We start from the raw sequence: 112286 nt of genomic DNA, 5'->3' as shown, positions 1-112286 counted from the left end.
ATGGTATCGATAAAAAGACCGTCACCGCCTTCACGCTCGCTTTCCTCGTCTACAACCTGAAGCCGCTGTGGTCGTGGGTCGTCGATGGCGTCCGCCTGCCGGGGATCGGCCGCATGGGGCAGCGCGTGTCATGGATGATAGTCGCAGCGGTGCTCGTCATGGCGGCGGTCGGCAACCTCGCGCTGCAGGACCCGAAGGCCGACATTTTCCAGACCGCGCTCGCTGCAATCCTTGTCGGCTTCGCCGGCGCGACCTTCGACATCGTGATCGATGCTTACCGCATCGAAATATTGAAGCCCGAACAGCTCGGTATCGGGTCGGGGATGAGCCAGTACGGCTGGCGCATCGGTTCGGCGGGCGCCGGGGCGCTCGCGCTCTATCTGGCGGCACGATATGGTTGGCAGGCCGCCTATCTGGCGTGCGCGCTCTTCGCCTTGCCCGCGGTGATCGCCGCGCTCTGGCTGGGCGAGCCAGATCGCCACCGGGATCCCACTGAACGCAAGGGTGGCAGCGCGATCTTCCAGTCGATTGTCGGGCCCTTCACCGAATTTTTCCGGCGACAGGGCGCGTGGCTCGTCCTGCTCTTCATCCTCGTCCACAAGATCGGCGATACGCTCGCCAACCTGACCTTTCGCCTGCTGTTCGACGACCTCGGCTATACCAATGACGAGATCGCCATCTACGACGTCGGTATCGGTTTCTGGGCTTATTTGATCGGCATTTTCGTCGGCGGGATCATGTACGCGCGTATGGGCATGAAACGTTCTGTGCTCGTCAGCCTGATCCTGATGGCGGTTTCGAACTTCAGCTTCGCGCTGCTCGCCGCGACCGGCAAGAGCAATATCGGCATGGCGGGCGCGATCGGGTTCGAGAATTTCGCCAGCGGCATCGGCGGCGTCGTCGTCGTCGCCTATTTCTCGGCGCTCTGCGACCTGCGCTTCACCGCGGCCCATTATGCGCTGATTTCTTCCGCTGCGAGCATCGTCGGCCGTTTCGTAACCGGTACGACCGCGGGCGCGCTGATCGAGCAGCTTGGCTATGTCAATTTCTATCTGATGACGACCGTAGCGGCCGTGCCGGGCGTCCTGCTGTTCTGGTGGATGATGCGTACCGGGCTGGTCGACTTGTCGGTCGGAACGGCGGGCACCGAACGCGCGGAAGAACCGGCGGGTTAGTCGGGCAACTCGCCGTTGGCGTCGAGCACGACACCGGCGAGATAAAGCGAGCCGCAAACCAGCACGTCACCGGGCGGTCGATGCGCCGCGATATGCCGAAGCGCCTCCGCGACGTCGTTACAGGGCTGGGCGTGGGCGATGCCCAGCTTCTCCTCGACCGCACGGCACAGGTCTTTCGGACCATAATGTTCGTGCCCCGGAATCGGCACCGCCTGAAACGATGCGATCCGGTCGGAAAACGGGCGCAGGAACCCCATGGCGTCCTTGTTCGCGAGTAGGCCGCAGACGATGTGCAGCGGCGGCGCGTCTGATAGTGCCTGTGCCAGCGCTGCGCCGGCATCGGGGTTATGCCCGCCGTCGAGCCATAGCGCCGCGCCTTCTGGCAGCAGGGCCGTCAACGGCCCGTCGCCCAGCCGCTGCATCCGTGCAGGCCAGAAAGCGTCGGCAACGCCCTGCCCGATCACCGCATCGTCGGGGCGCTTGTCCGGCGCGCTGCGCAACATCGCGATCGCGAGCCCCGCGTTGCGCATCTGGTGTACCCCGGCCATCCGGGTGAGGAGCAGCTCTTCGACGTTCCCGGCATTCGACAGCCAGCGAAAGCCGCCCTTCGCCGTCTCGATCCGCCAGCCGTCGCCTTCCGAAAATAGCGCGCCGCCGACCGCCGATGCGCGTTTCCCGACGAGGTCCATCACCGCATCGGGGTAGGCAAGAGTGGCGAGCGCGGCGCCGGGTTTGAAAATCCCGCTTTTCTCCCAAGCGATCCGCTCGATCGCGACGGATGGCGTGCCGTCTTCGTGCGCCAGCAGAAACGCCTCGTGATCGATACCGAGCGAGGCGATCCCGCAGACGGCGGGCGCCGGGATGACGTTCGTCGCGTCGAGCCGGCCGCCGAGCCCGACCTCGATGATGCAATCGTCGGCGGGGATGCGGGCGAAGGCGAGGAAAGCGGCCGCGGTTGTGATTTCGAAGAAACTCGCTTGCAGGTCGGCCGCCTCGTCCAGCACCTCTTCGAGGAGAGCGGCTAGCAGGGTGTCGTCGATCAGCTTGCCCGAAAGGCGGATGCGTTCGTTAAAGCGGACGAGATGCGGGCTGGTGTAGGCGTGGACGCGCCGGCCCTGCGCCTCTAGGATCGCGCGGAGATAGGCGCAGGTCGATCCCTTGCCGTTGGTGCCCGCGACATGGAAGGTGCGCGGAAGCTGAAGCTGCGGATTGCCGAGGCGCGCGCAGAGCTCGGCGATACGTTCGAGCCCGAGAATGTCGCGCCCCGGCGACAGCGCGGCGAGCCGATCGAGCTGGGTCTGGACGGCGGGGTCGGAGCTGTGGGCGTGGTCGGGCATCTTTAAGCCTTGATATGCCTGTCTCGTCTTCGTCATGCCGGACTTGATCCGGCATCCATTTCCGCGCCGCCGAATGGATCCCGGATCAAGTCCGGGGTGACGAAAGAGGTTCGACTGGCGTGCCTTAAGCCGCCTTCTCGGGCGCCAGATAGCCGATCAGGCGGCCCAATGTCTCAGGCAGATCCTTGCGGTGCACGACCATGTCGATCATCCCGTGATCGAGCAGATATTCGGCACGCTGGAAACCTTCGGGCAGCTTTTCGCGGATCGTGTTCTCTATCACGCGCTGGCCAGCGAAGCCGATCAGGGCCTTGGGCTCGCTGATCTGGATATCGCCGAGCATCGCATAGCTCGCGGTGACGCCGCCGGTAGTGGGATCGGTAAGCAGCACGATATAAGGCAGGCCGGCGCGACGCAGACGCGCCAGGGCAACCGTCGCGCGCGGCATCTGCATCAGCGACAGCGTGCCTTCCTGCATCCGCGCGCCGCCCGCGGCTGTGATCGCGATATAGGGGACGCCGCGGCGGATCGCATCCTCGACCCCCGCGACGAACGCCTCGCCGACGGCAACGCCCATCGAACCGCCCATGAAGGCGAAATCCTGCACGCCGATCACCGCGCCCTGGCCCGAGATGCGGCCGAAGGCGTTCTGATAGGCATCACGGTCGCCGGTCTGCGCGCGCGCGGCCTTGATCCGGTCGACATATTTTTTGGTATCGCGAAATTTCAGCGGATCTTCGGGCGCTGCTGGGGCGGCGATCAGCTCGTGGAGCCCGCCGTCGAACAGCTGGGCAAATCGTTCCTTTGCGCCAATCCGGTCATGATGGTCGCAGCGCGGGCAGACGTTGAGATTATCTTCCCATTCCTTGACGAAGACCATTTGCTGGCACTGGCGGCATTTATGCCAGAGATTGTCGGCGGTGTCGCGCTTGGCCCCGAAGGGCAGCGCGTTGCGGACGCGGTCGAGCCAGCTCATGCGGCGATCTCCTTTGCACCGTGGATAGCATCGGCGAGGGTGCGGGTGAAAGCCTCGACATGCGGCGGCGCGGCGTCGCCATGCTCGGCAATGATATCGATAAAGGCCGATCCGACGACGACGCCGTCGGCGACGCGCGCGATTTGCGCGGCCTGTTCAGGGGTGCGGACGCCGAAGCCGACCGCAACGGGCAGGTCGGTCGCAGCCTTGAGGCGCGCGACGGCTTCGTCGATGCTTGCCTGCGCAGCCTGTTGCTGGCCGGTGATCCCGGCCACCGAGACATAATAGAGAAAACCGCCCGCGCCGTGCAGCACGTCGGGCAGACGCGCGGCATCGGTCGTGGGCGTCGCGAGACGAATGAGATCAACGCCTGCAGCGCGGAGTGCGGGGCCGAGTTCGGCGTCTTCCTCGGAGGGGATATCGACGCAGATCACGCCGTCGACCCCGGCCTTCGCGCATTCGGCGGCAAACCAGTCGGGACCGCGGATCGTCATCGGATTGGCGTAGCCCATCAGGACGAGCGGCGTTTCGGGGTGACGTTGGCGGAAGGCGGCGGCGATCGCGAACACGTCGGCGGTCGTCGTGCCCTTGGCGAGGCTGCGCAGGTTCGCGGCCTGGATCGCCGGGCCGTCGGCCATCGGATCGGTAAAGGGCATGCCGAGTTCGATGACATCGGCCCCCCCCGCGACGAGCGCGTCGAGGTTCGCGGCGGTATCGCCGTCGCCGCCGGTGATGAAGGCGACGAGCGCGGGGCGCGGCTTGGCGAAGGCGGTTGCGAAGCGGGTCACAGCCTCACCCCCAGCGCATCGGCGACGGTGAAGATGTCCTTGTCTCCCCGGCCCGAGCAATTGACGATGATGATCTTGTCCTTGTCCAGCGTCGGCGCGATGCGTTCGGCGGCGGCGATCGCGTGGGCGCTTTCGAGCGCGGGGATGATTCCCTCGAGCTTGGTAAGCTTCTGGAAACTCGCCAGCGCCTCGGCGTCGGTAACGGGTTCGTAGCGGACGCGGCCGATGTCATTGAGCCAGCTATGTTCCGGCCCGATACCCGGATAGTCGAGGCCCGCCGAGATGCTGTGCGCCTCGATGATCTGTCCGTCCTCGTCCTGCAGCAGATAGGTCTTGTTGCCGTGGAGGATGCCAGGGCGCCCGCCCGCGAGGCTGGCGGCGTGCTTGCCGTCGAGACCCTCGCCCGCGGCTTCGACGCCGACAATCTCGACGCCCGCGTCGTCGAGGAAGGGATGGAACAGCCCGATCGCATTCGATCCGCCGCCGACGGGGGCGATCAGCATGTCGGGCAGGCGGCCTTCGACTTCGAGGATCTGCGCGCGTGCCTCGTCGCCGATCACCGACTGGAAATCGCGGACAAGCTCGGGATAGGGGTGCGGACCCGCGACGGTGCCGATGATGTAGAAAGTGTCGTGGACGTTCGCGACCCAGTGGCGCAGCGCCTCGTTCATCGCATCCTTCAGCGTCTTGGCGCCGCTTTCGACCGCGACGACTTCGGCGCCGAGCAGCTTCATGCGGAATACATTGGGCTGTTGTCGCGCGACATCGACCGCGCCCATGAAGATGGTGCAGGGCAGGCCAAAAAGCGCCGCGACGGTCGCGGTCGCGACGCCGTGCTGGCCCGCGCCCGTTTCGGCGATAATCTTCGTCTTGCCCATGCGTTTGGCGAGCAGGATCTGGCCAATGCAGTTGTTGATCTTGTGCGCGCCGGTGTGGTTGAGATCCTCGCGCTTGAGGTAAATCTTCGCCCCGCCGAGGTGCTCGGTCAGCCGCTCGGCGAACCACAGCGGGCTCGGGCGGCCGACATAGTTTTTGAGCAGGTCGTCGAATTCGGCCTTGAACGCGTTGTCCTGCTGCGCCGTGCGATAATGGCGTTCGAGGTCGAGGATCAGCGGCATCAGCGTTTCGGCGACATAGCGGCCGCCGAACTGGCCGAAATGGCCGCGCTCGTCGGGCTGGGTACGGAGGCTGTTGGGTAAGTCGGTCATCGTCCGGCGGCTTTAAGGAAAGCGGCGATCTTGTCCACATCCTTGACGCCCGGCGCGCTTTCGACGCCCGACGAGACATCGACGAGCGGCGCGCCGGTTTCGGCGATCGCCTGAGCGACATTGCGCGGCGTCAGTCCGCCCGCGATGCCCCAGTCCATCATGTGGCGATGGTTCTTGAGCAGCGACCAGTCGAACCGCGTTCCCGTCCCGCCGGGCAGGGCGGCCGCAGGGGCGTCGAAGAGGATGCGATCGGCGATCCCGTGATATTTCTGCATCCGCACCAGCGTTTCGGCGTCTTTCAGCCCGACCGCCTTCCAGATTTCCGCCGGTGCGAGCCTCTTCACGACGGCAAGCCATTCGGGCGTCTCGCTGCCGTGGAACTGGATGATATCGGGCCGCACCATGCCGAGAGCATCGCCGGTCAACTGCTGCGAGGCGTTGACGAGCAGCAGCGCGACCTTGACGTGCCGCCCCGCGCGCTTGCGCAGCTCGGCCGCGGTCTTGAGGTCGACGTGACGCGGGCTCGGTTCATAATGGACGAGGCCGATATGCGTCGCGCCGCCGTGAATGGCGGCATCGACCGTTTCGGGCGTCGACAGCCCGCAAATTTTCACCAAAGGGGGCATGAAAACCTCTTAAAGCGTCGCTTCGATCTCGCGCGCGGCGAGGTCGGGGTCCGCAGACTGGCTGATCGGGCGGCCGACGACGAGGATCGAGGCGCCGTCCGACATCGCCTGCGCCGGCGTCACGATGCGTTTCTGGTCACTGGCCTTGCCGTTTGCAGGGCGGACGCCGGGGACGACGAAATAGCCGCCAGGCCATGCCTTGCGCGCAGCTTTCACCTCCTGCCCCGAGCAGACGATGCCGTCGAGCCCGGCTTCGCGCGCGAGCGCGGCGAGGCGGACGACCTGGTCGTGCGGGGTGCCGCCGACACCGATATCGTCGAGATCGGGCGCGTCTAGGCTGGTCAGCACGGTGACGGCGACCACCTTCGTATTGGCGCCGGCCACCGCCTTGGCCTCTTCGAGCATCGCGCGCCCGCCCGCGGCGTGCACGGTCAGCACCGCGGGCTCGAGCGGACGTAGCGCCTGGATCGCCTTTGCCACCGTATTAGGAATATCGTGAAGCTTGAGGTCGAGAAAGATCGGCAGTCCGAGCTTCGCCATCTCGTGCACGCCGTGATGGCCGTTGGCGCAGAAAAATTCGAGGCCCAGCTTCAACCCTCCGACATGGCGCCGCACCTTCTGCGCGAGTGTGAGCGCGGCATCGAGGTGCGTGGTATCGATGGCAAGGTAAAGCGGGGAGGTCATGGCTTGTCCGTCGAGAAAAGATCGGTGGGGGCAGGCGGAATATCGTTCACCGGCTCGGTCGCGGGGGCAGGGGCGACCGGACGGTTGGCGAGCGCGCGCAGATCTGCGGCCTGTCGCTCGCTGGCGTCGAGGCGGCGCTTCAGCGACCAGCGTGTCGTGCGCAACGCGATCCACATCGGCACGCTGCCGATCAGAAACGAAGCAAAGATGACGACGGGCAATTTGGTCTCCGCTTCCCAGCCCGGCCAGATCGTGACGGTGACGACTTGCCAGTTCGCCATCGCGAATATGACGAGCACGGCGGTTAGCAAGACCCAGATGATCGTACGCAGGATTCCCACTTCGTCTTGCTCCTCTGTCGATCCGGCGACGACACTATGACAGAATGCCGCGCGTTTCCAGTCCGCGGCTAGGCCGCTTTGAACACCCTGTCGAAGATCGTGTCGACATGCTTCATATGATAGCCGAGGTCGAAAAGTTCCGTGAGCCGATCCGCTGACAGCCGCGCGGTCACATCGGCGTCGGCCTTCAGCAGTTCAAGCAATGAAAGCTGGCCATCCGATTCCCACACCTTCATCGCGTTGCGCTGGACCAGCGCATAGCTGTCCTCGCGGCTTGCGCCCGCTTGCGTCAGCGCGAGCAGCACGCGCTGCGAGTGGACGAGGCCGCCCATGCGGTCGAGATTCTTTTGCATCCGCTCGGGGTAGACGAGCAGCTTGTCGACGACGCCGGTCAGGCGCGCGAGCGCGAAGTCGAGCGTGATCGTCGCGTCGGGGCCGATGAAGCGTTCGACCGACGAATGGCTGATGTCGCGCTCGTGCCAGAGCGCGACATTCTCCATCGCGGGGATGGTGGCGCTCCGCACCATGCGCGCAAGGCCGGTCAGGTTTTCGGTGAGCACAGGATTGCGCTTGTGCGGCATCGCCGACGAGCCCTTTTGTCCCGGCGAGAAATATTCCTCCGCCTCGAGCACTTCGGTGCGCTGAAGGTGGCGAACCTCGACCGCAAGGCGCTCGATCGACGAGGCGATGACGCCGAGCACCGCGAAGAACATCGCATGGCGATCGCGCGGGATGACCTGCGTCGAAACGGGCTCGATCGAAAGCCCGAGCTTGGCGGCAACATGCGCTTCGACACGCGGGTCGATATTCGCGAATGTGCCGACTGCTCCCGAGATGGCGCAGGTCGCGATTTCGGCGCGGGCAGCTTGCAGGCGAAGCTTGCAGCGTGAAAACTCGGCATAGGCCTCGGCGAGCTTGAGGCCGAAGGTCACCGGTTCGGCGTGGATGCCGTGGCTGCGGCCGATCGTCGGGGTCAGCTTGTGCTCATAGGCGCGGCGCTTGATTGCTTCCAAAAGCGTGTCGAGGTCGGCGAGCAATATGTCAGCCGCTTGGGCAAGCTGGACCGCGAGGCAGGTGTCGAGCACATCGGAGCTCGTCATGCCCTGGTGCATGAAACGGGCTTCGTCGCCGACATTTTCGGCAACCCAGGTCAGGAAGGCGATGACATCATGCTTGGTCACCGCTTCGATCGCATCGATCGCGGCCACGTCGATTGCCGGGTTCGTCGCCCACCAGTCCCATAGCGCCTTGGCGGCGGATTTGGGGACGGTGCCGAGTTCGGCGAGGGCGTCGGTCGCGTGCGCTTCAATCTCAAACCAGATGCGAAAGCGATTCTCGGCCGACCAGATCGCGGTCATTTCCGGCCGTGCGTAACGCGGAACCATTGAATTTCCTTCCTTTTCGGGCGGCTTGTCGCGGAATCCCCGCGCAACCGGGACGGGGCGCCCCGTAGCAGGGACGGGGCGTTTCGCCAAATCTCCCGCGCCCGCAACTTTGGCGAAATCCGGCGGGTTGATCTTTCGCCCCATCAGAAAGGCGACCGATCAATCGAGGTCGCCAATACAGGAGAATGAATGTGTTGAAAAAAGTGCTTTTGATCGGCGCAGCCGCCATCAGCTTCCCCGCCCTGGCCCAGACGACTCCCCCGGCAAGCGAAGATCAGGCTCCAACGGCCCAGACGCCGCCGGCTCCCACCGATAGCACCGCGCCCGCGCCGGACAGCACCCCCATGGACGAAACCAAGCCCGCTGACGAGGCGCCGACCGAGGACGCGGTCCCCAGCGACACGCCCCCTGCGGCTGAGCCGACCCCCCCGGCCGATCAGCCCGCTCCGGACGATGAGGAAAAGCCCGAATCGGAACCGGAATAACCCGCTACACTGGAGATAGATGATGTTGAAACAGATGCTTTTGATCGGTGCCGCCGCCGTGAGTTTTCCTGCGCTGGCCCAGACGACCCCGCCGGCTTCGGATCCGATGAATCCACCGACGACCGAACCGGCCGCTCCGGCTGAACCCGCCCCTATGCCGGACACGACGAGCCCGGCCCCGGCGCCCGATTCTTCGACGCCGCCGGCTGCGGCCGAGTCCGCACCATCGGGCGCGGCGGCAACGCCGACGCAGATCGCGCAGATCGTCGATCAGGAATTCCCGACTTATGACGGGGACAAGAACGGCGATCTCAACGAGACCGAATTCGGCGCGTGGATGAAGAAACTGCGTGCCGCGACCGACCCCGCCGCCGATGTCGAATCGGCCGAGGTGACAAGCTGGATCGGTCAGGCGTTCGCATCGGCCGACAGCGACAAGTCGGGCGGCGTGAACAAGACCGAACTCACGGGTTTCCTGTCGCGCGGCGCCTAAGCGCGCCTCGCGGGGTGGTGCGGCCGTCGGAGCGATCCGGCGGCCGCATCGCCGTTCATGCAGCGGGCATCGGTTGCTCGACCGCGACGATCGTCAACCGGTGCTCGATGCCGCCGCGGTCGGGCCAGTTGATCGACTGGCCGACGCTGAGTCCGATCAATCCGGCGCCGACCGGCGTCAGAATCGACATTCGCCCCGCGGCGATGTCGGCGTCGGCGGGATAGACGAGGCGCACCGTCCGCTCGGCACCGCTCTTTTCGTCGAGGAAGGTAACATTTGAACCCATCGTGACGACGTCGGGCGGTATATCGGTACGGTCGCAGATCGTGGCGCGATCGATCTCGTCGAGCAGCAGTTCATGGAAGGAGATCGAATCGCGCTGATTTTGCAGTGTAAGTTCGGTCAGTGCGTCGGCTTCGCTGTCGATCATGCGGATTTGGGGCATCGAGGCCCCGCTTTTCTTTTTGGTCATGGCGCGGACTTTCCGGCTGGCGCGCGGCAGTTCGCCACGCGCGGCGATGTTGGACGGAAGGGTGCCCCGGGCTCGGGGCGGTCGCGCCGGAACCCGGGGCTAAATGCCCGCGAGAAGCTGTCCTCCGTGGAAACGGAAGCGGAGAAGGCCGCGTCGAATCTGCATCACGCGATGATGTCGCCGGGGGCGGGATAAGTCAAATGGGCTAGAGAAGTCCCATCGCACGAAAGCTGCGATACTCCGAACCGCCGATGACGATGTGATCGTGCAGCGCGATCCCCAGCTTTGCGGCCGCTCCGGCGATCTCGCGGGTTATGGCGATGTCCTGCCGGCTCGGTTCGGGGCTGCCGCTCGGATGATTGTGGACGAGGATGATCGCCGAGGCGCCGAGCTCCAGCGCGCGCTTGATCACCTCGCGGACATAGATGGCCGACTGGTCTATCGATCCCTCGCTCGCAAGCTCGTCGCGGATCAGCATGTTACGCGAATTGAGGTAAAGCACGCGGACGCGCTCGACGTCGATCGGTCCCATGTCGGCGCGCAACCAGTCGAGCAGCGCGTCCCAGCTGGAGAGCAGGGGTTTGTCGCGAAATTCGCCTTTCAAAAGACGCAGAGCGGCGGCCTGAACGATCTTGAGTGCCGCGATCCCGGTGTCGCCGAGCCCATCCACGCGGCGCAGCGATTCGGGATCGGCGCTCACAAGCTGCGCCAGCGACCCGAATTCGCGGAGCAGCGCCTTGGCGAGCGGCTTGGTGTCGCGGCGCGGGATCGCGAGGGCGAGCAGATATTCCACCAGTTCATAATCCGCGAGTCCCTCGGAATCGTCGAGCAAACGCGATCGCAGCCGCGCGCGGTGCCCGAGATGATCCGGTGTTTCCCTGTCCCCCATGGTGCGGGAATAACCGCCTTGTGGGGCGCACTCAACGGTCATAGGAAAAGGAAGATGGCGAACCGGATCAGTTTCTTGCAGCGAAATATGATGTCCGGCGTTTCTCCCCTGAACAGGATTTGGGGTGAGGGACGAGATTTTGCCGCCATGACGTCATCGGCCAGCCTAGCATGACGGACGCGACGGACGGAGCGGCGCCAAGGTTCAAATACCGCAAGCTGCTGTTCAAGAAGCGATGGCTGACCGCTGGCGCGGTGATCGTCCTCGTTGCGGGGGCTTGGATCGCGCGCGAACCGATCGCCGACGAGTTTATCCGGGGGCAACTCGATGGCCGCGACGTTCCCGCGCGTTACACGATCGAGCGGATCGGTTTTCGCAGCGAGATATTGTCCGACATCGTCATCGGCGACCCGAAGCGGCCCGACCTGACGGCGCGGCGCGTCGAAGTCCTGCTCGGCTATGGCTGGTCGGGGCCCTATGTGTCGGGAATCAACGCCGAGGGCGTCCGACTTTATGGCCGCTTCGTCGATGGCCGCCTTTCGTTCGGTTCGCTCGACAAGTTTCGCGATCCCGAAAGCAAGGATCCCTTCGCCTTGCCCGATCTGTCGGTGGCCCTCCGCGATGCGCGGGCACGGGTCGAAACGCCGTGGGGCGACGTCGGCGCGTCGCTCAATGGCGGCGGCAATCTGCGCCGCGATTTTACCGGCAAGCTCGCGCTGGTCGCGCCGCGCGTCGGGGCGGCGGGGTGCAACGGCGAGAATGTCAGCTTCTATGGAACAATCCTCGTCCGCGATGTCCGGCCGCAGTTGGTGGGGCCGCTACGCGGCGGCTCGCTCCGCTGCGCCGACGGCAGCGTAAGTGCGGCGTCGCCGCAAATCGCGCTCGACCTGTCGCTGTCGGAGGATCTGCAGAGCTGGAAAGGGAAGGCCGACGCCAGCATCGTAGAGCTGATCGCCGGACCGCTCGCCGCCGACAGGATGGGGCTGCTCGCAAGCTTCGACGGGACCGCGGTGTTGACCAAACTCGCCATCGAGGCTGACATGGCCCGCCTGCGCGGGCCCGATTTCGCAGCCGAGACAGTGGATCTCGAGGCCGAAGGCAGCGTCGGCAGCGCGGCGCCCAAGTTCGACGGCCGCATCGGTTTCGCGCGCGCGAGCGGCAGTGCGGATTTGCGCCGCTCGCTCGCCGAAAGCGCGCGCGGGCTGGCGGGGACGCCGGTCGGGCCGCTGGCAGCGAAGGCGATGGCCGCGCTCGGCCGCGTGCTGGCCAGCGCCAGCGGCAGCGCGGGGTTCGCGCTGGCGGGCGAGGGGCCGACCGCGCGGGTCGACCTGATCGCGCCAGAGCTGACGAGCGCGAGCGGCGCGCGCTTCACCGGCAGCGCCGACAGCCGCATCGGCTATCTCTATGGCGCGGACGAGCCCGCGGTGATTGCGACGGGCCGCTGGAGCATCGATGGCGGCGACCTGCCGTCGGGGACGCTCAGCATCGATCGCGACGAGGACGGCCGGGTCACGGGCCTTGCCAGCTTCGAGCCCTATAACGCCGATGGGGCGCGGCTTGCGCTGACGCCGGTACGCTTTTCGGGCGGCGCCGGCGGCCTGCTCCGCTTCGCGACGACGGCCGCCCTGTCGGGCCCGCTCGCGGGCGGGCGCGTCCAGCGGCTGACGGTGCCGCTGAACGGTTTTCTCGCTCCGACCGGAGCCCTCGCGCTTGACGGCGGGTGTAGCCGCGTCGCCGCCGACCGGATCGAGGTCAGCGGATTCCGGCTGGACCGCAGCGCGATCGATCTGTGCAGCCGTCCGGGCGCGCCGCTGCTCAGCGCTGGGCCCGATGGGCTGCGCGGCGACATTCGCATTCCGCGCATCGCCTTGCGCGGAACAAGCGGCAGTTCGCTGCTCAGCCTGACGAGCGGGCCCGCGAATATTGACCTCGCGGCGATGCGCTGGTCGCTCGCGCGCGCCGATGTGAGGCTGGGTGAGGGGGAGAGCGCGACGCGCTTCGCCGCCGACAGCCTGAACGGGCGCGCGACACCGCAGGGCATGGCGGGCGAGCTTCGCGGCGCCAGCGGCAAGATCGGTGCAGTGCCGCTCGATATGAGCGAGATCGCGGGGCAATGGCGCTTTGCGAACGGCGCGCTGACGCTCGACGGCGGCCTTTTGCTCACCGACGCGGCGCCCGACGCACGCTTCTCCCCACTCGTCAGCGATGATGCGAACCTGCGTTTCGCCGATGGAATCATCGAAGCGAAGGCCGGCTTCAACGAACGGAAGACCGGAACGAAGATTCTCGATACGCTGATCCGCCACCGTTTCGCCGACGGCAGCGGCTGGGCGGACCTCGCCGTCAAGGAACTGCGGTTCAACGAGGCGTTTCAGCCAGACCAACTCACCAGTCTTGCGCTCGGCGTCGTCGCCAACGTGCAGGGCTCGGTGGTCGGCGACGGACGGATCGAATGGACCGCCGACGGCGTCACCAGCCGAGGCACCTTCGCGACCGCCGACGCGAGCCTCGCCGCGGCGTTCGGTCCGGTGACGGGGCTGACGACGACGCTCAGCTTCGACGATCTGATCGGGCTCAAGTCGGCGCCGGGGCAGATCGCGAAGATCAAGGAGATCAATCCCGGCATTCCCGTGATCGACGGCGAGATCGAATATCGGCTGCTCGGCGACAACCGCGTCCGCATCGAGGGCGGGAGCTGGCCCTTTGGTGGCGGCCAATTGCTGCTTCACCCGACGACGCTTGATTTCAACGCCGATAAGGCGCGGCGGCTCTCGTTCGACATCGTCGGGGTCGACGCCGCGGTATTCCTTCAGAATTTCGGTTTTGACAATATCAACGCTACCGGCGTGTTCGATGGGACGCTGCCGGTCGAATTCGACGGGCTCGGCGGGCGCATCGTCGGCGGACGCATCGATTCGCGTGCCGGCGGCGGCACGCTCGCCTATGTCGGCGAATTGTCGAACCGCAATCTCGGCGCGATCGCCAATTTTGCCTTTGGCGCGCTGCGCAGCCTCAAATATGACGATCTGACGATCATCCTGAACGGGGACCTCGACGGCGAAATGGTGACCGACATCCGCTTTGGCGGCGTGGGGCAGGGCGAAGGCGCGACGCGCAATTTCCTGACCAATCAGGTCGCGAAACTGCCGTTGGTCTTCAATGTGAAGATCAAGGCACCGTTCCGCCAGCTCCTGACGTCGGCGAAGGGTTTTTACGACCCGTCGCTGCTGATCGAACAGAATTTGCCGGCCCTGATGCGGGCCCAGGAAGAAGCCGAAGCCGCCGCGAGGGGCGAAACCGCCCCCGTTCAGCCACCAGAAAGCGAGCCTGTGCGATGAAGAGAACCAAGATAGGAGCAAGGAGGCTGACCATTGACGTCAGGCATGTTGCGGTGATGATAGGTGCGCCAACCCTGATAGGGGCCCTTGCGGGCTGCGTGCAGATCGAAACGCCCGACAAGCCGATCGAGATCAACCTGAACATCAACATCCGGCAGGAAGTGGTGTACAGGCTTGATGGCGATGCCAAAAAGCTCATCGAGCAGAATAGCGAGATATTCTGATGGGGAAGAATGTGATGCGTATGACGAAGTGGAAACCGACCGGATTGGCCCTTGCCGCGATCGCGACGACCGCGGCCGTGGCGCTTGCCGTGCCGTCGGCGATGGCGCAGCGCGACCCGGCCTATGCCGCCGCGCGCGCCGCGGGACAGATCGGCGAGCAGCCAGATGGCTATCTGGGCTTTGCGACGCCGCCGACTCCGGCGATCCGCGCGCTGGTGCAGGACCTCAACATCAAGCGCAAGGCAGCTTATACCGCGAGCGCGCAGTCGACCGGCAGCACGGTCGAGCAATTCGCCTTTACCAGCGGCTGCAACCTGATCGCGAAGACCAAGCCGGGCGAAAAATATCAAACCCCCGGCGGCGTATGGAAAACGCGCGACGCGAGCCCGCCCGAACGCGACGCGCGCTGCCCGTAAGATCCGAAACCGAATAACGGAGCCCGAGGGCTCTCAGATGCCGCCGCGCCCCTAAACGCGGCGGCATTTTTGTGCGCACAAGCAGAAGCATTGACTTAATGGGGCCGCGTTCCTAAACGGACCGCGCCTTAGGGGTCCCCCGAATTTTCGGGCCTTTTTTTGCAGGCGGAATCGGGAGTTTCCGGTTCCGTTTCAGGAGGATGGCGCAAATGACGGGGAATGGCAGCGATCCGGAACTTGACTCTGAGGATTCGCGCCTGGTCTCGCTCGAAGAGCGATTGGACCGGGCCGAAGCCGCAGAAGCAAGAAGGACCGCAGCGACCGCCGGACCGGAGACCGATGCGAATTACAAGCTCGGTAATCGCGTTCTGGCCGAGCTGCTGGGCGGGATCGGTGGCGGCGCGCTGGTTGGTTGGACGATCGACCATTTTGCCGGCACGTCGCCCTGGGGCCTGTTGGCGGTGCTGTTCCTCGGAATAGTCGTTGCCTTCAGGAACATATTTCGGATTGCGAACGTCCGGCCCAAGAAGCCGGATTGATTGAATTTTAGGCGAGGTATCGCGTGGCGGATCAAGGCAAAGTGGACCCGATGCACCAGTTCGAGGTGCAGAAGATGTTCGACATGTTCCATGTCGGCAATCATCAGGTTGCCTTTACCACCAGCGCGCTGTGGATGGTGATCGCCGGCCTCTTGCTGTGGGTCTTCATGATCGGCGGGATGAAGCGTCAGCTCGTTCCCGGCCGCTGGCAGGTCGCCGTCGAGGGCTTCACCGGCTTCATCTCCAGCATGATGAACGCGAATATCGGCCCCGAAGGCCGCAAATATACGCCCTATGTCTTCTCGCTCTTCATGTTCATCCTGATGCTGAACGTGCTGGGTCTGATGCCCTTCGGCCTGTTTGGCCTGCACCCCTTTACCGTGACCAGCCATTTTGCGATCACCGGCGTGCTCGCGATCCTCAGCTTCGCGATCGTGCTGATCGTCGGTTTCTGGCGCCACGGCTTCCATTTCTTCTCGCTTTTCGTGCCGCACGGCACCCCGATCTGGCTGATGTGGCTGATCCCCGTTATCGAACTGGTGTCGTTCCTCGTTCGTCCGTTCAGCCTTGCGCTGCGACTTTTCGTCGCGATGACCGCGGGTCACGTGCTGATGAAGGTGTTCGCGTCGTTCATCATCGACGGAATCGCAGCCGGCCCCGCGATCGGGCTCGGCGTCGGCCTCCCCAGCATGGCGTTGATGATCGGGATCAGTGGTCTCGAACTGCTGGTGGCGGGCATCCAGGCTTATGTTTTCGCGCTGCTCACGTCGCTCTATCTGAACGACGCGATCAATCTGCACTGATTTTTCAACTGCATAATTATCGTTTTTCCCAAGGAGTATAAAATGGACGTTCAAGCTGCTTCGCTCATCGGCGCCGGTCTGGCCGCTATCGGTGCCGGTATGGCCGCCATCGGTGTGGGCAACGTGTTCGGTAGCTTCCTCGAAAGCGCGCTGCGCAACCCCGCAGCGGCCGACGGCCAGCAGGGCCGCCTGTTCATCGGCTTCGCGGCCGCCGAACTTCTCGGCCTGCTGTCGTTCCTGATCGCGATCCTGCTGTACCTCAAGGCAGCCTGATTTCGTCTGCGGGGTCTGCTCGCTAAAGTAGGCCCCGCGACTGCTTTTCTTTTGTCGGTCGAGTATATCCATGCCTCAAATCAGCCAATTCGCTGAAAGCTGGTACGCCGCATCGCAGATTTTCTGGGTGCTGCTGACCTTTGGCTTCGTCTTTTTCGTCATCGGCCGCGGCATGCTGCCGAAGATCGAGGCGACGGTGGACGCCCGCGACCGCAAGGTGGCCGACGATCTGGCGGCGGCGAAAGCCGCGCACGCCGCGGCCGACAGCCTGGAAGAAAGCTACCGCCAGCAGAGCGACGCGAGCCGCGCCGCCGCGCAAAAGGCGGTAACCGACGCTAAGGACAAGGCCGCAAAGGACGCCGAAAAGCGTCTGGCCAAGGTCGACGCCGAACTCGCCGGCAAGCTGGCGGCGGCGGAATCCGAAATCGGTGCGGCGCGCACGTCGGCGATGGCGGAGATCGAGGCGGTCGCGGCCGAAGCGGCGGGTGACCTCGTCGCCAAGCTGTCGGGTGTGAAGGTCGCAGCGGCGGATGCCAAGGCGGCGGTGAAGGCGGTGCTCCATGGCTGATTTCCTCATGATTATGGCGGAAGGGGCGGCTGAACCCGCGTCCTTCGGTATCCTTACGGCGACCACATGGGTGTCGATCGCGATGGCGATCTTCATCGCGATCCTGCTGTGGAAGAAAGTGCCGACGATGGTCGCGGGCATGCTCGACAACAAGATTGCCGAGATTTCGAAGCAGCTCAAGGAAGCCGAGCAGTTGCGTCTCGACGCCGAATCGCTGAAGGCCGAATATGAGGCGAAGCTGGCCGACGCCGCCAAGGAAGCCGACGAAATGCGCGTCCGCGCCGATGCCGAGGCCGAGGCGCTCGTGACCAAGGCGAAGGCCGATGCGACCGCGCTGATCGCGCGCCGCAAGCAGATGGCTGAAGACCGCATCGCCGCGGCTGAAGCCGGCGCGCTCGCCGAAGTTCGCGCCGCTGCCGCGAAGGCGGCGACCGAAGCGGCGGCGAAGCTGATTGCCGACAAGCATGACGCCGCAGCCGACAAGGCGCTGGTCGATCAGGCCATCGCGGGCGTCAAGGGCTGAGCCCTTCGACATCGCCGGAGAATGAAGCGCCCGCGGTTTTCGCGGGCGTTTTGCTTTGGGTGATGTGGCAGGTTTTAGCCGAATGGCCGATCGCGGCCGGAACTAGCCGTCGCCCCCGCGAAGGCGGGGGCCGCCAGCGGGCTTACTCTGAGGCGCTGCGTAAACCGACAGCGGCCCCCGCCTTCGCGGGGGCGACGGCTAAAGGAACGTCCCCTCCCCACCTCTAATCGGAAGCCAGTTCTCCGCCCCATATTTCGCTGGCGCCCGTCCACGAAACCCGGCAGCGTGGGCGCCATGTCGCAACGTCCCGTCCTCGGCATCATCGCCTGCAACCGCACCGTCGGGACCGAGGTCGCGCAGACGGTGATCAACCGCTACGCGACCGCAGCGATGCGCCATGCCGATTGTGCGGCGCTGATCATTCCGTCGCTTCCAGACTATATGCGCGCCACCGAGATCGTCGGGCGGCTAGACGGGGTGTTGCTCACGGGCACGCCGTCGAACGTCGAACCCGCGCGCTACGGCGATCCGTCCGAAGGCGAGGGGCCCTTCGATCCCGATCGTGATCGCATGATGACCGAACTGGTCGAGGCAGTCATCGCGGCGCAGCGCCCGCTGTTCGGCATTTGTCGAGGCTTTCAGGAGATTAATGTCGCGCTCGGCGGCACATTGCGCCGCGACACGTCGGCGAGCGACGAACTGCTCCACCATCATGCGCCCGATGGCGTCGGCTTCGACGGCATGTTCGACCATCATCATCAGGTCGATCTGGTCGAAGGCGGCTTGCTCGCCTCCGCCTATGGCGCGCCGTCGCTCGACGTGAATTCGGTTCATTATCAGGGTATCGGCGCCCTCGCTGACGGGCTGGCGGTCGAGGCGCGCGCGCCCGACGGACTGGTCGAGGCCTATAGCGCGCGGCCGAACGGCGCGCCGCTGCTCGCGGTGCAATGGCATCCCGAATGGCAGGCCGACGCAAACGACCAGAGCCAGACCTATTTCCACCTCCTCGGCCGCGCGTTAAGAGGCGAGCTATGAACCGCCGCGTCACCCGCTACGACCGCTATCTCGCGCGGATCAGTTTCTCGCCCTGATTTTCGGACCCGGTTCTTTCGGTTTCCAGACAATCAGGAGTTTTGACATGCCCCGCAATCACGACATCGCCGAACTGCGCCGCCTCGACGTCGCGCATCATCTTCCCGCACAGGCTGACTGGGCCGAAATCGAAGCTTTGGGCGGCAGCCGCATCATCACCCATGCCGAGGGCTGCTACATCACCGACGGCGACGGCCACCGCATCCTCGACGGCATGGCGGGCCTCTGGTGCGTCAATGTCGGCTACGGCCGCGAAGAACTGGTCGAGGCGGCGGCGGCGCAGATGCGCGAGCTGCCCTTCTACAACACCTTCTTCAAGACCGCGACGCCGCCCACGGTGACACTCGCGGCAAAGATCGCGAGCCTGACCGGAAACCGCCTGCCGCACATCTTCTTCAACGCCTCGGGCAGCGAAGCGAACGATACGGTGTTCCGCATGGTGCGCCATTATTGGAAGCTGAAGGGCGAACCCAAGCGCACGATCTTCATCAGCCGCTGGAACGCCTATCACGGATCGACCGTCGCGGGCGTTTCGCTTGGGGGTATGAAGGCGATGCACGCGCAGGGCGACCTGCCGATCCCCGGCGTCGAACATGTACGCCAGCCCTATGCCTATGGCGAAGGGCAGGGGATGACCGAGGAGGAATTCTGCGACGCCTGTGTGCAGGCGATCGAGGACAAGATTCTCGAGGTCGGCCCCGAAAATTGCGCCGCCTTCATCGGCGAGCCGGTGCAGGGCGCGGGCGGCGTCATCATCCCGCCCAAGGGCTATTGGCCCAAGGTCGAGGCGGTCGCGCGCAAATATGGCCTGCTCGTCGTCGCCGACGAGGTGATCTGCGGGTTCGGGCGCACGGGCAAGATGTGGGGCCACGAAACGATGGGCTTTACGCCAGACCTGATGCCGATGGCGAAGGGGCTGTCGTCGGGATATCTGCCGATCTCGGCGACCGCGGTGGCGAGCCATGTCGTCGACGCGCTCAAGACCGGCGGCGATTTCGTGCATGGCTTCACCTATTCGGGGCACCCGGTTGCCGCGGCGGTCGCGCTCAAGAATATCGAGATTATCGAGCGCGAAGGTCTCGTCGAGCGCACGGGCAGCGTCACCGGCCCGCATTTGGCGAAGGCGTTGGCGACGCTGAACGATCACCCGCTCGTCGGCGAGACGCGCTCGGTGGGGCTGCTCGGCGCGGTCGAGATTGTTGCCGACAAGGAAACGCGTGCACGTTTCGGCGGCGCCGAGGGTACGGCGGGGCCGATGGCGCGCGACGCGTGTATCGCGAACGGCCTGATGGTGCGCGGCATCCGCGACAGCCTCGTCATGTGCCCGCCGCTCATCATCACCACACAGCAGATCGACGAGATGGTTGCTATCATCCGCAAATCCTTGGATGAGGTGATGCCGAAACTGCGCGCGCTTTAACACAGAAAGACCAAACCCTTATGCCTTCCGGCCTTTTCGCCCTGCTCGACGACATCGCGACGATCGCGAAGGTCGCCGCCGCGAGCATCGACGATATCGGCGCCGCGGCGTCGAAGGCCGGGGTCAAGGCGGCGGGGGTGGTCGTCGACGATACCGCGGTGACGCCGCGTTACGTCACCGGCTTTACTCCCGACCGCGAACTGCCGATCATCTGGCGGATCACCAAGGGGTCCATCTTCAACAAGCTGGTGCTGATCCTGCCCGCGCTGCTACTGCTGTCGGCGATCGCGCAATGGGCGATCACGCCGCTCTTGATGATCGGCGGCGCCTATCTCTGCTTCGAAGGCGCCGAAAAGGTGCTGCACTCGCTACAGAAGGACAAGACGAGCCTTGCCGAAGATGCCGCGATCGTCGCCGATCAGGATCATGAAGAGGTGATGGTGAAGGGCGCGGTGCGGACCGATTTCATCCTGTCCGCCGAGATCATGGTGATCGCATTGAACGAAGTGCTCGACGAGCATTTCGCGATGCGCGCCGCGACGCTCGCGGTGGTCGCGGTCGCGATCACCATAGCGGTTTACGGCGTCGTCGGCCTGATCGTGAAGATGGACGACATCGGCCTGCACATGGCGAAGGAAGGGAACAGCGCGCGCCGCGCGATCGGGCGGGGGCTCGTGACCTTCATGCCCAAGCTGCTCGCGGCGCTCGCGCTGATCGGCACCGCGGCGATGCTGTGGGTCGGCGGCCAGATTTTCCTCCACGGGCTCGACGAATATCATATCGGCAATATCGGCCACGGGCTGCACGATTTCGCGCATTCGGTCGCGGGGGGCCTGCCCGGCGCGGGCGTGTGGGAATGGCTGATCAACGCGGGCGGTGCGGGCGTGTTCGGGCTGCTGCTCGGCGGCGTGATCGTCGGTGTGCTGCATATGCTGCCGGGGAAGAAGGCGGCGCACTAATCTCGTCATCCCGGACTTGATCCGGGATCCATTGCGGCGGCGAAGTCATGGCCCCCGGATCAAATCGAACGAGCCACGTGCCTCGTTCGAGGGGGGCGAAGGAAATATCGTGCCGGCTTGCCTTAAAGCCACAAAAGACCCGCATGTACGCATCGAAACTGTGTCCTTTGTGGCCTTAAGGAGACAAAGGATACGGACGCGCGCGTCGATAATGTCTCTTTTGTCGCTTTAAGCCCGATGGGCGACGCGTACCAAATAGACGGGGAGAAAGAGCCAAGACGGAGGCTCTCACACCGAAATAATGTAGGAAAGCGTTTATTGCGGCGTGGCGGTCAGCCCAGCAGGACGACCGGGCTGTCGGCGCGCCAGTGCATGCTGACCTTGTCGTCCCAGGTGAAGTCTTCCTGATCGTGGCGCGAGAGGTTGGGGCGTGAGACGCGGATGCGCGCGCCGGTTTCCAGCTCGATCTCGAACAGCGTGATGTCACCGAGATAGGACATGCCCTTGATCTTGCCGCGCGCGAAATTGTGACCGTCGGGCGCGTCCTGCGCCGCCGCCGTGACCGCCTTCCCGGCGCCGGGAACATGGAGATAGATTTTTTCGGGCCGCAGCGCGACCCAGACCTCGGCGCCGTGCGGACCGGTAACGCCGTGGTTGAGATAAACCTTGCCGAGCCCGGGGCACTCGACCGCCGCCTTGTCGGGTTCGTCGAGCGTCAGCTTGCCCTCGAAGATGTTCACCGAGCCCACGAAATCGGCGACGAAGCGGTTGGCAGGATATTCGTAGAGGTCCGACGGCGCCGCGAGCTGCGATACATCGCCCTTGTTGATCACCGCGATGCGGCACGCCATCGACAGCGCTTCGTCCTGGTCGTGGGTGACGGTGACGAAGGTGATGCCGACCTTTTCCTGCAATTCCGACAGCTCGAACTGCATCTGCGCGCGGAGTTTGGCGTCGAGCGCCGACAGCGGTTCGTCGAGCAGTAGCACCTTGGGCCGCATGACGAGGCTGCGCGCTAGCGCGACACGCTGGCGCTGCCCGCCCGACATCTGGTCGGGCATGCGGCTTTCGAACCCGCCAAGCTTGACCAGATCGAGCGCTTCGGCGACGCGATCCTTGACCTCGCCGCCTTTGACGCCCGCAATCTTGAGACCATAGGCGACATTGTCGGCGACGCTCATGTGCGGGAATACGGCATAGCTCTGGAACACCATGTTCACCGGCCGCCTGTTCGGCGGGATGCCCGCCATATCCTGTCCATCGATCAGGATGCGCCCTTCGGTCGGCAGTTCGAACCCGGCGATCATGCGCAGCAGCGTCGTCTTGCCGCAGCCCGACGGGCCGAGGAGGACGAAGAATTCGCCCGCGTTGATGTCGAGGCTGACATTGTCGACCGCGGTGACCTTGCCAAAGCGTTTCGAGACATTCTGGATCTGGATGATCGGGCGGGCGGGGTCGGTCATGACGATATCCTGATTCCGTTCGTGTCGAGCGAAGTCGAGACACCGTGAGGGCGTGCATCACCGATGGGCATCTCGACTTCGCTCGATGCGAACGGGGAAGGGGAGTGAACGGAAAAGGGGGTGGCCATCAATGCGTCTCCGCAATGGCTTTCACGCCCTGCGCCTTGAGGGCGACAAAGGTGAGGGCGACGGTCAGGATGATGAGCAAAGTCGAGGCGGCGTTGACCTCGGGCGTCACCGAGAAGCGGACCATCGAATAGACCTTTACCGGGAATGTGATCGTGTCGGGGCCGCTGGTGAAATAGGTGATGACGAAATCATCGAGGCTCAATGTGAAGGACAGCAGCGCGCCCGCGATGAGCGCGGGCTTGATGTGCGGGATCAGCACGTCGCGGAAAACCTGCCATTCGCTCGCGCCGAGATCCTTCGCGGCTTCTTCCTGCTCGCGGTTGAAGGTCGCGAGGCGCGAGCGCACGACCATCGTCACGAAGGGGAAGCAGAAGGTGATGTGCGCGATGGTGATCGCGCCGAGGTTGAACGGCCAAACGAGGTCGGTCGGCCAGCCGGCCGCGGCGAAGAACATCAGGAAGGCGACGCCGAGGCATATTTCGGGGACGATGATCGGCAGCGAGATGGTGCCGTCGACCGCGCCCTTCAGCGGAAAGCGGAAGCGCCATAGCATCATTGCCGCGACGGCGCCCAGCGCGAGGCTGGCGATCGTCGCGAGCGCCGCGATGGTCAGCGAATTGAGCAGCGCCTCGACCAGCTGGTCGTTGCCCAGCGCCTTCTCGTAATATTTGGTCGTGAAGCCGCGCCACACGACGTTGCGCTTGCTGTCGTTGAAGCTGAAGATCACGAGCACGATCAGCGGTGCGTAGAGGAACAGCATCACCGCGCTGACCCAGAGGCGCATCCACAGCGTGCGGCTATATTCGAGCGGTGCGATCGGCGTGCGAGCGAAGGGAGCCATCAGTGGGCGTCCGGCACTTTTTTGCGCATCGACTGGATCGCGATCAGCGCGAACATCGCATATATGAGCAGGAAGGAGAGCGCGGCGCCGAAGGGCCAGTCATTCGCTTTCTTGAACTGGCGCTCGATGACATTGGCGATCATCTGGCTGTCGGTTCCGCCCATCAGGTCGGGGGTGAGATAGGCGCCGAGCGCGGGGATCAGGGTGATCATCACGCCCGCGATGATGCCCGGCGCGGCGAGCGGGACGACGATGCGCATGATCGTGCGGAAATGGCCCGCTCCGAGGTCGAGGCTCGCCTCGATCAGGCTGCGGTCGAGCCGGTCGAGCGCCGCATAGAGCGGCAGCACCATGAAGGGCAGGTGGACATAGACGAGACCAAAGACGACCGCGAAATTGTTGAAGAGAAGCGGCACGGGCTCCCACGTCGGCAGCGGTTGCAGCCCGACGAGCGTCTTGAGCCAACTCGTCCCCTCCCACAGCGCGCCGAGCCCCTTGTTCGCGAAGCCCTGTGTTCCGAGGAGCATCATCAGCGCATAGGTGCGGATGAGCAAATTGGTCCAGAAGGGGAGCATGATGCCGAGCAGCAGCCACGGCCGCCATTTCTCGCTGGCAAAGGTGATCGCCATCGCGACGGGAAAACCGACGATCAGGCATATGAGGGTGACGAGCGCCGCGACCGCGAAGCTTTTGCCGAAAATGGTGAGATAGAGCCACTCGGTCGCGCGTTTGTAATTTTCGAGCGTGCCCGAAATCTCGATCTCGGTGAGGCCCTTGTTCTCGCCGAAGCTGTACAGCCAGACGATCGCCATTGGGACGAGGAAGAAGAGCAGGACCCAGACGAGCGTAGGCAACGATACCGCCGCGAAGACCCCTTTGTTCGTTTTCCAGTCCTGTTCGGCCACCCCCCGATGCCCCCTTCAGACCGTCAGGCCGCCCGGACCCGCGTGAAGGCTTCCTCGTAGAGCGGCTGCAATTCGGCATTGAAGCGCGCATATTCGCATTTAGCCAGCGCTTCGGCGGGCGGGAAGATGACGGGGTTGTTCTTGTAGCTGTCGGGCATCAACGCCTTCGCCGCAGCATTCGGCGTCGGGTAGAGGATCGTCTCGGTGATTTCCTTGTCGACCTGGGCGTCGAGGATATAGTTGATGAAGGCGTGAGCATTTTTCGGGTGCGGCGCGCCTTTCGGAATGCAGAGATTGTCCGAATTGAGCTGGCTCCCCTCCTTGGGAATGACGAAATCGATATCCTTGTCCTCGACCATCGCCTGCGCGATATCGCCATTATATTCGAGCACGACGTCGCAATCGCCCTTGAGCAGCAGGTCCTGCCCGTCGTCCTCGTGGAATTTCTTCACATTCGGCTTTTGCTTGATCATCATCTTTTCGATCGTCGCTATGTCCGCCGGGGTCAGCGCATTGACCGATTTTCCGAGATATTTGCCGTAAAGTCGGAACATGTCGCCGGCCTCCGACAGCCAGGCGATGCGGCCCGCATATTCGGGGCTGTCGAACAGGACCTTCCAGCTGTCGGGCTTTGCCGACACTTTCGACTTGCGATAGCCGATCCCGAGCGCGAGCCAGGTGTAAGGCATCGAAAATTTGCGCTGCAGATCATATTCGACGTTGATGTACGCCGGGTCGATATTCCGCTTGTTCGGAATCAGGCTATGGTCGAGTGGCAACAACATGCCGGCCTTCGACATCCGCTCGACGAAATCGTTCGACGGCACGATCACGTCGTAACCGGGATTGCCCGCCTTGAATTTGGCGAACAGCACGTCGTTGCTGTCGAACAGGTCCATCGTGACGTCGACGCCGGTCGCTTCCTTGAAATTGTCGAGCGTATTCTCGCCGATATAGGTGTCCCAATTATAAAAGTTGAGCTTGGCTTCCTCCCCGTTCGCGAGGGTTTTTCCGCCCTGCTTGCTGCACGCCGCGAGCCCGCCGAAACTGATCCCGACCGCCGCAACGCCGAGCGCCTGGAGCAGCGAGCGGCGCCCGCGGGTTTGCTTGATCAGTTCGTTGAAATCCATGGCCAGCCTCCCTGTATGGGACTCAAGCTGACTCAATAGCGGCGGCTTGGAAAGAGGATTTTTGCGCTGGGTTCCGAATTTTTGAAACTTTCATGCGTTGCGAAGATACCAGTCGTAATCGAGCGTCGGTACCACGCTGAAATAATTGTCTTGTTCGACGCGCTTCACGGTGCTGAACATATCGACGAACCGGGTGCCGAGATAATCGCGCATCAGCTTCGATGCATGAAAGCGATCGACGGCGGCAAACCAGTTGGAGGGCGGCTTGTCGCCGCCGCTATTGTCGCGGTCGTAACCGTTGCCGACCACCGCGGGGCCGGGGTTGCTCTGGTTCACCATGCCGTGGTGCATGCCGGAAAGGACGGCCGCAACGGCGAGATAGGGGTTGGCGTCGGCGCCGCACGCGCGATGTTCGACGTGGCGGCTCGGCGCCGGACCGGCGGGGATGCGGAATGACACAGTGCGGTTGTTGACGCCCCATGTCGGCGCGACCGGCGCGTAGCTGTTTGCCTTGAAACGGCGATAGCTGTTCGCGTGCGGCGCGAAGAGCGCGAAACCGTCGCCGACGCTGCCGATCATGCCGCCGATCGCGTGGCGCAGCGCGGGTGTGCCTTCGGGATCGTCGCTCGCGAAGATATTGTTGCCCGCCGCGTTGTCGACCGACACATGGATGTGCATGCCGCTGCCCGCCTGATCGGCGAAGGGCTTCGCCATGAAGGTGGCCTCGATCCCCTGTTGCTGCGCGATCGCCTTGACGAGCCGCTTGTACATGATCGCGTCGTCGCACGCGTGCAATGCGTCGGGTTTATGGCGCAAGGTGAGTTCGAACTGGCCCGGCGCGAATTCGGAGATCGCGCTTTCGAGCGGCAGACCCTGCACGTCGGTCGCGGCGTAAAGTGCGTCGAAGAAGGAGCGGAAATCGTCGAGTTCGCGAAGGCCATAAACCTCGACGTTGCGCGGGGTGTCGCGGCTGTAGCCGGGACGCGCGGGGCGGACGCGCCCATCGCGCGCGCGGCGCGGGTCGACGAGGTAGAATTCGAGTTCGACCGCGAGCACCGGCGTCAGGCCATCGGCGGTATAGCGGTCGACGACGCGGCCGAGGACATGGCGCGGATCGAGGTCGTGCGGCGTGCCGTCGAGCTCGTAGAAACCGACGAGGAATTGCGCAGCATTCTCTCCGCCCCAAGGGGTGCGGACGAGCGTGCCGGGGATCGGCTTCATCGAACGGTCGGCGTCGCCATCCTCCCATACGAGGCCGGTTTCGACCGTGTCTTGTCCGGTGATGTCGACGACGGTAATCGATCCCGGCATCATGCGGCCGCTGTCGTACACCGCGAGCACCTCGTGCTGGCGCAGCCGCTTGCCGCGCGGCACGCCGCCCATGTCGGTGTAGATCATCTCGATCGAATCGACGTCGGGGTTCGCCTTGAAGAAGGCTTCGGCTTCCGACCGGTCGGCGATCACGCCCGACGACTTCGACATATATGCTCCTTCACCCCAACCGGTCGCGCAGCGCATACCAGAGCAGCCCGAGCGTGGCGAGCGGGCGGCGCAGCCATTTTCCGCCGGGGAAGGGCTTTGACGGCAAGTTCGCCAGAATATCGAAGCGTTCAGCGGTTTCCGCCATCGCCTCGGCGATCAGTTCGCCGGCGAGCGTCGTCACCAGCGCGCCGTGCCCCGAAAAACCGTGGGCGAAAAAGATGTTTCCGCGACGCCCGATATGCGGCAGCCGGTTCATCGTCACCGCCACCGCGCCGCCCCAGCCATAATCGATCTTCGCATCGGCGATCTGCGGGAAGACTTCGGCCATGAAGGGCCGCACAAATGCCGCGATATCGCGCGGCGGGGTCTGTGAGTAGCGCTCGCCGCCGCCGAAGATCAGCCGCTTGTCGGCCGAAAGGCGGAAATAGTTGAGCACGAAGCGGCTGTCGGCGACCGCCGCGTCGGTGGGGAGAAGTTCGTCGGCATTCGCGAGCGGTGCAGTCGCGATATTATAGTTCATGATCGGCACGGTGTAGCGGCCGAGATCGGATTCGATGTCGCCGATCCAGCTGTCGGTGGCATTGATGATGTAGCGAGCCTTGGTGGTGTCGAGCGATGCGCGGCACCCCTCGACGATCCGCACTCCCGCCGCCTCGGCTGCTTGAGCGAGCCCGATCGCGTAATTCAGCGGATGGAAATGGCCGCCCCGCGGATCATGGATGCCACCATGGTAGAGCGGGCTGGCGATATGCGTGGCCATCTCGCTTTCTTCGACAATATCGGTGCGATAGTCGAAGCGGTTCGCAAGATAATCGGCCTCGCGCCGCATGGCGTCGAAGTCTTTCGGCGTCCACGCCGCCTCCAGATGTCCGGTCTTGAGGTCGCAGTCGATGCCATGCTGTGCGATCCGGGCTTTCACCCGATTGTCGCGCCAGCAGAGATCGAACAGCGCATCGGCGCGCTCGCGGCCGAATTCCTCTTCGAGTTCGGACGCCGTCCAGCGAAGGCCCGGAATAAGCTGCCCGCCGTTGCGCCCGGACGCGCCGAAACCGACATGCTCGGCCTCGATCAAAATGACCGAAAAGCCGCGCTCGGCGCAAGCGAGCGCGGCGCCAAGTCCGGTGAAGCCGCCGCCGATGACCGCGACATCGCATTCAAGGTCGCCTTCGATGTCAAACTGCGGTCGCCGCTCGTGCGCGGTCGCGGCATAATAGCTATGGCTCAGCGGATCGGTCATTGGTGAGCCGACCTTCTAATTCCGTTCGCGTCGAGCGAAGTCGAGACGCCTCTCTGTCCTGCACGACGTCTCGACTTCGCTCGACGCGAACGGGGAAGGGGCGGTTTTGGCAAGCTGCTAAACCCGCATCAACAGATGTTCGCGTTCCCAGCTCGAAACCACCGACTGATAGTTGAACAGCTCATAATCCTTCACCGCGAAAAAGATTTCAAAGAAATCGTCGCCGAGCAGGTTGCGGACCTTCTTGCACGAGGCGAAGCGGTCGAGCGCTGCCTCGAGCGTGCGCGGCAGCGTGCGCGCGCGGTTGTACGCGCTTCCGCTGATCGGCTTGGGTGGGACCATGCGGTCGACCATGCCGATATAGCCGCACACGAGCGACGCCGCGATTGCCAGATAAGGATTGCTGTCGGCGCCGGGCAGGCGGTTTTCGACGCGGCGGTTGTGCTTGTCGGCGATGGGCACGCGGAAGCCGCAGCTCCGGTTATCTTCGCCCCACTGGACGTTGATCGGGGCGGCGCTGTCGGGACGCATGCGGCGGAAACTGTTCACATTGGGCGCCCACATCGGCGAGATTTGCGGCATGAAGCGGATGAGGCCGGCGATATAGCTGCGGAACGCCGCGCTGTCGCGACCGTTGGCGGTGGCGAACAGGTTGCGCCCGGTCTCGGCATCGACAATCGACTGGTGGACGTGCATCGCGCTTCCCGGCTGGCCCGCCATCGGGTTCGCCATGAAGGTCGCATAGACATTATGCTGCTTCGCGACGTTGCGCACGACCCGCTTGAACAGGAACACCTCGTCGGCAAGGCGCAGCGGATCGCCGTGGATGAAATTCACCTCGAGCTGCGCGGCACCCATTTCGTGGATCATCGTGTCGATATCGAGCCCCATCAGCTCGCAATCGTCATAGATATGATCGATGATATCTTCATATTCGTTCATCGCCTCGAGCCCGTAGGGCTGGCTGGCGTTCTCGCTGCGACCCGACTGGCCCGTCGGCGGGGTCAGCGGAAAATCGGGGTCGGTGTTCTGCGAGACGAGGTAAAATTCGACTTCGGGCGCGATGATCGGTTTCCAGCCCTTTTCTTCGTAGAGGCCGAGCACTTTCTTGAGGATCGTGCGCGGCGCGATGTCGACTTCGGTGCCGTCACGGTTGAACGCGTCGGCGATCACGAAGGCGGTCGGCGAGGTGAAACCGGGCGCGACGCAGATCGTGTCGGGGTCGGCGATCAGGACCTTGTCGGGATCCTTGTCCCAGATGTCGTCGATGTCTTCGGGATAATGGCCGTCGATCGTGCAGATGAAGACGCTGCCCGGGATGCGCAGCGACTTGTCCTTGACTGACGAGAGGAACTTCTTGGCCGGCAACACCTTGCCGCGCTGAACCCCGTTGATATCGGGGACGATACATTCGACTTCGTCGATATTATGGTCGCTGATCCATTGTTCCAGATTGACTGACATGCGCCCCCGATTGGGCCGAGGAGCCGGCCCGCTTGTGGAAGACAAGCCTATCCTGAAGTTGGCTCAAGCGCCAGAGGGGCCGGTTTTGACGTTGCCAGCCGTGCGCGCGCCCGCCAGATTGGGCATGACAAGATCAGGAGATGTTCGCGATGCGAGGTGACAACGACCAGCTGGCCGCCTTCTGGATGCCCTTTACCGCGAACCGGGCCTTCAAGCGCCAGCCGCGCCAGCTCGTTTCGGCGAGCGGCATGTTCTATCGGTCGAGCGACGGGCACGAAATCCTCGACGGGACGTCGGGTCTGTGGTGTAGCAACGCTGGCCATTGTCGCCCCGAGATCAGCGAGGCGATCGCCAAGGCGGCCGCGACGCTCGATTTCGCACCGACGTTTCAGCTCGGCCATCCGCTGCCGTTCGAACTGGCGCAGCGGCTTGCCGAGCTGATGCCCGGGGGGCTGGATCGGATATTCTTTACGAATAGCGGCTCCGAGTCGGTCGATACCGCGCTCAAGATCGCGCTCAATATCCAGCGTGCGAAGGGCGAGGGGACGCGGACGCGGCTGATCGGGCGCGAGCGCGGCTATCACGGCACCGGTTTTGGCGGGATCAGCGTCGGCGGACTAGTCAACAACCGCCGCGCGTTCGGCTGCGGGTTGCCCGGGGTCGACCATCTGCGGCATACGCACGATATAGAACGCAACGCCTTTTCCCGGGGATTCCCGCAGCATGGCGCCGAACTCGCCGATGATCTCCAGCGGCTCGTCGACCTGCATGGCGCCGAAACGATCGCGGCGGTGATCGTCGAACCGATGGCGGGATCGACCGGCGTGCTTGTGCCACCCGTCGGCTATCTCCAGCGCCTGCGCGAGATTTGCGACCGGCACGGCATCATCCTGATCTTCGACGAGGTGATCACCGCCTTCGGGCGCGTCGGCAGCGCGACGGCGTCCGGAAGCTGGGGCGTGACCCCCGATATCATCACCATGGCAAAGGGTCTCACCAACGCGGCGGTGCCGATGGGGGCAGTCGCCGTGAAGCGCGAATTGCACGATGCGGTGATCGACAGCGTGCCGGGCGGGATCGAGCTGTTTCATGGATATACCTATTCGGGGCATCCGCTGGCGAGCGCGGCGGGGCTGGCGACGCTCGACCTTTATGCGCGCGATGGCCTGTTCGACCGGGCGGGCCAGCTCGCCGCCTATTGGGAGGATGCGGCGCATAGCCTGAAAGGGCGGCGTCATGTCGTCGACATCCGCACGATCGGGCTCGTCGCGGGGATTGAACTCGAACCGCGCCCGGGGGCGCCGACCGCGCGAGCGATGGAACTGTTCCACGCCTGCTTCGACAATGGGCTGCTCGTCCGCGCGACAGGCGACATCATCGCGCTGTCGCCGCCGCTGATCGTCGAAAAGTCGCAGATCGACGAGATGTTCGGACGGATCGCCGATCTGCTGGGTGCGATCGACTAGGCGGCGAGCGGGAAGGTCACCGACACCGTCGTTCCCTTGCCAAGCTCGCTCTCTATGTCGAGCTGGCCCTGGTGGCGCTCGCTGATATGCTTGACGATCGCGAGGCCGAGGCCGGTACCGCCGACCGAGCGGCTGCGCGCCTCGTCGACGCGATAGAAACGTTCGGTCAGGCGCGGCAGATGATCGGGCGCGATGCCGTCGCCTTCGTCGCTGACCGACAGCCGCACGCGGCTTCCTTCGCGCGCCAGCTCCACAGTGACCGGGGTTCCCGGATGGCCATATTTCATCGCGTTCGAGATGATATTGTGTGCGAGCTGCCCCAGTTGCGCGCCGTCGCCGAGCATCGGCTGTGGCGCCTCGCCAAGCATCACAACGATGTCCTTCGCGCGCGGTTGTTCGCTATCGCGAAGCTGCGCGACCGACGTCTGGACGATCGCCGCGAGGTCGATCGGCGTCGTCGGGCGGCGAAAGCGGTCGGCCTCGACGCGCGAGATCGAAAGCAGGTCGATGACGAGCTGTTGCATCCGCCCTGCCTCGCGGTGGATAATCGACAGGAAGCGGCTGCGCGTCGGTGCGTCGGCCTCGCCGTTCATGTCCTGCAGCGTCTCGACATAGCCGAGGATCGCGGCGAGGGGCGTGCGCAGTTCGTGGCTCGCATTGGCGACGAAATCGGATCGCATGCGGTCGGCGGCGTCGATCGCCGAATGATCCGACAGCATGACGATGCGCTGTCCGCCCGATAGCGCGGCGACGCGCATCGTCCAGCGCTGGCCGGGGCGAGGGAAATCGACAAGATTGACCGTTTCGAGCGGGCCGTCGCTATTGATGCGCGACAACCACTCGGTGGCCGCCGGATGGCGGATCGCGGTGCGTATGTCGGCGCCGACGATATGGCGCCCGAGCAGGCGGATCGCCGCGTCGTTGGCGATCGCGACGATGTTGTCGGAAACGCCCAGAAGCGGGTCCTTTTCCTGGTCGACCCAGCGTGCGAAATCGGGATGGCGAAGAAGCGAGACCGGCGTCGCTTCGGGCGCCGGCGTCGCACCCGGCACTTCGGAAAGCGAAGCGGGGAGGGCGCTGTAGACGATGCCTGCGGCCGCGAAGCCCGCGATCGCCATCATCGCAATCGACAGCGGGTCGCCCCCCGTCAGCGCGGCAAAGATCGCCGCGATGACGACCAGCGTCAGGGCAATGACGAGGCTGGACAGACGATCGAACATGCGCCGCCCGCGTCGCACGAAGCAGGGGATCAGCGCAAGCGGCTTTGGGCTGTTAACGCTTTTTGACAGCATGTGCCAAAGCGGGAAGCCAGAAGGCTGCGGCGGGCTTTTGCTTTTCCTAGGCGCCTCATTGCGTTATGCGCCGACCATGGAAAACAGCGACATCCCCGCCGGTCTGCCCGAAATGGATGGCGAAGCCGTCCCATCGCGCCGCAAGATGCTGGCGCTTGGCGCCGCCGGCGTGTCGGCTGCGCTGACGATCCGGCCCGCCTTTGCGCAGACCGCCGTATCGGTGATGAACTGCGAGATTCCGGTGCCCGGAACGACGGGGGCGGGCCAATATATCGATCGCGCGGGAAAGCTGGTGCCTCCGGGGACGAAAGGTGCGTTTCCGGGAGCACCGAGGCCGTTTACGGGCGAGGAAGTGAAACGCGCCTTCCGCGGCCAGACGCTGCCCGGAACGACCTACAATCAGTCGCAGGCCTATCTGCAATATATCCGGCGCTTGCAGGCGGGGCAGAGCGGCTTTACCTGTTTCGCATCGATCACGACGTCGCGCTGATTATCGCTTCCCGACAGGCGATGACGGTTTCAGCCGTATCGTCAGACAAGGGAGTTTTCGTGAAACTAGCATCGCTCAAAAAGGGTCGCGACGGCCGCCTGGTCGTCGTTTCGGACGATCTCGCCTGGTATGCCGACGCCGGCCAGATCGCCGGGACAATGCAGGCCGCACTCGACAATTGGGCCTATGCTGCGCCGCGCCTCGCCGCGCTCGCCGAAGACCTGAACCACGATGCGATACCGAAGGAGCGGTTTCACGAACGCGATGCGGCGTCGCCGCTGCCGCGTGCGTACCAATGGGCCGACGGCAGTGCCTATGTGAACCATGTCGCGCTCGTCCGACAGGCGCGCGGTGCCGAAATGCCTGACAGCTTCTGGCACGACCCGCTGATGTATCAGGGCGGCAGTGACGCCTTTCTGGCCCCTCGCGATCCGATTCCGCTCGGCGATCCTGCATGGGGCTGCGACATGGAGGCCGAGGTCGTCGTGGTGACGGGCGACGTTCCCGCCGGCATCGATGCCGCCGCGGCGCGCGAGAAAATCCTTCTCGTCGGCCTGACAAACGACGTGTCGCTCCGTGGGCTTATCCCCGCCGAACTCGCCAAGGGTTTCGGCTTTTTTCAGTCGAAACCGTCGAGCGCAATGTCGCCGGTGTTCGTGACGCCCGAGGCGCTTGGCGATCGCTGGCAGAACGGCAAGCTGCACGGGACGCTGTCGGTCGACCTCAACGGCGAGCCGCTGGGCCGCGCCGATGCCGGGGTCGATATGACCTTCGATTTCGGCGCACTGATCGCGCACGCCGCGAAGACGCGCGATTTGGGCGCGGGCACGATAATCGGGTCGGGCACGGTGTCGAACCGCGATGCCGACGGCGGCCCGGGCAAGCCGATCAGCGAAGGCGGGCAGGGTTATAGCTGCCTTGCCGAAGTGCGGACGGTCGAAACGATCCGGCTGGGCGAGCCCAAGACCTCGTTCATGAAAAAGGGCGATACGGTTCGCATCTGGATGGACGATGACCGTCATCACAGCATTTTCGGCGCGATCGAACAAAGCGTGGCCTGATGGAAAAGAGGGCGGAAGTCGCCTCCGCCCTCCTTTCTTTAACCGGCGCTGGAGCTGTGGTCAGCCCTTGCCGCCGAAGCTGCCGCCCGACATCGCGTCGCTCAGCGAACAGGCCGCCGGGCCCAAAATGACGATGAACAGCACCGGCAGGATGAACAGGATCAGCGGCACCGTCATGATCGCGGGCAGGCGTGCAGCCTTTTCCTCGGCGCGCATCATGCGCTCGTTGCGGAATTCGGCCGACAGGACGCGAAGTGCAGACGCTAGCGGCGTGCCGTATTTTTCGGTCTGGATCATCGTCGTGACCACGCCCTTCACCGATTCCAGATTCACACGATAGGCGAAATTCTCGAACGCCTGCCGGCGCTCGGTCAGAAAGCCGAGCTCGATCGACGTCAGGGCGAATTCTTCGCCCAGTTCGGGATAGGCGCGGCCCAGTTCCTTCGACACACGAGCGAAGGCGGAGTCGACCGTAAGGCCCGCTTCGGCGCAGATGACGAGAAGATCGAGCGCGTCGGGGAGGCCCTTGCGGATCGCGTCGGTACGCTTTTGGCGCATATTGTCGACGAAGAGGTCCGGTGCCTTGTAGCCGAGGATCAACGCACCCATCGTATAGGCCGAGCGTTTGAACGAAGTCAGGTCGGGCCACATATCGACCCCATAGATCAGAAAAAGCGCAAGGCCCCCAAACAGGATCGGCAACACCATGCGGCCGAAGATCACCGCGACGGCGAGATCCTTTGACCGGATACCGGCCTGCGCGAGCTTCTGCTGGACTTCCTTGATCTGGCCATCCTGCAGGACCTGGAGTTTGCCAAGAAAAGTGCGCATCTTGTCGGCGGTCTGGTTCTTGCGGACCAGCCGGGCGCGGCGCTTCGCCGTCGAGGCCGTGATGCCGGCCTTCAGTTGTTCGCGGCGATCGTTGAGCGCCTTGACGCGTTTCGTCATCGGGTTGCGCACGGTCAGCGCGTTGTAGATCGCAAACAACACGGCGAAGACGCCGACCGCCGCCAACATGGTGCCGGCCCATACGACGTCGATGCCGAGCAGGGTCGGACCGCTTTGCGCGCCTGTGAATGCGGACGAGAGAAGGAGGCTGCTGTTCACTGTTTCTGCCTCCTTTAGATTTCGAAATTGACCATCTTGGCCATGATGCCGGCACCGATGCTCATCCAGATCAGGCCGCCGATGCCAGCAATGATAAGGCGTTCCTCGACGAAAAAGCCTTCAAGGTAGCCAGGGTTTACTGTCCAGACGACGCCGAACACGAAGAAGGGCAGCGCGCCGACGATGTAAGCGGACGCCTTGGCTTCGGACGACATTGCGCGGATCTTGAGCTTCATCTGGGCGCGCTTGCGGAGGACGTCGGACAGGTTGGCCAGCGTTTCGGCCAGATTGCCGCCGGTTTCGCGTTGAATCTGGATCGTGATACAGAAGAATTGAAACTCGGGAGTGCCGAGCATCTCTGCCGATTCCTGTAGCGCAGCTTCCATCGTATTGCCGATGCGGATGCGCTCGACAACGCCCTTGAACTCTTCGCCGACGGGCCCGGGAAGCTCCTGGCTCACCACCTGAAAGGTCTCGGTGACCGGCAAGCCCGACTTGAGACCGCGGACAAGCAGGTCGATCGCGTCGGGAAAGCGGCTGTTGAAGGCGGCCACGCGCCTTTTGATCGTCATACCGACGACGAGATAGGGCAGTCCAAGGCTGAGCAGCAACCCGACCAGGCCGGCCATCAGGATGGGCGCGCGCACGATAAGCATCGCGCCGGTCGCGACGACGAATATTATCATCGACGCGAACATATATTGCGTCAGCGTCCAGTTCTTGCCGGTTCGGCGAATCCGCTTCTCAAGCTCTTCGCGGCGCGGCAACAGGTTGGTCAGCGATGAATCGCCATTGCGGCCCGACTGGATCGTCTTCCGCATCTGCGCCGCGACCACCGCTTCGGTCGAAGCGGCATGGCGATCCTTGACCATCGCCAGTCGCCGCGTCTTCGCCTTACCCTCTGAAGGCCCGCCGAGCAGGATCGCGAGGAGGGCGAAAGCCAGGAGGGCCCCGGCGATGATAAGGATGACTGGCAGGTTCATGGTCAGCTGGTGTCCGCTTCTATGACAGAGGATCGCGACGGCGTGCCGATGGCGTCCTCACGCCGCCTGCTTCGCGCCCTTTTTGGTCAAGCCGAGCTTGCCGAGCAGCGAACCGCCGGATTTGCTTTTCGCGGCCGAGACCGGTGCATCCTCGGCATCGACATCGGCGCCATCGAGGATGAGACGCATCAGATTGTTCCAAACTTGAGCCGATTTTGTGCCCTTGCAGGTTTCGGCATAGGATTTTCCGAGCTTCGCCGACTGGGCGACGAGCTTGGGGTCGAACGGGATGACGATGTCGATCGGCCGTTCGATCGAGGATTCAAACTCCTTGCGCGACAGTTCGCCGATTGCATTCTGGAACTTGTTGGCGACGAGCACGACGCGCGCGCCGGGAACGTTCTGCTTGAACCACGACAGAAGCCGGATCGTGTCCCGCGCCGCTGCGAGCGTCACGTCGCTGACGAGCAGGATGGTCCCCATTTCCGACACGAGGTGCGGGAAGGGGATTACCACCTGACGCGGGATGTCGACGATCGTCATCTCGAACGCGTTGCGCAACTCTTCCTCGAGCTGAAAAAAGGCTGAGCCGTCGGTCATCACCGGCTGATGGATCGGCGCTTCGGCCGAAAGCAGGCTGAGCTTGTCCGACGCGCGCACCATCGCGCGCTCGATGAACAGGCCGTCGATGCGGCTCGGATTGTCGATCGCATCGATCAGGCCGCGCCCGGGTTCGAGATCGAGCGTGAGGGCGCCCGTTCCGAAATGAACGTCGAGATCAAGCAGAGCGGTCTGGCGGTCCGCCTGTTCGCTGATCGCCCAGGCGAGCGACGTCGCGACAAGCGATGCGCCGACGCCGCCCCGGACACCCACGATACCCATCATGTGATGCGGCTTGTCGTCGTGCATATCGGCGTGTTTGGGGGCCGAAAGCATGGCTTGTGCCATGGTCAGCGATTCGCGGACCTGTTCGAGCGACAGCGGCTTCAGCAGATAGTCCTGAATGCCGCTGGACAGAAGGTCGCGATACAGGCGCACGTCGTTGACCTGACCGGCGGCGATAACGACCGTCCCGGGCTCGCAGACTTCAGCCAGCGCATTGATATCGTTGATCGGGTCGCCTGATTCGGACATATCGACGAACAGGATATTCGGGCTCGCCGACACCGACAGCGACTGCACCGCGTTGCGCAGGCCGCCCTTGTTGCACTTTTCGATCGGCCAGCCCATGTCGCCCGCCGCCGCGCGGATCAACTCCAGCGTATCGTCGTCGCAAACGAAGGCGTTGAAGGGATCACGTAGCCCTGCTGATTTGAAAGGAGCGTTCACTGGCTGCCTCCGCTGGTGGATGGTTTGGCCAATTCGCCGGCACCCGTCTGGGGTTTCGTGCGATAGGTCTGGATCGCGCGCGTCGCTGCGAGCGGATCATGTCCCGTGTCGCGCGTGCCTTTGATAAGGTCGTTGGGGTCAGCGACCATCGTGGCGAGGTTGCTGTTGATTGCGCAGCCATAATTGGACGAGGTCGCATTGGCCGGGTTCAAGGAGGACTTGCTTTCCCAGTTGGGGCATCCCGGAACCGAAGCCGACGCGCGCGTCACGACGACGCGCAGATATCCTTCCGGAACTGCGCCCGTCGTCACCGGCACGTCCCGGCTCAGCAACAGTCCGCGACGTTCGACCATCGCACGGACGGTCGCCTGTGCCGACGTTGCTCCATATGTCGTGGGGTCTTCGACCGCGATACGGTCGCCGTAGCGAACGCCCATCGCGTCGAGCCAGCCTTGCAGTCGACCCTGCTCGCTGGGCGGCAGTTCGCCATTCGCGGTTGCAACGTCGAATTGATAAAGATTGTTGCGCACCACCGGCTGATGCACCGATTCCAGGCTGCGATTGCTATATGCTGCGCCGGTGCATCCGGCGAGCGAGGTCGCGCATGCCAGGACCGTCCAAGTTGCGATTTTCTTCATCACTTTGCTCCTGAAATCCAGCGCGTCACTTGATGTTGAAACCGGGCGCAGCGTTGCCGCCGCCGGTCCGCGGACGGTCGGCGTCGCCAACATTGGTATCGAGCCGCGGTTTGGGGCGGTCGCCGCCGGTTACGCCGTCGCTCGTCTGGTTGAGCAGCAACCGTTGCAGGTCGTGCGTATCCTGAAAGGCGTCGGTCGGCAGTTTGATGTCGTTCGCCGACACGGGCTGGACCAGATAGGGCGTCACGACAATGACGAGTTCGGTTTCGCCGCGGCGGAAACTGTCCGATTTGAACAACATACCGAGCAGCGGGACGTCTCCGAGCCCGGGCATCTTATCGATGGCCCCGATCGAGCGGTTGTTGAGCAGCCCCGCGATCATGAAGCTTTCGCCCGATCCGAGTTCGACCGTCGTTTCGGCACGGCGGATCGTCAGCGCAGGAACCTGAAAGCCCTGCATCTCGATTGCGCCTTCGGTCGACAGTTCGGACACCTCGGGGCGGACGCGCAGGCTGATCCGGCCGTTCGACAGCACCGTCGGCGTGTAGGCCAGGCTGACGCCATATTTGCGATATTCGATCGTCGTTCCCGCGAAATTGCCCGGGATCGGCACCGGAAATTCGCCGCCCGCCAGGAAGTCGGCGGTTTCGCCCGAAATCGCGGTCAGGTTGGGCTGCGCCAGCGTTGCGACCAGACCCGACCGCTCGCCGATATCGAGTGAGGCAATCAGGTCAAGCCCGAACAGGCGGCCGGCACCGGCGAGGCTGCGTGTCCCCGCTGGCGTGTTGATCGTATAGGTGGTGTTGCCATTGGCATCGGTCGTGATCGTCCCCGCTTGACGCCCACCGAAAACCCCACCCAGAAAGCCGTTGCCAAGCGGTCCGTCGGTGTCACGGGTCAGGAGGTTGCCGCTGATCTCCTTGACCAGAGACCGGTTCACTTCGGCGATGCGGACCTGCAGATTGACCTGCAGGGGCGTCGCAGTACGCAGGCGCGAGAGCACCTTGGTTTCCTCGCCGACAAAGGCCTGAACCAGCCGTTCGGCTTCGGCGGCGTCGTCTGGCGACTGAACCGTTCCGGTAAGCAGGACAAAGCCATTCATCGGGTTAGCCGCAATGCTGGCTTCCGGCATCGCGAGCGACAGCATCTGGTCGATGGTTTCGATATTGTTGCCGACGCGGGCGACGGTCGAAAAGACGACCCGACCGCTGGCATCGGTAGCATAGATGCTGGTTTCGCCCGGCTTTTTACCAAAGACATAGAGCTGGCGGCCCGAGCGAACCTGAACGTCGGCGACTTCGTCATTGGCGACAAAGACGTCGGACATCGTCGCGGGAAGGCTGACCAGGCGGCCGCGCCCCACCGAGAGTTCGAGGCTGCCGCTTGCATTCTGGACGGCTTGGGCGATAGCGGTTTGCGAAGGCGCTGCGACGAGCGTCGCTGCCACCAGGCCGATGGCCAGGGTGCGCGCCAGGGCGGCCACCTTGAAATTGGCGTTGCTGTTCATCTTACTTACCCCCCACGGGAACTTCGGTCATCTTGTCGCCGCGGGTGACACGCACGACCGGGCCGGTCGGCACCGCAGCCTGTCGTCCTGCATTGGACGGTGCATAACTGCTGCTGTTATCGGCCTGTTGCGGGCGCGGCGAGGTGACGCGGCCGCGCACCGGGATCCAGAAACGCGACACGTCGCCACCGGTCGTCGCCGACGAGCGGCTGGCGGTCGGACGCGCGGCGGCCTGGGCCAGCATCTTCTTTTCGGCGGTGGTATCGGCCCCGGCGGGGACGTCAATCTCGCCCGAGGCGATCGCGGCTTCGAGTTCGCCGGCGCTTTCGGCGAGCGGCCGCAGCGCGAGCGACAGTTTGCCCATATCCTGGGCGACGGCGATCTTCTCGGCGATCTCCGGCGTTGCTTCGAGCGTCACCGAGCTGAAGGTGCGCACCGGCGTCTTGCCTGTCTCGTCCTCGGCATTGTACCGCTGGTCGGTCGCGAGGACACGAACGTTGCGAATGATCGTCTCGGCGGTGAACAATTCCTTGTCCGGATAGGACGACGTTTCGGAATCGACCGAGATCTGCTGCGCGAGCACGACGTCGACACGGTCGCCCGGAAACACGAAGCCACCGACGCCTTCTTCGCGCGAAACCTTGACGGTGACCGCCCGCATGCCCGGACCAAGCGCCGCAGCGAGGAAGCCGCGGTCGTCGGGATGAACGAGGGCGCCCTGCGTGAGCGGCTGCCCGGCGGTGATCGCATGGCGCACGACGGTGCCGACCAGCGTATTCACGTCGGTCTTGTCCTTCATGAAATAGGCCTGTTCGACCAATTCCTTCGGCCATGGCTGGAACCGGAAACTGTCGGGACCGATGATCGTGCCGACCGGCAGCTGCCGCGTCGCGACAAGGATCATCGGACCGGTAATTTCCGGCGCAGCGGCCGCGCGCGCCGACGGAGCAGCGGCGCCGCGCATCATCTTGTTGACCCCGAACGCCGCGCCGATGGCAATCACCAGCGCGCCGACGATCAGCATAATCTTTCGCGTATCCATGACGAGTTTTCGCCCTCCTGCACCCACCAGAGACGGTCGTGCTTTTCCCTCAGGTCATCCGATAACCTGAAACTGGTTAAGATAGTGTTGGTGAAGCGCCCACAGGCCCGCAGCGGCGATAGCGACCCCGTAGGGCACCTCGACCGGCTTGTCCGAAGGTCGCAATTTCATATGGATAAGCATCAGGGCGGACAGGATGCCGCCGCCGATGGCCATGATCGTCAGCATCGGCAGGAATAGCGGAAGCGGGATCCAAAGCATCACCGCACCGATCATTTTCACGTCGCCGCCGCCCATCGCGCCGATCGCGAACAATCCGGCGAACAGAAGGAAAACCAGAAAGGCCGCGCCGAACTGGATCGGAACCTCGGGCCACAGCGCGAGGCCGGAGGCGATCCAGAATGGGATCGCGAGCAGCGCTATCGCGGCGTTGAGCTGGTTGGAAATCGTCCGCGACCGGACGTCGCTGATCGCCGCGGCAATCATCATGAGGCCGAGAAGGACCATTAGTCCGAGCGAGATCGCGCCGCTATCCATCGCCCCCCTCCTACGCAACATGGCTTACCAAAGAGTAACCATGTTGCTGGCGACGCGGCTTGCATTCCGCGGTCCAGCCGATATGCGGCGGGCCATGACCGACCGGCCGCCCTCCGCCACCGATGTGCTGATCGTCGGCGCCGGTATCGCCGGCGCGAGCCTGGCCGCCGTGCTCGCGCCCTGGCGCCGCGTCGTGCTGGCCGAGGCCGAGGACGTGCCTGGCTATCACGCAACGGGCAGGTCCGCGGCGTTCTGGCACGAGACCTATGGCGGGCCCTATGTTCAGCCCTTGACGCTAGCCTCGCTGGAGACGTTGCTGAATCCCGACCCGGCGTTTTCGGACCATCCTTTCCTGTCACCGCGCTCGGCGCTGACGATCGGGCGGACATCCGAAGCGGCTGCGGTCGACGCATTCGTCGCCGAGTTCCAGGCAAAGGGCGTCGATGTCGAGCGCATGTCGGGTGCCGCCGTTGCCACGAAAATTCCGCGCCTGCGTCCCGAATGGAGCGAAGCCGCCTATGAGGATGCGTGCCGGGATATCGACGTCGGCGGCCTCCACGCCGCCTATCTTCGCGCGGCGAAGCGCGCGGGCGCCTTGCTCGCCACCCGCGCGCCGCTGCGCAAGGCTCGCCGCGTCGGCGACGGATGGAGGGTAGAACTGGGCGAGGAGGAGATCGGCGCGGCGGTGATCGTCAATGCCGCGGGCGCTTGGGCGGACGAGGTCGCGGCGGCTTGCGGTATCGCGCCGCGCGGAATCCAGCCGTATCGACGGACGGTCTTGCAGGTTCGTCTCGACGTCGCGGTTCCGGCCGAACTGCCGCTGGTGATCCATGTCGGCGGCCAATTCTATTTCAAGGGCGAAAGTTCCGGGCGTGTATGGCTGAGCCCTCATGACGAGACTCCAAGCATCGCGCATGACGTGGCGCCCGAGGATTGGGACGTCGCCACCGCCATCGAGCGGATGCAATCGGTCGTTGACTGGCCGGTCGCCGCCGTCGAGCGCAAATGGGCGGGGCTGCGTAGCTTCGCGCCCGACCGAATCCCCGTCTTCGGTCCGGATCCCCATGAAGACCGCTTCATCTGGTGCGCGGGGCAGGGCGGGTTCGGCATTCAGACCGCGCCGGCGATCGCCGGGTTGCTCGCGGCGCAACTGGGAGCGCCGCCGCCGTCCGGCGCGATCGGACGGGTCGACCCATTGCCCTTCGCTCCCGCACGCTTCACATGAGCCGATCTTGTCTTGCAAGGCGAAACGAGCGAATTAACATATGTTTAGCCCGCCACCCCCGGCGCGGCGCGACATGTGGAGGATGGCATGGCCCATTATTTCGAGATCAAGAAGAACAAGGCCGGCGAATTTGTCGCCTATTTCAAATATAATAGCGAGCCGATCTTCTGGACCGAAGGCTATAGCAGCAAGGCTTCAGCGAAGAACGCCATCGACTCGATCCTGAAGAACGGCCCCGGCGCCGAAGTTCGCGAGGCCGAGTAATCCTCAGCGCGCGGGCGCCCTGCGCGCCCGCGCGACTTCGAGCGCCGCATCACTGGCGAGTTGGTCGGCGAGCTCGTTGTCGCCGTGGCCTGCATGACCCTTGACCCAGATCCATTCGACCTTGTGCCGCGCATTTTCCTTGACCAGTCGTTGCCAAAGATCGGCATTGGCGACAGGCTTTTTGGCTGCCGTTTTCCAGCCGTTCTTCTGCCAGCCGAATATCCATTTGGTGATGCCGTCGCGGACGTAGACGCTGTCGGTCGACAATTCGACGTTGCAACTGCGTTTGAGGGCGGCGAGCGCCTCGATCGCGGCCATCAATTCCATACGATTGTTCGTCGTGTCGGGCTCGCCCCCCGACAAGGTCTTCACGACGTCGCCCCAGCGCAACACGGCTCCCCAGCCGCCGGGCCCGGGATTGCCCTTGCACGCGCCATCGGTGGCGACGATCACGGTCTTGCCGGCGCCGGTCATCATGCGAGCGCGAACAGCTCGGCGGCGTCGGCGTCGCGATATCGTTGCAGGCGGGCGAGAAAGGGCGAGGGGTCCTTGCGTGTAACGAGCGCGTCGGCGGGGGTATGCACCCAGTCATGCGCGCGCGTCAGCAGAAAGCGAAGCGACGCGCCGCGTGCGAGCAGGGGCAGGGCGGCAATCTCTGCATCCGTCAGCGCGATTTCGCGCGCATAGCCCGCCATCAGTGCGCGCGCACGCGCCGGATCGCACGCTTCGCCATCGGCCGAAAAGGCCCAGGATGCGTGGGTGATGGCAAGATCATAGGCGCGAAAATCGCTCGCTGCGAAATAGAAGTCGATCAGCCCGGTTACGCGGTCGCCGAGCATCAGCACATTGTCGGGGAACAGGTCGGCATGGATTACATGCGCGGGCAAACCGGTCGGCCAATGCCTGTCGAGATGTTCCAACTCGTCGTCGACAATCGCCTGCAGCCCCGGGAGAACAGCATCGAGATCGCCCGCCCCCTCGGCCACGGCGCGCCAATGACGATGGCCCATGCTGTTCTCGCGCGCGCCCGAATAGGTTTCGAGCGCACGGTGCATTGCGCCGAGCGCCGCGCCGGCGGCTTCGCACTGGCCGGGCGTCGGTTGAGTCAGCGAAATGCCCTGAAGAAACTGGATGACGCAGGCGGCCCGTCCCGAAACCTGCTGGATCGCCGCGCCCTCGCTGTCGCGGATCATCGCCGGCACTGGACAGCTCCGGTGGGCGAGATGGTCGAGAAGGTCGACGAAAAACGGCAGGTCGCCTTCGCTGACGCGCTTTTCGTAGAGCGTCAGAATGAAGCGCCCCCCGGTGGTTTCGAGAAGGAAATTGCTGTTCTCGACCCCCTCGGCGATGCCCTTGCACGAGACGACGGTACCGATATCGTAACGCGCCACCAGCGCCGCAAGGTCGTCGGGCTCGACGTGGGTATAGACGGCCATCAGGCGGCTTCGAGCCCGCGCGGCAGCTTGAAGACCATATTCTCTTCGGCAGTGACGACGACATCTTCGACAACCGGACGAACGGCCGCAACGGCGTCGATCACTTCGCGAACCAGCGTTTCCGGCGCGCTCGCGCCGGCCGTGATACCGAGCGTTGCAATATCTTCCAGCCATGCCGGATTGATGTCGTTTCCGCGCTGAACGAGATGCGCCGGAATGCCAAGCCGCTCGGCGACCTCGACAAGGCGCAGGCTGTTCGAGCTGTTGGGAGCGCCGATCACGATCATGCGGTCGCACTGGCCGGCAATCGCCTTCACAGCCTCCTGACGGTTCGAGGTGGCATAGCAGATATCCTCGCCGCGCGGCCCGCTGATCGCGGGAAATTTGTGTTGAAGCGCCGCTATAATGTCGCGCGTATCATCGACCGACAGCGTCGTCTGCGTCAGAAAGGACAGCATTGCAGGGTCGGCGGGCGCGAGCGCGGCGACATCGTCGACCGATTCCACCAGCGTCATCGCGCCTTCGGGAAGCTGGCCCAGCGTGCCGACTACCTCGGGATGGCCCGAATGTCCGACAAAGACGATATGCCGCCCCGCCTCATGCGCGCGTTCGGCCTGGCGATGCACCTTTGAGACCAGCGGACAGGTCGCATCGATATAGTCGAGCCCGCGCAATTCGGCCTTTGCCGGAACGGCTTTGGGCACGCCATGCGCGCTGAACACGACCGGAACGCCATCGGGGACCTGGTCGAGCGATTCGACGAAGATTGCTCCCTGAGCCTTCAGCGAGTCAACGACATAGCGATTGTGGACGATCTCGTGCCGGACATAGACGGGCGCGCCATATTTCAGCAGCGCGAGTTCGACGATGCGGATCGCCCGATCGACGCCGGCGCAAAAACCGCGCGGCGCGGCGATCAAAACCTTGAGTTCCGCTGCTTCATGGCCGGGTGCGGGCGTCGTCGGGTGGAGTGCGTTCATGATGCGCGCGCTCTAGCGCAGCAAGTCCCATGGGGTAAAGCCGCTTCGTCCCGTCGATTGGTCGTTCTCTTTGTTGCGCCGCGTTCATCGCACCGATAAGAAGCGGCGCGCATGAAGCGGGATCAATCGTCCCGACGCCTGTCAACGCGCCTGTTTGGAAAGCCCGATTATCATGATGTCCATTTCGTTCCCGTCGCGTAAGTTTCTGACCGTGCTGTGCGGCACGGCAGCCATGACGACGGCGGCGGGCTGTGCGAAGGACAATGAAATCGAGCTTTCGGGAGGCGTCGGCATCACCGCGACACGTAGTGCATGTCCGGCGGTCGCCGTGCCGCTGCACACGGGCGATATCACGCTGTTCAATCCCGCGACCAGCCGCGATGCGCGCGCGATCGACGTCGTCGCGGCGATCACCAATGTGACGCCGCAGTGCAACGAAACGGGAGAGAAAGTCTATCAGCTCGCAAGCTTCGATGTCGTCGCGACGCGGCGCGAGGCCGGACCGGCGCGCACAGTGACGCTGCCCTATTATGCCACGGTGCTGCAGGGCGGCACCGCGGTGGTTGCGAAGCGGCTCGGCAATGTCGCGGTAACCTTCGAGGAGGGACAGGTGCGCGGCACGGGGCGCGGACAGGCTTCGGCCTATGTCGACCGCGCCGCAGCCACGCTTCCCGCCGATATTCAGGAACGCATCACCCGCAAGCGCAAGCCTGGGGATCAGGACGCGGCGATCGACCCGCTGAGCCTTCCCGAAGTGCGTGCGGCGGTGCAGCGCGCCAGTTTCGAGCTGCTCGTCGGCTTCCAGCTGACGCAGGACCAGCTCGAATATAACGTCCGAAGATAACCGCGCGGCGGCGCCGTGGCGCCGTTCGCTTCTGCACGCCCTGCGCGCCATCCGGTGACGCAGGGCTTTTCGCGTGCCCCAAGCTGGGTTAGGGCGCGCGCAACAGCTTTTCCGATCCAAGATAGGTTTGCTCCGTGACCCTCTTTAGCCGTTTTTCCGATCATATCGGCGCCGCGCTCGACGCGCTTGCTGCCCGCGAGGCCTTGCCGAAAGGCCTCGATCGCGGCATGATCAGCGTCGAACCGCCGCGAGATCCCGCGCACGGGGACGTCGCCACCAATGCTGCGATGGTGCTCGCGAAGCCCGCGGGAATGAACCCGCGCGCGCTCGCCGATCTGCTGGTTGCCGAACTCGGCAAGCTTGAAGAGGTAACCGAGGCGAGCGTCGCCGGCCCTGGCTTTATTAACCTGCGCCTCGCCGACGACAGCTGGCGCGACGAGCTCGCGCTGATCTTCAGTGAAGGCGGCGACTACGGGCGGTCGGCGATGGGACAAGGGCGGCGCGTCAACGTCGAATATGTTTCGGCCAATCCCACGGGTCCGATGCACGTCGGCCATTGCCGCGGTGCGGTGGTCGGCGACGCGCTTGCGGCGCTGCTCGAATATGCGGGGCACGAGGTGATCCGCGAATATTATGTCAACGACGCCGGCGCGCAGGTCGACGTGCTCGCGCGCTCGGTTCACATGCGGTATCGTGAGGCGCTCGGCGAGGACATCGGTGCGATCCCCGAGGGGCTTTATCCCGGCGACTATCTGAAGCCGGTCGGGGAGAAGCTGGCGGCCGAATATGGCGACCGCTTCGTCGATGCGCCCGAAAGCGCGTGGCTCGGCCTGTTCCGCGCCGAGGCTGTCAGCGCGATGATGGACATGATCCGCGCCGATCTCGCCAAGCTCGGCATCCATCACGACCTCTTCTCCTCGGAAGCCGAACTGCAGGCCGAGGGCAAACCTGCCGCCGCCGAAAAATGGCTGCGCGATCATGATCTCGTCTATGACGGCCAGCTCGAGGCGCCGAAGGGCGAAACGCCCGAGGATTGGGAGCCGGTCGAACTGCCGCTGTTCCGCTCGACGCAGTTCGGCGACGATCAGGATCGTCCGATCAAGAAGTCGGATGGCAGCTGGACCTATTTCGGCGCCGATCTCGCCTATCATTACCAAAAGAGCCAGGATGCCGACGAGCTGATCGACATCTGGGGCGCCGACCATGCCGGCACCGTCAAGCGGATCAAGGCCGCGGTGGCGGCGCTGACCGGGGGCAAGACGCGTTTCGACGTCAAACTGGTGCAAATGGTCCGCCTGCTCAAAAATGGCGAGCCGTTCAAGATGTCGAAACGCGCGGGCAATTTCGTGACGCTCGCCGATGTCGTCGACGAAGTCGGCAAGGATGCGGTGCGTTTCACCATGCTGACGCGCAAGGCGGACGCGCAGATGGACTTCGACTTTGCCAAGGTGGTGGAGGCATCGCGCGACAATCCGGTCTGGTATCTGCAATATGCAAACGCCCGGATTTCGCGGCTGCGCAAGAAGGCGACCGATGCGGGGATCGACCTGCCAGCGCCGGCTCCGGCACGGCTTGGCGCGCACGAATTGGGGCTGATCAAGCTTCTCGCCCAATTCCCGCGCACTGTCGAGGCGGCCGCGTCGGCGCGTGAGCCGCACCGGATCGCTTTCTATCTGGCCGACGTCGCCGCGGCGTTCCACGCTTGGTATAATCTGGGCAATGACGACCCGTCGGCACGCATCGTGATCGACAATGACCCCGAACTGACCGCGACGCGCCTTTATTTGGCCGACGGAATCGGGCAGGTTATCCGCAACGGGCTCTTCCTGATGGGGGTCGAGGCGCTCGAGGAGATGAATTGATGGTCGAGGGCAAGGATGCGGGGCAGGGCGACACGGGGCTGGGTCTCGACGATGAAGGCCGGCTCCCCTGGCTTGAAGCGGCCGACGGGTTCGAAGAAGATGGCGAGGTTTCGCCAGTGCGTCTGCTCGTCATGGTGCTCGGCGGGCTGTTGTTGATCGGTGCGGTGCTCGGTGGCCTGTGGTGGATCCAGAATGGCGGCGCGCGCGGCAAAGGCGAACTGATCGCGGCGCAGCAGGGCGATTACAAAGTCGCGCCAGAGACTGATGGCGCAAAGACCTTCGAGGGCGAAGGCGACGCAGCTTTTTCCGCCAGCGAAGGGGCGGAACCCGCGGGCAAGGTCGATCCGGCGCGCATGCCCGAAGAGCCTGCCGTGACGCTGGCAGAACGCGAGGCCGCGGCGAAGAAGGCGGTCGACCAAAGATCTGCCCCATCCAAGTCTCCCCCCCCGAACAAATCGAAGCCGACCGCGCCGGCCACTGCTGCCGAGACCAGGACGGCGGTGCCGGTATCGGGGGAGGCGATGATTCAGCTCGGGGCTTTCAGCAGCGAGGGCGCCGCCGCCAAGGCATGGAGCAACTTGTCGAAACGTTTCGCCTATTTGGCTGAACTCAGCAAATCGATTTCGCCCGCCAAGGTAGGCGACGGCACCGTCTATCGCTTGCGCGTGTCTGCAGGAACGGCCGCCAATGCGACGAATTTATGTGGAAAATTGCGCGTCGCTGGTGAAAATTGCGTCGTCGTCCGCTGATTCGGCCCGCTTGGCCGCAGACTCCGTTGGTGCGCCCCGGTCCTTATGGCATATTCTTGCCTTGGCTGCTGCCTGAGGGGACGGCCGCCGATGGAGTTTGATGGACGATGATACCGGCTATTTTCGGCCTGTCGGGCCTGACCCTCGCCGACGATGAGCGCGCCTTTTTCCGCGACAGCGAGCCGGCAGGCTATATATTGTTCGGGCGCAACATCGAAAATCGCGACCAGTTGCGGCGTCTGACCGACGAGCTTCGTAGTCTCGACGGCCGCGCCAACCTGCCCATCCTGATCGATCAGGAAGGTGGGCGCGTGGCGCGGATGAAGTCGCCCGAATGGCCACCTTTCCCGAGCGGCGCGGCGTTCGACGCCTTGTATGACCGCGCCCCCGCCAGCGCGATAGAAGCGGCGCGGCTCAACGCGATGGCGCTCGCTGTCATGCTTTCCGAGGTAGGCATTACCGTCGACTGCCTGCCGCTGCTCGACGTCCGCCAGCCGGGCGCCAGCGATGTCATCGGCGATCGAGCGCTCGGCAGCGAACCGATGCGCGTCGCCGCGCTCGGCCGCGCGATTCTCGGCGGATTGCAGGCAGGCGGCGTCGTCGGCATCGTCAAGCATATCCCCGGCCACGGCCGCGCCCTGCTCGACACCCATGAGGCGCTCCCGACGGTAACCGCGTCGGATCGCGACCTGCAGACCGATCTCGCGCCGTTCGCGGCGCTCCGCGACGCCGCGATGGCGATGACCTGCCACGTCATTTTCGAAGCCTGGGACCCCGAGCGGCCCGCGACGCTGTCACCTGTCGTTATCGACAATGTCATTCGTCAGCGCATCGGTTTCCACGGCCTGCTGATGACCGACGATCTCGACATGAAGGCACTGTCGGGCGACGTGCCGTCGCGCGCCGCCGATGCGATCGCCGCAGGCTGCGACATCGCGCTCAATTGCTGGGCGAGAATGGACGACATGATCGGCATAGCGAATGCGCTCGACCCGATCAGCACGGTATCGCTCGCGCGGCTAGAAGGCGCGATGGACCGGATTTCGGGCGACAGCGACGGCCGCGAATTCGCGACGCTGCTCGATCAGCGCGACGCGCTGCTGGCGACGGCCTGATCGCCGATGGAGGCGTTGCCGCTCGATTTCGAGATCGTGCCGGCGGCGCCCGAGCGGGACGATGCGTTGCAGCTTTCGCTGGAAAGCTGGGAGGGGCCGCTCGATCTGCTGCTGGCGCTTGCACGGAGCCAGAAGGTCGACCTCAAGCAGATTTCGATCCTTGCACTGGTCGAGCAATATCTGACATTCATCGCCGAGGCGCGCGAACTCAAGCTGGAGGTCGCGGCCGATTATCTGGTGATGGCGGCGTGGCTCGCCTACCTCAAATCGGCGCTGCTGCTACCCAAAGATCCACTCGAGGATCCGTCGCCCGACGAACTGGCGCTGCGCCTGCAACTGCGCTTGCAGCGGCTCGCAGCAATGCGCGATGCGGCGGCACGTCTGCTCGCGCGAGACCGGATCGGCCGCGACGTCTTTCTGCGCGAAAAGCCGGAGGGGCTTCGCGATATCAAGGTACGGCGCTGGGACGCGAGCCTTTACGACCTTCTCGCCGCTTACGGCCAGGTCAAGCTACGCGCCGAACCCGTCGTGCATATGGTGTCGCGTCGCCCGGTGATCACACTCGACGCTGCGCTGCACCATCTGCAGCGGATGCTGGGAGTAAGGCTCGACTGGGCCGAACTCGCCGATTTCCTGCCGTCTGACTATGACGGTCCGCTGCGCCGGTCGGCGATCGCGTCGAGCTTCGTCGCCGCGCTCGAACTGGCGCGGCAGGGGCGGGTCGAACTGAAACAGGAAGGCGCCTTCGAACCACTTTATCTGAAAGCCGCAGGGGCATGATCGACGATCTTGAACGCGCTATAGAGGCGATGCTTTTCGCCAGCGACGAACCGCTCGATGCGCGGCAGGTCGCCGGGCGGCTTGGCGACGAAATGACGCCCGGACAGACGAAGGCGATCATCGAAGCCATTGCGCAGCGCCACGCGGGCAGCGGGATCGAACTTGTCGAGCGCGGTGGACATTGGCATTTTCAGACGCCCGCCGATCTCGCGCATCTTTTGCGCCGCGAACGGGACGATCCGCGAAAATTGTCGCGTGCCGCCGCCGAGGTGCTGGCGATCATCGCCTATCACGAGCCCGTCAGCCGCGCCGAAATCGAAGCGATCCGGGGCGTTCAGACTTCAAAGGGCACGCTCGACGTGCTGATGGAAGCGGAATGGATCATGCCCGCTGGCCGCCGCGAAGTTCCGGGGCGGCCGCTGATCTACAAGACGACCGACGCGTTTCTGCAACATTTCGGCCTCACCAGCCGCAAGGACCTGCCGGGAATCGAAGATTTGCGCGCGGCGGGTCTTCTCGACCCGGTCGATCTCGCTTTCGAGGAGGCGATGGGCGAACTGGACCTAGTAAAAGACGGCGAAGAGGCTTAGATGGGCCCTTCAAGGAGAATTTGAGATGGGTAGCTTCAGCATCTGGCACTGGCTCGTGGTCGGGATCCTCGTCCTGCTGCTGTTCGGCAAGGGCCGCTTTTCCGACATGATGGGCGATGTCGCCAAGGGCATCAAAAGCTTCAAGAAAGGCATGGCCGAAGACGATGCGCCGACCCCCGCACCGAAGCAGATCGAAGGCCAGCGCGCGCCCGATCTGACCGCGACACCGACCCCGACCGCGGAAACCGAAAACCGCTGATTTTCAGCCGCCTGCGGGGATTGGGCTATTAGATGTTCGATGTTGCGCCCACCGAGTTGCTGCTCGTCGTGGTGGTGGCCTTGGTCGTTATCGGCCCCAAGGACCTCCCCAAGGCGATGCGATTTGTCGGCAAATGGATGGGCAAGGCTCGCGGAATGGCACGCCATTTCCGCGCCGGGCTCGACACGATGATGCGCGAGGCCGAGCTCGAGGAACTCGAGAAGCAGTGGCGCGAGCAGAATGACGCGATCATGCGCGAATTCCCGCGCATCGACGATGCCAGCCCATCGCGGCCCGCTGCACCGGAAACAGCGACGAAGGCCGAAGATGCATCTTCGGCAACAGACGCCGAAGTCGACGAGGCTGCGGCCGCCAATCCGCCCGAAACTCATGCCGTGCCGCCAAAGGACGGCCCGCTGCCATGAGTGCCGATGCGCCCGTGACAGCCGAAGACGAGGATGGCAGCGGCGGCAAGATGCCGTTGCTCGATCATCTCATCGAACTACGCTCACGCCTTTTGAAGTCGCTGCTTGCGGTCGGCGTCGCTTTCGGGGTTTGTCTCTATTATGCGAAGCCGATTTTCGGGATCCTAGTCCAGCCGCTCGTCCGCGCCGGACAAGGGAAGCTGATCTATACGCAGCTGTTCGAGGCCTTTTTCGTCGAGATCAAGGTCGCGCTGTTTGCGGCGATGATGATCGCCTTTCCGGTCATCGCCAACCAGCTGTGGAAATTCGTCGCGCCGGGCCTTTTTAAGCAGGAAAAGCGTGCGCTGCTGCCTTTCCTGCTCGCGACGCCGGTGCTGTTCGCGATCGGCGCCAGCTTCGCCTATTTCATCACCATCCCGATCGCGCTTAAATTCCTGCTCGGCTACCAGGGTGATATCGGCGGGATCACGCAGGAAGCGCTGCCTTCGGTCGGCAATTATCTGAGCTTCACGATGCAGTTCATCATGGCGTTCGGCATCGCCTTCCTGCTGCCGATCCTCCTGATGCTGATCGAGCGGTCGGGGCTGGTTACGCGCGAGCAGCTGGTGTCGGCCCGGCGCTATATGATCGTCGCGGCCTTTGCGATCGCGGCGGTTTTCACACCACCCGACATCCTCAGCCAGTTGCTGCTCGCGGTGCCGCTGGTATTTCTGTATGAAATGTCGCTCTTCGCGATCTGGTTTACCCAGCGCCGACGCAAAACAGGCGCCGAAGCGGCGCCTGTCGAGCCTCTCGAAGAGGCTTAGGGTAAGTCGTCAAAATCAGTTGATAGCGTCGCTGCCGGCCTGTCCGACGGATTCGATATCGCGACCAGCGCCCTTCACCGTGTTGCAGCCCGTAACCAGAACGCTGGCGAGAAGGGCGAGAAGAATTGCACGGAAACTCGTCATGTTTCTAACCTCTCCAAGATGAGCGCAAAATGGCCCGGCACGCTTCGAGGGGGGGGAGGGAATGCGGGCCGGGCCAATGTTGCTGAGCAGCGCTGCGGGGGGGGCGATGACCGCTGCTCGAATGGGAAACGACCGATGCGGCCGATAAGTTCCCGAAAATAATCGCAGGCGTGAAATTTTTTTCGCCGCTTTTGAATCGCTTGTATTTCAGCGGCTTAGCTTCAAAGGATGGTGAGCCCGCTGAGCACGGCGAGGCCGAGAAAGGCCAGGAAACCCATGGAATCGGTGGTCATCGTTACGAATATCGAACTGGCTACCGCGGGATCCTGATCGAGCCGGTCGAGCAGCAAGGGGATCGCAACCCCCGCGACCCCAGCCACGAAGATGTTCACGATCATCGCCGCGGCGATCACGCCGCCGAGCATCGGGTTGCCGAACCAGAGCGCCGTCGCGGTGCCGGCGATGAACGCAATCGTGCCGCCGTTGAGCAGCGCGATCTTCATTTCGCGCCAGATCGCGCGCCAGCTGTTCGAATCGGTGAGCTGGTTCATCGCGAGCGCGCGCACCGTTACCGCCAGCGTTTGCGTCCCCGCGTTGCCGCCGACCCCCGCGACGATCGGCATCAGCGCGGCGAGCGCAACCATATGTTCGATCGCGCCGCCGAATATTCCGACGATCGTCGAGGCGACGAGTGCGGTGCCGAGGTTGGCGACGAGCCAGCGCACGCGTGCGCTGTACGTCTCGCGGATCGGTTCGTTGATGTCGCCGTCGCCCGCACCCGACAGGCGCAAAATATCCTCGCCCGCCTCTTCCTGGATGATGTGGACGATATCGTCGACCGTGATCATGCCGACGAGGCGCCCCGCTTTGTCGACGACCGCGGCCGAGATCAGCGCATATTTCTGAAAGCGCAGCGCGACCTCTTCCTGATCCATATCGACCGGGATCAGCGTCTGTTCGCGCTTCATCACATCGCCGATCGCGATGTCGCGCGGGGTGCGCAATATCCAGCTCAGCTGGCAGGTTCCAACCGGGCGGTGCATCGGATCGACGACGAAGATTTCCCAGAAGTCGCTGGCAAGCTCGGTATCTTCGCGAAGGCGGTCAATGACGTCGCCGACGGTGACATGCTCGGGCACCGCGACCAGGTCGCGCTGCATCAGGCGCCCGGCGGATTCTTCGGGGAAGGACAGGGCGTCCTCGATCGCGGCGCGATCCTCGGGCTCCATCGCCTGAAGAACGGCCTGCTGCTCGTCCGCCTCCATATCCTCGATGATCGCGACGGCGTCGTCGGTATCGAGTTCGGAGGCGAGCTCGGCGACCTGTTCGGGCGCGAGCAGGTCGATCAGCTCTTCGCGAACATAATCGTTCATTTCCGCGAGCACGTCGGCGGAAAGCATGTCGCCCAGCACCGCGGCGAGCATCGGACGCTCGTCGGTGCGCGCGAGTTCGAACAGGTCGGCGATGTCGGCGGGATGGAGGCGGCCGACGCGTTCCCGCGCGGCCTCTCCCTCACCGGCTTCGGCAAGTTCGATCACGTCGCGGACGAATTCGGGTTTCAGCCGATCATCCTCGTCGAGTTCGGTTTCGGGTTCGCGGCTGACGGCATCGTCGACGATCGCCATATCATCAGGCGGCAGGGAATCTTCGCGTTTGTCCATCGCGCGGTCCTCCCTGGTCTCTTGCGGCGTCCGATTTTCCCCTAGTGCGGCCGTTCGCCGATGGCAACGTCGTCAACGGCTTTTCATCAATTAGTGCGTGGCCTTGGGCGCCGCGTCCGGCTATGGCACCGCCAAACCCGACCATAGGAGTTCCAATATGTCCGAAACCCTCACGCTTTCGCTGTCGACCGGCGACGTCGTCATCCGCCTGCGTCCCGATCTCGCCCCGCAGCATGTCGAGCGTATCTCGACTCTCGCGAAGGAAGGTTTTTACGACGGCGTCGTGTTCCACCGCGTGATCCCCGGCTTCATGGCCCAGGGCGGCGACCCGACCGGAACCGGCATGGGCGGCAGCAAGCTGCCCGACCTGCCGCAGGAATTTAGCAGCGAGCCGCATGTCCGTGGTGTTTGCTCGATGGCGCGCGCGCAGAACCCGAACAGCGCGAACAGCCAGTTCTTCATCTGCTTCGACGATGCGCGCTTCCTCGACAACCAATACACCGTCTGGGGCGAAGTCACAGAAGGCATGGAAAATGTCGACGCGCTGCCCAAGGGCGAGCCTCCGCGCGAGCCCGGCAAGATCGTCAAGGCGACCATCAGCTGATTTCAGAAATCCCCGCTTCGGCGGGGATTTTTTACTCGCCGATAAACCCGTTGAGTCGCTCGCAGGCCGCGACCCAGTCTTCCTTGAACGCCTGCACGACCTGTCCGGCACCCATCGCCTCGTTCATCAGGCCGACGCCTTGACCGACCCAATAGGTCGCGAGCGCCTTCGCCCCCTCGTGGCCGCCTTCGGACAATTTATCGACCTTGCGGAGCGCGGGTTCGCTGACCAGCGACTGGAGCGGCATCGGCAAGGGTTTGGGCGCACCCTCGGCCTCCCATGCGTCGGTCCACGGCGAGCGGAGCTGGCGCGACGGTTTGCCGGTGCGGCTTTTCGAGCGCACGGTATCGCGGGCGGAAGCGGCAAGCATCTTTTCTTTTACGACCGGGTTGGTTTCGGCCTCGGCGGTCGTCAGCCACACCGATCCGCACCAGGCGCCATGCGCGCCCATTGCCATCGCCGCTGCCATCTGCCGCCCGGTGACGATACCGCCCGCCGCGAGGATCGGCGTAGTCGCGCCGATCGCCTCGACCGCGGCGGCGACCTCGGGCACGAGCACCATCGTCGCGACCTCGCCGCAATGGCCGCCCGCTTCGCCGCCCGCAACGACGAGGATGTCGACGCCCGCGCGGACCTGCGCCAGCGCATGATCGCGCGTGCCGACGAGCGCGGCGACGGGGACATTGTGGCGCTTGCCGAGTTCGAGCATCAGCGGCGGCGGAACGCCGAGCGCGTTGGCGATCAGCTTGATCGGATGGCGGAAGGCGACTTCGAGCAGCTTCGCCGCGCCGTCCTCGTGCATATTGTCGCCGAAGCTTTGGCGCATTTCCATCGCGGCTTCGAGACCCGCGGCATCGACGTCGAATTTACCGAGCAGGTCGGCGGCGAATCGCAGGTGCGTTTCGGGCACTTTCGCGGAGCCCGACGCGGGCGCGTCGCCCTTGCCCGCGAAGCTGTTCGGGACGATCAGGTCGACGCCATAGGGGCGCCCGCCGATATGCTCGTCGATCCAGGCGAGTTCCTCCTCGAGCCGTTCGGGCGGAAGCGCTGCGGCGCCGAAGACGCCCATGCCGCCCGCCTTCGACACGGCGACGACGACGTCGCGGCAGTGCGAGAAGGCGAGGAGGGGGAACTCGATGTCGAGCATCGCGCAGATGGGGGATTGCATGGGACCTCTCCGTTCGTCTGTTTGGTCCATGTCAGCGCCAGTTGACGTAAACGTCAAGTTGATTTGCTGGGCGGGCGGATTATCGCGGGGGACATGACCCAATTCACGCTCCCCGATTTCGACTTCGATGCTTTTGTTCGCGCCACTTTGGCCGAGGATCTCGGCGCGGGGGGCGACATCACCTCGATGGCGACGATCCCCGCCGATGCGCGCTTCGGCGGGGTGATGGACAGCCGCGATGCCATCATCGTGGCGGGACTGCCGATCGCCGAGCGATTCTTTCGCGCGCTCGAACCCGGCATGGAGATCGAGATACTGGTCGACGAGGGTGCCGAAGTTGCCGCGGGCAGCGACCTGATGCGCCTGTCGGGCAATGCGCGCGCGCTGCTGACTGCCGAGCGGTCGGCGCTCAACACGGTGCAGCACCTGTCGGGCATCGCGACGATGACGCGCCAATATGTCGATGCGCTCGCGGGAACCGGCGCAACCCTGCTCGACACGCGCAAGACGATCCCCGGCCTGCGCGTGCTCGAGAAATATGCGACGCGGATGGGCGGCGCGAAGAACCACCGCATGGGCCTGTGGGACGCGGCGATGATCAAGGACAATCATGTCGCGGTCGCCGGATCGGTCGAGGAGGCCGTGCGGCGCGCCGTCGACGCGGGAATCGCCGACATCATCGTCGAGGTCGATCGCGTCGCGCAGGTCGAACCCGCGCTGAACGCCGGCGCGACGCATCTGTTGCTCGACAATATGAGCCTCGACGAACTGCGCCAATGCGTCACGCTGGTGGGAGGGAAGGTGCCGACCGAGGCCTCCGGGGGCGTGCGGCTCGACACGATCCACGATATCGGCGCGACGGGGGTGACCTATGTCTCGGTCGGACGGCTAACCCAGTCGGCGCCGGCGGCGGACATCGGGCTCGACTTTGCTTTGGCTTGAATCGCCAATTTCATCCATCCGTTTGCCCTGAGCTTGTCGCAGGGCTGTCCTTCACTTTGGCGGCGAGAGGAAAAACGGTGCTTCGACAAGTTCAGGACGAACGGAAGAAAGGAATGGCGCTGGTCGTGCTGGCGGCCACGCTCGCGCCGGCCACAGCGCAGGCGCAGGCGCTATCCTGTTCGGTGCCCGACCGTATCCCCGTCCCGCGCCTCGAACAGCCGAAGCGCGGTGAGCCCGTGCGCAAGCCGCCGATCACCGGCTATCTGCTCGCCATGAGCTGGTCGCCGCAGCATTGCGCCGATGTGCGCAATCCCGAGGCCGCGCGCGATGCTTTCCAATGTGCGGGCAAGAATGGGCGTTTCGGCTGGGTGCTGCACGGCCTGTGGCCCGAGACCGACGGCCCCGGCTATCCGCAATGGTGCCGCCCGGCGAAGATCGTGCCGCAGCCGGTGCTGAGAAAGCATCTGTGCATGACGCCGTCAGCGCAGCTGCTCCAGCATGAATGGGCGAAGCATGGGAGCTGCATGAGCCCGCATCCCGCGGCCTATTTCCGTTCGGCCGACATATTGTTCCGGGCCGTCCGCTTTCCCGATATGAAGGTGCTCGCCGCAAAGCCGCAGACCGCGGGGAGCATCCGCCGCGCTTTCGCCGCCGCCAACCGCGGGATCACGACGCCAATGATCGCAGTGTCGGTCGGCCGCGAGGGCTGGCTCGACGAAGTGCGGCTTTGCCTGGGACCGCGCATGAAGCCCGCGCAGTGCAAGCCGTTCCAGTGGGGGGCGAACGAGGGGCGCCGCGTTCGCGTGCGGCCGATGACCGGAGGTTAAGCCGCGAACCGGAAAGCGTCCCGCCATGGGACGGTCCGGACGTTAACACTCTTTTAACCTTACCGATCCGTTAACATCGCCCTAGCTTCGGGGCATGGACTCGGACGATCATATCGACATTCGCGAGCGTGTGCGGGCGCATGGCGTGCGGCAACTGGCGATCGCGCGGCTCAATGCACCCGAAGACTGGCAGGGTGAATTGCGCGCCGCGCTTGCCGCGCACCGTGAGCCGGTCATGATCTGGTCGAACAATGATTTCCGGCTGTTTCTGCAGAGTTTCGCGATTTTCTTTACCGCGACGATGATGTTCTTGATTTGAGGCCGATTTCGAGCGGAAGGCGACGTTTCTTATATCGTCACCCCGGACTTGATCCGGGGCCCCGCTTGAAGCCGAAACCTGCTCTCACGTCATGAGAAGCGGGATCCCGGGTCAAGCCCGGGATGGCGAAGGTAGGTGGCGGCGTCCGCTCTCCACTCCTAAGCGGACACAGATGTGCCGTAGCCGGTTCCGGTCAGTCGCAAGCCCGGTGCAGCTTGACCGCGAGCCACGCGGAGATCAGACACATGGCCGCGCTCATCAGCAGTTGGTCAACGACGCCGATCCCGGCGAAGCCGAGGCCCATCGCGAGGAGCGAACCCGCGACCATCGCACCCGAATTGACGATGTTGTTCGCGGCGACGGTTCGCGCGGTCTGGTCCTTGGGGACCGTGGTGGTCAGGAAGGCGTAGAGCGGCACGACGAACATGCCGCCGCTGATCGCGATGCCGAGCAGTGCGGCGAGGAGCGGGATGACGTCGGCATGGCCGAGGAAGCCGTCGATGCCGTACATGACGCCCGAAGGGTCATGCTCCCAATTGCGGCATACCCAATAGAAGGCGACCACGAATACGCCCATCACGATCACGCTGGCGGGGCTGTAGCGCGCCGAAACCTGCCCCTTGAGCAGGCGGTTGACCGCGACCGAGCCGATCGCGATGCCGATCGAGAAGATCGCTAGGAAGAGGCTGGCGACGCTCTTGTCGGCGTGGAGAATATTCTTCACGAGCGGCGGAAACTGGATGAAGAGCACCGCGCCGATGGTCCAGAAAAAGCTGATCGAGAGGATCGCGAGATAGAGGCGCGGGATGTGCATCGTGCCGCGAACGAGCGCGATCGACGAGCGGATGATGTGCCAGTCGATTCCCGTTTCCTCGTGCTCGGGCGGGGCGGGGGGCACCTTGCGTCCGGTCCAATAACCGAGGCCGGCGACAAGGACGACGCCGAGCGCCGCCCATTCGACGTCGATCACACCAGCGAGAATCGTGCCCGCGAGGATCGCGATATAGGTGCCCGCCTCGACGAGCCCGGTGCCGGCGAGCACCTCGTCACTTTTCAGGTGCTGGGGCAGGATCGCATATTTGATCGGGCCAAAGAAGGTCGAGTGGATGCCCATCGCGAAAAGCGCGAGCATCATCAGCGGGATCGCGAGCAGATGCACGGCAAAGCCCATCCACGCGAGGACGAGTCCGGTGCCGCCGACCAGCATGATGATGATTTCGCAGAATTTGACGATGCGGATGATCCGCGCCTTGTCGCGCGTATCGGCGAGCTGGCCGGCGAGCGCGGACAGCAGGAAGAAGGGCAGGATGAAGAGCCCCGTCGCGACCGCGCTGAACAGGGTTTCCGAGGCTTCGTCGTTGAACACGCCGTAAACGACGAAGAGCACCATCGCGTTCTTGAACAGATTGTCGTTGAACGCGCCGAGGAGCTGGGTGACGAAAAGGGGCAGGAACCGGCGTTGCTTCAATAGCGCAAAGGAGCCGGTCATGCGTGGTCCAATCTTTTCAATCTTGTTCGGTCACCACGCAAATCGCGGGCAATTTGGTTGTCGCCCGGGGGGCTTATCGGCTAGGGCGGACAGGGTCAAAGGTCATTTTGGACCGCCTATATCGACGGGGATCATGCTTAGTCTTCCCAACATCCTGACCCTTTCGCGAATCCTCGCGGTTCCCATCCTGCTTTTCCTCTTGTGGCCCGGGGTGGTGGAGGGGTCGCATCAGCCGAAGCCGATCGACTATGCGCTCGCCTTTGGCCTTTACTGCCTGATGGGCATTACCGACTATTTTGACGGCTATGTTGCACGCTCGCGCGGAATCGTGTCGCGGCTGGGCGCATTCCTCGACCCGATCGCCGACAAGATCATGATCGCGGCGGTAATATTGCTGCTCGTCTTCACGCGCGATATCGCGGGCTGGCATGTCATCGCCGCTCTGATGATCCTGCTGCGCGAGATCATTGTGTCGGGGCTGCGCGAATTTCTGGCGACGTTGCAGGTGTCGATGCCGGTGACGCAGCTTGCGAAGTGGAAGACAACCTTCCAGCTCGTCTCGTTCGGCGCGCTGATCCTTGCGGGCGCCTTGCCCGCAATGGCGTGGATCAAGATGGTCGGGCTCGTCTCGCTGTGGGGCGCCGCGGTGCTGACGCTGATCACCGGCTGGGATTATCTGCGCGTCGGCTTGAAGCATATGGATTGAGGCCGGACCGATGGCGCTGAACATCGCTTATTTTTCCTGGGTCCGCGAACGGATGGGGGTGGCCGACGAGACGGTCGATGTGCCCGTGGGCGTCGGCGACGTCGGCGCGCTGATCGGGTGGCTGGCCGCGCGCGACGCGCGGGGCGCGCTGGCCTTTGCCGAGCCACACCGCATCCGCGCCGCGATCGACGGGGTGATGATGGGTCCCGATGCGCCGCTGTCGGGTGCGCGGGAGCTTGCGCTGTTTCCGCCGGTGACGGGGGGATGATCCGGGTATCGGTCCATTCATCGGCGATCGAGGTCGCCGCCGAGTTCGATCTGCACGATGCGGGCGGGCATGGCGCCAGCGCGAGCTTTATCGGACGCGTGCGCGGCGACGACGGATTGGCCGAGCTGTTTCTTGAGCATCATCCGGTCATGACCGAGGCCGGAGTGGGCAGTCTAGCCCATGCGGCGGCGGACCGGTGGAAGCTGTCGGCGCTGACATTGATCCATCGCGTCGGCGCGATAGCGCCGGGCGAGACGATCGTGCTCGTGCTCGCGAGCAGCGCACACCGCGCCGAGGCGCTGGCGGCGTGCGAGTTTCTGATCGACCGGCTGAAGACCGATGTGATGCTGTGGAAGCGCGAGACGTTCGCCGACGGGCGGGTGGCGTGGGTCGAACCGCGCGAAGGCGACCACGGTCGCGCTGAACGGTGGGGTTAGCCGGTTATAAGGACGCGCGAATGTCCGATTAGGGGTGGAGAGCTGTCGTTGCTCTCCTCCACTTCCGTCATCCCGGGCTTGACCCGGGATCCCGCTTTTTGGGGCGTCGACCGGTCTTCGGCATCAAGCGGGACCCCGGATCAAGTCCGGGGTGACGAATAATGAGACGGCAGCAATCGGTGGGTTCCCGACCTTCCTCATGCCACCTGATGCTTCCGGAAAATGTCGGCCAGCAGGCGGAATTCGTCGGCGCGCGGGCTGCCCTTGCGCCAGACGAGCGCGATGGTGCGCCAGTCATGCTCCGAATCGAGCGGGCGCGTGTCGATGTCGGTATGATCGAGGATGCCCGCCTCGATCGCCATTTGCGGCAGCATCGTGATGCCGAGCCCATTGTCGACCATCTGGACGAGCGTGTGGAGCGAGGTGCCCATCATCCGCGCCCCGGCGCGCAATTCGGGGCGGTTGCACGCGGCGAGGACATGGTCCTTCAGGCAATGCCCGTCCTCGAGCATCAGCATCTGCGCCGGGTCGAGCTGGTCGGCGCTGACCATCGCGGGCAGGTCTTCGCTCTGTTCGCCCGGAAAGGCGACGAAGAGCGCATCGTCGAAGAGCTTCTCGCTCTCGACATCGCCGCAAGCGTAGGGGAGCGCGAGCAGCACGCAGTCGACCGTGCCATGGTGCAGCGACTCGCAAGCCTGCGCGCTCGGTTCCTCGCGCAGGAAGAGCTTCAGCGACGGGCGTTCCTTACGCAGCCGCGGTAGCAGGCCGGGGAGGAGGAAGGGCGCGATCGTCGGGATGACGCTCATGCGAAGCTCGCCGACGAGCGGCGCCGATGCGGCGGCCGCCATATCGGCGAGTTCCTCGGCCTCGCGCAGCACGCGATGTGCCTTTTCGACGATCGCGTTGCCGAGCATGGTGAAGCGCACGACGCGGCGGGTGCGTTCGACGAGCGTCTGGCCAAGGAGCGTCTCAAGCTCGCGGATGCCCGCCGACAACGTCGACTGGGTGACGTTGCACGCGTCGGCGGCGCGACCGAAATGGCCGTGCTCGTGGAGCGCAACGAGATATTGCATCTGCTTCAGCGAGGGGAGGTAATTGTGCATTGATCGGATATAGCAATTGACACTGCGATTTTGAACAACCCTGTCGATCAAAATTCGCCGCCATTATGGCGGCGTCCGTTGGCGCCCGCACGCGCGCCGTGATAGCAAGGGTCGATCAACGGACGCGGAGGGGCGGATGGCGGTTTCGCGATTTCTGATCGGTGGTGTGGCAAGCGCGCTGCTGCTGACCGGCGGGCTGTTCATGTGGAAGGGCTATACGCAGATTGCCGAAGAGGACGTGCTGCCCGATCCGCCGCCCGCCTTGCCGGCGATTCCGGTGGCGGCGGCGAATGCGCCGAAGCGCGGTCCTGCGCCGCCGGCGCTGCCCGCCGCGAAAGAGGCGTCGCGCGAGGAGCGGCGCTTCAACCGCTTCGACCGCGACCGCAACGACAAGATCAGCCGTGTCGAATTGATGTCATCGCGCACCGCGGCGTTCCGCAAGCTCGACAAGGACGGCAACAATCTGCTGACCTTCGAGGAATGGGCGGTGGCGACGGGGGAACGCTTTGCCGGGGCCGATGCCGACAAGTCGGGCGATCTGACGCGCGCGGAATTCGCGACAACGGCGCCGAAGCGCGCGGCGAAACCGAAGTGCAGCTGTTGAGGCCGAAGGTTAGGCCGCGATGCCTTCGGCCTGCTTTATCCACTCCGCGAGCTTCGTGCCCGCGCGCTGGGTATAGCCCAGCTTGCGATCCATCTTGCGCACATCCTCGGCGAGCGGCGGGAAGAGGCCGAAATTGACGTTCATCGGCTGGTAGGAAGACGCATCGGCGCCGCCGGTTATGTGGCCAAGCAGCGCGCCGAGCGCGGTTTCGGGCGGCGGCGGGGGCAGGGTAAGGCCGCCGAGCTCGGCGATCGCGAAGCGCGCGGCGACGAGGCCGATCGCGGCGCTTTCGACATAGCCTTCGCAGCCGGTGATTTGGCCGGCGAAGCGGATATGCGGCGCCGATTTCAACCGGAGCTGGCCGTCGAGCAGTTCGGGCGAGCGGATGAAGCTGTTGCGGTGGAGACCGCCGAGGCGCGCGAATTCCGCCTTTTCGAGTCCCGGGATCGTGCGAAACAGCTCGACCTGCGCGCCGTGCTTGAGCTTGGTCTGGAAGCCGACCATGTTCCACAGCGTGCCTAGCGCATTGTCCTGGCGGAGCTGGACCACGGCATAGGGCCAGCGCCCGGTGCGCGGATTATCGAGACCGACGCCTTTCATCGGGCCGAAGCGCAATGTTTCCGGGCCACGCTCGGCCATCACCTCGATCGGCATGCAGCCCTCGAAATAGGGCGTGTCCTTTTCCCAGTCCTTGAAATCGGTCTTTTCGCCGTCGACCAGCCCCTGGACGAAGGCGTGATACTGGTCCTTGTCCATCGGGCAGTTGATATAATCCTTGCCGTCGCCGATCGGCCCGACCTTGTCCCAGCGGCTCGCCATCCACGCGACGTTCATGTCGATGCTGTCGCGGTAGACGATGGGCGCGATCGCGTCGAAAAAGGCGAGCGCGTCCTTGCCCGTTGCGGCGCCGATGCTGGCGGCGAGGCCAACGGCGGTGAGCGGGCCGGTGGCGACAATGGTCAGACCCTCGATGGGGAGCGTGTCGATGCGTTCGCGGACGATGGTGACGTTCGGGTGGTTTTCGAGCGCGCGGGTGACGCCGCCGGAGAAGAGATCGCGGTCGACCGCAAGCGCCGAGCCCGCGGGCACTTTCGTGGCGTCGGCCTCGCGCATGATGATCGAGCCCAGCGACCGCATTTCGCGGTGGAGGAGGCCGACGGCATTGCTGTCGCCATCGTCGCTGCGGAAGCTGTTGGAGCACACCATCTCGGCGAGCGCGTCGCCCTGATGCGCCGGGGTCATGTCGCCGCCCCCGCGCATTTCGGAGAGGCGCACGCGATAGCCCGCCTCGGCGAGCTGCCACGCCGCCTCGGAGCCCGCGAGACCGCCGCCGATGATGTGAATGTCGTGCGCCACTATTTACCCTAAACGTTGACTTGCAGTTCGTCCGCCGCGCACTAGGCCCATTGAAAGCAAGATGCAAAGGGGTGCGGGATGAACGGCGAGCAGGGTTGGGATCGGGCGCGGTGGCTGTGGTGGCTGGCGCTGTTCGGCGGCGTCAGTTTCATGATCGCGGTGGTGCAGCGGCTCGACGGGCCCGCGATCTGGGCATGGAAGACGAGCGGAGTCGCTTTTTTGGCGCTGTGGGCTGCGGCGAATGCGCGCGAAAGGAACGGCGGGCTGATCGCGGCGGCGCTTGGTTTCGGCGCGCTCGGCGACTGGCTGCTCGATGCGAAGGGGCTCGAGACGGGCGCGGTCGCGTTTGTGGTGGGGCACATCATCGCGATCACCCTGTATCTGACCAACCGGCGAGCCGCGACGACGGCGTCGCAGCGCCTGCTCGGCTGGCTGGCGATGCCCGCGACGCTGGTGATCGTCTGGGGCATGCTGAGCCCCGCGCCCGGATGGTGGCACGCCGCCGTCTATTCGCTGTTCGTCGCCGCGATGGCGTCCGCCGCTTGGACGAGCCGTTTTCCGCGCTATCGCACCGGGGTCGGAGCGATGCTCTTCCTCGCGAGCGATCTGTTCATCTTCGCGGGCGAGGGCGCGGTGTTGAGCAAGGACGTCACCATGTGGTTCGTCTGGCCGCTCTATTTTGCGGGGCAGGCGCTGATCGCATGGGGCGTGATAGCGAGCCTCACCGTAGAAGAGAAGTAGCGGGAGCCTTGTGTCTGAAATTTGCAATAACTACTGTGCCGTTAGCCGAACTGCTGTCGTAGGGAGAATATAATTGCACAAGAGGTTTGGGATCGGCGCTGCCGTTTTGCCTTTGTTGCTCCTTATTGGATGCAACGAAGACTCGGGTGGCGATGCGCCGCCGGTGGTCGTGACGCCCACGCCGACTCCTACCCCTACCCCGACACCAACGCCCACACCCGTGCCCGTCACCTATATCGATCCCTTCGATTTCACCCGGGAATCGCCATCCTTTCAATCGCCCATGGCTGAGGCAAAATTCAGAGAAATCCCCGACACGACGACTTCGTCCGGATATCGACTGGACTATTCGACCGCTCAGTTATTCGAAACGCCGCTCGCGAGCCTGCTATGGGATGTAAATATACCGCGCATCCCTGATATCAAAGATGCGGAGTTCTATTACACGCATAATGGGACCAGCGGCTTTATTTCGACGCTGATCGGAGCCGGGCACTTGGTCCGGAAAGACGGCGACGGCTTCCTGCTGCGGTGGAATACATTGGGCGCAACGCGACTTGAGGCAGAAGTCGAAAGATATACGTCCGCTATCAAGTTCGTGGCGGGCGCAAATTTTCATAGCGAGATCATCAACTCGTTCAAGCCAGGTGAAGCCGGCGCCATAAGCAGCAAATTCTTCCTGGCAGGCCAGCGGAGCGATGCCATTGATGTTCCTGCCAGCGGCGCCATGCTCTATTCGGGCAAGTTGAAGCTTTCCGAAGTTCCGCAAGGGGTCGACGATTTTGTCGCGAATTCGCCTAGCGTTTCAGTCAATTATAGCAGCGGCTTGGTAACCGGAGTCTGGATGCTCGGCAGTCGGCGGTTCGAGTTGACCGGGGCGTTGCGACGCGACGAGTATAGCCGTTTCGCAGGCACCATCCGATCTGACGATGGCGAGTTTAGCGGTCGTTTCATCGGCGATAGCTATGGCCCGGATGCAAGGGAAGTCGGGCTCTTGCTCTCGATGAGCAACGCGGACTTTGCCGTGGCCGGAAGCTTTATCGGAACCAACGGGCTCACCGATTAGAATCGGACTGCCGCGCCGGATATAGCGAGACGTCCCCTAGCGGGGCGGCGCCGCTTCGCCGACGAGCAGCGCTTCGATGTCGGGGATCGGGCGGTCGGTCATTTCCTTGACATGCTCGCCGACGATCCTTGCGCCGACTTCCTTATGCCATAACGGGCGCAACTCGCCCATCGTGCGCGCCGGCGCGACGACGACGAGCGCGTCGAACTGGCCGGCTAGCGCCATCGCATTGACCTTTTCGGCGAGGTCGCGCGCGAAGCGGTCTTCCTCCTGCTGGTGAAAATCGGGTTCCTCCATCGTGTCCTGAAAGCCGCCGGCACCGGCGGGGCGGCTCGACCGGCCCGCAGCGTCGGTCTTGATGTCGCTGTCCTTGCGATCGTCGCGTGTCCGGTGCGAGGCCGTGCGCAGGTCGATCCGCTGCTCGTCGCCCTGATTGCGCAGGAACAGCGCCTTGCAGCCATCGGCGACGAGGACGAGGCTGTTATTGGGGAGGGTCATGTCTCTTGCTCCTTCTTTCAAGAGCAACGCGCGGGGTCGGTGCGAGGTTTCGTTATCCGTCCCACGCCGCGATCGTCGTGCGGTGGAGCAGGCGGTCGTAGCCGTCGTAGCCGCCTGTCGCGCGGTGGAGGACCGAGCGATTGTCCCACATGATCAGCATGTCGGGCTCCCAGACATGGGTGTAACGAAATTCCTCGCGGCCCTGCCACTGGATCAGTTCGTAGAGCAAGGGCAGGCCGTCGGTATCGTCGAGCCCGTCGAAGCCGATGATGTAGCCCGCGCAGCCGAAGAGGCCCTTGCGGCCCGTTTCGGGATGATCGCGGACGAAGGGGTGGAGCTGCGTTTCGAGCGCCTCGTCGCCCGAGCGGATATCCATGCTGCGATCCTTGTCCTTTGCGCCATACATGCCCTGGGGCGCGTAGCCCGCGCGGGCGCTGTGGATCGCCTGCAACCCTTCGACCCGCGCGCGAAGATCGGCGGGCATCGCGTCGAGTGCGGCGTGCTGGTTGGCAAATTCGGTGTTGCCGCCGACGGGCGGGATGGTGATACCGAAAAGGCAGGTGCCCGCGGGCGGGCGCGCCTGAAAGCTCCAGTCGCTGTGCCAGTTTTCGGCGAAAAGCGGCGCTTTTTCGTCGGCTGTGCGCTTCACCGCGATGATATGGTCGTGACCGGGGATCGGGCGAATGAAGGGATCGTCGCCGAAGCCGCCGAAATAGCCGGTAAAACGCTCAAGATCCGCCTCGCTCATTTTCTGGCCGGGGAAGGCGAGGACATGATGATTAAGCCATGCAGCGCGGATGTCGGCGATCGTCTCGGCGTCGAGCGGCTGCGTGAGGTCGACGCCGGTAACGCGCGCGCCGCACGCTTGGCCGCTGGGGGTGATGGTGAGCGTCATGGCAAGGATGCTGCGCCGATTGCGGCGTGCGGTCAATCGGCAGCGGCAAACCGCCCCGAAAGATCGCCGAACTGATGCGCGCAACGCGCAGGCGCATCGGCAATTCAGCGGAGCGCCATCTTTGCCGCCCTAATCTGATCCGCGGGGGCAAGACGGAGAAGACAGATGTTCCTGTTCAAGAAACTGGCGTTGGCGGCCTTGATCGGCGCTAGCACCGTCGCGGCACTGCCAGCCGAGGCGGAGGCGCGCGACCGCCATCACCGCCATGGCTATTACGGTGATCGCGGTGATTATCGTGATTACCGCCGCGACTATCGTCGTGATTACCGGCGTGACTATCGACGCGATTATCGGCGTAACCATTATCGCGACCGCCGCTACTATTGCCGGCGCGGCAGCGGGACCACGGGGCTGATCGTCGGCGGCGCCGCGGGCGCCCTGCTCGGCCGCGAGGTCGACCGTTATGGCGACCGCCTTCCCGGCACGATCATCGGCGGCGCCGCGGGCGCGCTGCTGGGCCGCGAAATCGATCGCGGCGGCCGCCGCTGCTGATCGGCGGGTGATCGCCGGCTGGCGTTCGCGCCGCGCGAGCTAAGGCTCGCGCTGGCGCGGCGTCAGCCGGTCGGCCGATTGCGGTCTGCGAATAAGGTGGTAGAGTGGCTTCCGGCGGAAGATATTCGCGTCGTGATGGTGGAGGCCGCTGATGAAATTTCTCGCAAAATTCGCGATGGCGGCTGGCCTCGGCCTGTCGCTGGCGGCCATCGCGCCGCAGGGCATCGCGGCGCTTCAGCAAGGGGCGACAGCGCCCGATTTCACGCTGAACGCGGCGCGGGGCGGCAAGCCGTTCAACCTGTCGCTGAAGGAGGCGCTGAAGAAGGGTCCGGTGGTGCTCTATTTCTTCCCCGCAGCCTTCACTCCCGGCTGCACGATCGAGGCGCATCTGTTCGCCGAAGCGAGCGACGACTTCAACAAGCTGGGCGCGCGCGTCGTCGGCGTCACCGCGGGCAATATCGAACGCGTCGCGGAGTTTTCGAAGTCCGAATGCCGCGACAAATTTGCGGTCGCCGCTGATCCGGGCGCGAAGGTCGCCGCGAAATATGATTCGACCATGCGGCGCCCGGACGGGACGATGCTGTCGAACCGAACATCCTATGTCATCGCGCCGAACGGGACGATCCTGCTGAGCTACACCGACAGCAAGCCGCAGGCGCATGTCGAAAAGACGATGGCGGCGGTGCGTGCGTGGAAAGCCCGGAAACGCTGACTTTCAGGTTTGAGAATAATTTGGTGGAAGGCGCAGAGCGGCCCGCAATGAAACGCAGGCGCGTGGCGGTTCTCGGTGGCGGCATGACCGGCAGCGTTCTGTCCCTGCATGCCAAACGCCTGAATGCCGGAGAAATAACGCTTTTTGAGCGCGCCGATATCCTCGGCGGCTTGCACAAAAGCCCTGAGGTGGACGGGTTTCCTTATGATATCGGGGCATTCTTCTTCAGCCCGGATCATCCGGTGTTCAGGATATTTCCCGGGCTGATCGATCATTTCGTCGAGTTCGACCTGCGCGTCCGGACCGTGACGGAAGGGGGAAAGCAGGATCGATATCCCCTCAGCATAAGTGGATATCGAAAGAATCATGGAAGTCTGACCATGCTCCGCGCCGGGGCGAGCATCCTGTGGAACAAGTGGGCGAACCGGACTCGCGATACATTACCCGCAATCTGCCGCTATTATGTCGGCGATGTAATTTACATGGGCGGGGGGCTCAAAAATTATATCGAACGTCTGTATTCGCTGCACGATCATGAGATCGACCCGCTCTTCGCAACCAAGCGAATGGCGAAGCTGGTCGACTTGGCAGGGTTTCGGAACCGGTTTGCAACGAGCTTGCGAGATGCTTGGAAACCGCGAAAACACGCAGTCGCGCTCGCGCGTCCGCGGGCTGGTTTTCAGCATATGTACGCCGTGATCGAGTGCGCGCTGACGGCCGAAGGTGTCGACGTGCGAACGGAAGCCAATGTTCAGGGTATCGAAAAGGACGAGCGCGGCTTTCTCGTATCGACCGATCGCAAGACCGAACGATTCGATGCCGTCGTCTCCACAATCCCGGTTCCCGTGACGGCCCGACTGATCGACATACCAATTCATCAGCGATTTGAAACCGTCAGTCTGCTTACGCTTTTCTATAGTTTTGAAGGCGATCCAGGTTTCGATGCTGAGGTCATGAGCAACTTTTCGAATAGCGGACGGTGGAAACGCATGATCGATTTTTCCGGTCCTTACGGCCGTTCGCACGAATTGCACCGGATTTCCGTCGAGATTCCGCTCGCTCCGCATAGCGGTCCGGTGGACATTCAGGCCGCGCACAGGGATTTTATGGCCAGTGCACACTCGCTCGGCTTGCTTGTTGACGGCGATATCGAGCTTTTGGGCCATCATCTGACACCCCATGCCTATCCCATCTATCGGACGGACGCTGTGGCCGATCTCGAACGCGACAAGCAGGCGATTTCCGATTGGGGCATCCTTCTTTGCGGCAGGCAAGGAGCGTTCGACTACGTATCTTCGGCAGCCGCCGCCGCCAACGCAATTGCGATGGCCGAACGCCTGGCACGGGATGCCGCGACTGCTTTGACGCCTTCCAACCGCTGGCGTCCGTCGCATTCATGACATAGCGGTCGCGGACGCATCCGGCCGATTTCAGTCGCGCTTCTGGAGGCTCACCACCGCATGGATCGGCAGCTCGGCATAGATATGCGGAAAGAGCTCGCCGCCGCGCGCGGGTTCCCAGCGGATGGCATCGCCGAGGAGGAAAAGGTCGACCTCGGCGATCATCAGCCCGGTTTCGCCCGCGAAATATTTGACGATCGTCGCCTCGAGCTGCTCGGCGGTCGACAGGTGGATATAGCCATCGGCGATATCCACCGGCGCGCCGCGGAACACGCGCTCGCGCTCGAAATCGGCCCATTGCTGCTGAGTCAGCACCTTGAAGGCCGTCGATGCGGTCATTCGGGCGCTGCCTCGGTCGGGGCTTCGGATTCGGGCACTACGCCCGCCTCGCCTTCGACGTCTTCCTCGTCGCTTTCCTCGATCAGCGCCGCCGAGACGACATGTTCGTCCTTGGCGACGTCGAACAGGCGCACGCCGGCGCTGCCGCGACCGATGACGCGCATCGAATCGAGCCCCATTCGGATGAGCTTCGCCTGGTCGGTGACGAGCATGAGCTGATGGACCTTGGTGGCGGGGAAGCTCGCGACGACGGGGCCGTTGCGGCCGATATTGTCGATGTTGGTGATACCCTGACCGCCGCGGCCGGTGCGGCGATATTCATAGGCCGACGAGATCTTGCCATAACCGTTGGCGCAGACGGTGAGGATGAACTGTTCGCGGCCCGCGAGTTCGGCCATGCGGTCGCCGGGTAGCGTCGGTTCGTTCTCGTTATCCTTCCACGGCGCGGCGCGGAGATAGGCTTCGCGTTCCTCGCTGCTGGTGCCGACGCGGTGGAGGATCGAAAGCGAGATCACCGCGTCGCCATCGGCAAGGCGCATGCCCCGCACGCCGGTCGAATTGCGGCTCTGGAATTCGCGGACGTCGTCGCCAGCGAAGCGGATCGCCTTGCCCTGGCGCGTCGCGAGCAGCACATCGTCGCTTTCGTCGAGCAGCGCGACGCCGATCAGGCGGTCGTCTTCGTCGTCGCCCTCAAACTTCATCGCGATCTTGCCGTTCGAGGGCACGTTGGTGAAAGCGTCCATGCTGTTACGACGCACGCTGCCCTTCGCGGTTGCGAACATGACGTGGAGCTTGCCCCATTCGGCCTCGTCCTCGGGAAGCGGGAGGACGGTCGAGATGGTTTCGCCCTGCGCGAGCGGCAGCAGGTTGACCATCGGGCGGCCGCGCGTCGCGGGTCCGCCCTCGGGCAGGCGCCAAACCTTCATGCGATAGACCTTGCCCGCGGTCGAGAAGAAGAGGACGGGCGTGTGCGTCGAGGTGACGAACAGTTCGGTGACGACGTCCTCGTCCTTGGTTGCCATGCCCGCGCGGCCCTTGCCGCCGCGCCTTTGAGCCCGGAACGTGTCGAGCGGGGTGCGCTTGATATAGCCGTCGAGGGTGACGGTGACGACCATCTCCTCGCGCTCGATCAGATCCTCGTCGTCGATGCCGTCGGCGGCGGGTGCGACGAGCGTCTTGCGCGGCGTCGCGAATTCGTCGCGCACCGCAACGAGTTCTTCGCGCATCACGCCATAGAGTTTGACGCGGTCGGCGAGGATCGAAAGCAGTTCCTCAATTTCGGTCGCCAACTCCCCGAGTTCCTTGCCAATTTCGTCGCGGCCGAGCGCGGTGAGGCGGTGGAGGCGAAGATCGAGGATCGCCTTCACCTGCACTTCGGACAGGCGATAGGTGGCGCTTTCCTCCATCTCGCCCTCGATCGCTTCGACGAGGCGGATGTAGGGGGCGATCTCGCCGATCGGCCATTCGCGCGCGAGCAGGGCTTCGCGGGCTGCAGCGGGTGAGGGCGAACCGCGGATGATGCGGACGACCTCGTCGAGGTTCGACACCGCGACGACGAGGCCGAGCAAGATGTGCGCACGGTCGCGCGCCTTCGCGAGTTCGAATTTGCAGCGGCGCGTTATGACCTCTTCGCGGAAGGCGATGAAGGCGGTCAGGATGTCCTGCAGCCCAAGCATCTCGGGGCGGCCCCCGCGGATCGCGAGCATGTTCGCGGGGAAGCTCGACTGCGCGGGGGTGTGGCGCCAGAGCTGGTTGAGCACGACCTCGGCGGTCGCGTCGCGCTTCAGTTCGATGACGACGCGCACGCCCTCGCGGTTCGATTCGTCGCGGATGTCGGCGACGCCCTCGATCCGCTTGTCGCGCGCCGCCTCGGCGATCTTCTCGACGAGGCCCGACTTACCGACCTGAAAAGGAATCGACGTCAGAACAATCGATTGGCGGTCGTTCCTGCCTTCCTCGATGATGTGCGTCGCGCGCATCATGATCGAGCCGCGGCCCGTCGCATAGGCGCTCCGCGCGCCGCCCTGGCCGAGCATCATCGCGCCGGTCGGGAAGTCGGGACCGGGGACGATCGCCATCAGTTCCTCGAGCGTGACCGGCGGCCCGCCTTCGAGCTGGCGGTCGATCATGGCGAGCGTCGCGTCGATCACTTCGCCGAGGTTGTGCGGCGGGATATTGGTCGCCATGCCGACCGCGATGCCGCCAGCACCGTTGACGAGCAGGTTCGGGAAGCGCGCCGGGAGCACCGTCGGTTCGTCGCGGCTCGCGTCATAATTGGGCTGGAAGTCGACCGTGTCCTTGTCGAGATCGTTGAGCAGCACCATCGCGGTCTTGGCGAGGCGCGCTTCGGTGTACCGCATCGATGCCGGCGGATCGGGGTCCATCGAGCCGAAATTGCCCTGACCGTCGATCAGCGGCACGCGCAGCGACCAGTCCTGCGTCATACGCGCGAGCGCGTCGTAGATCGCGCTGTCGCCGTGGGGGTGATAGTTACCCATCACGTCGCCGACGATCTTCGCCGATTTCTTGTACGGGCGGCCCGGAACGAAGCCGCCTTCCTGCGCCGCGTAGAGGATGCGGCGGTGCACCGGCTTCAGGCCATCGCGCACGTCGGGGAGCGCGCGGCTGACGATCACGCTCATCGCGTAATCGAGGTAGGATGTTTTCATTTCGTCGACGATATTGATCGGCGAAACGCCGTCGTCGGACGGCTGCATAGGCGTATTTTCTTCGGTCAAGACCCGGCCTTTTTCTGCTCTTTCGGGAGATGGATTTGGTCTAGCCGATGGGGGCGGCAAAGACCAGCGATTCGGTCGCTTTGCCGGGATTTTTTTATATGCGAAAACAGCGAGGAATATGCGAGAAAACGGGGTGAAGGCGTGACGTCATCACGGCGCATCGCGGGGCTTGCCAATCGCTTCGCCGGCCCTAAAGCTTCACCGCGATGACCGCTGCCGAGAAAAGCTGGCGCCGATGGCCCTGATCGCGCTGGTCGGTGCTTCCGAAACGCTGCCCGACGGGTCGCTGCGCGCGCTCGTCACCGTCGCCGGCGAGACGCTGATCGAACGCCAGGCGGCGCGCTTGGCCGACGTCGGGGTGACGCATATCGCGGTCGCGGTTGCCACAGTTCCCGCCGAACTACTCGCGACCTGTGACCGCATTCGCCGTCGCGGGATCAAGGTGACTCCGGTACGCGCGGCGAGCGACCTCGTCCCGCTGGTCGAGGCCGACGACCGGATCATCCTCGTCGCCGACGGCCTCCGCGCCGGTGGCACGCATTATGCGGCGATCGCGAAGCCCGGATCTCCCGCGATCCTCGTCACCGGCGACACGATGCTGACGCAGGCGTTCGAGCGGATCGACGCGACGCGGCGCTGGGGTGGCCTCGCCTCGATCTCGCAGCCGATGGTCGCCGAACTCGCGGCGATGCCGGGCGAATGGGACATGATGCTGACCCTGCTGCGTCTCGCGGTGCAGGCGGGCGCGCGGCGTCTCTATTGCGAGCCCGCCCTGTTCGAGCAGGGCGAGATCGCGATCGTCGCCGATCGCCCGACCGCGGCGCTGATCGAGCAATCGAGCCTGCAACAGGTCGAATATGGCGGCATGGGGCTCGGCCGTTCGGCGATCATGATGCCGGTCATCCGGCTGGCCGGGCCGCTGCTCGTCAAATCGCCGGCGACCGCGCGCTATCTGCCCCACGTCACCGCGCTCTTATGGGTGGCGGTCGCGCTGCTCGCCGCGAGCGGGCTCGCGGCGGCGGGCGCGCTTGTCGCGATCCTCGGCGGGCTGGGGCTGGCGGCGATGCGTTTCCTGTCGGCCTTTCGCGCCGAAAGCGCCGCTCAGGACCGGGCGCGCGACATCATCCGCTCTTTTGCATGGGTGCTGCTCGCGATTTTTCCCTGGCTGCTGTCGCTCGCTGGGCCCGGACACAAGATGCCGCCCTTTTCGGAAGCCGCGCTCGCGCCATGCCTCGCCGCGGCAATCCTGCTGGCGCGCGCGCTCTACGAGGATTCGGGCGAGCGGCGACGCTTTCACTGGCTGCTTCCCGACGCGGACGAAGCATGGATATTGCTCGCCCCAGCGCTGCTGTTCGGCTTTGCACCGTTGATGTTCGCGATCCTGCCGCTGCTCGCGCTGCTCCAGATCATGCTGTGGCTCCGTCTCGCACGTCGTCCCGAGGCGCGGTAAACAACAGTCTTCAAGGTTTAAGGCCTATTAACGTCATGCTGATATTGGCGGACGCGCATGAGTAAACCGGTCCTCTCCCCCGGCATCGACCCGCCGTCGCCGACGTTGTCGGCGCGCCTGCACGAGCTGGCGGATTATCTGACCGCGCCTGCGGTGGGCCGGTTGACCGAAGAACAGCGCGCGTTGGCGCTGGGCATCGCGCGGCGGATGGTCATGGACATCGCTGCGCGGCTCGATCCCGCGATCGATCCCGCAGCTCTATGGAATGAGTGGCTTCGCGGCGGACTGCCCTCCGCACCCCGACTCGCGGGCGTCTGTTTCGCGCGCGTCGAGGAGCACCGCTGGCGCGAGCAATCGACACAGCGCAGCAGCCCGCCGCCGCTGCTGTCCGAACCCGAAACGGCGAACGACGAAGGTCTCCCCGCCGGCGAAGCACTGTCCGATGTCGAACAAGCCTATCTGGAGTTGCAGATCGCCGACCGCCGGCGGTTCGACGCATTCGGCAATCCGGCGATCGCGATCGCCGACCTCGATAGCGAGACCTTCCGGGCGCTGCTGCTCGACATCGCAGCGTGGCGGCTGGCTCAGGTAAGCAAGGACGCGAAGCGCGCCGCCAAGCTGGGCGACGCCGTGCGCGCCGAAACAGAGCGCCAAGCGACCGAAAGCGGGATCGCGGACGCGGGACGGGCTTACCACGAAGCGCTGGGCGTCGACGCCGCCGATGCGGCGGCGGCGGCGATCGCACGGCATGATTGGCCGGTGCTGATCGCGCTCGCGGCGGCGGCGCATCGCCGCAGCTATGACGACATGGCGCTCGCGCTACTGACCGCCGAGAGCGCGGCGCTGCCCTCGCTTTTCGCGCCGCTGCGGCTCGATCGACTGGCGCTGGCGCCGATCGAGGCATCGCTGGCGATGCTGCCGGCGCGCGCCGTGGGCGACGGCGACCATAGCGACTGTCCAAGCACGGAGCGCGCACAATGAACGAGCGCGTCATCCGGGGCCGGATCGACCGGTCGGGCGCGCTGGTGAGCGCCGACGCGCCGCTACTGCGCCTGCAACAGCGCGCGGGCGCCGGACTCGACAAGCCGCTCGCACTACCGCACCTCGCGCGCCTCGTCACGCTGGCACAGCGGCTGCATCGCGACATCAGTAGGCCGCTATATGCGGCCGACGACCATAGCGACATCCACGCGCTCGTCCGCATCACCCCGGACGCCGACGGCGCGAGCCTCGAGATCACCGATTGGCGCACCCGGCCGCTGAGCCAACCGCAGACGCCGCCGATTGCCGACGGCGCCGTGGTTCCGCAAAGCTGGGCATGGGAATGCGACCAGCAATTGCGTATCGTCGCGCTGCGCGCGGCGGCCGATGCCCCGCCGGTGCCCGAAGGCTGGGAAGGGCGCTCGCTTTCCGAATTGTTCGAGCTGCAGCCTGACGATGACGGCCGTTTTCCCGTGCTGCGCGCGCTGGCGCGACAGGCGCGCTTCGACGGCCAGCGCGTCCGGACGGGGCAAATGGTGATGACGCTCGCTGGCGAGGCCTTGTTCGACGCGACCGGGCGCTTCACGGGCTTTCGCGGCAACGCGGTCGCCGCCGAGACGCAGCCCGCGGCTCGGCAAAGGAATCCCGGGGCGATCGTCGATCCGGCCTTCGGATCGCTGCCGCTGTCGGACCCGCAGTTCGGGCGCCGCATCGACGGCGCTCTACGCGGGCCATTGAGCCGCATTATTGCGACGGCCGAGACGATTTCGGGCCAGTTCGACGGACCGATACGCGCCGATTATGCGCGCTACGCCGGCGATATTGCGCACGCCGGGCGGCACCTGCTCGGCCTCGTCGACGATCTTGCCGACCTCCAGAATATCGAGCGACCCGGCTTCAAGGCGGCGCGCGACGAGATCGACCTCGGCGATCTGGCCCGCCGCGCCGTGGGCCTGCTCGCCATGAAGGCCGAGGAAAAGGGCATCCGCATCGACGCGCCGCGCACCGACGACCGGGCGCCGGCCTATGGCGAGTTTCGCCGCGTTCTGCAGGTGCTGCTCAACCTGCTCGGCAACGCGATCCGTTATTCGCCCGACAATTCGCAGATATGGATCCGCGTCGACCGCGAAGAAGACCGCGCAACGGTAACCGTCGCCGACCAGGGGCAGGGCATCGACGCCGAGCAGCAGGCAGTGGTGTTCGAAAAGTTCGAGCGGCTCGGTCGCACCGACAGCGGCGGGTCGGGACTGGGCCTCTATATCGCGCGCCGTCTGGCGCGTGCGATGGACGGCGATCTTACCGTCGACAGCGCGCCGGGGCAGGGGGCACGGTTCACCTTGAGCCTGCCGGTGCGGGATAACGATATAAGGGACGTCCGCAACCGGTAGTAAGCCCTCATCCTGCGAAGCAACGCATCCCGGCCCGCGCCCTATTGCCCGTAGCCCGGCGTCCCCGCCAATCGCACCGCTTCGCGCGCGGCCGCGAAAAGCGCGCCGGCCTTGGCCTCGCACTCGCGCTGTTCATAGGCGGGGTCGCTGTCGGCGACGATGCCTGCGCCGGCCTGAACGTGCATTTCGCCATCCTTTACGATCGCGGTGCGCAGCACGATGCAGCTGTCCATATTGCCGTCGGGCGCGAAATAGCCGACGCCGCCAGCATAGGGCCCGCGCGCGTCGGCTTCGAGTTCGGCGATGATCTGGCAGGCACGCACTTTGGGAGCGCCGCTGACCGTGCCCGCGGGGAAGCCGGCAAATAACGCATCGATCGCATCCTTGCCGGGCGCGATGCGGCCGATGACGTTTGAGACGATGTGCATGACGTGGCTGTAATATTCGACGGTATAGCTGTCGGTGACGGTGACCGATCCGCCGACCGCCGCGCGGCCGACGTCGTTGCGGCCGAGGTCGAGCAGCATCAGATGCTCGGCGCGTTCCTTGGGGTCGGCAAGCAGGCTGTCGCGATTCTCGACATCCTCGGCGCTCGTGCGCCCGCGTGGGCGCGTGCCGGCGATCGGGCGGATCGTGATCTCTCCGTCGCGCACCCGAACGAGGATTTCGGGCGACGAGCCGATCAGCGCGAAGCCGGGCAGGTCGAGAAAATAGAGGAAGGGCGAAGGGTTCACCCGGCGGAGCGCGCGATAAAGATCGAAGGGCGGCAGATCGAACGGGGTCGAAAAACGCTGCGACAGCACGACCTGGAAAATGTCGCCCGCGGCGATATAGTCCTTCGCCGCGGCGACCATTTCGGCGAAATGCGCGGGCGTGGTGGAGGGGTTGGCGGCGATCGCATCGGGCAGCGTCGCGGTCGTCGCGCGATCGGCGTGCGCGCTGGCGCTCGACAGGCGCGCGGCGATGGTGTCGAGACGATCCTGTGCGGCGTCGATCATCCGGTCGATCGCACCTTTCGCGTCGGGCCAGATCGGCGCAATCAGGAAGAGTTCGTCGGCGAGGCGGTCGAAGACGAGGATCACCGTGGGGCGCACGAATATCATGTCGGGCAGGCCGAGGCCGGCGCCCGGCGCGCGCGGGATGCGTTCTACGAGGCCGATCGTTTCATAGGCGAAGAAGCCGACGAGCGTCGCGAGCGCCTTCGGCAGTCCCTCGGGCACGTCGAAGCGGCATTCGGCGACGAGGTCGCGAAGCGCCTGCAGCGCGCCGGTTTCGAGCGGAGCGAAGGCTGCGCGGTCGCTGCGCCAGTCGCGGTTGATCCGCGCGGCGTCGCCGGTGGCCTCGAACATCAGGTCGGGGTCGAGCCCGATCAGGCTGTAGCGTCCGCGCGTTTCGCCGCTCTCGACCGATTCGAGCACCCAGTCGCCGCGTCCCGGCTCGATGAGCTTGAGCGCCGCCGAGACGGGGGTTTCGACATCCGCGATGAGGCGCTGCCAGACGACCGCGCCGCGACCCCGCGCCAGCGCCTCGAGCGCCGCGGCTCTGCCCTCCAGCGACATCTCCGGCTTATTCGACGACCGGCGCGTTGCCGGTGAGTTCGGCGCGCAGCTGGGCGACGAGATCCTTGTTGATCGTCACGCCGACGCGGCGCTTCGCTTCTGCGGCAAGCTGTTCGATCAACTCGTTGCCGAAGGCGGGGGCGAGCGGCTGGGCGATCGCGGCGACGCGCTGCGGCTCGATCGCTTTCGGATCGGGACGCTGCACATCGTTGAGCGCGATGACCATCCAGCCGCGATTGCCCGGGATTTCGAGCGTCTTGACGCTGTTCTTCGCCATCGAGAAGAGCAGGGCGAGTTCGGGCGGAACGGGCTTGCCGTCGGCGCCGAGCTCGGCGCGGCGGCCGCCGATCGCCTGCACGCTGCCGATGTTCGGACCTGCTGCGGCGACCGCTTCATTCAGGCTCTTGCCGCCCTCGACCGCCTTGACGATCGCGCGCGCCTTGTCGCGAGCGACCTTCTGCCCCTCGGCAAAGCGCCATTCGCTGAGCAGGTCGGCGCGGACTTGGGCGAAAGGCGGCGGCGCGGCGGCGACGATCGATTTTACCGCGTAGACGGCGAATTTCTCATTCTCGACGATCGTCGCGATATGGCCTTCGCCTTCGCCCGCGGCCTGGAAGGCCTGTGCGACGAGCGGAGCGAGTTCGGGCGCGGGTGCGAAGGCGGGCTGCTCCGGTGCGCGGCCGCTCGGCAGCAGCGCGGGAGTTTCGACGAGTTGGAGCTTGCGGTCGGCAGCGACTTCCTCGACCGACGCGCCGCCGTTCACGGCATCCTGAATCGCATTGTAATAATCGACGATCGCTTCGTTCGCCTTGTTCTTGGCGAGTTCGGCGCGGATTTCTTCGCTCGCCTGGGCCAGGGTGCGTGCGGGCTTGGCGGTCACCTCCTCGACGCGCGCGACAGTCCAGCCGAGGCCGGTCTGCGTCGGGCCAACGAGGTCCCCGCGCCGCGCCGCGAACGCGGTCTTCGCGGCGGCGGCGCTGGTCGTTGCTGCGTAGGCCGATTCGGTCAGGTCGCCGGTGGTCGAGGCCGAAAGCCCCGCCGCTTGCGCCGCTGCGGAGAGCGAGGTCCCGCCCCGAACCTTTGCGGCAAGCGCGTTCGCCGCCGCCTGATCGGGGAGGATCACCTGCGCGAAGCGGCGCGTTTCGCTCGCGCCATATTGCGCGGCATTGTCTTTATAAATCTTCGCGATTTCGGCATCGGTGACGGCGGGAACGGGCACGGCGTTGCGGTCGAAGAGAGCATATTGAATCACGCGGCGCTCGGGCACGGTGAACTTCGCCTTGTTCTGCGACAAGAAGGTCTGGAGCGCCGCGTCGCCGGGGTCGGCGGTCGGTGCGAAGGGGCTGGCGGGAATGAAGGTCGCCTGGCCGCGGCGCTGTTCGAGGAGAAGCGCGGCATAGGGCTGCGCCATGCCAAGCGCGATGCGCGGCATTTGCGCGATCGGCGCGGCGAGCTGTTCGACCAGGAGCTGCTGGCGAAGGTCGCGGCGAAGCTGCGCCTCGCTGATGCCGTTCTGGCGCAGGAAGTTTTCGAACACCGTCTGGTCGAACTTGCCCGACACACCCGCGAAAGCAGGCAGGTCGGCGATGCGGCCGTCTATCAGCCGCTTGCTGACGCCGAAGCCCATTTCGGTCGCGAACTGGTCGAACGCGGCCCCTTCGACGAGTTGATCGAGCACCTGGTCGATGCCACCCGATTCGACGAAAGCCGCCATCGTCAGGCCGGGCTGGTCCTGCCGCGCCTGGTTGTAGGCCTGACGGACGCGATCGCGCAGTTCGCCCACGCCGATATTCTCTCCGCCGACCTTCGCGACATTGGCGCCCCCAATCCCGCCGAAGGTCGAGTTGCCGGTGACGTCGCTGAGCGCAAAGGCGACCCCGACGAGCACGACGAAGGCGAGCGCGAGGAATTTGCCTATCGTCGAGGAAAACATGGCGCGGATGGCGGTAATCATGAAGCGGGCATTCTTTCCGGCAGGGCGCGGGTAAGCGCGATTGCGCGCTGCTTTAGGCGCGAGGCGGTGCGGTATCAAGGCTGGATGGGGTTTTGTGGCGTGCGACACGCCTTGCCTATGTCGCCCGCGCGCCGCTAGGGGCGATGCCAAGGTTTGAACAGTCGGAGAGGCGAGTAGATGGCGCGGCGCAAATATGTGGTCGGCAACTGGAAGATGAACGGATTGTCGGACGCCGTTGCCGAGGCACGGGCGATCTTCGCTGCGGCGGCGGAGCATGACGGCGTCGACGTCGCCCTCTGCCCGCCCTTTACGCTGATCGGGCCGATGGTCGCCGCAGCGCCGGGCGCGGCGGTCGGCGGGCAGGATTGCCACAGCGCGGCTTCGGGCGCCTTCACGGGGTCGGTCGCGGCGCCGATGCTGGCCGACATTGGCGCGCAGTTGGTGATCGTCGGGCATAGCGAGCGGCGCGAAGGGTTCGGCGAAAGCGACGCCGACGTGCGCGCCAAGGCAGAAGCGGGGCTGGCCGCTGGACTGGCGGTGATCCTTTGCGTCGGTGAGCCGCGCAAGGTGCGCGAATCGGGCGGGGCGATCGAGCATGTCCTGGCTCAGATCGCCGGTTCGGTGCCCGATGCGTTCGATCCGGCGCGCCTCGCCATCGCCTATGAGCCGATCTGGGCGATCGGAACAGGGCTGGTGCCGACGCTCGCCGATGTCGCCGCGATGCACGGCGCGATCCGCGGGGCGCTGGCCGCGCGGTTTGGTGGAGCGGCAGAAGAAATGCGCATTCTCTATGGCGGATCGGTCAATGGCGACAATGCCGCCGAATTGCTCGGCGCGGGCGACGTCGACGGCGCGTTGGTCGGCGGGGCAAGCCTGACGGCGGCGAAGTTCGTGCCGATCGTGGCGGCGGGAGCGGCCGTGGGTTGATCCATTCCGTCGCCCCCGCGAAGGCGGGGGCCGCAATCGGCCTTGCGCTACCTGTCCAGCGGCCCCCGCCTTCGCGGGGGCGACGGATTGTTTCCGAGGCGACGTATGGGTTGAAGCCAAGCCGCTTCGTCTCTATGTGCGCCGCGGGCGCGGTCCGTGTGAGGCCGTGCGAGTTCGGGAAATCACGATGTCCAGCCTTTTCACCTTCATACTCGTTCTGCAGGCACTTGTCGCCGCGGTGATGATCGGCGTCATCCTTATGCAGAAGTCGGAAGGTGGCGGTCTGGGTGTCGGCGGCAGCCCCGCCGGCCTGCTGTCGGCGCGCGGCGCGGCGGACTTCATGACCCGCGCGACGACCGTTCTCGCAACGGCGTTCGTTGCCCTCTCGATTCTGCTCGCGGCGATGGCCTCGGTCGGACGCAGCGGTTCGACGATCGACACCTCGCTGTCGAAATCGGCGCAGACGAGCGGTGCGGCCCCGTCCTCGTCGCTGTCAGGCCCGGCACAGCAAGCGCCCGCAAATGCGGCGCCCGTCTCGGCGAGCGACGATCCGCTGGCGGCTGCCGCCGCCGCGGCGGCAAGCCAGGAAGCCGCTCCGGCTCCCGCGCAGGCGCCCCCCGCCAAGAAATAACCGGCGGCTTCGGCCTCCGACCAAACCCGCACGGCGGAATTATTTTCCGCGGCAAGCGATTCGACGGCTTGCGCCGTCCCCCTCCCGTTGAGTAAGTCTTTCCTCCCATGGCGCGGTTCATTTTTATCACCGGCGGCGTGGTCTCCTCGCTTGGCAAAGGTTTGATGGCGGCTAGCCTCGCAGCCTTGTTGCAGGCGCGTGGCTATCGCGTCCGTATCCGGAAATTCGATCCCTATCTCAACGTCGATCCGGGCACGATGTCGCCCTATCAGCACGGCGAGGTCTATGTGACCGACGACGGGGCCGAGACCGACCTCGACCTCGGCCATTACGAGCGTTTCACGGGCGTTGCGGCGCGGCAGAGCGACAATGTCACCTCGGGCCGCATTTACCAGGGCATCATCGCCAAGGAACGCCGGGGCGACTATCTGGGTGCGACGGTGCAGGTCGTCCCGCACGTCACCGACGCGATCAAGGAATTCGCGCGCGCCGAGACCGACGACCTCGATTTCGTACTGTGCGAAATCGGCGGCACGGTCGGCGACATCGAATCGCTGCCCTTCATCGAAGCGATCCGCCAGCTCAAGAACGAGGTCGGACGCGACAATGCGATCTCGGTCCATGTCACGCTGGTACCCTATATCGCCGCCGCCGGCGAGCTGAAGACCAAGCCGACGCAGCATAGCGTGCGCGAACTGGCGTCGCTCGGCGTCCAGCCCGATATATTGCTCTGCCGTTGCGAAAAGCCGCTGCCCGAGACCGAGCGCGCAAAAATCGCGCAATTCTGCAACGTCCGCAAGGAAGCGGTGATCCCGGCGCTCGACGCCGACAGCATCTATTCGGTGCCCGTGCAATATCATGGCGAGGGACTCGACGCCGAAGTGCTGCATGCGTTCGGCATCCACGACGCGCCTGCGCCCGATCTGACGCGCTGGTACGACATCATGGACCGCAAGCAGCATCCCGAAGGCGAGGTCACGATCGGCGTTGTCGGCAAATATGTGTCGCTGCCCGACGCGTATAAGTCGCTGAACGAAGCGCTGGTCCATGGCGGCATGGCGCACCGGGTCAAGGTCAATATCCGCTGGCTCGACGCCGAAATGTTCGAGCGCGACGAGGATCTCGCCGCCAATCTCGAGCCGATGCACGGCATTCTCGTGCCCGGCGGATTCGGCGAGCGCGGATCCGAGGGCAAGATTTCGAGCGTGCGTTTCGCGCGCGAACGCGGGGTGCCCTTCTTCGGCATCTGCCTCGGCATGCAAATGGCGTGCATCGAGGGCGCGCGGAACACCAGCGGGATCGCCGACGCGTCGAGCACCGAATTCGGGCCAACGGGCGAGCCCGTCGTCGGCATGATTACCGAATGGATGAGCGACGAAGGCCTGCAGAAACGCGGCGCCGACACCGATCTGGGCGGCACGATGCGCCTCGGTGCCTATGAAGCGAAGCTGTCGCCGAACAGCCATGTCGCGAGCGTCTATGGCGCGAACGACATCAGCGAGCGCCACCGCCATCGTTACGAGGTCAACGGCGCCTATCGCGAGCAACTCGAAAAGGGCGGGCTGGTCTTTTCGGGCATGTCGCCCGATGGCATGCTGCCGGAAATCGTTGAGCGCCCGGACCATCCGTGGTTTATCGGGGTGCAGTTCCACCCGGAACTCAAGTCGAAGCCGTTCGATCCGCATCCCTTGTTCGCGGGATTCATCGAAGCGGCGGTGAAGCAGAGCCGGCTGGTTTAGAACGACGTAAAGGGGTGCAGGGGCAGATGGATCACGCGAAACTCGCCGAATTGCAGGGCCCCGACAGTATCTTTTCCGGCCTGACGATCGACGATTGGGCCGAAATCGCGCGCCGCGCGGTGCAGGTCAATTTCGTCAAGGGCAAGGAATTGCTCGTCCAGGGCGACCCGGGCGACATGATGCTGATCCTGACCGAAGGCACGGCGCGGGTGTCGATGCTGACCTCAAGCGGCCGCGAAATCGTGCTCGCCTATGCCGAGCCGGGTGCGGTTCTCGGCGAGATCGCGCTGCTCGACGGCGGCGAGCGCACCGCATCGGTGACCGCGACCAGCGCGGGCAGCGCGCTGCAGCTCGGACGCAACGCGCTCAAGGATTTTGCCGCAAGCCATCCCGAATTCGCCTGGTCGCTGATGCAGCAGCTCGCGCGACGGCTGCGCACCGCCGACCAGACGATCGAGAGCGACCGCGCCTATGCCTCGGGCCCGCGCCTCGCACGCTATCTGAAACGGCTGATTCGCAAGGATATCGACGCGTCGCAGCGCGTCGAGCTGAGCCAGACCGAACTGGGCAATTTCGCGGGCATGAGCCGCGAGCATATCAACCGCCAGCTCAAGAGCTGGGAGGAATCGGGGGTGATCTCGCTCGAACAGGGGCGCGTGCGCGTGCTCGATGCGGAGATGCTCGAGGATATTAGCGAGAGCGAGGGGTAGGCGGGTTTGCCGGGTCTTCCAAAAAACATTGGCTTGGCTGGAGGTATCTGATGTTCGCTAGGCTCTTGATGGTGGCATCGATAATGTTCGGGTTGGGCACGCCATGTTGGGCGAAAGCTATCCCCGAACTCACCGCCGAGCAGTGGCGCGAAGATGTCGATGCGCTTGTTGCGGGGCTCGAGAAAAACCATCGCGATCCCTGGAATTTCGTGTCGCGGGCGGAGGTTCTCCGGCTTGCCGACGAAGCGAAGCGTACGGCCAAAGCCGAAAACCAGGTGATGCTTATTGCGCTGCATAGGATCGCTGCCGCGATAGGGGACGGTCACACCTTCATCGCCGTTTCCAATATCTATGCTCGCTACCCGATCGAGGTTCGGTTTATCGAAGGCGATTTCCTTGTCACACGGTCGACTTCGGCAAACGCCGCAAGGCTCGGAGACAGGCTGGTCGCGATCGATGGCGTTGCTGTCGATAAGGCCGTCGAAAAATTGATGGCTTTGGTGCCGCGCAATGAGAATCGCTGGCATGAACGCCATGTCGTCGCCGGCCTTTTGACGCAGGCCGAGCCCTTGCACGCCATGGGTATCGTGCGCCGTATGGCCGGTGCGACTTTCACCTTAGAAGCGCCGGATGATAGGCGAGTGCATTTGAGGCTGGAGCCCTACGCCCCGTCGGCACAACCCGCCTTTGTGACGATCGGCCGCGACGGCCAGCCGACCGTAGACGCGGGCGCACGCGGGCTTAAACTCAGCATGCTGGGCGACGTCGCCTACCTCGATTTTGCGAGTTACCACGCGCTGAAGGAAGATAGCCCGGGTGTCTGGGCCGCCATCGACAAGGCCCAGGCACGCGCGTTGGTGATCGATTTTCGAAAAAATGGCGGCGGCTCGCTGCCTGCCGGACGGCAGAATATCGTTTATCCCGCGTGGAAGCGATCGCAGTTGAATAGGGGAGGCTGCCTGTTCGTCCTGACCGGGCCCATGACATTTTCCGCCGCGATGACGAATGTCACCGATATGCGCCGGGAAACCGAAGCGACAGTCGTCGGCTTGCCGGCGGGGGCGAAGCCGAACGGATATCAGGAGAATGGATGGTTCACCCTGCCAAATTCGGGCTTGCGCGTGTCGGCGGCGCAGCGCCGCTATCGGTTCGGCGCGGTCGGCGAAACGGCCGTAATGCCCGATCTTCAGGTTGAGCAGACGATTGAAGACTGGCGCAATGGCCGCGATACGGCCCTTAATGCCGCGCTTTCGAAGGCGCAGGGCTGCGAGCGCCTGAATGGAGCTGCAGGGTAAGTTTGCTGAAGTTCAGCCGGAACCACAACGCCCGGGCCTCGTTTTGCGAGACCCGGGCGCCTGTGACGAACATCGCCATCCCCCTTGTTGCAGGCCTGGCGAAAGGCCTGCACTCCCTGGAGCCGGGCCTTTGGGCCGCGTTGAACCAGAAGCCTTGGGGTAGGTCGCGGGGGCGGCTTTGTCACCCTCTCATGGCCAATTGGGCCCGATTTTGCGGGCCGCTGTGACCTATGGGCAACACATTCCTATAATGATTTGGGGTTTGACGTAGCGCTGGCGCCCATTGCCAGCGGTGTTTGACCTGCCTAAAGCGGCGTTATGCGTGTCACTACACATGCGCCGCAAAGGCCGATCGCTTCATGATCCTGCGTCCATACGAGCGCACCATTTTCAAACGCTATTTGCTTCCGCAGCGCGGCGAGGGGTTCATCTTTGTCGCGGCGGCGTTCAGCTTCACCGCGGTGATGCTCGGTGTCGCGGCGCTGGTCGTGGTGATGAGCGTGATGAACGGCGTGCGCAGCGACTTGTTCGACAAGATCGTCGGGCTGAACGGCCACGCGGTCGTCCAGGGATTCGGCGGGCGGATCGACGATTGGCAGGGCGTGCTGAAAGAGGCGAAGGCGACGCCAGGCGTCGTTTCGGCAACCCCGCTGATCGAACAGCCCTTGCTTGCGACCTTCAGCGGGCGGGTCGAGGGCGTGCTGGTGCGCGGCATGACGGTGCCCGACATCCGGAGTAACAAGACGCTGGGCGGAAAGGTCCTGCAGGGCAGCCTCGCCACCCTGACCGCGGGTTCGGGCAATGTCGCGATCGGCAGCGAACTCGCCCGCAATCTGGGCGCGCAGGTCGGGTCGAACGTCACGATCATCAATCCGCAGGGCCGCTCGACGCCGTTCGGGACGGTGCCGCGCGAAATCAGCTACCGCGTGACGGCGATTTTCGAGATCGGCGTCTATGATTTCGACAAGGCCTATATCGTTATGCCAATGGAGGATGCGCAGCTGCTGCTGCTCACCGGCGATGCGGTGCAGATGATAGAGGTCAAGACCGAGGACCCTGACCGCGTAGGCAAGATCATGCAGCCGCTCGCCGAAAAGCTCGCGGCGCGCGCGGTCGTCTCCGACTGGCGATCGATGAACGCGAGCCTGTTCGAGGCGCTGTCGATCGAGCGCGTCGCGATGTTCGTGATCCTGTCGCTGATCATCCTCGTCGCGTCGTTCAACATCATCTCGTCGCTGATCATGCTCGTGCGCGCCAAGACGCGCGACATGGCGATTTTGCGGACGATGGGCGCGCCGCGCGACGCGGTGATGCGCATCTTCATGGCGATCGGGCTGTCGATCGGTGTCGCGGGTACGATCGCCGGGATGATCGTCGGTTTCTCCTTGCTCTATTTCCGCCAGGGTGTGCTGCGCGGGGTCGAGTTTCTGACCGGTCAGCCGCTGTGGGATCCGTCGATCCGCTTCCTCACCGAATTGCCGTCGAAACCCGATCCGGTCGAGATCACCGCGATCGTGATCATGGTGATCGTGTTCAGCTTCCTCGCGACGCTCTATCCCGCATACAAGGCGGCGAATACCGACCCCGTGCAGGTGCTGCGCTATGAATGATGTCGCGCTGGAACTGGTGGGGCTGAAGCGCAGCTTCCGCCAAGGCGAGGTCACGATCGAAGTGCTGCGCGGCGTCAACGCCTCGCTGCGGCGCGGCGAGATCGTCGCACTGCTCGGGCCATCGGGTTCGGGCAAGTCGACGATGCTACAGGCGGTCGGCCTGCTTGAGGGCGGCTTTGAGGGCGTCATCCGGATCGACGGTGAGGACGTCACGCGCTTCGAGCAGGGCGAGCGGACGAAGACGCGGCGCGAGAAGATCGGCTTCGTCTATCAATTCCATCATTTGCTGCCCGATTTCAACGCGATCGAGAATGTCGTGCTGCCGCAGCTGATCCGCGGCGCAGGGCAGGCGGAAGCCGAGGAGCGCGCGGCCGACCTGCTCGGGCGGCTGGGGCTGGGCGAGCGGCTCCATCACAAGCCGAGCAAGCTGTCGGGCGGCGAACAGCAGCGCGTCGCGGTGGCGCGCGCGCTCGCGAACCGGCCTTTGCTGGTGCTCGCCGACGAGCCGACGGGCAATCTCGACGAGGCGACCGCCGACCGCGTGTTCGACCAGTTCGTCGGTCTCGTGCGCGATCATGGCTCGGCGGCGCTTGTCGCCACGCATAACGAGCGGCTGGCGGCCAAGATGGACCGCGTGCTTCGCTTGCACGAAGGGCATATCGAGGCGTAGGCTGACGCCGGCAGGAGGGGACCGAATATGGCGCTTTACGATCTTTCGGCGAAATTGCCCGGCGGCGGGACGCAGTCGCTGGCCGATTACCGCGGCAAGGTGCTGCTGATCGTCAACACCGCATCGAAATGCGGCTTCACCCCGCAATATGAGGGGCTGGAGGAACTGTATCGCGACTATAAGGATCGCGGGTTCGAAATCCTCGCCTTCCCGTGCAACCAGTTTGGCGCGCAGGAGCCGGGGGACGCCGAGGAAATCAGGAATTTCTGTTCGCTGACCTATGATGTGAGCTTTCCGCTGATGGCCAAGATCGACGTCAACGGCGACGATGCCGATCCGATCTTCAAACATCTGAAGAAGGAAAAGACCGGCCTGCTCGGCAGCGGCATCAAGTGGAATTTCACCAAATTCCTCGTCGACCGGAACGGCAAGACGGTGTCGCGCCACGCGCCGACGACGAAGCCCGAGCAATTGCGCAAAGAGATCGAGGAACTGCTGGGTTAAGCCTTGGCAGAATCACCGCTGTCACTGTAGCGTCATCCGATGGCCTACAGCCCCTTTGTTCCCCTACGCGTCTTTTCCAGTTTTACCATGCTGGAGGGGGCGATCGAGCCCAAGGCGATTGCGAAGGCCGCGCGCGAGCGCGGGTTTCCGGCAATCGCCGTTGCCGACCGCAACGGGCTTTACGGCGTCATGGCATTTGGCGAGGCGTGCAAGGCGGCGGGGGTGCAGCCGATCGTCGGAACCCTGCTCAGCGTCGCGCGGCCCGGGCAGCGGATAGCGAACGGCGCGCCGCTGATCGACTGGCTCGCACTCTATGCGCAGGATGATGCGGGATATGACAATCTGTGCGCGCTGGTGTCGGCGGCGCACCTCGGCCGCCCGGTCGAGCAGGACCCGCATGTGCTGCTGTCTGACATAGCGGGCAAAACCGATGGGTTGATCTGCCTGACCGGCGGCGGCGAAGGCGCGCTCGCGCGGTTGCTCGCGGGCGAGCAGAAGAGCGCGGCAGAGGATTATGTCGAGCAGTTGGAGGCGCTATTCGGCGGGCGGCTCTATATCGAGCTGTCGCGGCGCGGCGATGAGGTCGAGAAGGCGGCCGAGGATGCGCTGATCGATCTGGCCTATGCGCGCGCGCTGCCGATCGTCGCGACCAACCCGGCGAATTTCGTCGAGCCGCAGTTCCATCCCGCACACGATGCGATGCTGTGCATCGCGCAGTCGGCCTATGTCGAGAGCGAGGATCGCCGCGTTTCGAGCCCCGAAGCGTGGCTCAAGCCCGCCGAGGCGATGGAGGACGCTTTCTCCGATCTGCCCGAGGCGATCCGCAACACGCTGGTCGTCGCGCAGCGCTGCGCCTTCATGGCGCCGAAGCGCAAGCCGATCCTGCCCAGCCTTGCGGGCGATCGCGAGGGCGAAGCGGCGCAATTGAAGGCCGACGCGCACGCGGGGCTGGCGGCGCGGCTCGCGCACTATCCCGACCTCTCCGACGAAGACCGCGAGGCCTATGTCACGCGGCTCGATTTCGAAGTCGACGTCATCACCCAGATGGGCTTTCCGGGATACTTTCTGATCGTTGCCGACTTCATCAAATGGGCGAAGGCGCACGATATCCCGGTGGGGCCGGGGCGCGGGTCGGGTGCGGGCAGCGTCGTCGCCTGGGCACTTACGATCACCGACCTCGATCCCTTGAAGCTCGGCCTGCTGTTCGAGCGCTTCCTCAACCCCGAGCGCGTGTCGATGCCCGACTTCGACATCGATTTCTGTGAAACGCGGCGCGGCGAAGTGATCCGCTATGTCCAGGAGAAATACGGCCGCGATACCGTCGCGCAGATCATCACCTTCGGTAAGCTGAAGGCGCGTGCGGTGCTCAAGGACACCGGGCGCGTGCTCCAGATGAGCTATGGGCAGGTCGACCGGCTGGCGAAGCTGGTGCCGAACCATCCGACCGATCCGTGGACGCTCGAACGCGCGCTCAACGGCGTTGCCGAGCTGATGACCGAATATAAGCAGGACGATGGGGTACGGCGCCTGTTCGACATGGCCCGCCAGCTCGAAGGCCTACCGCGGCACAGCTCGACCCACGCCGCAGGGGTGGTGATCGGCGACCGCCCTCTCGACCAGCTCGTCCCACTCTATCGCGACCCGCGCTCGGACATGCCGGTGACCCAGTTCGACATGAAATATGTCGAGACCGCAGGGCTGGTGAAATTCGACTTTCTGGGCCTCAAGACGCTGTCGGTGCTGAAGGAGGCACGCCGCCTGCTTGCGCTGCGCGGAGTCGACGTCGATCTCGACGCGCTCGCTTGGGACGACGAGGAAGTCTATGCGTTGCTCCAGCGCGGCGAGACCGTCGGGGTGTTCCAGCTGGAATCCGAAGGGATGCGGCGCACGCTTTCAGCGGTGAAACCGACCAATTTCGGCGACATCATCGCGCTCGTCGCGCTCTATCGCCCCGGTCCGATGGACAATATCCCGCTGTTCGGCGCGCGCAAGAACGGGCGCGAGGCGATCGCCTATCCGCATCCTTTGCTCGAGGGCATCCTCGCCGAAACCTACGGCATCTTCGTCTATCAGGAACAGGTGATGCAGGCCGCGCAGATACTGGCGGGCTACAGCCTCGGCGGTGCCGACCTGCTACGCCGCGCGATGGGCAAGAAGGTCCAGGCCGAGATGGACGCGCAGCGCGAAACCTTCGTCAAAGGCTGCGGCGAGCATAACCAGATCGCGCCGAAGGCCGCGAACGAGCTGTTCGATTTGATCGACAAGTTCGCGGGTTATGGCTTCAACAAGAGCCATGCGGCAGCCTACGCCTTGCTATCCTATCAGACGGCGTGGCTGAAAGCGCATTATCCGCACGAATTTTTCGCCGCGTCGATGTCGTTCGATAGCCACCAGACCGACAAGCTGTCTATCTTCATCGACGACATGCGCCGGCTCGACGTCGGAATCTCGCCGCCGTCGGTCAACGACAGCGAGGCCGATTTCTCGGTCGGACGCAGTGATGAGGGGCTGACGGTGCGCTACGCACTCGGCGCGCTCAAGGGGGTGGGCGAGAAGGCGATGGAGGCGCTCGTCGCCGAACGCGCGAAGGGCGATTTCGTCAGCCTTGACGATTTTGCGAGCCGGATCGACCCCAAGCTGCTCAACCGGCGGCAGATCGAGGCGCTGGCGGCGGCGGGGGCGTTCGACTGTATCGAGCCCGACCGCCCGCGCGCCTTTGCCGGCGCCGAAAGCCTGCTCGCCTGCGCGAACAGCTCGGCGCACGAACGTTCGACGGGGCAGGGCGGCCTGTTCGGCGGCGACATCGCGATCGCGCCCGCGCTGCAACTGCCCGCCGCCGAACCATGGACGCTCGCCGAGCGGATGACGCGCGAGAAGGACGCCTTCGGCTTCTATTTCTCGTCGCATCCGGTCGAGCAATATGAAGCGATCGTCTCGGCGCGCGGCGCGCGCTCCTATGGCGATATCTGCGACAATGTCGAAATGACGCCGGGAACGCGCATCCCGATGGTGATGGCGGCGATGGTCGAAAGCGCGCGCCCGCGCGTGTCGCAGCGCGGCAACCGCTTCCTCAACCTGACGCTGTCGGACCGCAGCGGCCAGTTCCAGTCGAGCTGCTTCGACGAAATCGCCGGAAAGACGCTCGAGGCGCTGGCGGCCGAGGGCGGCTGCGCGATGCTGTCGGTCGAACTCGATCTGCTCGAAGGCGAGGAAACGCCGCGGGTCACCGTACGCGGTGCGCAGTCGCTGGCCGATATGGCTGCGACCGCCGCGCTCCAGCTGACCTGCCGCGTCGACACGTCGGCGGCGATCGAGGACATCGCGCGGCTGCTCGTCAAGCGCGACGATGCAAAGGGCCGCGTGATCGTCACTACGATCGATCCGCTGACCGATGACGAGATCCGTATCGAACTCGGCCGCGGCTTCGCGCTCGGCCCCGACACGGTATCGCGGCTCGACATGGTCGCGGGCGTGACCCAGCCCGCGCTGTCGCTCGTCGCGCCGCGCGAATTCCGGGCGCGCTAAGCCTCCTTCCCCCTTGCGTGTCGGGGGTTTCCGACCCTATCCATTGCCGGCAACGATATATATATTTGAGGATGCCGGACCATGGGAATGCAGGGCCAGCCGCTGCTCGTCACGAGCCTGATCGATCATGCCGCGCGCGAACATAGCGGTCGCGAAATCGTATCGCGATGGGCGGACGGTAGCATGACGCGATCGAACTGGGGAGAAGTCGGCACCGACGCGCGCCGGTTCGCCGCCGCGATGGTGAGACTGGGGATGAAGAAGGGCGACCGCATCGCGACGCTCGCGATGAACCACGGCCACCATCTGGTCAGCTGGTACGGCACTGCGGGCATGGGCGGCGTGCTGCATACGGTGAACCCGCGGCTGTTCGACGAACAGCTGATCTATATCATCAATCATGCCGAAGACCGGGTGCTGCTGTTCGACGCGATGTTCCTGCCGATCGTCGAACGGCTGCGTTCGAAACTGCCGACTGTCGAGCATTTCATCCTGTTCGACGCCCCGGCGCGCGAGGGCTATCTTTCCTATCGCGACCTGATCGATGCCGAAGACGGCAGCTTCAAATGGGTTTCCCTCGACGAGCGCGATCCGGTGGGGCTTTGCTATACCAGCGGGACGACGGGCAACCCGAAGGGCGTGCTCTATGAGCATCGCTCGAACGTCATCCACGCGATCACCGAGATCCAGCCCGACGTGTTCGACATGTCGAACCGCAGCGTGGTGCTGCCGATCGTGCCGATGTTCCACGCGAACAGCTGGGGCATTCCCTTTGCCGCCGCGACCGTCGGCGCGAAGCTGGTCTTTTCCGCGACCAACGACGCGCAGGTACTGTGCGACCTGATGCACGACGAGGGCGTCACCCACAGCGCGGGCGTACCGACGGTGTGGATCGCTATGTTCGCACATATGGACGCGACGGGGATCGGCTATGGCAAGCTGCACCGCGTGATCATCGGCGGGTCGGCGTGCCCGCGCGCGATGATCGAGCGGTTCATGACGGCGGGGATCGACGTCGGCCATGCGTGGGGGATGACCGAAACCTCGCCGATCGGAACGATGGGCAAAAGACCGTGGAATTGGGACGAAATGAGCTTTGACGAGCGCGTCGACATCGTCGCGCGGCAGGGCTGCCCGCCGTTCGGCGTCGAACTGCGCGTCGTCGACGACGAGGACAAGGAATTGCCGCGCGACGGCGAGACGAGCGGGCGGCTGCAATGTCGCGGTCCGTGGATCATCCAGCGCTATTTCAAGGCCGATGCCGACGCGGCCGATGCGGACGGCTGGTTCGATACGGGCGATGTCGCGGTGCTGCATCCCGACGGCGTCATGCAGATCACCGACCGCGCGAAGGATGTGATCAAATCGGGCGGCGAATGGATCAGTTCGATCGAGCTCGAAAACGCTGCGGTCGGCGCGCCGGGAGTGCAGGAAGCCGCTGCGGTCGGCGTCTATCATCCCAAGTGGGACGAGCGACCGATCCTGCTGATCGTGAAGAAGCCGGGTGCCGAGGTGAACGAAGCCGCGATCGTCGGCTATCTCAAGGACAAGGTTGCCAAATGGTGGCTGCCCGACGAGATTGTCTTCGTCGACGAGTTGCCGCACACCGCGACGGGCAAGATTTTGAAGCGCCAGATCCGCGACGATTACAAGGATTACAGGCTACGGTCGCTGACCGCGGCCTAAAACAGCTCCATCTGTCCCTCGCGTTCGGGCGGGCGGAACAGGTCGCTGCGGATCGGCGGGAAGCTTTTATCCATGCCATGTTCGCGCGCGGCGCGCTTGACGCGGGTGCGGATGAGCTGCGCCCAGACGCCGTGGCCGCGCATGCGGGTGAAGAACTGGGCGTCGTTGTCGCGGCCGCCGCGAATGTCCTGCACCATGTGCATTACCTTGGCGGCGCGGTCGGGATAGTGCGCTTCGAGCCAGGCGCGGAACAGCGGTGCAACCTCATAGGGGAGGCGCATCAATATGTAGGACGCTCGGATTGCCCCTGCTTCGGCCGCTGCCTGCATAATCGCCTCGATCTCGTGATCGGTAATTGCGGGGATGATCGGCGATATATTGACCTGTGTCGGAACGCCCGCGTCGATCAGCTTGCGGATCGCGGCGAGGCGGCGGCGCGGATGCGGCGCGCGGGGTTCGAGCGTGCGCGCAATGGCCGGATCGAGCGTGGTCACCGACACCGCGACGCCGACCAGATTGTCGCGCGCCATGTCGGCGAGCAGGTCGATGTCGCGCAACACGCGGTCGGACTTGGTCGTGATGATCAGTGGGTGGCGCGTTTCGGCGAGCACTTCAACCACCGAACGCGTAACGCCCCATTCGCGCTCGATTGGCTGATAACCATCGGTGTTGGTGCCGATTGCGAGCGGCGCGGGCTTGTAATTACGCTTGGCGAGTTCGGTGCGCAGCAGCTTCGCGGCGTCGGGTTTGGCGAAGAGCCTGCTTTCGAAATCGAGACCCGGCGACAGGTCGTGGAAGGCGTGCGTCGGGCGAGCGAAGCAATAGATGCAGCCGTGCTCGCAGCCGCGATAGGGGTTGATCGAGCGATCGAAGCTGATGTCGGGAGATTTGTTGCGTGCAATGATGGTCTTGGGATGCTCGACGGTCACCGTCGTGCGCAATTTGGGCGCTTCGCCATCGATTTCGTTTGCAGCGTCGAGCCAGTCGCCATCGGCTTCGCGGTCGAGCGAGCCGGTGCGGGTCGGGCGCAAATTGGTCGGGGCGCCGCGGCCCAGGATCGGGGGCGGGGGCTTCGATGAGTCCATCGGCGCAGCGTATCGCGACGAACGGAACAAAGAAAGAACAAATAGCCTATTCGGTGAGGCGCGGCATCAGCTCGACGAAGTTGCACGGCTTGTGGCGGCTGTCGAGCTGGGTGGACAAAATGCCTTCCCAAGCGTCGGTCACCGCGCCGGTCGAACCGGGGAGCGCGAAGATATAGGTACCGCGCGCGACGACGGCGCAGGCGCGCGACTGGATCGTCGAGGTGCCGATCGTCCGATAGCTGAGCCAGCGGAACAGCTCGCCAAAACCCGGAATATCCTTGCCGTCGAGGCGGTGCAGCGCCTCGGGCGTGACATCGCGGCCGGTCAGGCCGGTGCCGCCGGTGGTGATGACGACATCGACCTCGGGGTCGTCGATCCAATTGTGGAGACGCGAGACGATCAGATCGGTGTCGTCCTTGATGAGCGCGCGCGCGGCGAGGGTATGGCCGGCGCCGGTCAAGAGTTCCTCGAGCTTGTCACCCGACCGGTCGTCGGCGGCGCTGCGGCTGTCCGAAATCGTCAGGAGCGCGATGCGGACAGACCTGAACGCCAGGCTCTCGTCAATCGGCATTCGCGAAATCGCCAGCATAGGTCAGGCGCGTGCGGTCCTTCCCGTCGGGAAAGCGCGGCCATTTGCCCTGCGCCAGCGCGGCACGGCTGACCGACGGCTTGCCTTGCTGCGCTTCGTACATCCAGTAATTGCGCAGCACGATCCCGACATAGCCGCGCGTTTCCCAATAGGGGATCGATTCCATGTAGAGCAGCGGATCGCCATTGTCGCGGATTTCGGTCTGCCAGCGCGCGATCGGCGCGGGGCCGGCGTTATAGGCGGCGATCACCTTGGGGAGCTGGCCGCCAGTCGCGGGGTCGCGGCTAAGATATTGCAGATAACGCTGGCCGAGATCCATGTTCACGGCGGGGGTCTTGAGATCGCCGAGGGCCGCGACCGCGCCTTCCCAGCGCACAATGTCGCGCGCGGTGCCGGGGCGCACCTGCATCAGCCCGGTCGCGCCCGCCGGGCTCACGACGCCGCGCTGAAAGCGGGATTCCTGGAGTGTGTGGGCAAAGACCAGCGCCGGATCGACGCGCCAGCCACCATTCGGTTCCCATTTCGGCTGCGGATAACGGGCCTGCACGGCGGGCTTGCGGCCGTGCGGCGTGTTGTGGGCGAGATAAAGCTGCGTTTCGGGCAGGCTGAGCGCGCCCGCCATGGCGATCAGCTGGGCATGTTGATCGGCGTTGCCAATCTGGGCCTGATGCCGCAGCGCTTGGCCCGCGTAGACATCCTCGCCGATCTCGGCGAGCGCCATCGCGACGCGGACGTTAGGCAGTTTCTCGAGCGCGCGCCACGCGCTCCGGTCGGCGCGGACATTCTCGCGCTGACTCGCGGCCTCGACGCCCAGCGATTCGGCCGCGAGCAGACCGTAGAAGGTTTCCCCGTTGGCGGCGGCGGCGCGCAGGCGCGGTTGCACCAGCGCGGGCTGTCCGGCGGCGACTGCGGCGCGCGATGCCCAATAATAGGCCGCAGCGCGCTGTTCGCTGTCGGGCGCTTCCTTGGCGACGCGGTCGAATGCGGCGAGCGCGGTTCGGTAATCGCGAAGCCGCCACGAAGCGAGACCTTGCACCCAGGCGCCCTGCGTCGCCCAGGCGCCGCCGCCTGCCGTGCAGGCGAGCGACAGGCGCAGCGCATTCTGATCGTCATTCTCGATATAATAGGACCAGGCGACCTTTTGCGTCCATTCGGCGCGCGCCGCGGGGCTGAGCTGGTCGATGACGGCATTGAGCAGCCCTTCGGCGCCTGCGGGGTCGTCATTCTTGATCCGGTCGGGGATCGTAGCGGCAAGACGCGAGGCCGCCGGGTCGCTGACGCTGTCGGCACCGAGCCGGCGCGGCGCGCTGCCAGCCCAGGCGAGACGCGTTTCAAACGGCAGGGTCGGCAGATCGGTTGCGCCGCGCTTGGTCGCGAGGCGGCCGAGCTGCGCGGCCTGCGGCAACCAGGGCGAACGCGAAAGGATCGGCATGATGTCGGCGACTTCGGCGCGCGGGCTGTTCGCGGCGGTGAGCAATTCGGCGCGCAGGAAGTCGGTGAGCGGGCCGTTATCGGAACCGTCGAGCAGGGATTTGGCCTCGGCCCAACGCTGACCGCGGATCGCGGTGAGGACTTGCGTGTAAAGCTGCTTCTGCTTCGATGACAGGATATCGGGCACCGTTTGCGGCGCCGAGGCGAAATCGCGGTCGCCGGCATCGGCAGCGAACGCCGGTGCGGCAGCGGCGAGCGAAAGCGCCATTGCGGCGCCCGAGAGAAGGTTTCTGGTCATATTTTCCATCTGTCAACGTCCCCGGTTGAACAGTTTCAGGCTATCCCAAGCCGCCGCTTTCTGGGCGGGCCGGGCCAGCAACATCGCGGGATGCGCCACAGCCACCGCGTCCATCTTGGCGCCATCTTGGTTAATATTCAGTAACCTTCCGCGCGCGTCGGGCAGCGCCGTCGCGGCGGCCATTCGCGTGATGTCGCTTCCGATCAGCAACAAGCGTTCGGGTTTGGCGAGCCGCAAATGATGCCACAGCAGGCGGTCGAGTTCGGCGGCCTCTTCGCCGTCGCAGCGGCCGCCTGCGGGGCGCGTCACCGCAAGGCCCGCAGTGTAGCAGTCGACGCGCGCCACGCCGATCGCCTGCAGCATCGCGTCGAGCAATCGTCCGGCGGGACCGGAAAAGAGCGCCCCGTCCCGTTGGTCGTCGATTTCGGGCCAGGCGGTGAGCAGCATCAACGGCGCGCCCGCTTCGCCGACGGGAAGCACGCGGCGCGCGTCCCATTGGCTGCCGGGTACGTCGGCGCCGGTCGCCAGCCAGTCTTGAAATTCGGTCCAGTCGTCGGGAAATACTACCGGGCCCTTCGGTTCGAGTGCCTCGGGCGCCTCCTGCCGCTGGAGCGCAGCGGGGAGCGGGAGCGGCTCGGGATCGTTATCGCGCGCGGGTTTCGGCTTGGCGGCCGCAGCGTCATTCGCCGGCGGCACGACGAGCCAGCCCGCGGGTTCCTCGCCGACGAGCGTGTCGACACCCGCCAGCGACCACCAGTCGCTATAGCTTTCCGCCAGCAAGACCGAATTTTGCCCACCCATGATTTTGTTTCAAACAGGCAGTTGACGGACGCGTCAATTGGCGGGCATCGCAATTCGTGACAGAATGAGCGCCGGACACGATGAATGATCGGCGCGGGGACGGCAGAAAGGTATTTGCGGTGAGCGAACGGGAATCGATGCCCTATGACGTGGTCATCGTCGGCGCGGGTCCGGCGGGGCTTTCGGCGGCGATCCGCCTGAAACAGATGGCGAATGAGGCCGGCAGCGAATTGTCGGTGTGCATCCTAGAAAAGGGGTCCGAAGTCGGCGCGCACATCCTGTCGGGGGCGGTGATCGATCCCAGGGCGCTCGACGAACTGCTGCCGGAGTGGCGCGACCAGGGCTGTCCGCTTGCCGAAGTGCCGGTGAACGACAATCAGCACTGGATTCTGACCAAGAACAAGAAATTCGGCCTTCCCGAATTCATCTCGCCCGGTTTCATGCACAATGAGGGCACCTATACGGGTAGCCTCGGCAATCTTTGCCGCTGGCTCGCCGAGCAAGCCGAAGGGCTGGGCGTCGAAATCTTCCCGGGCTTTCCCGCCGCCGAGATCCTCTACAACGAAGATGGTTCGGTCAAAGGCGTCGCGACCGGCGACATGGGGGTCGCGCGCGACGGCGGCCACAAGGCCGATTACGCCCCCGGCCTCGAACTCCACGCGAAATATACCTTCTTCGCCGAAGGGGTGCGCGGTCATCTGACTAAGATGCTCAAGCCGCAGTTCGCGCTCGACGCCGATTGCGAACCGCAGGTCTATGGCCTCGGCGTCAAGGAATTGTGGGATATCGACCCCGAGCAGTATGCGCCGGGGCGCGTCATCCACACGCAGGGCTGGCCGCTCGACCAGAACGCCAATGGCGGCGGCTTTCTCTATCATCAGGCGAACGGGCAGGTGGCGCTCGGCTTCGTGACCTGGCTCAATTATCGCAACCCGCACATCTCCCCCTTTCAGGAGATGCAGAAGTGGAAGACGCATCCCGAGATCGCGAAAATCCTGAAGGGCGGCAAACGCGTCTCCTATGGAGCGCGCGCGATCAGCGACGGCGGGCTCCAGTCGGTGCCGAAACTTGCCTTCCCGGGCGGCGCGCTGATCGGCGACAGCGCCGGCTTCCTGAACGTCCCGCGCATCAAGGGCACGCACACCTCGATGAAATCGGGGATGATGGCAGCCGAGGCGGCCTTCGCGGCGGTGGCCGCGGGCCGGTCGAGCGACACGCTCGAGGCGTATCAAGCGGCCTATGACGACAGCTGGGTCAAGAAGGAACTGAGCGTTGTCCGTAACGTGCTGCCGCTCGTTGAGAAATATGGCGATCTTGCGGGCACAATCCTGTCGGGCATGACGATGTGGCTCGAAACGTTCAAGATCAAAGTCCCGTTCACGATGAAGCATCATCCGGACAATGAGAGCCTCTATCGCGCCGACATCATGCCGAAACCGGACTATCCCAAACCCGACGGCGTGCTGACCTTTGACCGCCTGTCGTCGGTGTTCATTTCGAACACCAATCACGAGGAAGACCAGCCGGTTCACCTGCAACTCAAGGATCCGTCGATCCCGGTCGCCTATAATCTGCCGCTCTATGACGAGCCCGCGCAGCGTTATTGTCCGGCGGGGGTCTACGAGATCGTCGGTGAGGAAGAAGGCGATCCGAAATTCGTGATCAACGCGCAGAATTGCGTTCACTGCAAGACGTGCGATATCAAGGACCCGACCCAGAACATCAACTGGGTCACCCCCGAAGGCGGCGGAGGCCCCAATTATCCGAACATGTAAGCCCGTGCGCTTCTTTCTGGTCGCCGCCGCCGTTGCGGCGGCGGTGCCCGTGCATGCCGCCGACGACAGCGGCGAAGTCCTCAACGCGCTCGTACGGGCGCGATTGGCCGAAGAGAGCGCCGCCCCGGCGGTCGCACTGTCGGCGCTGACGATGGTGTCCAGCGCCGCGCCGGGCCTGCCGGGTATTCGCGGACGGATGCTCGAACAGGCGATCGAGGCGGGCGATCTCGATGCCGCGCGCTCCGCCGCGCAGAGCCTGTGGACGGCGGGCGACCGGCGTTTCGATGCGCAGCTGGTGCTGATGGTCGACGCGATGCGCCGGTCGGATTGGGATGCGGCCCGCGTCTATATGGCGGGGCGGACGGACAAGACGGGCGCCGACACGATCGCGCGGTTGATCTTGCCGACGGTGAATGCGTGGATCGACATCGGCGCACGCAAGAAATTTCCCGAACAGCACCTGCTTGCGGTGAACAGCCCGACCCGGCCCGAGCCGGCGCTTACCCTCCAGGTGGCACTTGTGCAGATCGCGGCGAAGCGCGCCGATTCGGCCGCGTCGCTGACCGACGGCATCACACTGACCGACCGTACGAGCCAGCTCATGGGAGTGCGGGTTGCTGCCACGCTGGACAGGGCGGGTAAAGGCGACGCGGCGGGGCGGTTGCGCGGGCGGATCGCACTTGCTTCGGGGCAGCGCGAAGATCCGATGCTGCTGCTTCCCGACCAGCCGGTTTCGACGCCGCGTGCGGGCGTGGCGCAATGGCTCGGCATTTTGGCCGACGGCCTTGCCCGGACGCCGAACGGCAGCGCGAAGCTGCCTTTGCTGTTCGCGCGTGCAGCCTATTGGCTCAACGAGGAGGATTGGGCGGTGCGGGCGACGCTCGTCGAGACTCTCGACCGCAACGGCCAGACCCAGGACGCGATGGCCTTGCTCGATAGCGGGCGGCAGGAACTGCCCGCCGCGCTTACGATGCGTCGCGCCGAACTGATGGCCGATGCGGGCGATCTCGCGGGCGCGGCGCGGCTTGCCGAGGCCGCCGCGAATGCCAACCCCGCGCGTGGTTTGCTCGTCCGGCTTGCCGATATCGCGCGGCGTTCGGGCGACCCCGCGGCGGCAGCGCGCGCCTATGAGCGGCTCGAGGCGTCGCTCGGCGACGGCGAAACCGACCGGGCTTTACGCGGCACCTTGCTGATTGCGCGGGCGGAATTGCTGTTGCAGACGGGCCGGTGGGACGAGGCCGAGACCCTGATGGAGCGCGCCGTGGCGCTCCGCCCGGGCGACGCATCGATATTGAATTTCGCCGGCTATTCGGCACTCGAACGGCGCAAGGATATCGCGCAATCGCTGGCGCGGATCGAGGCCGCTTGGCGCCGCGAGCCACAGAATGCGAGCATCAGCGATTCGCTGGGCTGGGCCTATTTCCTGACCGGACGCACCGACGATGCGGTCGATCTGCTCGAAAGGGCGCAGCGCGGCGAGCCCGATAACCCGGTGATCGTCGAACATCTGGGCGACGCCTATTGGAAGGCGGGGCAGAAATTTCGGGCGCGATATAATTGGCGCGCCGCGGCGCTGCTCGCCGAGGCCGAGATGGCGACGCGGCTGACGGCAAAGCTGCGCGACGGGCTGACTCCCGCCACGACGGCGCCGTGACGGCGTTCGGCGAGACCGGCTGGGCCAAGATCAACCTCGCGCTGCATGTCCGTGCGCGGCGTCCCGACGGCTATCATGCGATCGAGACACTGTTTGCCTTTGTCGACGGCGGTGATGCGATCGCGGCGGAGTTCGCCGATGCCGACAGTCTGACGATCAATGGCGAGTTCGCCGAAGGATTGAGCGCTGACGGCGACAATCTGGTGATGCGGGCGATGGCGCTGCTTCGCGAGCGCTACGGAGCCGACCGCGTGCCGCCGCTCGCGGTGACGCTGACAAAGGCGCTGCCCGTTGCGGCGGGGATCGGCGGCGGGTCGGCCGATGCCGCGGCGATGGCGCGGCTGGTGCGGCGTCATTTCCTGCCCGAGATCGGCGATGCGACATTGGCTCGGATCATGAGCCCGCTGGGCGCCGACGTCGCCGCTTGTGTGGCGAGCGAGACTTGCCTCGGTATGGGCACGGGCGAAGAATTGAGCGTCGTGCCCGGACTGCAGCTCTGCGGGGCGCCGGTGCTGCTCGTCAATCCACGCCAGCCGGTCGCGACGGGGCCCGTGTTCGCCGCATGGGACGGGATCGATCGCGGACCGCTGTTCACCGGTGCCGAGCCACGCGCGGCGTTGCTCGGCGCGCGCAACGATTTGCAGCGCGCGGCGATCGCGCAGTGTCCGGCGATTGCCGACATTTTGCTCGAACTCGGTGCGCTGCTGCCTTGGTTGGCGCGCATGTCGGGTTCGGGAGCGACCTGCTTCGCACTGTTCGATGCGGCGGCCGAGCGCGACGCGGCGGCGGCTTTGCTGGCAGAGCGGCACCCGGGCTGGTGGACGATGGCGGGAGCATTGAAGTGAGCGAAGCGTGGCGGCAGATCGGCGAAGCGCGGGCGGGCGGCCTGTTGCTGATCGCCGATCACGCGTCGAACCACGTGCCCGAGGATGTCGATCTGGGTATCGATCCGGCGTTGCTGTCGAACCATATCGCGATCGACATCGGCGTCGCCGAGGTCGCGGCGCGGCTTGTCGAAAGCGGCGCGGTCGATACCGCGATCCTTGGCGGCGTGTCGCGGCTCGTCGTCGACTGCAACCGCGATGAGGATGCGCCGGGGGTGCTCCCGATCGCGAGCGACGGCCATGCGGTGCCGGGCAATGCCCTGGACGACGACGCGCGCGAAGCGCGGCTGGCGCGCTTTTTCCGTCCCTATCACGACCATATCGCGGCGACGATCGCGGCGGCGCGGCCGACGATGATTCTGTCGCTGCACAGCTTTACGCCGTCGCTTGCGGCGCATCCCGATCAGGCGCGGCCGTGGCACGTCGGGGTGCTCTATAATGAGGACGACCGGCTCGCGGGAGCGGCGATCGCGGCTTTGGAGGCCGAAGGGCTGATCGTCGGCGACCAGCAACCCTATTCGGGCAAGCTGCTCAACGCGACCATGAACCGCCATGCGGAGGCGAACGGCATCCCCTATGTCGGGATCGAGATGCGCCAGGACCTGGTTGGCGAGGCCACGGGACAGGCACTGTTCGCCGAGCGGCTGGCGCGGATGTGCGAGAAAGTGGCGTTGAACATCGGTGCATAGGCGTGTAGAGGCGCATTTCATCGTCATTTTATGAAATAATATTATCAGGAAATCTCCAAATGCCTTCTTATCGTTCGCGCACCACCACCCATGGCCGCAATATGGCGGGTGCCCGCGGCCTTTGGCGCGCGACGGGGATGAAGGACGATGATTTCGGCAAACCGATCATCGCGGTGGTGAACAGCTTCACCCAGTTCGTGCCCGGCCATGTCCACCTGAAAGACCTCGGCCAGATGGTCGCGCGCGAGATCGAAGCGTCGGGCGGGGTTGCCAAGGAATTCAATACGATCGCGGTCGATGACGGGATCGCGATGGGGCATGACGGGATGCTCTATTCGCTGCCCAGCCGCGACCTGATCGCCGACAGCGTCGAATATATGGTCAATGCGCATTGCGCCGACGCGATGGTGTGTATCTCGAACTGCGACAAGATCACGCCGGGCATGTTGATGGCGGCGCTGCGCATCAATATCCCGGTGGTGTTCGTGTCGGGCGGGCCGATGGAGGCCGGCAAGGTCGTGCTGAAAGGCAAGGAAGTCGCGCTCGACCTCGTCGATGCGATGGTCGCCGCCGCCGACGAGAAATATAGCGACGAGGAAGTGACCGCGATCGAGCGCTCGGCCTGCCCGACGTGCGGGTCGTGCTCGGGCATGTTCACCGCGAACTCGATGAACTGCCTGACCGAAGCGCTGGGGCTGTCGTTGCCGGGTAATGGCTCGACCCTCGCGACGCACGCCGACCGCAAGGAGCTGTTCCTGCGCGCGGGGCGGATCGTCGTCGAAATGTGCAAGCGCCACTATGAAGAAGGCGACCAGAGCGTGCTGCCGCGCAATATCGCGACGTTCGAGGCGTTCGAAAATGCGATGAGCCTCGACATCGCGATGGGTGGATCGACGAACACCGTGCTCCACCTGCTCGCCGCGGCGTTCGAGGCGGGCGTCGATTTCACGATGGAGGACATCGACCGGCTGTCGCGCCGCGTGCCGTGCCTGTCGAAGGTCGCGCCGGCGAAGAGCGACGTGCATATGGAGGATGTCCACCGCGCCGGCGGGATCATGGCGATTCTCGGCCAGCTCGAGCGCGCGGGGTTGATCCACGCGCATTTGCCGACGGTACACAGCGCGACGCTGGGCGACGCACTCAACAAATGGGACATTTCGCGGACCAACGATCCCGAGGTGCAGAAATTCTTCATGGCGGCGCCCGGCGGCGTGCCAACGCAGACCGCGTTCAGCCAGGATCGGCGCTGGGACAGCCTCGACCTTGACCGCGAGGGCGGCGTGATCCGCTCGGCCGACCATGCGTTCAGCAAGGACGGCGGGCTCGCGGTGCTGTCGGGCAATATCGCGCTCGACGGCTGCATCGTGAAGACCGCGGGCGTCGACGAGAGCATCCTCAAATTCTCAGGGCCCGCAAAGGTCTATGAAAGCCAGGACGCCGCGGTCGCGGGCATCCTCACCGGGCAGGTCGAGGCCGGCGACGTCGTCGTGATCCGCTACGAAGGGCCGAAGGGCGGGCCGGGGATGCAGGAAATGCTCTATCCGACGAGCTATTTGAAATCGAAGGGACTGGGCGCCGCCTGCGCGCTGATCACCGACGGGCGCTTTTCGGGCGGCACGTCAGGGCTGTCGATCGGCCATGTCTCGCCCGAAGCGGCCGAGGGCGGGGCGATCGGGCTGGTCGAGAATGGCGACCTCGTCAATATCGACATCCCGTCGCGGACGATCACGCTCGCGGTGGCGGACAGCGTGCTTGCCGAGCGCCGCGCCGCGATGGACGCAAAGGGCGATGCCGCCTGGCAGCCCGAGAAAGCGCGCCCGCGCAAGGTTTCGGTAGCACTTCAGGCCTATGCCGCGATGACGACGAGCGCCGCAAGAGGAGCGGTGCGCGACCTGTCGCAGCTGAAGGGCAAGGGATGAAGCGATTTGGGGGGGTATTGCTGACGCTGATCGCGCTCGCGGGCTGCGATCGAGCCCCGGACAATGGCGATCTGGCTGAGGCTGAAGCGCGCGGGTCGCGCGAGGCCGCCAAAAATGGCCGTATCGAGTGCGCGCTGGAGGGCGCCAAACTGTTCGACCGCACTTGCACCGTCGACGAAATGAGCGGCGCGGACGGAACGATCCTCGTCGTCGGGCGCGCCAATGTCGGTTACCGCAGGTTGCAGATCACCACCGACGGGCGCGGGGTCGTGTCGGCCGATGGCGCCGAACCGGCGAAGGTCAACATCGTCGGCAACAATATGATCGAGGTTGCGATCGGGCACGACCGCTATCGCCTGCCCGCGAATACGGGCGGCGCGAAGTAGGCGCGTTCGCGCGATCGTGATAGGGCGGAGCCATGTCCGTTCCCGCTGACGCCCCGATCTTGACCAGCAATGCGATGCGCGAGGCCGAAGCAGCGTGCGCGGTGCAGGGAACCTCGCTTTCAGAACTGATGGAGCTTGCGGGCGCGGCCGTTGCCGATACCGCCTGGCGGATGGCGGCGGGCGCGCCGATCCTTATCCTCTGCGGCCCAGGCAATAATGGCGGTGACGGTTATGTGGCCGCGAGATTGCTCGCCGAGCGCGGCGCGGCGGTGCGGGTCGCCGCGTTGGCCGAACCCGCGACCGCGCTGGCGAAAACGGCGTGGGCGGGGTGGAGCGGCCCCGTTGAAACCGTCAATGGCCGCCTCGCGCCCGCGCCCCTGATCGTCGATGCGCTGTTCGGCGTCGGCCTTTCGCGGCCCATCGCCGACGATCTCGCGGCGGTTCTCGAGCATTTTTCGGACCGGCGCATATTGGCGGTCGATGTGCCGAGCGGGGTCGATAGCGACGGGGGCACCGACTGGATGCCGCCGCTTCGCGCCGATGTGACGTTGGCGCTGGGGGCATTGAAGCCCGCGCACGTCCTGCTGCCGAGCGCGCCGGCCTGCGGCCGCGTCCTGCTCGCGCCGATCGGCATAGCGGCGAACAAGGCGATGCGGACGCTGCCGAGGTCGCGCGAGACGAAACCGGAGGCGAGCGCCCACAAGTTCACGCGCGGCATGGTGCTGGTCTTTGCGGGACCGATGCGCGGTGCGGCGGGGTTGGCCGCGGCGGCGGCGCTGCGCGCGGGGGCGGGCTATGTCGTGCTCGACGGCAGCGAGCGCGCACCCTTTTCGGCGATCATTACCGAGAGTGACGAGAAGTTCGGCGAGCGGCTCGACGATCCGCGCGTCGGCGCCGTCGTCATCGGGCCTGGGTTTCCGGCAGGCGACGAATTGTTGTTCGACGTCGAAGCGGCGCTCGATTCGGGCAAGCCGTTGGTGCTCGACGCCGCGGCCATCGACGCGGCGCTGCCGCGCCTCTCCGAAACGCCGCGCAAGGCGATATTGACGCCGCACGAAGGCGAGTTCGCGCGCGCCTTTCCGCAAGCTTACGGCAGCAAGATCGACAAGGCCAAGGCCGCCGCGGCGCGCACGCGCGCGGTCGTCATCTACAAGGGGGCCGACACGGTGATCGCCGCCCCCGATGGCCGGGTGGTCGTCGCGTGGCCGGGGAGCCCCTGGCTGGCGACGGCGGGGACGGGCGACGTGCTCGCGGGCGCGTGCGGCGCGATGCTGGCGCGCGGCGGCGACGCGTTCGACGCCGCCGTCGCCGCGGTGGGCTGGCATATCGCGCGGGCCGCGCGTATAGGCCCCGGCTTGATAGCCGACGATCTGATAAGGGACTGACATGAGCGAAGCTGCGCTGATCGAGCGCATCGCCGCGCGCGGCGATGGCGTGACGGGCGATGGTCGCCATGTGGCGGGCGGCGTTCCCGGCGACCGCGTGCGCGACGACGGCATCATCATTCCGGGGCCGAACCGCGCCGATCCCGTGTGCCGCCACTTCGGCAAATGCGGCGGGTGCCAGTTGCAGCATGTCGCCGAACCGGCGCTCGCCGATTTCGTACGCGACCGGGTTGTCGGGGGGCTGGAGGGACAGGACGTCCCCTATGGCGACGTGCGTCCCGCGAAACTTTCGCCGCCGCAAAGCCGCCGCCGCGCCGCGCTGACCGCGCTCAGGATGGGCAAACAGGTGGCGGTCGGGTTCAACGCCGCGCAGAGCAACCAGATCGTCGACATACGGATGTGCCCGTTGCTGCTTCCCGAGCTGTTCGCGCTGATTGGGCCGGTGCGCGAATTGCTGGTAACGATCGCACAGCCGCGGCGCCCGGTGAAAGTCAAACTCCAGATGCTCGATCAGGGTGTCGAGTTGATATTGGAAGGCGTCAAGGCCGAGGGCCTTGATGCGGCGATGGCGCTGCAGGATTTCGCCGGTGCGCACAATCTTGCGCGCTTTGCGATCGATCAGGGCGAGGGCCTCGAAATCCTCTGGCAGCCCGAGCCGCCGACGATGCGCTTTGCCGACATATTGGTCGAAGTCCCGCCATTCGCTTTTTTGCAGGCGACCGCGGCGGGTCAGGCGGCGCTAGTCGATGCGGTGGCCGAGGCGATCGGCGACGCCGGCGCGGTCGCCGACCTGTTCGCCGGGGTGGGCACTTTCGCCTTGTCGGTGCAGGCGGGACGCAAAGTCTATGCGGCCGAGGGTGCGCGCGATGCGATCGTGGCGCTGACCGGCGCCGCGAACCGCGCCCGCGCGCTCGTCGCGACCGAGCATCGCGACCTGTTCCGCCGTCCGCTGGTGCCCGCCGAGCTCAATCGTTTCGGCGCGATCATCCTCGACCCGCCGCGCGCCGGGGCCGAGGAGCAGGTGAAACAGCTCGCCGTGTCGAGCGTGCCCGCGATCGCCTATGTCAGCTGCAATCCCGCGAGCTTCGCCCGCGACGCGAAAATGCTGGTCGAAGGCGGCTATGCACTCGACTGGGTCCAGCCCGTCGGCCAGTTCCGCTGGTCGACCCATGTGGAACTGGCCGCGCGCTTTACGCGGCGTGCTTAATGCAGCACAAATCCCATGAAAGCGTGCAGGCAGAGCGCGAATAAAGCGAGGCTGGCCAGCGCGAAGACAAGGAAGCGCCACATCACGCGATTGACGGTCACCTGAATCAGGCTGTGGACGATGCGGAGGGCGACATAGGCCCAGGCGATCTGGGTGTTGAGCCCTCCGCCCATTCCGCCGACCGCAAGCGCGATCGCGACGGCATAAAAGACCGTCGGCTGTTCCATCAGATGGTTATAATTATGCGCCTTCCACTGCACCTGCGGCGGGAGGACATTTTCCAGATTCTGTCCGGTGCCCCCGACGAGGTTTGCGGTATCGATTTTCGCGCGGCTCATCGCTGGCAGGCGCGTCGCATACATCCACACCCACATGACCATCGACCAGAGCGCGAGCGCCGCGACCGGTCCCAAGATATCGTTCGTGTCCATCTTTTTTCCTTCCCCCTCAACCCAAAGTGGCGATGACCGCGAGCAGCGCGAGCGCCAGAAGGCACAGGGTCGACGCCGCAAAGATAGCAAAGCGCACCGGTATGCGGTTCACCGTCGCCTGCCAGACGCTGTGTACGACACGCAGCGCGACATAGGCCCAGGCGATCCACACGACATAGGCCGGATAGCCGCCGACGCCGTGCAGGATCAGGATGACGGCATAGAAGAGCGTCGGCTGTTCGAGCAGATGCGTGTAATTGTGCGATTTCCAGTTCGTGACGGGCGGCAATATGCCTTCGAGGTCGCCGCCCCGACCGCCTGGTGGCGCTGCCTTGAGATCGATACCCGATTTGGCGAGCGCGCGAAAACGCGTCACCGCGACCCAGACAAGCATGACGAGCGTCCACAGGATCAGCACCGCGCCCGGCGCGAGGATGTTCGGCGTCATATGGCTCCCCCTTTTTCGTACGGCAGCGATGCTAGGGATGGCGCGCCGATATGCAATTGTGAAATTTCAGCGACGCCGGGCCGCGAGTTCGTCGCGGATCGCCGCGCCGTCGCCGTCGACGCGCGGCGCGAAGCCGAGATCGCGGGGCGGCATCGCGCCATATTTCACCGGCGGCTGCATTTCGTGGAAGGTGCCGACATCGGGATGGGTGCGGCCGCGGAAAAATCCGGTGGCGACCAGATGCGGGTCTTCCCTGACATCCTGAAGGTCGCGCGCCGCCATCGCGGGGATGTCATTGGCGGCGAACAGTTCCAGCCATTCGGCGCTGGTCTTTGCCGGAGTCTTGCGCGCGATCTCGCTGTAGATGATCGGCATGTGCTGCCCTTTTGCCTTTGCCGCTTCATAGTCTGGCGTTTCGAGCAGGTCGGCGCTTCCCAGCAGGCTCAGCAGCCGCGCCGTCGATTCGGGGGTGTAGGGAACGATCGCGAGATGGCCGTCGCTAGTCGGGAAAGGCTGACGCGTCGGGTCGAGCTGGCGCGGATAGCCGGCGGGCCCGATCGGCGGGTCGAGCGTATCGTCGCGCAGATGTTCGGTGAGCATGAATGAAGCGAAGCATTCGAACATCGGCACTTCGACCTCTTGCCCTTCACCCGTGCGGAGTTTGTGGACGAGCGCCGCGAGGATCGCCTGCGCGCCGAACTGGCCCGCGATCTTGTCGGCGATCAGCGACGGGAAATAGCGCGGGGCAGGGTTGCCGTCGACGCGGGGAAGCAGGCTGGTGGTGCCGGTCGCCGCCTGAATGACGTCGTCATAGGCCTGAAGGTCCGCGTAGGGGCCGTCCTGCCCGAAGCCGGTGCCATGGACGTAAATGATATCGGACTTGAGCGCCTTGCAGCCGTCATAATCGAAGCCGAGCCGCGCGATCGCCTTGCCGCGCACATTATGGAAAAAGACGTCGGCGTCCGCGATCAGGTCGCGTAGCACCGCCGCGTCTTCGGGCTTTTTTAGGTCGAGCGCGATCGAGCGCTTGCCGCGGTTCACGGTGAGGTGGATCGAACCCATCGTCGGGTCGGGAACGCCGTTGCCCAGATAGCGCGATATATCGCCCATGCCGGGGGTTTCGATCTTGATCACCTCGGCGCCAAGATCGGCGAGCATCTGCGTTGCATAGGGGCCGAAGATGACCGTGGTAAGGTCGACGATCCGGATCCCTGACAACATATGCGCACATCCTCTCTATGCTTCGCGAGCAGGATAGAATGATTGCAAAGTAAAACGGAAGAGGCTTCGTCGTCAGGCCGGCTGTTCTGCCGGGTGGCCCGCCTCGTTACCGGCTCCGACGGCGTAGGCGGTCGATATCCGGCGATAGGATTTCGACCGGAAAGCGCCTATCGTCGCGAGCACGCCGAGAGCTCCGGCGATCGAAAAGACTATCGCGATGCCGCGCTCGGGCCCGCGGCCGTACCAGTCGCCGATCGCCGCGGCGCCGGCGCCATCGGTCATCAGCGGCACGAAGACTAACTGCGTCAGCGGCGCGATCAGGAAGGCGGTGAGCGGCGAGGCCGACTGCTCGACCGACTGGGCGAAGCGGAAAACGCGGCCTTGCCGTTCGTAGGGAACGACCTTCTGCAGCGTCGTCTGTTCGGCCGCCTCGGCATAGGGGCCGAGGAACATCCAGATGAAGCAGCCGACCGCGAGCAGCAGGATCGACGACTGGATGGTGAAGAATACCGCGACGATCCATGCCGCGAGATTGACGAAAAGCAGCGTCCGGACGGGGTTTGCGCCGAGTCCGGTCCGCGCGATGACCATCCCGCTGAGGATGAAGGCGCAGGAAATGACGGCCCAGAGCAGCCCCCATTCCTCGACTTTCATCAGCGACAAGCCGTAGGCGTCCATCAGCGCCATGAAGACGCCGCCCAAAAGGTTGTTGAAGGTCGTGAAAAGAATGAGCGCGATCAGTCCCGGAATGCCGAGCACGACGCCGAGCGTCCCGGCAAGGTCGATGCGCCGCGGCGCGTCGTGCGTTTCGGTATCGCGCGGCTCGTCGACCCGAACGAACAGCAGGTGGAAAATCGCGACCAGCGTGAAGCCGATCGCGAAGGCGAGCGTCCCCGCCATTCCGCCCCACGCGACAAGGAAGCCGCTGATCGCCGATGTCGTCAGGAAACCGATGCCGCTGACCATGCCGACGAGGCCATTCGCCTTGTCGCGGCGATCCTCCGGCACCAGCAACGTGACCAGCGTGGGTAGCGCAATCATGCGGATATTGCCGACGATCACGGCGAACATCGTGACGAGGATGAAAAGCCAGAGTGTGACGCTGCCGGTATCCGCGCCGCGAACGTCGGGGTCGAGTACATATCCCGCCAGCGCGGCGGCGTAGAGCGCAAGCGACGCGATGCTCGACACGAGCATCATGTTGCGCTTGCCGTGATGGTCGACAAGGCTGCCGAACCAGATGCCGAGCATCGCGGTGAGCACCAGATAGATGCCCGCGATCATCCCCGTCGCGAACACCGATTGGGTTTCGAGAAAGGTCCAGAAGGTCAGCGCGAACCACACCGTGAAATTGGTGATATTGGCGATCAGGTTGTTGGCGAGGAGATGATGGAAGGGCTGCATGGGCGGCGCAATCTAGCGCCCCCGTCCAAAAGGAAAAGGGCCGGTCGCATCGCGCGGCCGGCCCTCTGTTTTTCGCCATTCAGTCGCGATCAGAACAGCTTGGTCACCGTCGCGCTGCGGCGTTCCTGTTCGACTTCGCCGGTGTAGAGGCTGGCCATGGGTTCGTCGCTGACGACATGGGTCTCGTCGGCGCCGAAGCCGTTGAACTTGGTCCGCATCGCGCAACCATAGGCGCCGAGCATGCCGATCTCGATGAAATCGCCGGCCTTGATGTCGGCGGGCAGGAAGAAGGGCCCCGCCATATGGTCGAGATCGTCGCAGGTCGGACCATAGAAGCTGAACGGCACCATCTCGGCGTCGCTGCCCGCATCGCGTTGCAGCGTGACGGGGAAGCGCCAGCCGACATGCGCGGCGTCGAACAACGCGCCATAGGCGCCATCGTTGATATAGAGTTCCTCGCCGCGGCGCTTTTCGACACGCACGATCAGCGAGCTATACTCGGCCGACAGCGCGCGACCCGGCTCGCACCAGAGCTCGGCCGAATAGCTGATCGGCAGGCTTTCGAAGCTGCGGTGGATCGTCTCGAAATAGGCGTCGAGCGGCGGCGGCTCCATGCCCGGATAGGACGAGGGAAAGCCGCCGCCGACATCGATGATGTCAACTGTGACCGACGCCGCGACGATCGCGGCGCGAACACGTTCCATCGCCTGCGCATAGGCGTGCGGGGTCATCGCCTGGCTGCCGACGTGGAAGCAGATGCCGAGCGCGTCGGCGGCCTGGCGCGTCGCCATAAGCAGTTCGGCGACCTCGTCGGGCTCGGCGCCGAACTTGGCGGCGAGGCTGAGCTTCGAATGATCGGAGGAGACGCGCAGGCGCACGAGCAGGTTCAGATCCTGCGCACCCTCGGTCGCACGGACGATCTTCTCGAGCTCGTCGAGCGTGTCGAGTGAAAAGGTGCGCACGCCATGCTTCCAATAGGCTTCGGAAATCGCTTCCTCGGCCTTCACCGGGTGCATGAAGCAGAGCGTC

The 112286-nt window shown here is 64.7% G+C and carries 111 protein-coding genes (2 of these 111 cut by a window edge); 62 read left to right on the top strand and 49 right to left on the bottom strand.

Annotation, left to right across the window (positions count from 1 at the left end; genetic code table 11):
- A protein-coding gene (locus E5675_RS11705; protein WP_136174677.1) for an MFS transporter crosses the window boundary here: on the top strand, window positions 1-1175 show its 3' portion. It extends 142 nt beyond the left edge of the window; only the last 1175 of its 1317 coding nucleotides appear in the window; the start codon falls outside the window, past its left edge; the stop codon is at window positions 1173-1175.
- On the opposite strand, the gene E5675_RS11700 is transcribed toward E5675_RS11705, so the two are convergent.
- The 8 genes from E5675_RS11700 to purB form a co-directional block, all read right to left on the bottom strand.
- Entirely contained in the window at window positions 1172-2512 is a 1341-nt protein-coding gene (locus E5675_RS11700; RefSeq protein ID WP_136174676.1) for a folylpolyglutamate synthase/dihydrofolate synthase family protein, read from the bottom strand. The two genes, E5675_RS11705 and E5675_RS11700, sit on opposite strands and share 4 nt — an antisense overlap.
- Before the next feature lie 124 nt (window positions 2513-2636).
- Window positions 2637-3488: an acetyl-CoA carboxylase, carboxyltransferase subunit beta gene (accD, locus tag E5675_RS11695; RefSeq protein WP_136174675.1), complete on the bottom strand. Its 852-nt coding sequence runs from the start codon at window positions 3486-3488 to the stop codon at window positions 2637-2639.
- Window positions 3485-4276: a tryptophan synthase subunit alpha gene (gene trpA / locus E5675_RS11690; RefSeq protein ID WP_136174674.1), complete on the bottom strand. Its 792-nt coding sequence runs from the start codon at window positions 4274-4276 to the stop codon at window positions 3485-3487. Before trpA ends, accD begins: the two co-directional genes overlap by 4 nt.
- On the bottom strand, window positions 4273-5484 hold the full coding sequence (gene trpB / locus E5675_RS11685; protein ID WP_136174673.1) for a tryptophan synthase subunit beta: 1212 nt from the start codon (window positions 5482-5484) through the stop codon (window positions 4273-4275). The genes trpA and trpB overlap by 4 nt, the downstream gene beginning before the upstream one ends.
- Complete coding sequence (locus E5675_RS11680; protein ID WP_136174672.1) at window positions 5481-6110, bottom strand: phosphoribosylanthranilate isomerase; 630 nt, start codon at window positions 6108-6110, stop codon at window positions 5481-5483. The genes trpB and E5675_RS11680 overlap by 4 nt, the downstream gene beginning before the upstream one ends.
- 9 nt (window positions 6111-6119) lie before the next feature.
- Entirely contained in the window at window positions 6120-6794 is a 675-nt protein-coding gene (gene pyrF / locus E5675_RS11675; RefSeq protein ID WP_136174671.1) for an orotidine-5'-phosphate decarboxylase, read from the bottom strand.
- A complete protein-coding gene (locus E5675_RS11670; protein ID WP_136174670.1) occupies window positions 6791-7135 on the bottom strand; it encodes a LapA family protein in 345 nt (114 codons plus the stop codon). Before E5675_RS11670 ends, pyrF begins: the two co-directional genes overlap by 4 nt.
- Window positions 7136-7203: 68 nt before the next feature.
- Entirely contained in the window at window positions 7204-8520 is a 1317-nt protein-coding gene (purB, locus tag E5675_RS11665; RefSeq protein ID WP_136174669.1) for an adenylosuccinate lyase, read from the bottom strand.
- Between the two features lie 191 nt (window positions 8521-8711).
- Between purB and E5675_RS21610 the strand changes: the two genes are divergently transcribed.
- Window positions 8712-9005, top strand: a complete 294-nt coding sequence (locus E5675_RS21610; protein ID WP_210727517.1) for a hypothetical protein — start codon at window positions 8712-8714, stop codon at window positions 9003-9005.
- Between the two features lie 19 nt (window positions 9006-9024).
- A complete protein-coding gene (locus E5675_RS11655) occupies window positions 9025-9498 on the top strand; it encodes a calcium-binding protein (protein ID WP_247594585.1) in 474 nt (157 codons plus the stop codon).
- Window positions 9499-9553: 55 nt separating this feature from the next.
- Here E5675_RS11655 and rnk read toward each other — a convergent pair whose 3' ends face one another.
- Together rnk and radC are read right to left on the bottom strand one after the other, a co-directional pair.
- A complete protein-coding gene (gene rnk / locus E5675_RS11650; RefSeq protein WP_168707851.1) occupies window positions 9554-9970 on the bottom strand; it encodes a nucleoside diphosphate kinase regulator in 417 nt (138 codons plus the stop codon).
- 205 nt (window positions 9971-10175) lie between these two features.
- Window positions 10176-10859, bottom strand: a complete 684-nt coding sequence (gene radC, locus E5675_RS11645) for a DNA repair protein RadC (RefSeq protein WP_136174668.1) — start codon at window positions 10857-10859, stop codon at window positions 10176-10178.
- A 170-nt stretch (window positions 10860-11029) separates the two neighbouring features.
- Between radC and E5675_RS11640 the strand changes: the two genes are divergently transcribed.
- The 11 genes from E5675_RS11640 to E5675_RS11590 all read left to right on the top strand — a co-directional run bounded on the left by E5675_RS11640 (window position 11030) and on the right by E5675_RS11590 (window position 21014).
- A complete protein-coding gene (locus E5675_RS11640) occupies window positions 11030-14197 on the top strand; it encodes a YdbH domain-containing protein (protein ID WP_136174667.1) in 3168 nt (1055 codons plus the stop codon).
- Complete coding sequence (locus E5675_RS11635) at window positions 14194-14421, top strand: YnbE family lipoprotein (protein WP_247594584.1); 228 nt, start codon at window positions 14194-14196, stop codon at window positions 14419-14421. Before E5675_RS11640 ends, E5675_RS11635 begins: the two co-directional genes overlap by 4 nt.
- A 14-nt stretch (window positions 14422-14435) precedes the next feature.
- The gene (locus E5675_RS11630) at window positions 14436-14837 is read left to right on the top strand and encodes a YdbL family protein (RefSeq protein WP_235211627.1); all 402 of its coding nucleotides are present in this window, start codon (window positions 14436-14438) and stop codon (window positions 14835-14837) included.
- Window positions 14838-15046: 209 nt separating this feature from the next.
- Window positions 15047-15376, top strand: a complete 330-nt coding sequence (locus E5675_RS11625) for an AtpZ/AtpI family protein (RefSeq protein WP_136174665.1) — start codon at window positions 15047-15049, stop codon at window positions 15374-15376.
- A 50-nt stretch (window positions 15377-15426) separates the two neighbouring features.
- Complete coding sequence (locus E5675_RS11620; protein ID WP_136176440.1) at window positions 15427-16179, top strand: F0F1 ATP synthase subunit A; 753 nt, start codon at window positions 15427-15429, stop codon at window positions 16177-16179.
- 42 nt (window positions 16180-16221) lie between these two features.
- A complete protein-coding gene (locus E5675_RS11615) occupies window positions 16222-16452 on the top strand; it encodes a F0F1 ATP synthase subunit C (RefSeq protein WP_037515205.1) in 231 nt (76 codons plus the stop codon).
- Between the two features lie 70 nt (window positions 16453-16522).
- Window positions 16523-17020 (top strand): ATPase, encoded by a 498-nt coding sequence (locus tag E5675_RS11610; protein WP_136174664.1) that lies wholly within the window; start codon window positions 16523-16525, stop codon window positions 17018-17020.
- Window positions 17013-17543: a F0F1 ATP synthase subunit B gene (locus E5675_RS11605; RefSeq protein WP_136174663.1), complete on the top strand. Its 531-nt coding sequence runs from the start codon at window positions 17013-17015 to the stop codon at window positions 17541-17543. Before E5675_RS11610 ends, E5675_RS11605 begins: the two co-directional genes overlap by 8 nt.
- A 294-nt stretch (window positions 17544-17837) precedes the next feature.
- Window positions 17838-18578: a gamma-glutamyl-gamma-aminobutyrate hydrolase family protein gene (locus E5675_RS11600; RefSeq protein ID WP_136174662.1), complete on the top strand. Its 741-nt coding sequence runs from the start codon at window positions 17838-17840 to the stop codon at window positions 18576-18578.
- A gap of 103 nt (window positions 18579-18681) precedes the next feature.
- A complete protein-coding gene (locus tag E5675_RS11595; protein ID WP_136174661.1) occupies window positions 18682-20055 on the top strand; it encodes an aspartate aminotransferase family protein in 1374 nt (457 codons plus the stop codon).
- Window positions 20056-20075: 20 nt separating this feature from the next.
- Window positions 20076-21014 carry a DUF808 domain-containing protein gene (locus E5675_RS11590; RefSeq protein WP_136174660.1) on the top strand — a complete coding sequence of 313 codons (939 nt, stop codon included), beginning with the start codon at window positions 20076-20078 and terminating at the stop codon, window positions 21012-21014.
- A 332-nt stretch (window positions 21015-21346) separates the two neighbouring features.
- Here the strand turns inward: E5675_RS11590 and E5675_RS11585 are convergent, their stop codons facing one another.
- From E5675_RS11585 to E5675_RS11555, 7 genes are all read right to left on the bottom strand, one after another.
- Complete coding sequence (locus E5675_RS11585) at window positions 21347-22477, bottom strand: ABC transporter ATP-binding protein (RefSeq protein ID WP_136174659.1); 1131 nt, start codon at window positions 22475-22477, stop codon at window positions 21347-21349.
- A gap of 127 nt (window positions 22478-22604) precedes the next feature.
- Window positions 22605-23447, bottom strand: a complete 843-nt coding sequence (locus tag E5675_RS11580; RefSeq protein WP_136174658.1) for an ABC transporter permease — start codon at window positions 23445-23447, stop codon at window positions 22605-22607.
- On the bottom strand, window positions 23447-24352 hold the full coding sequence (locus E5675_RS11575) for an ABC transporter permease (RefSeq protein ID WP_136174657.1): 906 nt from the start codon (window positions 24350-24352) through the stop codon (window positions 23447-23449). The genes E5675_RS11580 and E5675_RS11575 overlap by 1 nt, the downstream gene beginning before the upstream one ends.
- A gap of 23 nt (window positions 24353-24375) precedes the next feature.
- Window positions 24376-25482 carry a spermidine/putrescine ABC transporter substrate-binding protein gene (locus E5675_RS11570; protein WP_136174656.1) on the bottom strand — a complete coding sequence of 369 codons (1107 nt, stop codon included), beginning with the start codon at window positions 25480-25482 and terminating at the stop codon, window positions 24376-24378.
- A 90-nt stretch (window positions 25483-25572) separates the two neighbouring features.
- A complete protein-coding gene (locus tag E5675_RS11565; RefSeq protein WP_136174655.1) occupies window positions 25573-26964 on the bottom strand; it encodes a glutamine synthetase family protein in 1392 nt (463 codons plus the stop codon).
- Window positions 26965-26974: 10 nt separating this feature from the next.
- Window positions 26975-28201 (bottom strand): FAD-binding oxidoreductase, encoded by a 1227-nt coding sequence (locus E5675_RS11560; protein WP_136174654.1) that lies wholly within the window; start codon window positions 28199-28201, stop codon window positions 26975-26977.
- A gap of 117 nt (window positions 28202-28318) precedes the next feature.
- The gene (locus tag E5675_RS11555) at window positions 28319-29665 is read right to left on the bottom strand and encodes a glutamine synthetase family protein (protein ID WP_136174653.1); all 1347 of its coding nucleotides are present in this window, start codon (window positions 29663-29665) and stop codon (window positions 28319-28321) included.
- Between the two features lie 149 nt (window positions 29666-29814).
- Here E5675_RS11555 and E5675_RS11550 point away from each other — a divergent pair, with 149 nt between their 5' ends.
- Window positions 29815-31131 carry an aspartate aminotransferase family protein gene (locus E5675_RS11550; protein WP_210727516.1) on the top strand — a complete coding sequence of 439 codons (1317 nt, stop codon included), beginning with the start codon at window positions 29815-29817 and terminating at the stop codon, window positions 31129-31131.
- Here E5675_RS11550 and E5675_RS11545 read toward each other — a convergent pair.
- A complete protein-coding gene (locus tag E5675_RS11545) occupies window positions 31128-32351 on the bottom strand; it encodes an ATP-binding protein (RefSeq protein WP_136174651.1) in 1224 nt (407 codons plus the stop codon). The genes E5675_RS11550 and E5675_RS11545 overlap by 4 nt on opposite strands.
- Window positions 32352-32499: 148 nt before the next feature.
- Between E5675_RS11545 and E5675_RS11540 the strand changes: the two genes are divergently transcribed.
- Complete coding sequence (locus E5675_RS11540; protein ID WP_136174650.1) at window positions 32500-32913, top strand: hypothetical protein; 414 nt, start codon at window positions 32500-32502, stop codon at window positions 32911-32913.
- A 59-nt stretch (window positions 32914-32972) separates the two neighbouring features.
- Complete coding sequence (locus E5675_RS11535) at window positions 32973-33974, top strand: fumarylacetoacetate hydrolase family protein (RefSeq protein ID WP_136174649.1); 1002 nt, start codon at window positions 32973-32975, stop codon at window positions 33972-33974.
- A 60-nt stretch (window positions 33975-34034) separates the two neighbouring features.
- On the opposite strand, the gene E5675_RS11530 is transcribed toward E5675_RS11535, so the two are convergent.
- From E5675_RS11530 to E5675_RS11500, 7 genes are read right to left on the bottom strand one after another with little or no spacing between them, the layout of a single operon-like run.
- Entirely contained in the window at window positions 34035-35081 is a 1047-nt protein-coding gene (locus tag E5675_RS11530) for a type II secretion system F family protein (RefSeq protein WP_235211526.1), read from the bottom strand.
- A gap of 14 nt (window positions 35082-35095) precedes the next feature.
- Window positions 35096-36064, bottom strand: coding sequence for a type II secretion system F family protein (locus E5675_RS11525; RefSeq protein WP_136174648.1), 969 nt, complete (start codon window positions 36062-36064; stop codon window positions 35096-35098).
- 57 nt (window positions 36065-36121) lie between these two features.
- On the bottom strand, window positions 36122-37393 hold the full coding sequence (locus E5675_RS11520) for a pilus assembly protein CpaE (RefSeq protein ID WP_136174647.1): 1272 nt from the start codon (window positions 37391-37393) through the stop codon (window positions 36122-36124).
- Entirely contained in the window at window positions 37390-38031 is a 642-nt protein-coding gene (locus E5675_RS11515; protein ID WP_136174646.1) for a CpaD family pilus assembly protein, read from the bottom strand. Before E5675_RS11515 ends, E5675_RS11520 begins: the two co-directional genes overlap by 4 nt.
- Before the next feature lie 25 nt (window positions 38032-38056).
- Window positions 38057-39538, bottom strand: a complete 1482-nt coding sequence (locus E5675_RS11510; protein ID WP_136174645.1) for a type II and III secretion system protein family protein — start codon at window positions 39536-39538, stop codon at window positions 38057-38059.
- 1 nt (window position 39539) lies between these two features.
- Window positions 39540-40580, bottom strand: coding sequence for a Flp pilus assembly protein CpaB (cpaB, locus tag E5675_RS11505; protein WP_136174644.1), 1041 nt, complete (start codon window positions 40578-40580; stop codon window positions 39540-39542).
- Window positions 40581-40634: 54 nt separating this feature from the next.
- Window positions 40635-41117 (bottom strand): prepilin peptidase, encoded by a 483-nt coding sequence (locus tag E5675_RS11500; protein WP_136174643.1) that lies wholly within the window; start codon window positions 41115-41117, stop codon window positions 40635-40637.
- Between the two features lie 94 nt (window positions 41118-41211).
- Here E5675_RS11500 and E5675_RS11495 point away from each other — a divergent pair, with 94 nt between their 5' ends.
- Together E5675_RS11495 and E5675_RS11490 are read left to right on the top strand one after the other, a co-directional pair.
- Entirely contained in the window at window positions 41212-42342 is a 1131-nt protein-coding gene (locus E5675_RS11495) for an FAD-dependent oxidoreductase (protein ID WP_136174642.1), read from the top strand.
- A gap of 87 nt (window positions 42343-42429) precedes the next feature.
- Entirely contained in the window at window positions 42430-42606 is a 177-nt protein-coding gene (locus tag E5675_RS11490; RefSeq protein ID WP_136174641.1) for a DUF1508 domain-containing protein, read from the top strand.
- Between the two features lie 3 nt (window positions 42607-42609).
- On the opposite strand, the gene rnhA is transcribed toward E5675_RS11490, so the two are convergent.
- From rnhA to ispH, 3 genes are read right to left on the bottom strand one after another with little or no spacing between them, the layout of a single operon-like run.
- A complete protein-coding gene (rnhA, locus tag E5675_RS11485; RefSeq protein WP_136176439.1) occupies window positions 42610-43080 on the bottom strand; it encodes a ribonuclease HI in 471 nt (156 codons plus the stop codon).
- Window positions 43080-44042, bottom strand: a complete 963-nt coding sequence (gene thrB / locus E5675_RS11480; RefSeq protein WP_136174640.1) for a homoserine kinase — start codon at window positions 44040-44042, stop codon at window positions 43080-43082. Before thrB ends, rnhA begins: the two co-directional genes overlap by 1 nt.
- A complete protein-coding gene (ispH, locus tag E5675_RS11475; protein WP_136174639.1) occupies window positions 44042-45022 on the bottom strand; it encodes a 4-hydroxy-3-methylbut-2-enyl diphosphate reductase in 981 nt (326 codons plus the stop codon). Before ispH ends, thrB begins: the two co-directional genes overlap by 1 nt.
- A gap of 172 nt (window positions 45023-45194) precedes the next feature.
- Between ispH and E5675_RS11470 the strand changes: the two genes are divergently transcribed.
- From E5675_RS11470 to tatC, 9 genes are all read left to right on the top strand, one after another.
- The gene (locus E5675_RS11470; RefSeq protein ID WP_136174638.1) at window positions 45195-45866 is read left to right on the top strand and encodes a hypothetical protein; all 672 of its coding nucleotides are present in this window, start codon (window positions 45195-45197) and stop codon (window positions 45864-45866) included.
- A gap of 134 nt (window positions 45867-46000) precedes the next feature.
- Window positions 46001-47728, top strand: coding sequence for an arginine--tRNA ligase (argS, locus tag E5675_RS11465; protein ID WP_136174637.1), 1728 nt, complete (start codon window positions 46001-46003; stop codon window positions 47726-47728).
- A complete protein-coding gene (locus E5675_RS11460; protein WP_136174636.1) occupies window positions 47728-48477 on the top strand; it encodes an SPOR domain-containing protein in 750 nt (249 codons plus the stop codon). Before argS ends, E5675_RS11460 begins: the two co-directional genes overlap by 1 nt.
- 107 nt (window positions 48478-48584) lie before the next feature.
- Window positions 48585-49592, top strand: coding sequence for a beta-N-acetylhexosaminidase (gene nagZ, locus E5675_RS11455; protein WP_136174635.1), 1008 nt, complete (start codon window positions 48585-48587; stop codon window positions 49590-49592).
- Between the two features lie 6 nt (window positions 49593-49598).
- On the top strand, window positions 49599-50372 hold the full coding sequence (locus E5675_RS11450; protein ID WP_136174634.1) for a ScpA family protein: 774 nt from the start codon (window positions 49599-49601) through the stop codon (window positions 50370-50372).
- Entirely contained in the window at window positions 50369-50962 is a 594-nt protein-coding gene (gene scpB, locus E5675_RS11445) for an SMC-Scp complex subunit ScpB (protein WP_136174633.1), read from the top strand. Before E5675_RS11450 ends, scpB begins: the two co-directional genes overlap by 4 nt.
- A gap of 25 nt (window positions 50963-50987) precedes the next feature.
- Window positions 50988-51221, top strand: coding sequence for a twin-arginine translocase TatA/TatE family subunit (locus E5675_RS11440; RefSeq protein WP_136174632.1), 234 nt, complete (start codon window positions 50988-50990; stop codon window positions 51219-51221).
- 32 nt (window positions 51222-51253) lie between these two features.
- A complete protein-coding gene (tatB, locus tag E5675_RS21990; protein ID WP_136174631.1) occupies window positions 51254-51646 on the top strand; it encodes a Sec-independent protein translocase protein TatB in 393 nt (130 codons plus the stop codon).
- A complete protein-coding gene (tatC, locus tag E5675_RS11430) occupies window positions 51643-52452 on the top strand; it encodes a twin-arginine translocase subunit TatC (protein WP_136174630.1) in 810 nt (269 codons plus the stop codon). Before tatB ends, tatC begins: the two co-directional genes overlap by 4 nt.
- Before the next feature lie 15 nt (window positions 52453-52467).
- On the opposite strand, the gene E5675_RS11425 is transcribed toward tatC, so the two are convergent.
- Both E5675_RS11425 and mgtE read right to left on the bottom strand, forming a co-directional pair.
- Window positions 52468-52596: an entericidin A/B family lipoprotein gene (locus tag E5675_RS11425; RefSeq protein ID WP_136174629.1), complete on the bottom strand. Its 129-nt coding sequence runs from the start codon at window positions 52594-52596 to the stop codon at window positions 52468-52470.
- A 221-nt stretch (window positions 52597-52817) separates the two neighbouring features.
- Window positions 52818-54257, bottom strand: a complete 1440-nt coding sequence (mgtE, locus tag E5675_RS11420; protein WP_136174628.1) for a magnesium transporter — start codon at window positions 54255-54257, stop codon at window positions 52818-52820.
- A 157-nt stretch (window positions 54258-54414) separates the two neighbouring features.
- Between mgtE and E5675_RS11415 the strand changes: the two genes are divergently transcribed.
- Window positions 54415-54861 carry a peptidylprolyl isomerase gene (locus tag E5675_RS11415; RefSeq protein ID WP_136174627.1) on the top strand — a complete coding sequence of 149 codons (447 nt, stop codon included), beginning with the start codon at window positions 54415-54417 and terminating at the stop codon, window positions 54859-54861.
- Between the two features lie 31 nt (window positions 54862-54892).
- On the opposite strand, the gene E5675_RS11410 is transcribed toward E5675_RS11415, so the two are convergent.
- Window positions 54893-56029: a nitronate monooxygenase gene (locus E5675_RS11410; protein ID WP_136174626.1), complete on the bottom strand. Its 1137-nt coding sequence runs from the start codon at window positions 56027-56029 to the stop codon at window positions 54893-54895.
- Between the two features lie 93 nt (window positions 56030-56122).
- Here E5675_RS11410 and nadC point away from each other — a divergent pair, with 93 nt between their 5' ends.
- The 3 genes from nadC to E5675_RS11395 all read left to right on the top strand — a co-directional run bounded on the left by nadC (window position 56123) and on the right by E5675_RS11395 (window position 58117).
- On the top strand, window positions 56123-56971 hold the full coding sequence (gene nadC, locus E5675_RS11405; RefSeq protein ID WP_136174625.1) for a carboxylating nicotinate-nucleotide diphosphorylase: 849 nt from the start codon (window positions 56123-56125) through the stop codon (window positions 56969-56971).
- Between the two features lie 113 nt (window positions 56972-57084).
- Window positions 57085-57798 carry a ribonuclease T(2) gene (locus tag E5675_RS11400; protein ID WP_136176438.1) on the top strand — a complete coding sequence of 238 codons (714 nt, stop codon included), beginning with the start codon at window positions 57085-57087 and terminating at the stop codon, window positions 57796-57798.
- Window positions 57799-57892: 94 nt separating this feature from the next.
- On the top strand, window positions 57893-58117 hold the full coding sequence (locus E5675_RS11395; RefSeq protein WP_136174624.1) for a hypothetical protein: 225 nt from the start codon (window positions 57893-57895) through the stop codon (window positions 58115-58117).
- Between the two features lie 193 nt (window positions 58118-58310).
- Here the strand turns inward: E5675_RS11395 and E5675_RS11390 are convergent, their stop codons facing one another.
- On the bottom strand, window positions 58311-59606 hold the full coding sequence (locus tag E5675_RS11390; RefSeq protein ID WP_136174623.1) for an MFS transporter: 1296 nt from the start codon (window positions 59604-59606) through the stop codon (window positions 58311-58313).
- A 133-nt stretch (window positions 59607-59739) separates the two neighbouring features.
- Between E5675_RS11390 and pgsA the strand changes: the two genes are divergently transcribed.
- The 3 genes from pgsA to E5675_RS11375 are packed head-to-tail and all read left to right on the top strand — an operon-like array spanning window position 59740 to window position 61017.
- Window positions 59740-60312 carry a CDP-diacylglycerol--glycerol-3-phosphate 3-phosphatidyltransferase gene (gene pgsA, locus E5675_RS11385; protein WP_136174622.1) on the top strand — a complete coding sequence of 191 codons (573 nt, stop codon included), beginning with the start codon at window positions 59740-59742 and terminating at the stop codon, window positions 60310-60312.
- 10 nt (window positions 60313-60322) lie between these two features.
- Window positions 60323-60580: a MoaD/ThiS family protein gene (locus tag E5675_RS11380; protein ID WP_210727515.1), complete on the top strand. Its 258-nt coding sequence runs from the start codon at window positions 60323-60325 to the stop codon at window positions 60578-60580.
- Window positions 60577-61017, top strand: a complete 441-nt coding sequence (locus E5675_RS11375) for a molybdenum cofactor biosynthesis protein MoaE (RefSeq protein WP_136174621.1) — start codon at window positions 60577-60579, stop codon at window positions 61015-61017. Before E5675_RS11380 ends, E5675_RS11375 begins: the two co-directional genes overlap by 4 nt.
- A gap of 197 nt (window positions 61018-61214) precedes the next feature.
- On the opposite strand, the gene E5675_RS11365 is transcribed toward E5675_RS11375, so the two are convergent.
- Window positions 61215-62120, bottom strand: a complete 906-nt coding sequence (locus tag E5675_RS11365) for a hydrogen peroxide-inducible genes activator (RefSeq protein WP_136174619.1) — start codon at window positions 62118-62120, stop codon at window positions 61215-61217.
- Between the two features lie 136 nt (window positions 62121-62256).
- Between E5675_RS11365 and E5675_RS11360 the strand changes: the two genes are divergently transcribed.
- Complete coding sequence (locus tag E5675_RS11360; protein WP_136174618.1) at window positions 62257-62724, top strand: hypothetical protein; 468 nt, start codon at window positions 62257-62259, stop codon at window positions 62722-62724.
- Between the two features lie 9 nt (window positions 62725-62733).
- Here the strand turns inward: E5675_RS11360 and trmFO are convergent, their stop codons facing one another.
- On the bottom strand, window positions 62734-64083 hold the full coding sequence (gene trmFO / locus E5675_RS11355) for a methylenetetrahydrofolate--tRNA-(uracil(54)-C(5))-methyltransferase (FADH(2)-oxidizing) TrmFO (RefSeq protein ID WP_136174617.1): 1350 nt from the start codon (window positions 64081-64083) through the stop codon (window positions 62734-62736).
- Window positions 64084-64158: 75 nt separating this feature from the next.
- Here trmFO and E5675_RS11350 point away from each other — a divergent pair, with 75 nt between their 5' ends.
- Window positions 64159-64821, top strand: coding sequence for a lysoplasmalogenase (locus E5675_RS11350; protein ID WP_136174616.1), 663 nt, complete (start codon window positions 64159-64161; stop codon window positions 64819-64821).
- 73 nt (window positions 64822-64894) lie between these two features.
- Window positions 64895-65887 carry a hypothetical protein gene (locus tag E5675_RS11345; RefSeq protein ID WP_136174615.1) on the top strand — a complete coding sequence of 331 codons (993 nt, stop codon included), beginning with the start codon at window positions 64895-64897 and terminating at the stop codon, window positions 65885-65887.
- A 36-nt stretch (window positions 65888-65923) separates the two neighbouring features.
- Here E5675_RS11345 and E5675_RS11340 read toward each other — a convergent pair whose 3' ends face one another.
- Complete coding sequence (locus tag E5675_RS11340) at window positions 65924-66385, bottom strand: host attachment family protein (RefSeq protein WP_136174614.1); 462 nt, start codon at window positions 66383-66385, stop codon at window positions 65924-65926.
- Between the two features lie 52 nt (window positions 66386-66437).
- Window positions 66438-67280 carry a TauD/TfdA family dioxygenase gene (locus tag E5675_RS11335; RefSeq protein ID WP_136174613.1) on the bottom strand — a complete coding sequence of 281 codons (843 nt, stop codon included), beginning with the start codon at window positions 67278-67280 and terminating at the stop codon, window positions 66438-66440.
- Window positions 67281-67445: 165 nt separating this feature from the next.
- Between E5675_RS11335 and E5675_RS11330 the strand changes: the two genes are divergently transcribed.
- From E5675_RS11330 to E5675_RS11320, 3 genes are all read left to right on the top strand, one after another.
- Entirely contained in the window at window positions 67446-67832 is a 387-nt protein-coding gene (locus tag E5675_RS11330; RefSeq protein WP_136174612.1) for a glycine zipper 2TM domain-containing protein, read from the top strand.
- 151 nt (window positions 67833-67983) lie between these two features.
- On the top strand, window positions 67984-68544 hold the full coding sequence (locus tag E5675_RS11325; RefSeq protein WP_136174611.1) for a peroxiredoxin: 561 nt from the start codon (window positions 67984-67986) through the stop codon (window positions 68542-68544).
- A complete protein-coding gene (locus E5675_RS11320; protein ID WP_168707850.1) occupies window positions 68523-69944 on the top strand; it encodes an FAD-dependent oxidoreductase in 1422 nt (473 codons plus the stop codon). The genes E5675_RS11325 and E5675_RS11320 overlap by 22 nt, the downstream gene beginning before the upstream one ends.
- Before the next feature lie 30 nt (window positions 69945-69974).
- Here the strand turns inward: E5675_RS11320 and E5675_RS11315 are convergent, their stop codons facing one another.
- Together E5675_RS11315 and gyrA are read right to left on the bottom strand one after the other, a co-directional pair.
- Window positions 69975-70283 carry a DUF952 domain-containing protein gene (locus E5675_RS11315; RefSeq protein ID WP_136174609.1) on the bottom strand — a complete coding sequence of 103 codons (309 nt, stop codon included), beginning with the start codon at window positions 70281-70283 and terminating at the stop codon, window positions 69975-69977.
- A complete protein-coding gene (gene gyrA, locus E5675_RS11310) occupies window positions 70280-73000 on the bottom strand; it encodes a DNA gyrase subunit A (protein ID WP_136174608.1) in 2721 nt (906 codons plus the stop codon). Before gyrA ends, E5675_RS11315 begins: the two co-directional genes overlap by 4 nt.
- 256 nt (window positions 73001-73256) lie before the next feature.
- Between gyrA and E5675_RS11305 the strand changes: the two genes are divergently transcribed.
- Genes E5675_RS11305 through E5675_RS11295 form a run of 3 tightly spaced genes read left to right on the top strand, consistent with a single transcriptional unit; the run spans window position 73257 to window position 76840 of the window.
- On the top strand, window positions 73257-74471 hold the full coding sequence (locus tag E5675_RS11305) for a hypothetical protein (protein ID WP_136174607.1): 1215 nt from the start codon (window positions 73257-73259) through the stop codon (window positions 74469-74471).
- Between the two features lie 57 nt (window positions 74472-74528).
- Complete coding sequence (locus E5675_RS11300) at window positions 74529-75452, top strand: hypothetical protein (RefSeq protein WP_136174606.1); 924 nt, start codon at window positions 74529-74531, stop codon at window positions 75450-75452.
- Window positions 75449-76840, top strand: coding sequence for a HAMP domain-containing sensor histidine kinase (locus E5675_RS11295; protein WP_136174605.1), 1392 nt, complete (start codon window positions 75449-75451; stop codon window positions 76838-76840). Before E5675_RS11300 ends, E5675_RS11295 begins: the two co-directional genes overlap by 4 nt.
- Window positions 76841-76881: 41 nt before the next feature.
- Here E5675_RS11295 and trpE read toward each other — a convergent pair whose 3' ends face one another.
- Entirely contained in the window at window positions 76882-78399 is a 1518-nt protein-coding gene (trpE, locus tag E5675_RS11290; RefSeq protein WP_136174604.1) for an anthranilate synthase component I, read from the bottom strand.
- Between the two features lie 7 nt (window positions 78400-78406).
- A complete protein-coding gene (locus E5675_RS11285; protein ID WP_247594583.1) occupies window positions 78407-80353 on the bottom strand; it encodes a peptidylprolyl isomerase in 1947 nt (648 codons plus the stop codon).
- Between the two features lie 177 nt (window positions 80354-80530).
- Here E5675_RS11285 and tpiA point away from each other — a divergent pair, with 177 nt between their 5' ends.
- The 10 genes from tpiA (at window position 80531) to E5675_RS11235 (ending at window position 93650) form a co-directional block, all read left to right on the top strand.
- A complete protein-coding gene (tpiA, locus tag E5675_RS11280; RefSeq protein WP_136174603.1) occupies window positions 80531-81280 on the top strand; it encodes a triose-phosphate isomerase in 750 nt (249 codons plus the stop codon).
- A gap of 187 nt (window positions 81281-81467) precedes the next feature.
- Window positions 81468-81911 carry a preprotein translocase subunit SecG gene (gene secG / locus E5675_RS11275; RefSeq protein WP_136174602.1) on the top strand — a complete coding sequence of 148 codons (444 nt, stop codon included), beginning with the start codon at window positions 81468-81470 and terminating at the stop codon, window positions 81909-81911.
- 107 nt (window positions 81912-82018) lie between these two features.
- A complete protein-coding gene (locus E5675_RS11270) occupies window positions 82019-83650 on the top strand; it encodes a CTP synthase (RefSeq protein WP_136174601.1) in 1632 nt (543 codons plus the stop codon).
- A gap of 26 nt (window positions 83651-83676) precedes the next feature.
- Window positions 83677-84360, top strand: coding sequence for a Crp/Fnr family transcriptional regulator (locus E5675_RS11265; RefSeq protein ID WP_136174600.1), 684 nt, complete (start codon window positions 83677-83679; stop codon window positions 84358-84360).
- 50 nt (window positions 84361-84410) lie between these two features.
- Window positions 84411-85655 (top strand): hypothetical protein, encoded by a 1245-nt coding sequence (locus E5675_RS11260; RefSeq protein ID WP_136174599.1) that lies wholly within the window; start codon window positions 84411-84413, stop codon window positions 85653-85655.
- Window positions 85656-86014: 359 nt separating this feature from the next.
- Window positions 86015-87265, top strand: coding sequence for a lipoprotein-releasing ABC transporter permease subunit (locus tag E5675_RS11255; protein WP_136174598.1), 1251 nt, complete (start codon window positions 86015-86017; stop codon window positions 87263-87265).
- Complete coding sequence (locus E5675_RS11250) at window positions 87258-87935, top strand: ABC transporter ATP-binding protein (protein ID WP_136174597.1); 678 nt, start codon at window positions 87258-87260, stop codon at window positions 87933-87935. The genes E5675_RS11255 and E5675_RS11250 overlap by 8 nt, the downstream gene beginning before the upstream one ends.
- A gap of 27 nt (window positions 87936-87962) precedes the next feature.
- Window positions 87963-88439, top strand: coding sequence for a glutathione peroxidase (locus E5675_RS11245; protein ID WP_136174596.1), 477 nt, complete (start codon window positions 87963-87965; stop codon window positions 88437-88439).
- Between the two features lie 39 nt (window positions 88440-88478).
- A complete protein-coding gene (gene dnaE, locus E5675_RS11240) occupies window positions 88479-91964 on the top strand; it encodes a DNA polymerase III subunit alpha (RefSeq protein ID WP_136174595.1) in 3486 nt (1161 codons plus the stop codon).
- An 81-nt stretch (window positions 91965-92045) separates the two neighbouring features.
- Complete coding sequence (locus tag E5675_RS11235; RefSeq protein WP_136174594.1) at window positions 92046-93650, top strand: long-chain fatty acid--CoA ligase; 1605 nt, start codon at window positions 92046-92048, stop codon at window positions 93648-93650.
- On the opposite strand, the gene E5675_RS11230 is transcribed toward E5675_RS11235, so the two are convergent.
- From E5675_RS11230 to E5675_RS11215, 4 genes are read right to left on the bottom strand one after another with little or no spacing between them, the layout of a single operon-like run.
- On the bottom strand, window positions 93647-94735 hold the full coding sequence (locus E5675_RS11230) for a PA0069 family radical SAM protein (protein WP_136174593.1): 1089 nt from the start codon (window positions 94733-94735) through the stop codon (window positions 93647-93649). The genes E5675_RS11235 and E5675_RS11230 overlap by 4 nt on opposite strands.
- A 46-nt stretch (window positions 94736-94781) precedes the next feature.
- Window positions 94782-95306 (bottom strand): molybdenum cofactor biosynthesis protein B, encoded by a 525-nt coding sequence (gene moaB, locus E5675_RS11225; RefSeq protein ID WP_136174592.1) that lies wholly within the window; start codon window positions 95304-95306, stop codon window positions 94782-94784.
- Window positions 95296-97053 carry a lytic transglycosylase domain-containing protein gene (locus tag E5675_RS11220; protein ID WP_247594582.1) on the bottom strand — a complete coding sequence of 586 codons (1758 nt, stop codon included), beginning with the start codon at window positions 97051-97053 and terminating at the stop codon, window positions 95296-95298. The genes moaB and E5675_RS11220 overlap by 11 nt, the downstream gene beginning before the upstream one ends.
- 12 nt (window positions 97054-97065) lie before the next feature.
- Window positions 97066-97854, bottom strand: a complete 789-nt coding sequence (locus E5675_RS11215) for a uracil-DNA glycosylase family protein (protein ID WP_136174590.1) — start codon at window positions 97852-97854, stop codon at window positions 97066-97068.
- 119 nt (window positions 97855-97973) lie between these two features.
- Between E5675_RS11215 and E5675_RS11210 the strand changes: the two genes are divergently transcribed.
- Genes E5675_RS11210 through E5675_RS11175 form a run of 8 tightly spaced genes read left to right on the top strand, consistent with a single transcriptional unit; the run spans window position 97974 to window position 107753 of the window.
- Entirely contained in the window at window positions 97974-99629 is a 1656-nt protein-coding gene (locus E5675_RS11210) for an electron transfer flavoprotein-ubiquinone oxidoreductase (protein WP_136174589.1), read from the top strand.
- A gap of 4 nt (window positions 99630-99633) precedes the next feature.
- Window positions 99634-101283, top strand: coding sequence for a tetratricopeptide repeat protein (locus E5675_RS11205; protein WP_247594581.1), 1650 nt, complete (start codon window positions 99634-99636; stop codon window positions 101281-101283).
- The gene (locus tag E5675_RS11200; RefSeq protein ID WP_136174588.1) at window positions 101280-102128 is read left to right on the top strand and encodes a 4-(cytidine 5'-diphospho)-2-C-methyl-D-erythritol kinase; all 849 of its coding nucleotides are present in this window, start codon (window positions 101280-101282) and stop codon (window positions 102126-102128) included. The genes E5675_RS11205 and E5675_RS11200 overlap by 4 nt, the downstream gene beginning before the upstream one ends.
- Window positions 102125-102856, top strand: coding sequence for an N-formylglutamate amidohydrolase (locus E5675_RS11195; protein WP_136174587.1), 732 nt, complete (start codon window positions 102125-102127; stop codon window positions 102854-102856). The genes E5675_RS11200 and E5675_RS11195 overlap by 4 nt, the downstream gene beginning before the upstream one ends.
- Before the next feature lie 59 nt (window positions 102857-102915).
- Window positions 102916-104775, top strand: coding sequence for a dihydroxy-acid dehydratase (ilvD, locus tag E5675_RS11190; RefSeq protein WP_136174586.1), 1860 nt, complete (start codon window positions 102916-102918; stop codon window positions 104773-104775).
- Window positions 104772-105161: a hypothetical protein gene (locus E5675_RS11185; protein WP_136174585.1), complete on the top strand. Its 390-nt coding sequence runs from the start codon at window positions 104772-104774 to the stop codon at window positions 105159-105161. The genes ilvD and E5675_RS11185 overlap by 4 nt, the downstream gene beginning before the upstream one ends.
- A gap of 32 nt (window positions 105162-105193) precedes the next feature.
- Window positions 105194-106546: an NAD(P)H-hydrate dehydratase gene (locus tag E5675_RS11180; protein WP_136174584.1), complete on the top strand. Its 1353-nt coding sequence runs from the start codon at window positions 105194-105196 to the stop codon at window positions 106544-106546.
- A gap of 1 nt (window position 106547) precedes the next feature.
- A complete protein-coding gene (locus tag E5675_RS11175) occupies window positions 106548-107753 on the top strand; it encodes a class I SAM-dependent RNA methyltransferase (protein WP_136174583.1) in 1206 nt (401 codons plus the stop codon).
- Here the strand turns inward: E5675_RS11175 and E5675_RS11170 are convergent.
- The 5 genes from E5675_RS11170 to E5675_RS11150 form a co-directional block, all read right to left on the bottom strand.
- Window positions 107750-108184: an MAPEG family protein gene (locus tag E5675_RS11170; protein ID WP_136174582.1), complete on the bottom strand. Its 435-nt coding sequence runs from the start codon at window positions 108182-108184 to the stop codon at window positions 107750-107752. The two genes, E5675_RS11175 and E5675_RS11170, sit on opposite strands and share 4 nt — an antisense overlap.
- Window positions 108185-108200: 16 nt before the next feature.
- On the bottom strand, window positions 108201-108632 hold the full coding sequence (locus tag E5675_RS11165) for an MAPEG family protein (RefSeq protein WP_136174581.1): 432 nt from the start codon (window positions 108630-108632) through the stop codon (window positions 108201-108203).
- Window positions 108633-108698: 66 nt separating this feature from the next.
- On the bottom strand, window positions 108699-109853 hold the full coding sequence (locus E5675_RS11160) for a CoA transferase (protein ID WP_136174580.1): 1155 nt from the start codon (window positions 109851-109853) through the stop codon (window positions 108699-108701).
- Window positions 109854-109925: 72 nt separating this feature from the next.
- Complete coding sequence (locus E5675_RS11155) at window positions 109926-111257, bottom strand: MFS transporter (RefSeq protein ID WP_136174579.1); 1332 nt, start codon at window positions 111255-111257, stop codon at window positions 109926-109928.
- Between the two features lie 89 nt (window positions 111258-111346).
- Window positions 111347-112286 carry the 3' portion of a type III PLP-dependent enzyme gene (locus E5675_RS11150; RefSeq protein ID WP_136174578.1) on the bottom strand. Its footprint extends 254 nt past the window's final position, so the window shows 940 of its 1194 coding nt (coding positions 255-1194); its start codon lies off the right edge, out of view — the gene reads right to left on this strand; its stop codon occupies window positions 111347-111349.

Source organism: Sphingopyxis sp. PAMC25046 (assembly GCF_004795895.1).
Taxonomy (GTDB): Bacteria; Pseudomonadota; Alphaproteobacteria; order Sphingomonadales; family Sphingomonadaceae; genus Sphingopyxis.
The sequence above is the reverse complement of the archived record's forward strand: the minus strand, read 5'-3'. Positions and strand labels throughout refer to the sequence as shown.

Bases quoted from the DNA above. Each gene is read 5' to 3' on its own strand.
- E5675_RS11700 (WP_136174676.1), bottom strand. From the start codon at position 2,512: ATGCCCGACCACGCCCACAGCTCCGACCCCGCCGTCCAGACCCAGCTC.
- accD (WP_136174675.1), bottom strand. From the start codon at position 3,488: ATGAGCTGGCTCGACCGCGTCCGCAACGCGCTGCCCTTCGGGGCCAAG.
- trpB (WP_136174673.1), bottom strand. From the start codon at position 5,484: ATGACCGACTTACCCAACAGCCTCCGTACCCAGCCCGACGAGCGCGGC.
- E5675_RS11680 (WP_136174672.1), bottom strand. From the start codon at position 6,110: ATGCCCCCTTTGGTGAAAATTTGCGGGCTGTCGACGCCCGAAACGGTC.
- pyrF (WP_136174671.1), bottom strand. From the start codon at position 6,794: ATGACCTCCCCGCTTTACCTTGCCATCGATACCACGCACCTCGATGCC.
- purB (WP_136174669.1), bottom strand. From the start codon at position 8,520: ATGGTTCCGCGTTACGCACGGCCGGAAATGACCGCGATCTGGTCGGCC.
- E5675_RS11655 (WP_247594585.1), top strand. From the start codon at position 9,025: ATGATGTTGAAACAGATGCTTTTGATCGGTGCCGCCGCCGTGAGTTTT.
- rnk (WP_168707851.1), bottom strand. From the start codon at position 9,970: ATGACCAAAAAGAAAAGCGGGGCCTCGATGCCCCAAATCCGCATGATC.
- radC (WP_136174668.1), bottom strand. From the start codon at position 10,859: ATGGGGGACAGGGAAACACCGGATCATCTCGGGCACCGCGCGCGGCTG.
- E5675_RS11640 (WP_136174667.1), top strand. From the start codon at position 11,030: ATGACGGACGCGACGGACGGAGCGGCGCCAAGGTTCAAATACCGCAAG.
- E5675_RS11635 (WP_247594584.1), top strand. From the start codon at position 14,194: ATGAAGAGAACCAAGATAGGAGCAAGGAGGCTGACCATTGACGTCAGG.
- E5675_RS11630 (WP_235211627.1), top strand. From the start codon at position 14,436: ATGCGTATGACGAAGTGGAAACCGACCGGATTGGCCCTTGCCGCGATC.
- E5675_RS11625 (WP_136174665.1), top strand. From the start codon at position 15,047: ATGACGGGGAATGGCAGCGATCCGGAACTTGACTCTGAGGATTCGCGC.
- E5675_RS11620 (WP_136176440.1), top strand. From the start codon at position 15,427: ATGCACCAGTTCGAGGTGCAGAAGATGTTCGACATGTTCCATGTCGGC.
- E5675_RS11615 (WP_037515205.1), top strand. From the start codon at position 16,222: ATGGACGTTCAAGCTGCTTCGCTCATCGGCGCCGGTCTGGCCGCTATC.
- E5675_RS11610 (WP_136174664.1), top strand. From the start codon at position 16,523: ATGCCTCAAATCAGCCAATTCGCTGAAAGCTGGTACGCCGCATCGCAG.
- E5675_RS11605 (WP_136174663.1), top strand. From the start codon at position 17,013: ATGGCTGATTTCCTCATGATTATGGCGGAAGGGGCGGCTGAACCCGCG.
- E5675_RS11600 (WP_136174662.1), top strand. From the start codon at position 17,838: ATGTCGCAACGTCCCGTCCTCGGCATCATCGCCTGCAACCGCACCGTC.
- E5675_RS11595 (WP_136174661.1), top strand. From the start codon at position 18,682: ATGCCCCGCAATCACGACATCGCCGAACTGCGCCGCCTCGACGTCGCG.
- E5675_RS11590 (WP_136174660.1), top strand. From the start codon at position 20,076: ATGCCTTCCGGCCTTTTCGCCCTGCTCGACGACATCGCGACGATCGCG.
- E5675_RS11585 (WP_136174659.1), bottom strand. From the start codon at position 22,477: ATGACCGACCCCGCCCGCCCGATCATCCAGATCCAGAATGTCTCGAAA.
- E5675_RS11580 (WP_136174658.1), bottom strand. From the start codon at position 23,447: ATGGCTCCCTTCGCTCGCACGCCGATCGCACCGCTCGAATATAGCCGC.
- E5675_RS11570 (WP_136174656.1), bottom strand. From the start codon at position 25,482: ATGGATTTCAACGAACTGATCAAGCAAACCCGCGGGCGCCGCTCGCTG.
- E5675_RS11565 (WP_136174655.1), bottom strand. From the start codon at position 26,964: ATGTCGAAGTCGTCGGGCGTGATCGCCGACCGGTCGGAAGCCGAAGCC.
- E5675_RS11560 (WP_136174654.1), bottom strand. From the start codon at position 28,201: ATGACCGATCCGCTGAGCCATAGCTATTATGCCGCGACCGCGCACGAG.
- E5675_RS11555 (WP_136174653.1), bottom strand. From the start codon at position 29,665: ATGTCAGTCAATCTGGAACAATGGATCAGCGACCATAATATCGACGAA.
- E5675_RS11550 (WP_210727516.1), top strand. From the start codon at position 29,815: ATGCGAGGTGACAACGACCAGCTGGCCGCCTTCTGGATGCCCTTTACC.
- E5675_RS11545 (WP_136174651.1), bottom strand. From the start codon at position 32,351: ATGTTCGATCGTCTGTCCAGCCTCGTCATTGCCCTGACGCTGGTCGTC.
- E5675_RS11540 (WP_136174650.1), top strand. From the start codon at position 32,500: ATGGAAAACAGCGACATCCCCGCCGGTCTGCCCGAAATGGATGGCGAA.
- E5675_RS11525 (WP_136174648.1), bottom strand. From the start codon at position 36,064: ATGAACCTGCCAGTCATCCTTATCATCGCCGGGGCCCTCCTGGCTTTC.
- E5675_RS11515 (WP_136174646.1), bottom strand. From the start codon at position 38,031: ATGAAGAAAATCGCAACTTGGACGGTCCTGGCATGCGCGACCTCGCTC.
- E5675_RS11510 (WP_136174645.1), bottom strand. From the start codon at position 39,538: ATGAACAGCAACGCCAATTTCAAGGTGGCCGCCCTGGCGCGCACCCTG.
- cpaB (WP_136174644.1), bottom strand. From the start codon at position 40,580: ATGGATACGCGAAAGATTATGCTGATCGTCGGCGCGCTGGTGATTGCC.
- E5675_RS11500 (WP_136174643.1), bottom strand. From the start codon at position 41,117: ATGGATAGCGGCGCGATCTCGCTCGGACTAATGGTCCTTCTCGGCCTC.
- E5675_RS11495 (WP_136174642.1), top strand. From the start codon at position 41,212: ATGACCGACCGGCCGCCCTCCGCCACCGATGTGCTGATCGTCGGCGCC.
- E5675_RS11490 (WP_136174641.1), top strand. From the start codon at position 42,430: ATGGCCCATTATTTCGAGATCAAGAAGAACAAGGCCGGCGAATTTGTC.
- rnhA (WP_136176439.1), bottom strand. From the start codon at position 43,080: ATGACCGGCGCCGGCAAGACCGTGATCGTCGCCACCGATGGCGCGTGC.
- thrB (WP_136174640.1), bottom strand. From the start codon at position 44,042: ATGGCCGTCTATACCCACGTCGAGCCCGACGACCTTGCGGCGCTGGTG.
- ispH (WP_136174639.1), bottom strand. From the start codon at position 45,022: ATGAACGCACTCCACCCGACGACGCCCGCACCCGGCCATGAAGCAGCG.
- E5675_RS11470 (WP_136174638.1), top strand. From the start codon at position 45,195: ATGATGTCCATTTCGTTCCCGTCGCGTAAGTTTCTGACCGTGCTGTGC.
- E5675_RS11460 (WP_136174636.1), top strand. From the start codon at position 47,728: ATGGTCGAGGGCAAGGATGCGGGGCAGGGCGACACGGGGCTGGGTCTC.
- nagZ (WP_136174635.1), top strand. From the start codon at position 48,585: ATGATACCGGCTATTTTCGGCCTGTCGGGCCTGACCCTCGCCGACGAT.
- E5675_RS11450 (WP_136174634.1), top strand. From the start codon at position 49,599: ATGGAGGCGTTGCCGCTCGATTTCGAGATCGTGCCGGCGGCGCCCGAG.
- scpB (WP_136174633.1), top strand. From the start codon at position 50,369: ATGATCGACGATCTTGAACGCGCTATAGAGGCGATGCTTTTCGCCAGC.
- E5675_RS11440 (WP_136174632.1), top strand. From the start codon at position 50,988: ATGGGTAGCTTCAGCATCTGGCACTGGCTCGTGGTCGGGATCCTCGTC.
- tatB (WP_136174631.1), top strand. From the start codon at position 51,254: ATGTTCGATGTTGCGCCCACCGAGTTGCTGCTCGTCGTGGTGGTGGCC.
- tatC (WP_136174630.1), top strand. From the start codon at position 51,643: ATGAGTGCCGATGCGCCCGTGACAGCCGAAGACGAGGATGGCAGCGGC.
- E5675_RS11425 (WP_136174629.1), bottom strand. From the start codon at position 52,596: ATGACGAGTTTCCGTGCAATTCTTCTCGCCCTTCTCGCCAGCGTTCTG.
- mgtE (WP_136174628.1), bottom strand. From the start codon at position 54,257: ATGGACAAACGCGAAGATTCCCTGCCGCCTGATGATATGGCGATCGTC.
- E5675_RS11415 (WP_136174627.1), top strand. From the start codon at position 54,415: ATGTCCGAAACCCTCACGCTTTCGCTGTCGACCGGCGACGTCGTCATC.
- E5675_RS11410 (WP_136174626.1), bottom strand. From the start codon at position 56,029: ATGCAATCCCCCATCTGCGCGATGCTCGACATCGAGTTCCCCCTCCTC.
- nadC (WP_136174625.1), top strand. From the start codon at position 56,123: ATGACCCAATTCACGCTCCCCGATTTCGACTTCGATGCTTTTGTTCGC.
- E5675_RS11400 (WP_136176438.1), top strand. From the start codon at position 57,085: ATGGCGCTGGTCGTGCTGGCGGCCACGCTCGCGCCGGCCACAGCGCAG.
- E5675_RS11395 (WP_136174624.1), top strand. From the start codon at position 57,893: ATGGACTCGGACGATCATATCGACATTCGCGAGCGTGTGCGGGCGCAT.
- E5675_RS11390 (WP_136174623.1), bottom strand. From the start codon at position 59,606: ATGACCGGCTCCTTTGCGCTATTGAAGCAACGCCGGTTCCTGCCCCTT.
- pgsA (WP_136174622.1), top strand. From the start codon at position 59,740: ATGCTTAGTCTTCCCAACATCCTGACCCTTTCGCGAATCCTCGCGGTT.
- E5675_RS11380 (WP_210727515.1), top strand. From the start codon at position 60,323: ATGGCGCTGAACATCGCTTATTTTTCCTGGGTCCGCGAACGGATGGGG.
- E5675_RS11375 (WP_136174621.1), top strand. From the start codon at position 60,577: ATGATCCGGGTATCGGTCCATTCATCGGCGATCGAGGTCGCCGCCGAG.
- E5675_RS11365 (WP_136174619.1), bottom strand. From the start codon at position 62,120: ATGCACAATTACCTCCCCTCGCTGAAGCAGATGCAATATCTCGTTGCG.
- E5675_RS11360 (WP_136174618.1), top strand. From the start codon at position 62,257: ATGGCGGTTTCGCGATTTCTGATCGGTGGTGTGGCAAGCGCGCTGCTG.
- E5675_RS11350 (WP_136174616.1), top strand. From the start codon at position 64,159: ATGAACGGCGAGCAGGGTTGGGATCGGGCGCGGTGGCTGTGGTGGCTG.
- E5675_RS11340 (WP_136174614.1), bottom strand. From the start codon at position 66,385: ATGACCCTCCCCAATAACAGCCTCGTCCTCGTCGCCGATGGCTGCAAG.
- E5675_RS11335 (WP_136174613.1), bottom strand. From the start codon at position 67,280: ATGACGCTCACCATCACCCCCAGCGGCCAAGCGTGCGGCGCGCGCGTT.
- E5675_RS11330 (WP_136174612.1), top strand. From the start codon at position 67,446: ATGTTCCTGTTCAAGAAACTGGCGTTGGCGGCCTTGATCGGCGCTAGC.
- E5675_RS11325 (WP_136174611.1), top strand. From the start codon at position 67,984: ATGAAATTTCTCGCAAAATTCGCGATGGCGGCTGGCCTCGGCCTGTCG.
- E5675_RS11315 (WP_136174609.1), bottom strand. From the start codon at position 70,283: ATGACCGCATCGACGGCCTTCAAGGTGCTGACTCAGCAGCAATGGGCC.
- gyrA (WP_136174608.1), bottom strand. From the start codon at position 73,000: ATGCAGCCGTCCGACGACGGCGTTTCGCCGATCAATATCGTCGACGAA.
- E5675_RS11305 (WP_136174607.1), top strand. From the start codon at position 73,257: ATGGCCCTGATCGCGCTGGTCGGTGCTTCCGAAACGCTGCCCGACGGG.
- E5675_RS11300 (WP_136174606.1), top strand. From the start codon at position 74,529: ATGAGTAAACCGGTCCTCTCCCCCGGCATCGACCCGCCGTCGCCGACG.
- E5675_RS11295 (WP_136174605.1), top strand. From the start codon at position 75,449: ATGAACGAGCGCGTCATCCGGGGCCGGATCGACCGGTCGGGCGCGCTG.
- trpE (WP_136174604.1), bottom strand. From the start codon at position 78,399: ATGTCGCTGGAGGGCAGAGCCGCGGCGCTCGAGGCGCTGGCGCGGGGT.
- E5675_RS11285 (WP_247594583.1), bottom strand. From the start codon at position 80,353: ATGATTACCGCCATCCGCGCCATGTTTTCCTCGACGATAGGCAAATTC.
- tpiA (WP_136174603.1), top strand. From the start codon at position 80,531: ATGGCGCGGCGCAAATATGTGGTCGGCAACTGGAAGATGAACGGATTG.
- secG (WP_136174602.1), top strand. From the start codon at position 81,468: ATGTCCAGCCTTTTCACCTTCATACTCGTTCTGCAGGCACTTGTCGCC.
- E5675_RS11270 (WP_136174601.1), top strand. From the start codon at position 82,019: ATGGCGCGGTTCATTTTTATCACCGGCGGCGTGGTCTCCTCGCTTGGC.
- E5675_RS11265 (WP_136174600.1), top strand. From the start codon at position 83,677: ATGGATCACGCGAAACTCGCCGAATTGCAGGGCCCCGACAGTATCTTT.
- E5675_RS11260 (WP_136174599.1), top strand. From the start codon at position 84,411: ATGTTCGCTAGGCTCTTGATGGTGGCATCGATAATGTTCGGGTTGGGC.
- E5675_RS11255 (WP_136174598.1), top strand. From the start codon at position 86,015: ATGATCCTGCGTCCATACGAGCGCACCATTTTCAAACGCTATTTGCTT.
- E5675_RS11250 (WP_136174597.1), top strand. From the start codon at position 87,258: ATGAATGATGTCGCGCTGGAACTGGTGGGGCTGAAGCGCAGCTTCCGC.
- E5675_RS11245 (WP_136174596.1), top strand. From the start codon at position 87,963: ATGGCGCTTTACGATCTTTCGGCGAAATTGCCCGGCGGCGGGACGCAG.
- dnaE (WP_136174595.1), top strand. From the start codon at position 88,479: ATGGCCTACAGCCCCTTTGTTCCCCTACGCGTCTTTTCCAGTTTTACC.
- E5675_RS11235 (WP_136174594.1), top strand. From the start codon at position 92,046: ATGGGAATGCAGGGCCAGCCGCTGCTCGTCACGAGCCTGATCGATCAT.
- E5675_RS11230 (WP_136174593.1), bottom strand. From the start codon at position 94,735: ATGGACTCATCGAAGCCCCCGCCCCCGATCCTGGGCCGCGGCGCCCCG.
- moaB (WP_136174592.1), bottom strand. From the start codon at position 95,306: ATGCCGATTGACGAGAGCCTGGCGTTCAGGTCTGTCCGCATCGCGCTC.
- E5675_RS11220 (WP_247594582.1), bottom strand. From the start codon at position 97,053: ATGACCAGAAACCTTCTCTCGGGCGCCGCAATGGCGCTTTCGCTCGCC.
- E5675_RS11215 (WP_136174590.1), bottom strand. From the start codon at position 97,854: ATGGGTGGGCAAAATTCGGTCTTGCTGGCGGAAAGCTATAGCGACTGG.
- ilvD (WP_136174586.1), top strand. From the start codon at position 102,916: ATGCCTTCTTATCGTTCGCGCACCACCACCCATGGCCGCAATATGGCG.
- E5675_RS11185 (WP_136174585.1), top strand. From the start codon at position 104,772: ATGAAGCGATTTGGGGGGGTATTGCTGACGCTGATCGCGCTCGCGGGC.
- E5675_RS11180 (WP_136174584.1), top strand. From the start codon at position 105,194: ATGTCCGTTCCCGCTGACGCCCCGATCTTGACCAGCAATGCGATGCGC.
- E5675_RS11175 (WP_136174583.1), top strand. From the start codon at position 106,548: ATGAGCGAAGCTGCGCTGATCGAGCGCATCGCCGCGCGCGGCGATGGC.
- E5675_RS11170 (WP_136174582.1), bottom strand. From the start codon at position 108,184: ATGGACACGAACGATATCTTGGGACCGGTCGCGGCGCTCGCGCTCTGG.
- E5675_RS11165 (WP_136174581.1), bottom strand. From the start codon at position 108,632: ATGACGCCGAACATCCTCGCGCCGGGCGCGGTGCTGATCCTGTGGACG.
- E5675_RS11160 (WP_136174580.1), bottom strand. From the start codon at position 109,853: ATGTTGTCAGGGATCCGGATCGTCGACCTTACCACGGTCATCTTCGGC.
- E5675_RS11155 (WP_136174579.1), bottom strand. From the start codon at position 111,257: ATGCAGCCCTTCCATCATCTCCTCGCCAACAACCTGATCGCCAATATC.